The organism is Pseudomonas sp. GD03858, from assembly GCF_029840925.1.
Classification (GTDB): domain Bacteria; phylum Pseudomonadota; class Gammaproteobacteria; order Pseudomonadales; family Pseudomonadaceae; genus Aquipseudomonas.
Map to the genome: position 1 here is coordinate 1 of NZ_JAOCDM010000008.1, position 93,884 is coordinate 93,884.

Below are 93,884 nucleotides of genomic sequence, written 5' to 3' on the forward strand. Positions count from 1 at the left end.
CGAACTTTTCGATCTTAAGCCACGATATTCACCCTGCGCACCCGCGCCGGGCTGCTGATACAATCGGCCAATCTGAAAATTCCTACTTTCCAGGAGCACCACGTGCCCGTCGTCTTCGTTGCCGCCTCCAAACTCCCGACCCCCTTCGCGATCTTCACCATGCATGGCTTTCTCGACGAAGCCACCGGCCGTGAGCACGTGGTGCTCAGCCTGGGTGACATCGCCGACGGCGAGCCGGTGCTGGGGCGTCTGCACTCCGAGTGCCTGACCGGCGATGCCCTGTTCAGCCAGCGCTGCGACTGCGGTTCGCAACTGGAAGCCGCGTTGCAGGCCATCGCCCGCGAAGGCCGCGGCGTGCTGCTGTACCTGCGCCAGGAAGGCCGTGGCATTGGCCTTTTGAACAAGATTCGCGCCTACGAGCTGCAGGACGGCGGCGCCGACACCGTCGAGGCCAACGAGCGCCTGGGCTTCGCCGCCGACCAGCGTGACTATGGCATGTGCCTGCCGATGCTCGAGCACCTGGGCGTGAAGTCGCTGCGCCTGATGACCAACAACCCGCGCAAGGTCAAGGCGCTGACCGACATGCACATCAAGGTCGCCGAGCGCGTGCCGCTGCATACCGGCCATAACCCGCACAACCGCCTGTACCTGGCCACCAAGGCCGACAAGCTTGGCCACATGATGGGCAACAAGCACCAGGGCGAGGTGCCACAGGCGTGACCCGTGGCGAGGTGAAGCGCCGGCTGGCGCTGGCCTGGTGGCAGTACCTGGCCGTGGGCCTGTTGCCATTGCCGATAATGGCCTGGGCGTTCGGCGGGGGAGCGCCGCTGATCCCGGTGCTGGCCATGCCATTGTTCATCGGCGGGGCCGCGACTATGTTCCTCAGCCTGCCGCGCTTCGGCGCCTACAAGCGGGCGCTGATCGCCACCGACCAGCAACTGGGCACGGCGGACGAACCCGCTGCCTGGATCGAGTTGGCGCGGGTCAGGCGTCTGGCGATGCTGTTCGCCTGCTTCCCGGCCTGGGTCGCGGCGCTGTCGGTGCTGGTCGGACTGGAGGCGGTGCCGCAGATCCTCCTCGCCCTGTCCACCGTGGTGGTGCTGTACCTCTACCGTATTCCGCGCCAGCTCGGCTGATGCGGGCGCTTCTCGCCTTTCTCGCGCTGCTGTGCGTCGGCGCCCTGGCCGAGGCCGGGCCACGGGTGGTCAGCCTGGCGCCGTCGATGACCGAAATCGTTCTCGAACTGGACGCCGGCGAGCTGCTGGTCGGCTTGCTCGATAGCGGCGAGCGCCCAGCGACCCTGCGCGATCTGCCTTCGGTCGGCCGTCATGGCCAGCTGGACATGGAGCGCCTGCTGAGCCTCAAGCCGGACCTGCTGCTGCTCTGGCCCGGCAGCGTGTCCGCTGCCCAGCGCGACCAGCTGCGGCGCCTGGGCATCGACACGTTCAGCGCCGAGCCCGGCGACCTCGACCAGCTGATCGGGCAGGTCCAGGCCATTGCCCGGCGCATCGGTCGCCCCGCGCAGGGCGACGCCTATGCCGCCGGCCTGCGCGAGCGTCTGCAGGCGCTGCGCGAGCGCTACCGGCGCCAGACGCCGTTGCGGGTGTTCTATCAGGTGTGGGACAAGCCGTTGTACACCTTGGGCGGCCAGCAAGTGGTCAGCGACGCCCTGCGGGTCTGCGGGGCGCGCAATGTGTTCGATGACCTGGCCCTGCCCGCGCCGCAGGTGAGCGTGGAGTCGGTGTTGCTGCGCGACCCGGAAGTGATCCTGGCCGGCGACGAGGCGCAACTGGCCAGTTGGCGGCGCTGGCCGACGTTGAGCGCGGTGGCCGGTGATCGCTTGCTGGTGGTGCCGGACAAGGGCCTGGAGCGGCCCAGCGGGCAGATGATCGAAGCCACCGCCCGGCTGTGTGCCTTGCTGGCGGCTAGAGCGCCGGCGTCCAGGTAACGCTCAGCAGCCAGGTGCGGCCCTCGTCGCGGTAACCATACTGGTTGCCGTCGAAGCTGTAGAGGGCGCGGCTGTAGCGCTTGTTCAGCAGGTTGTCGAGCTTGAGCTCCAGCTTGACCTCGTCGCTGGCCGCCCATCCGCCCCGCAGCCCGAGCAGGCCGTAGCCGCCCAGCGCGTTGCGGTTGGCCTCGTCGTCATAGCTGCTGCTCACCGCCTGCCAGCTTCCCCCCAGGTTGAAACGGTCGAACTGACGGTCCAGGTCGAGGCTCAAGGTGCGTCGTGCGCGGCGGGCGAGGGTATGTCCACTGTCGCGGTCGCGCGGGTCGATCAGGGCCAGGCCGAGCTGGCTGCGCCATTGGCCCCACTGTTGCTCCAGGCCCAGTTCGAAGCCGTTGATGCGGGCCGAGGCCACGTTGCGGGGGATGGAGCCCGCGCCGAAGACGATCGCGTCGCGCAGGTCGGTGCGGTACAGCGAGGCTTCGAGGCGGCTGTCACGGCTCAGCTGGCTGCGCCATTGCAGCTCGTAGCTCTTCGAGCGCTCGGGGTCGAGGTTCGGGTTGCTGTACTGCGGGTAGTACAGGTCGTTGAAGGTCGGCGCGCGAAAACCCTCGCTGTAGGACAGCAGCACATCGTTGTCGGCATCGACCGGCAGCGTCAGGCTGCCACTCCAGGTGGTCTGGCCACCGAACTGCTGGTTCTGGTCGCGGCGCACGCCAAGCTCGGTGGAGAAGTGCTCGCCACTGAAGCGGTGCTGGATGAACGCGGCGCGGTTGAAGCGGCTGTCCTCGGTGAAATCGGTGCTGGCGTGGACGCGATCCTGGTACCAGTCGACGCCTGCCAGCAGGGTGTTGCGCGCGTCCAGCGCGAAGTCGTTCTGCCAGGTCAGCTGGTCGCGGTAGGTGTTGAACACGAAGCGCTCGTCGCTGAGCTTGTCGCGCTTGTCGTCGCGGTTTTCGCTGTGCCCCAGCTCCAGGCGCGAATGCCAGGCGTCGGTGAGCTGGGCATCAAGGTAGGTGCCCAGGCTGCTGACAGTGAAGTCGGTGTAGGGTTTCTGGCCGAAGCTCTGGAAACTGGCCATGTCGTAACGCCCGAACGGATTGTCGTATTCGCTGCGCCCGCGGCTGTCGAGCAGGTTCAGACCCGCCTCGAAACGCTCGTCGAAGGCGTGGCTCAGGCTCAGGTTGAACGAGCGATTACGGTAGGCATCGTGGTCGCCATCGCTGGCGAGCGACGGACCGGTCCAGTCGATCCCGGCGGTTTCGTCGAGGCTGGCGCCGAGGTTGAAGCGCGTCGCGCCGCTGCCCCCGGACAGACCCAGGCTGCGCTGCCAGGTCTGGTTGCTGCCAGCCGCCAGGCGCGCGCGCGGGTGCAGGCCCTGGCCATCGCCACGGCGGGTGAAGATCTGGATCACCCCGCCGATGGCGTCGCTGCCGTAGACCGCCGAGCGCGAGCCGCGCAGCACCTCCACCCGCTCGATCTGGTCGATGTCGAGGAACTGCAGGCCGCTGTCGCCGGAGGTGGCGTTGGCGATCCGTACGCCGTCGACCAGCACCAGGGTCTGCGCGGCCTTGGTGCCACGGATGAAGATGCCCGGCAGGCTGCCGCGACCGCCGGTTGGCGCAACCTGCACGCCGGGGACGCGGGTGAGCAGGTCGGTGACGCTGCTGGGTTGCAGGCGGTCGATGTCGCTGCGGGTGAAGACGGTATTGGCGGCGCTGGTGGCGCTGCGCGATTCGACCTGGCGACTGGCGCTGATCAGCACATCGGGGAGCTTGAGGGCGTCGTCGCGGGAGGGTTCGGCGGCCAGGGCGGCGGCGGGCAGGCAGAGCAGGGGGAGGGCGCGGATCTTCATGGGCAGTTCCATTGCAATCGCGGGGCAAGCCCGCTCCCACGCGTGGGAGCGGGCTTGCCCCGCGATCGGGGTTTAAAGGCCGAGCTTGGCCATGCGGGCGGTGACAGCCGCCTGTATGCCAGCCACATCCAACCCACATTCAGCCAGCATCTGCGCCGGCTTGGCGTGCTCGACATAGATATCCGGCAGGCCCAGGTGCAGCAGCGGCTTGACCACCGCCTCGCGGGCGAGGAACTCGCCGACGGCGGCGCCGGCACCGCCCATGATGGCGTTTTCCTCGATGGTCACCAGCAGCTCATGGTTGGCGGCCATCTCCAGTACCAGCGCTTCGTCCAGCGGCTTGACGAAACGCATGTCGACCACGGTGGCGTCGATCTGCTCGGCCACCTGCAAGGCTTCGGTCAACTGCACGCCGAACACCAGCAGGGCGACCTTGCCGCCCTGGCGGCGGACCACGCCCTTGCCGATCTCCAGCGGCTCGAGGTCGCCGCTGATCGGCGCGTTGGGGCCGGTGCCACGCGGGTAGCGCACGGCGGCCGGGCCTTTGTAGTGGTGGCCGGTGCTGAGCATCTTGCGCAGCTCGTTCTCGTCGCTCGGGGTCATCACCAGCATGCCGGGTACGCAGCGCAGGTACGACAGGTCGTAGGCGCCGGCATGGGTCGGGCCGTCCTCGCCGACCAGGCCGGCGCGGTCGATGGCGAACAGCACGTCCAGGTCCTGCACCGCCACGTCGTGGATCAACTGGTCATAGGCGCGCTGCAGGAAGGTGGAGTAGATCGCCACCACCGGCTTGGCGCCCTCGCAGGCCATGCCCGCGGCCAGGGTCACCGCGTGCTGCTCGGCGATGGCGACGTCGAAGTAGCGCTCGGGGTAGCGTTCGCTGAAGTCGACCAGGTCCGAGCCTTCCTTCATCGCCGGGGTGATGCCCACCAGGCGATTGTCGGCAGCGGCCATGTCGCACAGCCACTGACCGAACACCGCGGAGTACTTCGGCCCGCTGGCCTTCTTCGGCGCGACCGGCTTGTCGGCCGGCTCCAGCTTGGTGATGGCGTGGTAGCCGATCGGGTCGACCTCGGCCGGGGCGAAGCCCTTGCCCTTCTTGGTGACCACGTGCAGGAACTGCGGGCCCTTGAGGTCACGCATGTTGCGCAGGGTGGCGATCAGGGTCGGCAGGTCATGGCCATCGATCGGGCCGATGTAGTTCCAGCCCAGCTCCTCGAACAGCGTGCCCGGCACCAGCATGCCCTTGGCGTACTCTTCGGTGCGCCGCGCGATCTCCCAGGCCCCGGGCAGGCGCGACAGCACTTTCTTGCTGCCTTCGCGCATGCTGGCGTAGGTGCGGCTGGAGAGGATCTTGGCCAGGTAGTTGGACAGGCCGCCGACGTTGCGCGAGATCGACATGTCGTTGTCGTTGAGGATCACCAGCATGTCGGCGTCCACTTCCTGCGCGTGGTTCAGCGCTTCGAAGGCCATGCCGGCGGTCAGCGCGCCGTCGCCAATCACGGCGATCGACTTGCGTGGGTCGTTCTGCAGGCGGGCGGCGATGGCCATGCCCAAGGCGGCGCTGATCGAGGTGCTGGAGTGGCCGACGCCGAAGGTGTCGTACTCGCTCTCGCTGCGGCGCGGGAAGGCGGCGATGCCGTCCTTCTGGCGCAGGCTGAGCATGCGCTCACGGCGCCCGGTGAGGATCTTGTGCGGATAGGCCTGGTGGCCGACGTCCCACACCAGCCGGTCGTCCGGGGTGTCGAAGACGTAGTGCAGGGCGATGGTCAGCTCGATGACGCCCAGGCCTGCACCGAAGTGCCCACCGGTCTGGCCCACGGTGTAGAGCAGCTCCTGGCGCAGCTCGTCGGCCAGGCTCTCCAGGTCGGCTTCGGCCAGGCGGCGCAAGCCGGCGGGCGTGTCGGCGCGGTCCAGCAACGGCGTGACCGGGCGTTCGCGGGGGATCTCTTGAAACGTCGTGGGCATCAGGCGTGTCGTTATAGGTGTGAAGACGCGGCAGTTTACCCCATTGTAGGAAAAGCTGCCCATTCGGACGGGTGTGCAGAGAGGTCAATGCAGCGCGGATCCTGTAGGAGCGGCCTTGTGTCGCGAAAGGGCTGCGCAGCAGCCCCAGGATTTCAGCGTTGACGCAAAAAACACCGGGGCCGCTGTGCGGCCCTATCGCGACACAAGGCCGCTCCCACAGGGTCTATCTCAGGCCTTAGTGGCGGCGTTCGACGATGTAGCGGGCCAGCGCCCGCAGCGGTTCGGCGTGCTCGCCAAAGCCTTGCAGCGTCGCCAGCGCCTGGTCGCGCAGCTCCAGGGCGTAGGTCTTGGCCGCTTGCAGTCCGAGCAGCGCCGGGTAGGTCGGTTTGTCGCGGGCGATGTCGGCGCCCTGGCGTTTGCCGAGGGTGGCGGTATCGCTCTCCACGTCGAGGATGTCGTCCTGCACCTGGAAGGCCAGGCCGATGGCCTGTGCATAAGTCTGCAGGGCATCGAGCTGGGCCTGCCCGGCGCGGCCGCTGGCCAAGGCGCCGAGGCGCACGCTGGCTTCGATCAGCGCGCCGGTCTTGTGCCGGTGCATGTATTCCAGCGCCTGCTGGTCGAGCTTCAGGCCCACCGAGCCGAGGTCGATGGCTTGGCCGCCGACCATGCCGGCGGGGCCGGCGGCCTTGGCCAGGGCCTGGACCATCTGCAGGCGGATGGCGTCTGGCTGCGGGCTCAGGCGTGGGTCGAGCAGGGCGCCGAAGGCCAGGCTTTGCAGGCCGTCGCCGGCGAGAATGGCGCAGGCTTCGTCGAACGCCTTGTGGGTGGTCGGCTGGCCGCGACGCAGGTCGTCGTCGTCCATGGCCGGCAGGTCGTCGTGGACCAGCGAATAAGCGTGGATCAGCTCCACTGCGCAAGCGGCGCCATTGGCCTGTTCGGCCGGGGCGCCGAAGGCTTCGCAGGCGGCGTAGGCGAGCAGCGGACGCACGCGCTTGCCGCCGTTCATCACGCTGTAGCGCATGGCGGCGTAGAGGCGTTCGAGCTCTTTGGACGGGGCCTGGAACAGCGGCTCGAGGGCCGCGTCGACGCGGGCCTGGGCGCTGGCCTGGTACTGGGCGATCATGCCTGCGGCTCCGCGTCGAACGGCTGTGCGCTCAGCTCGCCGTCGCGTTCCAGCAGGATCTGCACTTTTTGTTCGGCCTGGGCCAGGGCGCCTTGGCAATCGCGGGTCAGGGCGATGCCTTGCTCGAAGGCGGCCAGCGATTCTTCCAGCGACAATTCGCCGTTCTCCAGGCGCTCGACCAGGGCTTGCAGGTCGGCGAGGGATTGCTCGAAATCGAGGGAGGCTTTTTTGCGGGCCATGGCGACTGTCTCGGTGGTGTTCAGAACGGCGCGACACTAGCAGAGCGGGGCAGGGGGAGCAAATTACCGGGGGGTGTCGTTGGTCTTATTTTGCCGTGGTGTTCGGCGCAGGCCTTGCAGCGCCTATCAGATCGAGCGCCGCCCGCGCGGCGCATCGCGACGCAAGGCCGCTCCTACATCTGTTTCGGGCCAATGAGTCCTGTGACAGTACCGCTGCCCGCCTTGGCGCATGTCTCAAGGCAGATGGGGCGCCAGCGGTGCCCACGCTGAAACCGCGTCGGGCGAACAAGGCGGACCAGGCAATGGCGCAGGATGGACTGGCCCGAAACAAATGTAGGAGCGGCCTTGCGTCGCGATGCGCCGCGCGGGCGGCGCTCGATCTGATAGGCGCTGCAAAGCTATCGCCAGGCCCCTGGCAGCCCCACCACGGACCCTCGACAGCCCTCATCCCAAGCCCGTAAGACAATTCCGAATCTGCAACCAAATCCTTCAGCCTGACAGCGCTTGAGACCTATCCTACGCACCTGCCGGAAGGCTCCGCATTGGCTGGGAAATACCCCGGGGGTAACGTCGCCGGGTCGTCAAATTTGGCGACCGGGTGTGAGAAGCCCGTCGCGAGTTACACAGTCATGGCATTGCTTTCATGGCAGCCGTGCGTGGGCAGGCTTCGGTCTGGCCGCGTTTCTGTGTCCGCGGACTTCTCACCTCGCGCACGGCTGCCACCCACATCTGTGAGAAGGATACGGGCGGTTTTTTCTTCGCTTTGACACAGAGAAAACAGATGAAAAAACAAGTACCTGACCCACCCTACCCAATACCCTACGTCACCATCATCAGCGACCTCGCCCCCGAGGAAGCCATGGCCCAGGCCAACAAGCTGATGGAAACCCTCACCGACACGGTCCACGCCTACGTGAACTGCCAGCCCGACGACCGTCTCGACGTGATGATGGACAGCGCCGAGATCCTCTCGCAACTGGTACTGGCCCTGATCCGCCATGCCCGAGCCAAAGGGGCACCGATATGAGCGCCGACCTCAAGCCCGGCCCGATCCAGGGCCAGACCACCTGCCTCGAGATTTTCTCCATCAAACCCGGTATCCCGTTCGATCACGCCTTCAGCGACCTGTCGGTGCTGCTTGGCTGCGTGGCGCACTTCACCACCGAGGCCGAGATGGAGGGTGATCTGATGGCGGGCAGTGCCGCGCGGATTCTCAGCGGCCTGGCCAAGGGGCTGATCGATGACATGGAGCTGGGGCTGAATCGGCAGCGGTGAGTGGGGCCGCCTTGCGGCCCTTCGCGGGTAAACCCGCTCCCACAGGCTCAGGCGATTTCCGCTTCCAGCTCGACCATCGCCTCGCGATAGCGCGCCAGTTCCTCGATGGTCAGCACCGGCAGGTTGTACTGGCGCGCGTAAACCGCCACCTGCTCGCCGCGAGCCATGCTGCCATCGGGGTTCATCAGTTCGCACAGCACCGCCGCCGGGCGCAGGCCGGCCAGGCGGGCCAGGTCCACCGAGCCTTCGGTGTGGCCACGGCGGGCCAGCACGCCACCGTCACGGGCGCGCAGCGGGAACACATGGCCGGGGCTGACGATATGCCGCTCTTGCGCGGTGGAGCGCAGCGCCGCTTCGATGGTGGTGATGCGGTCCTGGGCCGACACACCGGTGCTGACGCCCTCGGCGGCCTCGATGGTGACGGTGAAGCCGGTGCCGTGGCGGGCCTGGTTGTTCTGCACCATCGGCGCCAGCTGCAGGGCGTCGACGGTGGCTTCGTCCAGGCACAGGCAGACGATGCCGCTGCAATCGCGGATCATCATGGCCATGGTCTGCAGCGACAGGTTCTCGGCGGCGGCGACGATGTCGGCTTCGTCCTCACGGTCGTCGTCGTCGAGCAGCAAGACAGGGCGCCCGGCCTGGAAGGCGGCGATGGCGGCGCTGACGTTGGGGAATTGCTTGGAATGCATGGTGGACATGAAACGCTCCTCGTGAATGATCGATGAACGTCTCGGGGCGAACAAAATGCGCGCGCAAGGGCGCACCGATGGCCCCCTGCCAAACGCCTTCTTTCATCCGGACTATGACCGTCGGCCCTGGAATCTCACCAGATCTGCTGACCCCCGGCATGGCCGGGGCGCTCGCGGGCTCATCTTTCGATTTACCGCCGGTGGGGACTTTCACCCCGCCCTGAAGACCGGGCAAGCATACAGCAATGTGCCACCCGGTTGGCAAGCGGGCGTTCTACGACTTTGGGCGTGGGTCGCCGTGACGGGGGCCACGGGCCATGCTGTCGAGCACCTGGCCGAGCGAGGCCGGCAACATCGGGCCGTGCCCCAGTCCGGCGAAGCGCTGGTAGCGCACCTGCAGCCCATCGACCTTGGCCAGGCGCGCGGTCAGCTCGCGCATCGCTCGCTCACTGTCGGCCGCCGCTGCGCCACGCGGGCTGGACGGCTCGTCGCCGCCGCGCATCAGCAGCAGGCGCGGGCGGCTGTGGCCAAGACGCTGTGCCAGTCCGGTCGCCTCGTCGACGATGGCGCCGTCGCGCCACCACAGCGAGGGGCTGGCTGCCGCATATTCGCTGAACAGGCCGGGCCGGGTGAACAGGGTGTGCAGCACCGCCAGCCCGCCGTAGGAATGGCCCCAGAGGGTCTGGCGGGCGGGGTCGATCGGCGCGGTGGCGGCGACCATCGGGCGCATGCGTTGCTCCAGCAGATCGAGGAACACATCCACGCCGCCACTGGGCTGGCCGGTCAGCGGATCGCGCTGCTCGGTCAGGCCAGGCACCACCGGGGTGTAGTCGTAGGTGCGGGCGGCACGCTCGATGCGCTGGTCGGTCTGGTAGCCGATGGCGACCAGCAGCGGCGCCTGGCCCGCGGCGAGCTTTTCCAGTTGTCGCGCCTGCAGAGCGCCGATGGCGGCGTTGCCGTCGAGCATCCACAGCACCGGATAGCCACTGGCGGGCGCGGGGCGGTCGGGCTTGCCGATCCACAGGCGGTAGTGGCGCTGACCGTCGCGCGAGTCCAGGTCGAGGTGGCTGAAGCGATAGGCCAGGTCCTGGCGTTGCAGCACGCTGCTGTCCATCTTCTGCTCGGGCGCCGGTTGCGCCAGGGCGGGGCCGGTCATGGCCAGGGCCAGGATCAGGGGAAGGATTTTCATCAGACGATCTCGTTATGCACGCCGCTGCCGCGTCAGGCGACGCGGCAGCGGCATGGCCTCAGAAGGAGGCGGTCAGGCTGGTGTAGAGGGTGCGGCCTGGTTCGTTGTAAGTGGCCGCGCCCGCGCCTTCGATGTTGTTCACGCCCTGGGCGTTGCCCGCGCGGTACAGGCGTTTGTCGAACAGGTTGTCGACGCCGGCGGTCACGCTGAGGTTCTTGCTGATGGCGTAGGTGCCGCTGGCGCCGACCAGCGCGTAGGGCGCCAGCTGGTCGTTGGACGAGCCGGTCACACGGTCGCCGTGATAGTCGTACTTCTTGGGTTTCTGCTTGCCGTACCAGGCCACGCTCAGTTGCAGCGACAGGTCGTCGCTGGCCTGCCAGTCGAGCATCGAGTTGAGGGTGTAGGCCGGGGTCACCGAGAGGGTGTCGCCGGTTTCCTTGTTCTTCGACTGGAGCATGTAGGTGAAGTTGTTGCTCCACTTCAGTTGTTCGGCCAGCGGGATGGTCAGGGTGCCTTCCAGGCCCTCGACCAGCGCCTTGGGGATGTTCTCCCACTGGTAGATCGCGGCGTTGGCGTAGCTGCCGCTGCCGCCGACGGCGTTGCCGATCTTGCTCAGGCCCGAGTCGATCTTGTTCTTGTAGTCGTTGCGGAAGTAGGTCAGCCCCGCGACCCAGCCGTCACGCTGGAACTCGATGCCCAGCTCCTTGTTCACACTGGTCTCGGCCTTGAGGTGCTCGTTGCCTTGCAGGTAGCAACTGGTGCTCTGCCCGTAGCAGCCCTGGCCGCGACTGTAGAGCAGGTAGTCGGGGTTGAGCTGGTACAGGTTCGGGGCCTTGTAGGCCCGGGCGATGCCGGCCTTGAGGGTGAGGGTGTCGCTCAGCGCATGGGACAGGTTGAGCGATGGGCTCCAGTTGTCGCCGACGATGCTGTGGTGGTCGAAGCGCAGGGCCGGGGTAAGCATGGTGCCGGGCAGCAGCTCGATATTGTCCTCGGCGAACAGCGAGAAGATCTGGGCCTGCGAGGTGGTGCTGCGACCGGTGCTGGTCAGGCCCGACACGCTGCCGCCTTCGCTGGTGGTCTGGGTGTTGGCGCTGGGGTCGTCGAGTTTCTGCTGGCTCCACTCGCTGCCCAGGGTCAGGGTCTGCTCGCGCCAGGCGTGCAGCGGCAGGTTGAGCTCGCCGTGGGCAGTGAGGTCGCGCAGGGTCGAGGTGTAGAAATCGGCATTGCTGAAAATGCCTTCGGTCCCGCCGGCCAGGCCCTCGTTGACCCGGCTGTTGCGGGTCTTGGCGTACTGCAGGTAGGCCATGGTGCTGCCGAAATCCCAGTCGCCACGGTGGGTGATGGCGTAGTTCTCGCGGTACATGATGTTGGTTTCGTGGCCCAGCAGGTTCTTCACCGTGCTGTTGGAGTTGGTGTTCTGGGTGTCGCCGCTGTAGATGTTGCCCTGGCGGCTGAAACCAGCCTCGAAGTCGAGGGTCTGCTCCGGGCTCAGGTGCCAGCTGAGCAGGCCGTTGACGTCCTTGTTGCGCACGCCTTCACGGCCAGCGGGCAGGGTGCCGGCCTGGTTGCCGGTGCGCGCCGACTGGTGGCCCTGGTTGATGTCCCAGTCGTCCGAATCGGTCTTGGCGACGTTACCGTACACCCGGTAGCTGAGGCTGTCGGTCAGCGGACCGTTGAGGCCGAAGCTCACGCGCTTGGTGGCGCCTTCGTCACCGTGCTGGGGGAAGTTCTGGTACACGGTCATGTTGCCGTGGGTCTGGTTGCCGGCCTGCTTGGTGATGATGTTGATCACCCCACCCATGGCGCCGGAGCCGTAGCGCGCCGCCGCCGGGCCGCGAATCACCTCGATGCGTTCGACCTGGTCGGCCGGCACCCAGTTGCTATCACCGCGGGTGTCGCGCTCGCCGCGCCAGCCGTAGCGCACCGAATTGCGGCTGGCGACCGGCTTGCCGTCGACCAGGATCAGGGTGTTTTCCGGGCCCATGCCGCGGATATCGATCTGCCGGTTGTTGCCGCGCTGGCCGCTGGTGGAGTTGCCGGTGAGGTTGACCCCGGGCATGGTGCGGATGATCTGCGACAGGTCGTTGGCCGGCGGGCGTTTCTTGATGTCCTCGGCGGTGATGATCGACACGCCTGGTGCCTGCTTGGTCTCCTCCAGTGCGGTGGCTACCACGCTCTGGCTTTCCAGCTCGATCGGTTCGGGTTGGCTGGCGGCCTGCACGGCGGCGCTGAGCAGGCAGCTGGACAGCAGCAGGCAGGGGGCGAAGGGAAGCGGGCGGGGCGACATGTGGGATCTCCGGCACGGCGGGCTGAATTCAAGAGATCACAGATGGTAATAACTCTTATTTGAGAGTAAAGCGCATTAACTTTCTAAACACTTTCGCTGGCCGGCAGCAGCAGGTGCAGGCACAGGCCGGGATAGCCGTTGCTGGCCCACAGCCGGCCACCCTGTAGTTCGATGGCGCGCCGGGCAATGGCCAGCCCCAGGCCGAAGCCGGCGCCGCTGCCCGGCAGGCGGCGATAGGGCTGGAAGATCCGTTCGAGCTCGTCCTCCGGTACCCCTGGCCCTTGGTCGCGTAGGCACAGGTGCCAGTGCGGGCCTTCACGCCAGCCGTCCAGGCTGACCCGGCCGCCAGGCGGTGAGTGGCGGACGGCGTTGCGCAGCAGGTTTTCCAGGGCCTGGGCCAGGCTGTCCAGATGCGCCTGTACCTGGCAGTCGAGGCCGAGCGCGCATGGCAGCCGTTCGCTGGTCCAGCCGCTTTCGAAGCAGCTGTCCTGGGCCAGGGCTTCCCAGACCGACAGCACCAGCACCGGTTCGGTCACCCGCTGCGGTTGCTCGGTGTCCAGCCAGGCGAGGTCGAGGGTGTCTTCGAGCAGTTTCTGCATGTCGTCCACCTCGCGGTCCAGGCGCTGGCGCAGTTGCTCGGCGGGCAGGCCGCTGTCGTGGGCGATGCGCAGGCGCGCCAGCGGCGTGCGCAGCTCATGGGACAGGGTGCGCAGCAGCAGGCGTTGTTGGTCGAGGCTTTTGCGCAGGCGCGCGGCCATGTGCTCGAAGGCCTGGGCCAGTTCGCCCAGCTCGTCGCGGCGCTCCTGCAGTGGCAGGCCGGGGCTGTCCAGGTCGTCTGCGCGCAGGGCGTCGGCACGGTCGCGCAGGCGGTTGAGCGGGGCCACCAGGTGGCGGTACAGCGCCAGCCCCAGCAGCAGGGCGAGCAGCGCCGGAGCCACGCCATGGGTGACCACGTGGGTCCAGGGCGTCAGGCCGGTGGGCAGCAGGTGCTCGGGGAGCTGGATGACCAGACGGCCCTCTTGCGGATGATCGGGGAATTCGATGCTCACGTATGGCAGCTCGTCCTGCAGGCGACGGCTCATCGGCCAGTCGAGCTTGCGCATGAAGGTCAGCCGGCTGGCTTCCTCGGCGCTCAGCGGCGTGGTGCCGAGGCTTTCCAGGCGTGGACCGACGATGGCCACCCAGGTGTCTTGCTGGCGCTGCAGCTGGTCGCGCAGTCGCTCCACGCCGGTTGCGCCGTCGCGGTGCCAGGCCTGCTCGGCCTGTTCGGCGAAGCCTGCCAGGAAGGCGCGCTCGGCGGGGGCGAGAAAGTAGGTGCTGCGTTCGACCGACAGGCCCCAGGTCCAGATCAGCCAGGTCAGCAGCAGGCAGAAGCCGACCTGCAGCAGGGCCAGCTTCCACAGCAGCGGGTGACGGCGCATCAGTGGGGCTCCGTTTCCACCAGGACGTAGCCCTGGCCGCGTACCGCCTGGATTTCCAGATGGCCCGCGCCGATGCCAGCGAGCTTGCGGCGCAGGTTGCAGACATGCACGTCCAGGCCGCGATCGAGACGGGTATAGGGGCGGTGCAGCACGCTCTGGTAGAGGAACGGCTTGCTCAAGGCCTCGCCGGGGTGCTCGCGCAAGGTTGCCAACAGGCGGTACTCCGAGCCGGTCAGGCCGGCGCTGCGGCCCTGGTGGGCAACGTCATGGTTGACGGGGTCGAAGTGCAGGCTGGCATGCGCCACGGGCGCCGCTGGGCGGCGGTCGAGCGCCACGCGACGCAGCAGGGCATCGACCCGGGCATCCAGTTCGGCCAGGCTGAACGGTTTGGGCAGGTAGTCGTCGGCGCCACGGGTGAAGCCGCTGATGCGGTCCTGTTCGGCGCCCAGCGCTGACATCAGCATCACCGGCACCGCCTGGTGCCGGCGCAGCTCGTCGAGCAGGCTGAGGCCGTCGATGCCGGGCAGCATGATGTCCAGCAGGACCAGATCGAAGCGCCCCTGCTGCAAGGCGGTCAGGGCCTGGGTGCCATGCTCGCAGGCCTGCACGGTGAAGCCGCGCTGCTGGAAATGCTGTTCCAGGCCCATGCGCAGGCGGGGGTCGTCTTCGGCGAGCAGGAGCTTGGGGGACACGGGATGGCCTTGATGAGAATTCATTGCAAATACGAATCATCCCATTGAGCCCGGCACCTGGGCAATGGCCGGATGCTGGCATTCGTCAGGTGGCGCCTGTTTCGCGGGTAAACCCGCTCCCACAGGGACCGCGTGGCAGCGCGGCACCGTGGTTGGCCATCAGCCTGGCTCAGCGGCTGATGAATATCCCGGCGCTCTCGCTGCGGGTCCGCAGGTGGTGGCTTTGGCTCAGCATCGCCAAGGCCAGGGGCAGGTCGTCCAGGGGGAAGGTGCCGGAAATACGCAGATCGCCCACGGACGGATCGCAGATCAGGGCTTGCTCGCCGTAACGCATCATCTCTTGGGTCCACTGCAGCAGCGGCATGTCGTCGGCCACCAGCAAGCCGTTGCGCCAGGCCAGCCGGGTCGCACGCGCGGCTTCGATGGGACCGAGCCGGTCGCGGGTGAAGAGTACCTGTTGCCCGGCATGGATGACCGTTGGGCTGTCGGCCCGCTCGGGTTGGATGCGCACGGCGCCTTCGTAGACCGCGAGCTGAGTCTCGTGCGGCAACTGCCGCACGCTGAACGCCGTGCCCAGCGCCACCATCACACCTTGTTCGGTCTGCACCCGCAGCGGGCGCGGGTCGGGTGCGGTGACGATGTAGATCTCGCCTCGATCCAGGCGCAGCAGGCGTTGCTCGGCGCTGAAGCGCACGCTCAACGCGGTATTGCTGTTGAGTAACAGCTGGCTGCCATCGGCCAGCAGCACTTCGCGACGTTCGCCCACGGCAGTGAGGTAATCGCTGCCGGCCATGCCGCGCCGCCAGATCCACCAGCCCAGGGGCGCCACGCCGCCCAACAGGAGCAGGGAGCGCAACACCGCGCGGCGGCTGCTGTGCGCTGGGCGGGCCAGGGTCTGCGTGGCCAGCGTCGGCGGCAGGGTGCCAAGCCGCGACAGCAGGCGTTGGGCGCGATGCCAGGCGCGCTCATGCTGCGGATCGCTGCGCCGCCAGTGTTCCAGTTCGACCTGTTGCGCCGGGCTCAGCGGGCCCTCCTGCATCAGCAGCAGCCACGAGGCGGCCTTGGCCAGTACAGGCTGGGCAATGGGCTGGTCATTCATCGGGCATCTGGCTCAGGCAGGCCACGTAGCCCTCGTGGATGTATTTCTTCACCGTGGGCAGGGCGATGTTCAAGGCCTGGGCGATGTCTTTCTGCTTCATGCCGTCCAGGGTCGCCATCAGGAATGCCTGCCTGACCCGTGGGCGCAGGGTGTCGAGCATGGCATCGATCTCGTGCAGGGTCTCGAGGATGACGCTCTGCTGCTCGGGAGACGGCTGTTCTGCCTCGGGCACCAGCGCCAGGGCCTGGAGCCAGGCCTGTTCCAGCGAGTGCCGGCGACGCCAGCTGACCAGCACGCAGTTGGCGATGCGGGTCAGATAGGCCCGCGGCTGGCGGATGTTTTCGGGCGGCAGTGTGCCGCGGCTGGCGAGCACGCGCACGAAGATGTCCTGGGCCAGGTCGTCGGCCACGCCGCGCCCCCATGAGCTGAGACGATACGCCAGCCAGCCGCGCAGCCAGGCATGGTTCTCGAGGTACAGCGTGGTGACGGCGCAGGGTGGGCTGCGCAGATAGGGGGGCTTCAAGGCGGTCATGGCTCGACGAGGTCAAGGGCTGCAAATGCAAACAATTATCACTAGATTTGCCTGGATCACAAGGGCAAGTGAAAATGCGAATCGCCTGCATATACCTTTTTCACACTCGTGCGACAGAGAGGGCAGGAGCCCGCATCCAGTGCCGGGCGCAGACCTTACGAGCGAGAAAAGCATGCCCGCAGCCCCTCGGCTTTCCCCTGTTTCACGGCCCTTGCAACGCCTGTCCCCGATCAGCTTCGCCGTGCGTTGCGCGGTGCTCGGCTGCCTGATGGCCGGCGGCCTGCCCCTGGCCCAGGCCAACGACAGCACCCCGCGTGAAACCACGCAGATGGACGATGCCACGCTGCGTGACTATGACATCGCCCAGGGCGCGCTGGGGACCTCGCTGGGGGTGTTCGCCAGCCAGTCGGGGATGTTGCTGTCCTATGACGCCGAGCTGACCCGTGGGCGCGCGGCCCCGGCGCTCAAGGGGCGCTACAGCGTGCGCGAAGGCGCGCGGCGCTTGCTGGCCAACACCGGCCTGCAGCTGCTGGCGGGCTCGCGTGGCGCCTATGTGCTCATCCCGGAGGGCAAGGTGACGGGCGCGGCGACCGAGCTGACACCGACAGTGGTCGACTCGACCCAGTTGCTCGATGCGCAGCGAGAGACCTACCGGGCGCCGCGTTCGACGGTACATCTGTCGCGGGACGACCTTGACCGTTTCGGCACGGTGTCGGTGGGCGACATGCTCAAGGGCGTGGCGGGTGTGCAGGTCGGTGACAGCCGCAACGGCGGCGCGCTGGACGTCAACATTCGCGGTATCCAGGGGCAGAGCCGGGTCGCGGTGCGGGTCGACGGTTCGGAGCAGGCGCTGGATGTGTACCGCGGCTACGGCGGTACCCAGCAGCGCAGCTACGTCGACCCGGACTTGCTCAGCGAGGTGACCGTCAGCAAGGGCCCCAGCATCCGTAACGGCGCGATTGGCGGCACGGTCGACATGACCACGCTCGGTGTCAACGACATCCTGGTCGATGGCAACAGCGTTGGCGTTCGGCTGACCGGCAACCTGTGGAACAACGGCGTCGATCCGGAACATCGCAACAGCCACTCCAGGGACGAGGACCTGAGCGCGGTGCCACGGGACAACCGCGCCAGCCTGTTCGGCTCCGAGGCCCAGTCCGGCAGTGCGGCCTTTGCCTACAGCAACGAGCGTGTCGACCTGGTGGCGGCCTATGCGCACCGCAGCCAGGGTAACTATTTCTCCGGCAAGAAAGGCCAGGACCGCTATCGCCTCTACGACCGCTGGGGACGTGAGCAATCCAGCGTGGCCAGCACCTACAACGCTGGCGAAGAAGTGCTCAACTCGTCGTCGAAGACCGACTCGTACCTGTTCAAGAGCACCTGGCGGCTGGCTGACGATCACACCCTGGATCTGGGCTATCGCCGTTTCGAAGGGCGCATGGGTGAGATCATGCCGTCGGACATCTTCCGCTTCGGCACGGCGGGTATCTACCAGTACCCGGCGTCGGAGGTCGATATCGACACCTACAATGCGCGCTATCACTACCTGCCCGAAGGCAATCCACTGGTGGACCTCACGGGCAGCCTGTGGATGACCCATGCGAAGACCGCCGGCCTGAGCGCCGCCTGGATGGCCCCCAAGTCCCAGTTGTTCCGCACTGATCGCAGCTGGGCGCGCCAGGATGACCGGCGTATCGGTGGCGACCTGAGCAACGTCTTGCGCTTTGCCACCGCCCATGGCGACTTCAAGCTGGACCTGGGCGCCGGCTTCCAGGTCGAAGACCTGCAGCCGCAGAAGGGGATGCTGGTCACCCAGCACGACATCAATGCCAACCGCATGCTGCGTGACGCCACGCGGCAGGAGTTCAGCTTCAACGGCAATCTGGAGTACAAGCCCGTCGAGCAGGTGACGCTTTGGGGCGGTGGCCGTTACGCCCATTATCGGACCAAGGACAACACCGTGCTGGCCGAGGCCCGCCGCGAGGACCGCAAGATGCGCTGGATCACCGCCAGCAGCCCGGGGCATTGGGGCAGCATGACCTGGTTCCCCGACCAGAACGGCCAGTACACCGATGCCACCGACCCGCGGCTGAACAACGGCATCGTCTTCGAAAACAGCAACGAACCGTTCAATGGCGTGCCGTTCAACGAATCCGGCGCGACCAACGTGGTGGTGCATCCGGAAAGCATCACCAACGTGGTCACCGGTTATGACTACACCCCACAGAGCAAAAGCAGCGGTGGTGGCTTCTCGCCGGCCTTCGGCATCAATGTCGAGTTCCTGCCCGACACCTTCGTGTATGCCTCCTACACCCAGGGCCTGCGCCTGCCTTCGCTGCTCGAGACCAGCCAGGGTACCCAGCAGGTCACCCCGGGCAAGCACCTCAAGCCCGAGCGTTCGCGTAGCTGGGAAGTGGGTGTCAGCGCCTTGCGCAGCAATTTCCTCACCGATGGCGACTCGCTGTCGGCGAAGCTTGCGTACTTCGACAACGACATCAAGCACTACATCACTCGCTACTACGATCCGAGCCCTGGGCTGTGGGGGCGGATGACCTTCAGCAACACCGACAGCTACAGCACCCGTGGCCTGGAGTTGCAGTCGCATTACGATGCCGGGCGGGTGTTCGCCGACCTGTCGGCCACCTACTACCTGCAGACCGAAACCTGCGACGCGACCTTCGCAGCCAAGCTGCGCGCCAGCGCCAACCAGTATCAGCGCACCCAGGACACCCCGGACTGCACGCCGGGCAGCTACATGGGTTCGTACACCAATACCCAGAACCCGCCGCGCTTCTCGGCGAACCTGCTCACCGGGCTGCGCTTCTTCGACGAGGCACTGACCGTGGGTGGGCGCATGACCTACACCTCCGGGCCTACCGCGCAGATGGACAAGCCGTGGCAGACCGGCGCGACCACGCCGCAGATCGACTATCGCTCGGTGGCGTTGTTCGATCTGTTCCTCAAGTACAAGCTGCTGGAGCACACCGAATTGAATGTGTCGGTGCAGAACCTCACGGACCGCTATTACCTCGATCCGCTGGCGCAGAGCTTCATGCCGGCGCCGGGGCGGACCTGGCGGGTGGGGATGGTGACGCGGTTCTGAGTGGCGGGCAGGTACGCGTTGCCTGCTTCGCGGGCAGAACGCATCGGCGCATCCGTATGCTCGGGAGAGGTGGGCAACACGCGGGGCGCCTGTTTGCGCCAGGCATTAAAAAGCCGGCTTGTGGCCGGCTTCTCGGGGACGGTCTTGGCTCATTTTTGATAAGCCGCAACCGCCTTAAACGGTTGGCAACATGGCCTGAAAAAGATGGCGGACGGCTGTGTGAGGCGTCGCCAGGCCCTCTGGAATGCGGCTTGCACCATCAGGGGGCGTGATGTGCGGCGTAGCATACTAGGGCGCGCTGGCGATGCCCAGCAAAAAGTGCCGCCCGGTGTGTCAATCAGGCCGTGCCGGGCGCAGGCAAGCCCACCAGAACACCCAACCGAGGATCTCCAGGCCCTGGACCCGGCGCTGGTAGGCGGTGTAGCGCTCGATGGGGTGGTTGAGCCGGTCGTGGCTGTGCAGGCACAGGGTACCGTTGTGGCCCAGGGTGAGGTGATGGACCCGCAAGCGGCCGTTGTGCAGCAGCGCATAGCACTCGCCTTCGACGACTCGGGTGAAGGAGCGGTCGATGGCCAGGAGCGTGCCCTGGGGAACCAGCGGCGCCATGTTGTTCGTCGGCATATGCAAGCAGATGGCTTTCTCCGCCTGGACGCTCAGGGTGTCGAGCACCTGGCGAGGGATTGACTGGTGGCGCCCGGGCACCGGCTCCAGCGCGCCCTGATGTGTCTGGTAGAGGGGCAGGTCGACGGTCTCGCCACCCAGCGCCAGTAACGGGGGCAGGGCGATGTCGTGGGGCGGGACGGGCGGTACGGCGCTCAGCGGAGCCGGGTGCTTGAGGCCTTCACCATTGCGCAGCCAGCGCCGGTTCACGCAGAACAGGTCGGCGATCTCGTCGAGCCGAGCCAATGGCACGCCGCGCTTGAACCAGTTGTTGACGTGCTGAGGGGTGACGTTGCGCTGGGCGGCAAAGTCCGAAGGGGTCAGGTTGCACTCTTGCAGGAGGGCTTTGAGGCGGTCGCCGGATGTGTTCATGGCGCCGAGTCTATACACCCGCGAATGGTGTGGAAATCAACCTGATGTAGAGACGATCTGTAGGAAAAATGGTGGGTTGTAAGGAGGGAGCTTAGGACTGGGTAGGAGGATTCCCTTGCTTCTGCTTCGTGTCACATGGCTTGAGGCCATACTTCGGAAGAGGCTTTAGCACGCGCCCACAAAAAAGCCCTGCCGAAGCAGGGCTTTTCACTATCGGGCTCAGCCTTTGTAGGCAGCGACCGACTTGGTGATCGCGGCGCGGGCGGCGTCGGCGCCTTCCCAGCCTTCGATCTTGACCCACTTGCCCTTCTCCAGATCCTTGTAGTTCGCGAAGAAGTGCTCGATCTGCTGGATCAGCAGCGCCGGCAGGTCGGTGTATTCCTTCACGTCCACGTACAGCTGGCTCAGCTTGTCGTGAGGAACGGCGATGACCTTGGCGTCGCCGCCGCCGTCGTCGGTCATGTTCAGCACGCCAACCGGACGGGCGCGGATCACCGAGCCAGGGGCGACCGGGTACGGGGTCACGACCAGCACATCCAGCGGATCACCGTCGTCGGCCAGGGTGTTGGGGATGAAGCCGTAGTTGGCCGGGTAGAACATCGGGGTGGCCATGAAGCGGTCGACGAACAGGGTGTCGCTGTCCTTGTCGATCTCGTACTTGATCGGCGCGTGGTTGGCCGGGATCTCGATGGCGACGTAGATGTCGTTCGGCAGGTCTTTGCCGGCTGGAATCTTGCTGTAGCTCATTGGGCAATGCCCCCGTGTTTGATCAAAAAAGTGGCGGCGATTATAGGCACATTCCCACAGCGGGTGCCACGTCCGGCCTGATGTGCGGGCGTTTCAGACGTGGCTTTCGCGGTAGTCCGGGTGTTCGGCCTGCAGGCGCGTCAGACGCTTCAGCGGGTCCTGTCGGTAGAACAGCGACAGCTGTTGGTAGACCTGCGCATAGGCCTGGTGCAGCAGATCGGGCGCGCTGAAGAAGTACTCACTGGTGACGGCGAAGAACTCGGCCGGGTTTTCCGCGGCATAGGGGTCGATGGCCGTTTCGGCGTCCGGGTTGGCATCGAGCTGGCGGTTCATGTCGTCGTAGGCCTGCTGCATGGCCTGGGCCCAGTCCTGCACGCGCATGCCGTTGTGCAGGGGCGGCAGGCCGTTGGCATCGCCGTTGAGCATGTCGAGCTTGTGCGCCAGCTCGTGGATCACCAGGTTGTAGGCCTCCCAGCCGCCGCTGGCCAGCACCCCGGGCCAGGCCATGATCACCGGACCCTGCTGCCAGGCCTCGCCGCTGTGCTCGGCGTCCCACACATGCTCCACGCCACTGGCGTCACGGTGGCGCTGGGGGCTCTTGAAGTCGTCGGGGTAGAGAATGATCTCGTGAAAGCCCTGGTACCAGTCGAGGTCGCCCAGGTGCAGCAACGGCAGTTGCGCCTGGGCGGCGAGGAACAGGCGCTGCTCATCGTCCAGCTCGACCCCCGACAGGGTGGTCAGGTGTTTGTCGTGCAGGAACAGCACGCAGGCTTCGCGCAGCCAGCGGTCTTCCTCGTCGCTGATGCCGTCGAGCAGCGGCAGTCGCTCGCGGATCGCCTGCCAGAGCTGCGCGTCGATCGGGTAGCGGGCCAGGGTGCGCCGCCGTCGCCAGGCGCTGAACGACCACATGTGGCTGTCAGTGGGCTTTGGCCGTGCGGCCGAAGCGGCCACGCAGCAGGCCGAGGATCATCGGCACCAGCGACAGGACGATGATCGCCACCACCATCAGCGACAGGTGCTGCTTGATGAACGGTACGTTGCCGAAGAAGTAGCCCAGGGTCACCAGGCCGCCGACCCACAGCAGCGAGCCGGCCACGCTGAAGCCCAGGAAGCGTGGGTAGTGCATGTGGGCGATACCGGCGACGAACGGCGCGAAGGTGCGAAGGATCGGCAGAAAGCGCGCCAGGGTGACGGTCTTGCCGCCGTGGCGTGCGTAGAAGTCGTGGGTACGCTGCAGGTAGTCCTGGCGGAAGATCTTCGAGTTGGGGTTGCGGAACAATCGCTCACCCGTCGTGCGCCCGATCACGTAGTTGGTGCTGTCGCCCAGGATCGCCGCCGCCATCAGCAGGCCGGCCAGCAGCACCGGGTCCATGCCGCCGCCCGCGGCCACGGCGCCGGCAATGAACAGCAGTGAGTCGCCGGGCAGGAACGGCATCACCACCAGGCCGGTCTCGCAGAAGATCACGGTGAAGAGGATGGCGTAGATCCAGGGGCCGTAGTTGGTGACCAGCAGATCGAGGTAGGCATCGAGATGCAGGATGAGGTCCAGCGGGTTGAAATCCATGTACAGCACCTGTGTTCTTGACCCGCTTCCACGGGCGCGCGATGACGGACAGCGCCATGGGATTGGAAAGCTCTACCGGTTGAGCAGGTAACTTTTCACACATGACAGGAGGGGCATTATACGGCGAAGTCCGGAATGCGCCGGGAGAGTTTGTAGCCGAGCGTTACGACTGGGCAATTGGGCTTTCTGAGGGAACCTCTGCTGCAGCGCGGTTCCTGTGGGAGCGAGCTTGCCCGCGAAACAAGCGCCGCGGTGCCTGGCACCGGCCGTGCCGGTGTTCGCGGGGCAAGCCCGCTCCCACGAAGTACCGGATCGGGGGTCTGTCCCAAAGAGAGCGCCAGGGCGCCTGGCATCAATCCTGGCTGATCGGCAGGATGTAGTTCTCGAACTCGGTGTCCTTGCGAAAGCCCATGGATTCGTAGGTCTTGCGCGCCACCTCGTTGTCGCTGCTGGTGGACACGCGCATGCGCACGGCGTTGGTTTCCCTGGCCATCTTCTTGGCTTCGCGCATCAGGTGGTCGGCCACCAGCATGCGCCGTGAGTCCTCGGCCACGTAGATGTCGTTGAGGATCCACACGCGCTTGAGCGACAGCGACGAGAAGCTCGGGTAGAGCTGGCAGAAGCCCAGCAGGCGGTCGTCGCCATCGTCCGGCAGGGCCAGGTAGATGATCGACTCGCCGCGCTTGAGGCGTTTTTCGAGGAACGACCGTGAGCTGTCCGGATAAGGCAGTTGCCCGTAGAACTCGCGGTATTTGACGAACAGCGGGGTAAGCAGGTCGAGGTGTTCCAGGGTTGCCTTGATGATGCGCATGGGCGGGCCTCTGAGTCCATTTGGGGATACGCGGATTGCCAGCAGCGTTCGGTGCATGCTGCCTAATGCAGGCTAGAAGCGCAATCCGCCTTCCATGACAGTTTCTTATCCCTCTCCGAGCAGGAAATTGCCGGTTTTTGACGAAGAGTCATCGCTGTCGATGCTATGGACCTCTGCTTCGTCCTTTAAATTCACCCCCGATAGCTGTCGTCTGCAGGCTTCGCGCATCAGGTACAGCAGGCGATGGGCGGCCATGCCGTAGCTCAGGCCTTCCAGGCGCACGTTGGAGATGCAGTTGCGGTAGGCATCGGTCAGGCCGACCTTGGGCGCATAGGTGAAGTACAGGCCCAGGCTGTCAGGCGAGCTCAGCCCCGGGCGCTCGCCGATCAGCATCACGGTCATGCGCGCGCCAAGCAGTTCGCCTACTTCGTCGGCGACCGCGACCCGTCCTTGCTCGACCAGGATCACCGGGGCGCAGGTCCAGCCGTCGGCGGCGGCCTGCTCCTCGAAGCGAGCGAGCAACGGCAGGGTATGGCGATGCACGGCCAGCGCCGAGAGGCCGTCGGCCACGACGATCGCCAGGTCGACCCCGCCGGGGTTGGCCTGGGCATGCTCGCGCAGGCGCTGCGCCGAGTCCTCGTGCAGGCGCCGGCCCAGGTCGGGGCGTTGCAGGTACTGGTGGCGGTCGCTGGCGGCGCTGTGCAGCAGCAGGCTGTCGCGGCCACGGTCGCTGAGCTGCTGGCGCAGGCCGGCATGGTCGAACGGCAGGTGCACGGCATCGCGGGCCTGGGCATGGGCGAACTGGAAATCCAGCTGGGCGCCGGTCGGCAGGCTTATGCCGCTGCGGCCCAGGGCGATGCGCGCCGGAGTCAGGTTGCGCAGCGCCAGCCAGGGGTTTTCCGGGGTGGGCGTGTGTCGTTCCATGGTTACCTCTGCCCCAGGTGCGCCAGGGCGTGGCGGAAGGCTGGCGGCAGGTTGTCGCCAAAGCGGATGCGGCCGTCGGCCTGGGTGAAGATGCCGGTGCGCCCGAGCCAGGCCTCGAATTCCGGCCCGGGCTTGAGGCCCAGGGTCTGGCGCGCGTAGAGCGCGTCGTGGAACGAGGTGGTCTGGTAGTTGAGCATGATGTCGTCGGAGCCGGGGATGCCCATGATGAAGTTGATCCCGGCCACGCCCAGCAGGGTCAGCAGGGTGTCCATGTCGTCCTGGTCGGCTTCGGCGTGGTTGGTGTAGCAGATGTCGCAGCCCATGGGCACGCCGAGCAGCTTGCCGCAGAAATGGTCTTCGAGCCCGGCGCGAATGATCTGCTTGCCGTTGTACAGGTATTCCGGGCCGATGAAGCCGACCACGGTGTTGACCAGGAACGGCTTGAAGTGGCGGGCCACGGCGTAGGCGCGGGTTTCGCAGGTCTGCTGGTCGACACCGTGGTGGGCGTTGGCCGACAGCGCGCTGCCCTGGCCGGTCTCGAAATACATCAGGTTCTGCCCGACCGTGCCGCGCTTGAGCGACAGGCCTGCCTCGTAGCCTTCGCGCAGGACGTTGAGGTTGATGCCGAAACCGGCGTTGGCCGCCTCGGTGCCGGCGATCGACTGGAACACCAGGTCCAGCGGCACGCCGCGGTTGATCGCCTCGATCGAGGTGGTGACGTGGGTCAGCACGCAGGCCTGGGTGGGGATGTCGTAACGCTGGATGATCGCGTCGAGCATTTCCAGCAGCGCGCAGATCGAGGCGATGCTGTCGGTGGCGGGGTTGATGCCGATCATGGCGTCGCCGTTGCCGTACAGCAGGCCGTCGAGAATGCTGGCGGCGATGCCGGCTGGCTCGTCGGTCGGGTGGTTGGGCTGCAGGCGGGTCGACAGTCGCCCGCGCAGGCCCATGGTGCCGCGGAACGCGGTGACCACACGGATCTTCTGCGCCACCAGCACCAGGTCCTGGACGCGCATGATCTTCGACACCGCCGCCGCCATCTCCGGTGTCAGCCCTGGCGCCAGGGCGCGCAGGCTGTGCTCGTCGGCCTGCTCGCCGAGCAGCCAGTCGCGCAGGCCGCCGACGGTCAGGTGGCTGACCGGGGCGAAGGCTTGTCGGTCGTGGCTGTCGATGATCAGCCGGGTGACTTCATCCTGTTCGTAGGGAATCAGCGCTTCGCTGAGAAAATGCGTGAGCGGGATATCGGCCAGCGCCATCTGCGCCGCGACGCGTTCGCCGTCGTTGCTGGCGGCGACGCCGGCCAGGTAATCGCCCGAGCGGGCCGGGCTGGCCTTGGCCATGACTTCTTTCAGGCTGTCGAAGCGGTAGACCTGGTTGCCTACCGTGTGGGTGAAACTTGCCATACAGACTCTCCAGGGCGCCGCAGGGCTGGCCTGCGGCGTGGGTCGGCGATCTCAGTGCAGGGCCTCTTCGGCCTTCTGGATCGCGGCGAATTCCTCTTCCGGGGTACCGGCCACCAGATGGTGACGGCTGTAGAAAGCAAAGTAGGCAATTAATACTGCATAGATCACCGCAGCGCCAATCACCACCCGTGGATCGACCAGGAAACCGGCGACCACGGCGATGCAGGCCAGCACCAGGGCGACGCCCGAGGTGAAGATGCCACCGGGGGTGCGGTACGGGCGCTCCATTTTCGGGCGACGGATGCGCAGGGTGATGTGCGCGGCCATCATCAGCACGTAGGACAGCGTGGCGCCGAACACCGCCACCAGGATCAGCAGGTCGCCCTGGCCTGTCAGCGACAGGGCGAAGCCGATGATCCCGGGGATCACCAAGGCCAGCACCGGCGCCTTGCTCTTGTTGGTTTGCGAGAGCTTGCGCGGCAGGTAGCCGGCGCGGGACAGCGCGAAGATCTGCCGCGAATAGGCGTAGATGATCGAGAAGAAGCTGGCGATCAGGCCGGCCAGGCCCACCAGGTTGACGAAGCTGCCCATCCAGGTGGAGCCGCCGTAGGCTTTCGACAGCGCCTCGACCAGCGGGTTGCCCGAGGCCTTGAGGGCTTCGGAACCGGCGCCGCCAGGGCCGACCACCAGGATCAGCAGGGCGAAGGCCAGCAGCACCAGCATCGCGCCGATCAGGCCGCGAGGCAGGTCGCGTTTCGGGTTCTTGGTCTCCTCGGCGGCCAGCGGCACGCCCTCGACCGCCAGGAAGAACCAGATCGCGTAAGGGATCGCCGCCCACACGCCGACATAGCCGAACGGCAGGAAGCTGCTGGCACCCACGGCGTCGGTCTTGGCGATGTCGAACAGGTTGGCTGCATCGAAATGGGGCACCATGCCGATCAGGAACACCGCCAGGGCGACGGCCGCGACGGCGGTGATGATGAACATCAGTTTCAGCGCCTCGCCCACCCCGAAGATGTGGATGCCGATGAACACGATGTAGAAGGCCAGGTAGATCATCCAGCCGCCGATGCCGAACAGCGACTGGCAGTAGGCGCCGATGAACACGGCGATGGCCGCGGGGGCGATGGCGTATTCGATGAGGATCGCCGTGCCGGTGAGGAAGCCGCCCCAGGGGCCGAAGGCGCTGCGGGCGAAGCCATAGCCGCCGCCGGCCGTGGGGATCATCGACGACAGCTCGGCCAGGGAGAAGCACATGCACAGGTACATGGTGGCCATCAGCAAGGTGGCGAGGAACATGCCGCCCCAGCCGCCCTGGGCCAGGCCGAAGTTCCAACCGGCGTAGTCGCCGGAAATCACGTAGGCCACGCCCAGGCCCACCAGCAGGACCCAGCCGGCGGCGCCTTTTTTCAGTTCACGTTGCTGGAAATAGTCCGAGCCGACCTTTTCGAAGTCGACGGAGGAACTCGCCGGCGTGCTGCCGGAATGATCGCTTGGCATAGGGTTCACCTGTTGTTTTTCTTAGGTTGCCGGAGGGACTGCCGGCCACTGGTGATTCGTTTTGCAGGAAGCGGGCCAGGGGGCAGCTGCAAGCCCCAAGCCGCAAGCTTCAAGGAAGGCAGCCGTCAGGCCTGCTCTTTCTTGTCGCTTGAAGCTTGAAGCTTGAAGCTGCTGTCGTTAGAAGAAGCCCAGCGGATTGATGTCGTAGCTCACCAGCAGGTTCTTGGTCTGCTGGTAGTGGTCGAGCATCATCTTGTGGGTTTCACGGCCGACGCCGGACTTCTTGTAGCCACCGAACGCGGCATGCGCCGGATACAGGTGGTAGCAGTTGGTCCACACGCGGCCGGCCTTGATGCCACGGCCCATGCGATAGGCGCGGTTGATGTCGCGGGTCCACACGCCAGCGCCAAGGCCGAACTCGGTGTCGTTGGCAATCGCCAGGGCCTCGGCTTCGTCCTTGAAGGTGGTGACGCTGACCACCGGGCCGAAGATCTCTTCCTGGAACACGCGCATCTTGTTGTTGCCCTTGAGCAGGGTCGGCTGGATGTAGTAACCGCTGGCCAGCGCGCCTTCGAGCTGCTCCACCTTGCCGCCGGTCAGCAGTTCGGCGCCTTCTTCCTGGGCAATCTTCAGGTACGACTGGATCTTCTCGAACTGCTGCTCGGAGGCCTGGGCGCCGACCATGGTCTCGGTGTCCAGCGGGTCGCCGCGCTTGATCTGCAGGACCTTCTTCATCACCACTTCCATGAACTGCGGGTAGATCGACTCCTGTACCAGGGCGCGCGACGGGCAGGTGCACACTTCGCCCTGGTTGAAGAACGCCAGCACCATGCCTTCGGCGGCCTTGTCGATGAAGGCAGGCTCGGCCTGCATGATGTCCTCGAAGTAGACGTTGGGCGACTTGCCGCCCAGCTCGACGGTGGACGGGATGATGTTCTCGGCGGCGCACTTCATGATGTGCGAGCCCACCGGCGTGGAGCCGGTGAAGGCGATCTTGGCGATGCGCTTGCTGGTGGCCAGGGCTTCGCCGGCCTCGCGACCAAAGCCTTGCACCACGTTGAGCACGCCCTTGGGCAACAGGTCGCCGATCAGCTCCAGCAGCACGGTGATGCCCAGCGGGGTCTGCTCGGCGGGCTTGAGCACCACGCAGTTGCCGGCGGCCAGGGCCGGGGCCAGTTTCCAGGCGGCCATCAGCAGCGGGAAGTTCCACGGGATGATCTGGCCGACCACGCCCAGCGGCTCGTGGATATGGTAGGCCACGGTGGTTTCGTTGATCTCGGCGGCGCCGCCTTCCTGGGCGCGGATGCAGCCGGCGAAGTAGCGGAAGTGATCGACCGCCAGCGGGATGTCGGCGTTGAGGGTTTCGCGGATTGGCTTGCCGTTGTCCCAGGTCTCGGTGATGGCCAGCAGTTCGAGATTCTGCTCGATGCGATCGGCGATGCGCAGCAGCACGTTGGAGCGGTCCTGCACCGAGGTGCGGCCCCAGGCGTCGGCGGCGGCGTGGGCGGCGTCGAGCGCCTTGTCGATGTCCTCGGCGGTGGAGCGGGGGAACTCGGCGATCGGCTGGCCGTTCACCGGCGAGGTGTTGGTGAAGTACTCACCCTTTACCGGAGGAACGAACTCACCACCGATGTAGTTGCCGTAGCGGCTCTTGAAGGAAACCTTCGCGCCCTCGGTACCGGGATGTGCGTAACGCATGGTGTGTCTCCTGGTCGTTGTGATTGTTGCGGAGTTTCCAAGCGTAGAGCAAAGGTCGGGCCAGTGCCTGGAGGTCCTTGTATATCAATGACTTGGATCAACCCTGTCGACAGGTCGGCGCTGCCTTGTGCCAGTGCTGGCACGGTCTGGGTGACACTTTGTACCGTTTTCGAGACAGGGCGTGACCGCAGGGTCAGTGCCCCGTTGCAAAGCGCCGGCGCCTGGAGGATGCTGGCGGGACTCTATCTGCGGAGCACAACAACAAATGCAGAGCAATCCGTTCAGCCGCCATGCCCAGCAGGTGCTCACGGTCGCCCAGGGCCAGGCCAGCGGGCCGGGCAGCGACCCGTCCATCGCCCGTTCCTGGCTGCGTTGCCTGGAGGACTACCACCTCGACCCTGCGCGGGCCCAGGCCCCCGTCGTGCTCGAGCACGGCCGCCTGCTGGAGAGCCGCGAGCGCCTGCGCCAGGTGTTGCAGATCGCCGACAGCGAGATGAACAGCCTGCACCAGCAGTTGTCCGGCAGCGGGCACGCGGTGCTGCTGACCGATGCCCGCGGGGTGATCCTCAATTGCGTCACCGCGCCCAGCGAGCGGCGTATCTTCGAGCGCGCCGGGCTGTGGCTGGGCGCCGACTGGAGCGAAGCCCGCGAGGGCACCAACGGTATCGGCACCTGCCTGGTCGAGCGTCAGGCCCTGACCATTCACCAGGACGAGCACTTCCGGGGTCGCCACACTGGGCTGACCTGCTCGGCCAGCCCGGTGTTCGATCCCCATGGCGAGCTGCTGGCGGTGCTCGACGTGTCCTCGGCGCGGCCGGACCTGTCACGCCAGAGCCAGTTCCACACCATGGCCCTGGTCAACCTGTCGGCGAAGATGATCGAAAGCTGCTACTTCCTGCGTCATTTCGAGCAGCAATGGTTGCTGCGCTTCCACCTGCAGGCCGAGTCGGTCGGCCTGTTCAGCGAAGGCCTGCTGGCCGTCGATGGCGATGGGCGGATCTGCGCCGCCAACCAGAGCGCCCTGAACCTGTTGGGCAGCATCCGCGGTGGCGTGCTCGGCAAGCCATTGGACAGGTTCTTCGCCTGCAGCCATGACGAATTGTTCAGCCGCGCCACGCCCCAGGGCACCACCGCCTGGCCACTGCACACCCGCGATGGCCGTCAGGTATTCGCCAGCCTGCGCGGTCAGGCGCGAGCACCGGTGTGGTCGGTGCCGGTGGCCTTGCCCCAGGCCAGCGAGCCCGGTATCTGTCTGCTCGATCCGGCCTTGCGCGAGGACTTTCGCCGCGCCGTGCGAGTGTTCGAGCGCGACGTGCCCCTGCTGCTGCGCGGCGAGACCGGCTGCGGCAAGGAGGCCTTCGCCCAGGCGATGCACCAGGCCAGCTCGCGCCGACACAAGCCATTCGTGGCGATCAACTGCGCGTCGATTCCCGAGAGCCTGATCGAGAGCGAGCTGTTCGGCTATCGCGGCGGCAGCTTCACCGGCGCGCGCAAGGAAGGCATGCGCGGCAAGCTGTTGCAGGCCGATGGCGGCACCTTGTTGCTGGATGAGATCGGCGACATGCCGCTGGCGCTGCAAACACGCCTGCTGCGGGTACTCGAAGAGCGTCAGGTGGTGCCCATCGGTGGCGAGCCCCAGGCGGTGGATGTGCGCATCGTCAGCGCCACCCACCGAGACCTGCTGGAACGGGTGGAGCAGGGTGGTTTCCGCGAAGACCTCTATTACCGCCTCAATGGCCTGGAAGTAGCCCTGCCGGCGCTGCGCGAGCGCAGTGACAAGGCGCAGTTGCTGGACTTTCTGCTGGCGCAGGAGGCAGAGGGCCAGGCCATCGCTCTCGATCCGGCCGCCCGCCAGGCGCTGCTGGACTTCACCTGGCCGGGTAACGTGCGGCAGATGAGGAATGTGCTGCGCACGTTGGTGGCGTTGTGCGAAGGCGCGCATATCGAGTTTTCCGATCTCCCGGCAATTGTCCGCCATGGCGCGCCCTCTGTAGGAGCGGCCTTGTGTCGCGAAAGGGCCGCAGAGCGGCCCCAGGATCCTGACCATGTCGCTGAAATCGCCGGGGCTGCTGCGCAGCCCTTTCGCGGCACAAGGCCGCTCCTACATGCCGAGCGCGATGCGCTGCTCGCCGTACTGGAGGCAAACCACTGGCACATGACCCGCGTCGCCGAGCACTTGGGCATCAGCCGCAATACCTTGTATCGAAAACTGCGCAAACACGGCATCGCCAGGGCCGGTTGAGCGAAACAGCGGGTGCGATTTCCCTCGCCCTGGGCTACCCTGCCTCGACGTTTTGCGAGGTCGATCATGCACATTCACATTCTCGGTATTTGCGGCACTTTCATGGGGTCGCTGGCGGTGCTGGCCAAGGAGCTGGGCCACCGCGTCACTGGCTCCGACGCCAACGTCTATCCGCCCATGAGCACCCAGCTCGAAGCCCAGGGCATTGAGCTGACCCAAGGCTACGATCCAGCCCAGCTGGAGCCGGCACCCGACCTGGTGGTGATCGGCAACGCCATGTCGCGGGGCAACCCGGCGGTGGAGTACGTGCTCAACAAGGGCCTGCCCTATGTCTCCGGCCCGCAGTGGCTGGCCGACCATGTGCTGCGGGGGCGCTGGGTGCTGGCGGTAGCGGGTACCCACGGCAAGACCACCACCAGCAGCATGCTGGCCTGGGTCCTGGAGCATGCCGGCATGAGCCCGGGCTTCCTGATCGGTGGCGTGCCGCAGAACTTCTCGGTGTCGGCGCGCCTGGGCGATACGCCGTTCTTCGTGGTCGAGGCCGACGAATACGACAGCGCCTTCTTCGACAAACGCTCGAAGTTCGTCCATTACCACCCGCGCACGGCGATCCTCAACAACCTCGAGTTCGACCACGCGGATATCTTCCCGGACCTGGCGTCCATCGAGCGGCAGTTCCATCACCTGGTGCGCACCATTCCCAGCGAAGGCCTGGTGATCCATCCGACCACCGAGCAGGCGCTGGAGCGCGTCATCGGCATGGGCTGCTGGACCCCGGTGCAGACCACCGGCGAAGGCGGGCAATGGCAGGCACGCCTGCTCAGCGCCGACGGCTCGCGCTTCGAGGTGCTGTTCGAAGGTGAGGCGCAGGGTGTCGTCGACTGGGCGCTCACCGGTCAGCACAACGTCGCCAATGCCTTGGCCACCCTGGCCGCCGCTCGCCATGTCGGCGTGGCACCGGCCATGGGCATCGAGGGCCTGAGCGCGTTCAAGAGCGTCAAGCGGCGCATGGAAAAGGTCGCCGAAGTGCAGGGCGTGACCATCTATGACGACTTCGCTCACCACCCGACCGCCATCGCCACCACCCTCGATGGCCTGCGCAAGCGCGTTGGCGAGGCGCCGGTGATCGCGGTGATCGAGCCGCGCTCCAACTCGATGAAGCTTGGCGCTCACCGTGACGGCCTGCCGGAGAGCGTCAACGATGCCGACCAGGTGATCTGGTACGCGCCACCGAACCTTGGCTGGGACCTGGCGGGCACCGCCGCGCAGTGCAAGGTGCCGAGCGTGGTGGCCGACAGCCTTGAGGCCATCATCGAACGGATCAAGGGCCAGGCGCGTCCGGGCACCCATGTGGTGATCATGAGCAATGGCGGCTTCGGCGGCCTGCACGGCAAGCTGGCCGAGGCCCTGAAGTGAGCGGCCCGGAACGCATCACCCTGGCCATGACCGGCGCCTCCGGGGCGCAGTACGGCCTGCGCCTGCTCGACTGCCTGGTGCGCGAGGATCGCGAGGTGCATTTCCTCATCTCCAAGGCCGCGCAACTGGTGATGGCCACCGAGACCGACGTGGTGCTGCCGGCCAAGCCCCAGGCCATGCAGGCGTTCCTCACCGAGTACACCGGCGCGGCCGACGGGCAGATTCGCGTGTACGGCAAGGAGGACTGGATGTCTCCGGTGGCCTCGGGCTCCGGTGCGCCAGCGGCGATGGTGGTGGTGCCGTGTTCCACCGGCACGCTGTCGGCCATTGCCACGGGTGCCTGCAACAACCTGATCGAGCGCGCCGCCGACGTGACCCTCAAAGAGCGCCGGCAGCTGATCCTGGTGCCGCGCGAGGCGCCGTTCTCCACCATCCACCTGGAAAACATGCTCAAGCTGTCGCAGATGGGCGCGGTGATCCTGCCAGCGGCGCCGGGCTTCTATCACCAGCCGCAGACCATCGACGACCTGGTCGACTTCGTCGTGGCGCGCATCCTCAACCTGCTGCATATCCCCCAGGACATGTTGCCGCGCTGGGGCGAGCATCACTACGGAGTCGATGATTGAAGCGCACCCTGGCGGGGCTGCTGATGCTGGCTCAGATCGGGGGCTGCGCCACGGTACGTACGCTCGATGCCAACAAGCCGGGAGCGCCGGTGGTGTATGCCGGAACGCGCCTGGATCTTTACGTGATCAACGGTGGGTGCTGCCCTGAGGACCGCTTCGGGGCCAGGGCTCCGGCCTATCCGGGGCTGGACCTTCCTGGGAGCGCGTTGCTCGATACGCTGTTGCTACCGTTGTCGTTGCTGACAGCGCTGGGCATCGGTTTCCAGGCTTCTGGCGGCTACTGATGTTCCCGTCGAGTGGCGCGGAGCCAAGGCGGCCACAAGGCTTGCGTTGGTGTCTGAATCGTCGACACGGCTGATGTGGTCGTCCAGCTATGCCCGGACAATGTGTTCGGACTGTCTGTGCGTCAAACGCAAACTGTTATTTTTTCGTCCACCCATACCTCGTCGGTGGGACCGTGGAACCGGTAGCCAAATGGCAGCCCCAGGTATTTCACAAGGTCTGGTCGGTTGATCGCCACATGTTGCGTATGAACCGTCTTCAAGGTCTTGATATCGTCGTTGAAGCGGTCTGTCGTGATCCACCAGCCAGACATGTGCTCCGGGGATGGATAGCGCACGCCCTCGGCAGCGTCGCCCTCGATGACACCATCGGAAATGACGATCATCTGGTCGAAGGTAGGTGCGACATAATCCGCGCCTGCCCTGGCACACAGTGCTTGTTGCTCGGACCATAGCTGTAGCGTGGTACTGATACCTGGGACGTAGGCTCCGGTTTTAGGTTCCTGCTCGAAGAAAACCAGCTCTCGCCTGTCGCTGAGATGCATTTTCGTGATCCAGCATCCATAACCCAAGGTCTCTTCTGACGCGATCTTGAAGCCAGCTTCGACATAGCGAACCACCCACTCGATAAAGTCGATGGCGGCTTCCTCCAGCCCAGGGTTGTCGATGGTCGCGCTGATGTCGAAGCCAAACCGCTTTGCGAGTCCTTCAGTGCTTAAGGTCAGCCCAGAGCCTGTCTTGATACTGTTGACTTTCATGCTTGATACCTCGTTGCACCCTGCTTTGGCTTCCTCGAGCGTGGCGGCAGCCAAAGCATTCAGAGTTACAAGAGTGCCTTTCTGGAAATGCTGGCGTTCCGAGTCAGAAAAATAGGCAAGTCCTTTTTTGCAATCAACTCGTTTTCCTCAGCCTCGGTTAACAGTCAGATATTCGTATGCCCTGAGCTGACAGTGGTGAGGGTTGTGAGAATGGAACCATGGCTTGTTTTTAATTGCCAAACTCGGCGTCGTGGAGTGTGACCGCCGCTGCAAGTGTATCCGCCCAGTCGCTACGTTCCGATGGGCACTCCTCGATGAAAAGTTCCATTGTCCTGCGCTTTGCCGCCATCCCGCTGTCATCGATCGGAAGACGAACGAATTCGGCGTTCTGTACGCAGTACCGACCGTTGCCTAGATCTTCAAAGCAGTAGTAAATGACGGCGGTCTGATCGTCGATGCGTTTCCAAATCTGATGGGACTTGAACATTTCTCTTCCTCAATCCTGCGGAATCCAACGTCCGCTCTGTACTCGGCTGTTGGTGTTTTTTCTCGTATTTTTGAACTGCGAAACAGTATTGCCATGCTGATCGGTAATTACGACCCTGTCACCACTTACGTGAACATTGTGACCGCTGTCGTTATCGAGATAACGTTTGCCCGTCTCGACGACCCGATTCTTGTCGCCTACTTGGCGATGTGAGTCAGTCTTGGCCTGTTCAGCGCGTTTCTCTCCATGCTCGATTCTGTCTTTGGACAGCGTGTCATCCTGTTCGGCATGAACTGCGCCGATGTTCCAGTTGTTCGGGCTGCTGATATCCTGGCCGGGAAATGCCAACGGTCCAATGCTGACATCGCCCTGGGACTGCTGGCTAAAGCCGTTCATCGCCGAGCTGATCGTCAGGGCCGTCGACAATGCGGTCAGCGCATACACAGCCATTGGAATCAGGAAGGCATATTCACCCGTCGGGTCGACGTACTTGTACGGATTGTTGTTGGCATAGGCATAGCGGTTGAAGCTGTGCAGGTTGTCTTCCTGGTAATCGACCGGGTCGACACCCATGAACCGCCCCAGCACCGGGTCGTAGTAGCGCGCGCCCATGTACGACAGCCCGGTGCCGTCGTCGAACGCCTTGCCATGAAAACCGATCTTGTTGTCGGCGCTGGCGGGCGCGCGATTCAGCTTCTCGCCGTAGGGCTTGTAGTTCTCCTTCCACAGCAGGTTGCCGGCGGCGTCGGTGGCCGCCTGCGGGCTGCCGGAGATGTCGTTGTGGAAATAGGTGACCACGTCGGCCATGGCGCTGTTGACCATGGCCAGGCAAAGGAGGGCGGCGCATAGCCGCCTGGCGAAGTGTTTCAAGGTATTCATCCTGTGTGTTCCTGGGCGTCCGTTCATGGGGTTACACGCTGGGCGATGCGCTTGTCGCCCAGGTAGAAGTATTCGGTGAGCGTGCCGCCATCGAGTTCGATCAGCTGCCTGCCGTCACGGTCGTGCATCTCGTAGACCTTGCGCCCGGCGCGGGTCACGCTGCTGCGCTGGTTGAGGCCGTCGTACTGGTACTCGACCTTGCTTGCGGGCGTGGCGCAGTTGATGCACACCAGGTTCGGCACGTCGTTGTAGCGGTAGCTGTTGCCGGCGCTGCTGGCGACGTTGCCGTAGGCGTCGTAGCCCAGGCTCGCGGCGCGCAGGCCGCTGACCGCGGCCAGGCGGTTCTGGGCGTCGTAGGCATAGTCGAGGGTGGCGCCGCCGAGGGTCTGGCGCAGCAGGTTGCCGCCGCCGTCGTAGGCGATGCTGCCGGCGCCCCAGAAGCCGGCGACGCTGGTCAGGCGGTTGATGGCGTCGTAGCCCAGGGTGCGGTTGAAGGCGCCGTCGACGCTGTCGCTGACGCTCAGCAGGTTGCCGTTGCCGTCGTAGCCGTAGGCGCTGTTCAGGTAGGTCGCCACGCCGGTCTTGGCGGTGCTGAAGCTGGCGGGCCAGAGGCGGGCGTTCTGCTCGTAGCTGCTCTGGGTGCCGTTGGCGTAGGTGATCTGGCGGACCATGCCGGAGGGCCAGTAGCTGACGTTGTTGACGTAGCCGGAGACGGTGGTGGGGCGGCCGAGCACATCGGGGCTGTAGCTGACCACGCGGGCGGAGTGCGGGTAGGTGATGCTGCTCAGCTGGTCGTTGCCGTTGTAGGCGTAGCGGGCGGTGAATACCTGGCTGTCGAGGGCGACGGTTTCGCTGGCCAGGTTGCCGGCGGCGTCGTAGGTCATGCTGTGGTTGCCGCTGGGGCTGACGCTGGCGAGCAGCTTGCCGGTGCGGTCGTAGGTGTTGCGGATGCTGTGGCCGTCGCTGGGGTAGAGCGCGGTGACCTGACGGTTCTGGCCATCGTAGGCGAAGGTGCTCACGGCGGAGGCGCCGACCTGGCGGCTGGTGAGGTTGCCGGCGATGTCGCGGCCGTAGGTGGTGGTGCCGGTTTCCGGCTGGGTGACGCTGGTCAGGTAGCCGTTGGCGTTGTAGCCGTAGGTGCGGGTCTTGCCGCCCTGGGTGACCGCGGTGAGGCGGTCGGCGCCGTCGCGGGCGAGGGTGACGCTGGCGCTGGGCTCGGGGGCGGCGATGGCCATCAGCTGCGGCTGGTTCGGATCGCCATAGGCGCGGTAGGTGTAGGTGGTGGTCTGTCCGCGCTCATCGGTGACGCTGCGGCTGCCGGGGCCGTAGGCGATGGCCTGGAAGCTGTTGTCGGCGTGGGTGACGCGGGTCAGGCGGCCCAGCGGGTCGTACTGGTAGCGGGTGCCGGTAGCGGCATTGGGGGCGGAGACGAAGCTGCGCCGGCCCATGGCGTCGTACTCGTAGCGGGTGGTGATGCCGCCGAGGGTGGTGCTGGCGACGCGGCCGAAGGGGTCGTACTGGGTGGTTTCCACCAGGGCGCCACGGCTGGCGGTCTTGCTGGTGGCGGTGTAGGCGGTGGTCTGCGCGGTGCCCAGCGGCGGGGTCATGGCGGTGACGCGGTTCAGGCCGTCATAGGCGTAGCGGGTGGTGTGCTGCTCGCCGTCGGTGTAGGCGGTGACGTTGCCGGCGTCATCGACGACGCGGGCGATGACGACGCCTTCGGGCTGGGTCTCGTGCTGGGCGATGCCGCGCTTGTAGTTGGCGTAGCCATGCACGCGATTGCCGGGCAAGGTCTTGCTGGCGAGGTTGCCTTGGGCGTCGTAGGTATAGCTGACGGGCACGCCGTTGCGGGTCATGTTCAGCAGCTTGCCGTTGGCGTCATAGCTGCGGGTGATGGCCAGGCCCGGGGAGGTCTCGTCCTTGGGCAGGCCGATGATCCAGCGGGCCGGGTCGTTGTGCCAGGTCAGGGTGGTGGTGCGGCTGCCGCCGTTGGGGCCGGTCTCGGTGCGGGTGCCGGGGTTGCCGTAGGCGTCGAAGGCCGAATAGACGGTCTTGTAGGTGGCGCCGTCGCGGGTATAGGTGCGGCTGGTCGTCAGCGGTGCCCACGACTTCGCGTCGAAGGTGCGACCAACATCGACCACCCACACTTCATAGGGCGACAGTTCGCGCTTGTCGTAGGTGTAGCTTTCCTGATTGCCCTGGGGGTCGGTGACCGACATCAACTGGCCGATCTGCCAGGCGTTGTTCTGGTAGGCGCTGGGCATGCCCCTTTCGGTCAGGTCCAGGAATGCAGGGCCCATGAACTGGTAGACGTACTTGCCGTCCGGGGCATCGACCTGCGTGGTGTCGTAGGTGCGCTGGCCACGGGTGAAGGCATACGTCCACTTCTGGCCGGTGGACAGTGTACGGCTGGTGATGCGCTCGCCTTGCTGCAGGTTGATCTGCCCCATGTACTGGAAGCTGCCGTAGGTGTAGCTGACCGAACCACCGGTAGGGAGCGTCATCTTGATCAGCTTGCGTGGCTGGGCACTGACCATGCTGCCACGCCTGACCGCGAAGGTTTCGTCCTGCCAGGCGCCTGGGGCATAGGCGTACGACCACTGCTCGCCGGTCGGCAGGGTGACGGAGACAAGGGACCTGGAGTTGTAGTTGTCGGCGCCTTGGTAGGCGTAGCTCCACTTCCTGCCGGTACCGTCGAGGATCGAAAGCAGTTTTCGGGTGTTCGGATCGTAGCTGAAGGTCAGTTGCCGTCCATCGCTGGCCGTGACCGACGACAACACGAAGGCCGAGCGTTCCACCGTGGCCTCGATCGGGCCGGGATCCAGGTACACGAAGCTGGCGCGTGACGGTCCGCTGGGGTAGCCCCATGGCGGAATCGCCGGGCCGAACTGCTGGTAGGCATAGGTAAGCGTATTGCCCGACGTGTCACGCGCGGAGCGGGCCAGGAAATAGATCTCCAGCGGCAACTCCTTGCCGTAGGTCATTGGGTCCGCCTCGTAACGTTCATCCATCGATGTACGCATGTAGACACCGACTTTGCGGGTAGCGTAAGTGCCAAAGTCGTAGGTCGTGCCGTTCGGTGCCTGAGCGAGCAGGTTGCCTCCGGCGCAGGTGATTCTCCAGTTGCTCTTGGTGTAGGCGGTCTGGTTCGGGCCTGGGAAGATTTCTTCTTCCATGCCGTTGGGCAGCTGCAGGAGCGGTCGCTGGATATCCCGCCCGGTAGGGCTGTTGGCGTTGCACATCACATCCAGCTGCGCGGTGTCGTAGTAGTTCTGGAAATCATGGTCATGCGCATAGATGCGCTCCGATATCCTTGGCGCGACGCTGATGCTCCAGCCTGGTCCCATGGCGGCCCAGCGCCAGGAGTTGTTGTGCGTGGCCACCAGCCCCGACGAGGCCGAGCGCATGTCGTACTGACGCCACACCTCCAGGTCGAGCCCGCCATTGCCGGAAATCGAAATATCCTTGTTGCGCAAGATCAGGTTGCCACTGCGCAGGTCCACCCGGTCTATCTGATCGCCAAAGTCGAGCGGGTTGTCCCGTCGAGGCTGATAGCCGCCGCTCTCTTCGTCAGCGAACGAGGCGGGTGAAGCTGGAAGCAGGCTGCAGACCAGCGAGATACAGGCAAGGCCGCAGCGGGCGCGCGCCGTGAAAAGGGGGAACTTCAAAGCCATCCAGTGCTTCTTCCATCTCATTGATTGAGTCCATGGCACAGCGTCAGCTATCGCACCGAACTGGGGGAGGACGAGTGCGGTGGGTCTGTGCTGAGCAGTCACGCCATGGCAGCGAGGGTGTGGTTGGTCGACCAGGTATCTGGGGCAGCGGCCTCAACCACGGTTGCCTGGAGGCCAGGCTGTCGTCGGGCGCGCATTGCAGGGCAGGCGAGCGGGCGCCTGGGGAGACGGAATTTTGCTGTCCATATCTGTCGATCATCCATGAAACCACTGAAGTAGAGCCTTCAGCAGCGTAATGCGAATGCTAACACTTTGCATCTTTCAATGCATAGAGGGCGTCACAGGCGCTGCGCGGGCGCGCAGCGGATCTGGAACGGGACGAGCCCCGCCGGCAAAAGGGGCCGTGAGGGATGGAACGCCGACTATTTGCCCAGCTTGCGCAGTTCGTCCGACTCGACGACGCGAATGCCATCTTCTTCTTCCAGCGCCAGGCGCCACAGGGCCCGGGCCAGGGTGCAGGCTTCGATGCCGCGATACTTGCCAGGTATCAGGCGAGCGAAGGGCGCCGCCATGCGCTCGCCCAGGCGTGGCTCGAGGCGCTCGCCCAGCAGCAACGAAGGCCGGACGATGGTCAATTGTGGCCAGTCCTGCTGCTTGAGCGCCTCTTCCATCTCGCCCTTGACCCGGTTGTAGAAGATCGTCGACTTCGCATCGGCGCCCAGCGCGCTGATCACCAGCAGGTGGCGCGCGCCCATCTCGCGGGCGCGCTTGCTGAAGGCCACGACCATGTCCAGGTCGACGGCCCGGAAGGCGTTTTCCGAGCCCGCCTGCTTGAGCGTCGTGCCCAGGCAACAGAAGGCGATATCGACGCGACCGGCCAGTTGTGGGAGAAACACGGCCGGGTCGCCCACCGGGTTTTCCAGGTGCGGGTGTTCGGCGAGGGGGCGGCGGGTCGGGGCCAGCACGCGGCTGATGGTGGGCTCGTTGAGCAGGCGGTCGAGCAGGTGTTCACCTGTCAGACCCGTGGCACCGGCAAGCAGGACATGTTGAGGCGTCAGATACATGATGTCTCTCCCTCGTTACTACACAGCTTAGTGGGCGCCAGGTGTTTTCGCCTGTTCCCCCGAGGCTGGCTGGGCTTCATTGCGCAGGGCTTGTTCGGCCTGTTGGCGGCGCAGGCGCTGCCAGTGGCTGATCACTGCCGGCGGCGCCCAGAGCTGCGGCTCCGAGGCTTCGAAACCTTCCCTTCGTTCCCTTTCGGCAACGCTTTGGCGCGCCAGTTCAAACGCCTGTTTCAAGTCGTCGGTCTGGTTCAGCGCCTGGGCGAACAGGGCGTCGCCGAAGTAGGTGAAGTCGGCCTCTTCCGAGCAGCCGAACGAGACCCGGTCTGGGCGTGCGGCGGTCATGACCAGGGTACGGTCATCCTTGAGCGGGGCGATATAGCCCCCGGAATAGCACGCAGAGATGACGATCACCTTGTCGCGGTCCTTCAGCGGCGCCAGGGCGCTGGCCAGTGCGTCGGCGGACAGGTCGGCCAGCTGCAGGCGCGGTTGGTCGAGCACCAGCTGGTGGTCCTGGCTGCCATGGCTGGTGAGGTAGATGAACACCAGATCCTCGGGACCGCTGCGCTCGGCCAGGATGCGTGCGGCGCGGGCGAGGTTCTCGCGGGTGGCCATGGGGCGGTCGACCATGTGGTCGCGGTGATTGACCAGGGTCACCTGGCCGTGAGCGCCAAAGCGCACCTTGAGCATGTTGCTGACATAGTCGGCCTCGCGCAGGAACACGCTCTGCTGGCCATCGCCGGCCACCACCAGGCTGTACAGCTGCACCGGTGGGGTCGAGCGAGGCACCTTGGCCAGGGCCTGGTCCAGTAGCTGGCCCTGATTGAGCAAGGCCAGCTCCAGTGGATCGGGGAGCCACTTGCCCTTGGCATCGCGCACACGCACACCGTTGACCCAGGTGCCGCTCTCGACCCGGCCATCCGGGTGAGTCAAGCGGCCCTGGCCATGGTAGGCGTCATCGGCGAAACCGCCGACGTACTGGCTGCCGTCGGCCAGTTGCAAGGTGCCTGGCCCGGCGAAGCGCCAGTCGCGGAAACCGCCCTTGTAGCGGCTGCCATCGCTGCCCAGCAGCTCACCCTGGCCGCTCAGCGAGCCGTCCTTGAAATCGCCGATCCACACATCGCCGTCGGCATTCTCGTAGCGGCCCCGGCCTTCCAGGTGGTTGTCCTTGAATTCGCCGATGTACTGTTCGCCGTCGACACTGTCATAGGTGCCGGCACCTTGCAGCTGGCCGTCGCTGAAGTGGCCGCTGAACTGGTTGCCGCTGGCGTCGCTGCGCACGCCGGCGCCATTGGGCTTGCCCTTGGCGAACAGGCCCTGGTAGCGGCTGCCGTCGGCCAGTTCGAGCTGGCCCGCGCCATCGTACTGGTCGTCCTTGAACTGGCCACTGTAGGTCTGGTCGTTCTGCTTGAGCGTGCCTTCGCCGTCGCGTCGGCCATGCTTGAAGGTACCCGCGTAGTGGCTACCGGGCGTGCTCAGCTCGCCCAGCCCCTGGAACAGGCCTTCGCTGAACTGGCCGCGATAGACCTCGCCATTGCTGCCGTGCCATTCCCCCTGGCCATGCCACTGGCCGTCCTTGAAGGTGCCGGCGTACCAGCTGCCGTTGGGGTAGTCGATGCGCCCTTCGCCCTGCAGCAGGCCATCGACCACCTGGCCGCGGTAGCGACCGCCGTCGGGCAGGCGTGCGTCCGGCGGCGAGAGAGGCTCGCCTTCGCCACAGGCGGCGAGCAGCAGGATCAAGGTCAGGGGCAGCAGTGGGCGCATGGCGGAGTCCGGGCGAAGGATGCGCCGAGTATGCCGCAGAATGCCGAGGTGCGTGAATGAGGGGCATCCTTGGGAGTGGGTTTGCCCGCGAATCGGGCGCTGAATCTTCCATCGCATTCGCGGGTAAACCCGCTCCCACAGGATTCGAGCCGGTATGCGACTGCTCAGACGAAGCAGAGGGAGAGCGGTTCGGCGATGTAGGCTGGTTTCTCTTCGCCTTCGATTTCCAGCGTCACGCTGGCCTTGAGCAACCACTGCCCTGGTTTCTTCTCGGTCACCTCACCCAGGTCCACCTTCAGGCGCACCCTGCTGTCGACCTTCACCGGCTGGATGAAACGCACGCTGTCCAGGCCATAGTTGACCACCATCTTCAGCCCTTCGGGCAGCACGAGGATGTCTTCCATCAGCTTGGGGATCAGCGACAGGGTGAGAAAGCCATGGGCGATGGTGGTGCCGAACGGCGTCTTCTTCGCTTTCTCGGGGTCGACATGGATGAACTGGAAATCACCGGTGGCCTCGGCGAACAGGTTGATGCGTTGCTGATCGATCTTCAGCCAGTCGGAACGTCCCAGTTCCTTTCCAACGTACTGCGAAAGCTCTGTAACCGGTACATAGGGCATCGCGACTCTCCAGGTTGTCATTTGGTACGAAGGTGCAAGATCAGCACGGCCAATCGTTTCAGTCAAGTTGCCCGCTTTTCGCCGAATATCGCCTTATAGACAGTTGCTTAGCGTGCTTATAATGGCCGCCATGCTCTGAGGGAGGTCTTTATGCTGCTGCGTGGTTTGACCTGGCTGGTGCTGTTCCAATTGCTGGGAACGGCGATCAACCACCTGTTCCTGCACATCCTGCCTGGGCCGATCATCGGCTTGTTGCTGCTGATGGCCTTCCTGATGATCCGTGGCGAGGTCGGCAAGCCGCTCAACGAAGCCGCCGGCAGCCTGCTGCGCTACCTGCCGTTGCTGCTGGTGCCACCGGCCGTTGGGGTGATGGTCTATGCCAAGGATATCGCCGCGGACTTCTGGGCCATCGTCGGCGCCTTGCTGATCTCGTGCCTGGCCACCCTGGTGTTCGTCGGTGTGCTGATGCAAAAACTCATGCATCGCCAGAGCAAGCGCGAGGAGCGGCCATGATCCTTGACTGGCACGGCGCCCTGGAGGCGGTCATTCATCACCCGCTGTTCGGCATCGGTGTCACCCTGGCCGCCTACCAGCTGGTGCTGGCCGCCTTCGAAAAGACCCGCTGGATCTTCCTGCAGCCGGTGCTGGTGTCGATGCTGCTGGTGATCGGCATCCTGCTGCTCTGCGGCATCGACTACGCCGAATACCGCAAGAGCACCGAGATCATGAACATCCTCCTGGGGCCGGCCACCGTGGCCCTGGCGGTGCCGTTGTATCTGAACCTGCGGCGCATCCGCCAACTGTTCTGGCCGACATTTACTACGCTGGTAGTCGGAGGCCTGTTCGCCACCGTGGCATGCCTGGCGCTAGGCTGGTGGTTCGGTGCCGAGCGGATGATCCTGATGACCATGGCGCCGAAATCGGTCACCTCACCGATTGCCATGTTGGTGGCCGAGCAGATTGGCGGCGTGGCGGCGCTGGCGGCGGTGTTCGTGCTGATCACCGGGGTGATCGGCGCGATCTTCGGCCCGGCGTTGCTGACCCGCTGTGGTGTGCTGAGCCCCGAGGCTCGGGGCATGTCGCTGGGGGTGACCGCCCATGCGGTGGGTACCTCGGTGGCCTTGCAGGAAAGTGACGAATGCGGCGCCTTCGCCGCGCTGGCGATGAGCCTGATGGGGGTGGCCACGGCGGTGTTCCTGCCGTTGGCGGTCAGCCTGGTGGCTTGAGGATTCGATATGACGCTACCGCTGTTTCCTCTCAATACCGTGCTGTTCCCCGGGTGTCTGCTCGACTTGCAGATCTTCGAGGCGCGCTACCTGGACATGATCGGCCGCTGCATGAAGCAAGGCGAAGGCTTTGGCGTGGTGTGCATCCTCGAAGGCGAGCAGGTGGGCAAGGCGCCACCGATGGTGGCTTCGGTGGGCTGCGAGGCGCTGATCCGCGATTTCGTGCAGCAGGACAACGGCCTGCTGGGTATTCGTGTCGAAGGCGTGCGGCGGTTTCGCGTCGAGCAGACCGAGGTGCGCAAGGACCAGCTGATGGTCGGCGAGGTGCAGTGGCTGCCGGAGTTGGCGGACAGCCCGTTGGTGGAGCAGGACGATGACTTGCTGGCATTGCTGCTGGCCCTTGGCGAGCACCCGATGGTCGAGGCGCTGGACATGCCCCGCGACGTGGACGGGCGGCAGTCGTTGGGCAACCAGCTGGCGTACCTGCTGCCGTTCATGGAAGAGGACAAGCTCGATCTGTTGGCCATCGATTCGCCACAGCTGAGATTGCAAGCGATCCAGGCACTGCTGGAGCGCATCCAGGGCGAGTTGTTCGCCTGATCAGGCTCGCTCCCCCCAGCGGCCCATGCGATCCCTGTAGGAGCGGCCTTGTGTCGCGAAAGGGCCGCAAAGCGGCCCCGACAATATCAGCTTGATGCGCAGATCTGGGGGCGCTTCGCACCCCTTTCCGACCGGTCCGACGCCTCGGCAAGGCCGCTCCTACAGGGATTCGCGGTGCTGCAAAATGGCCGTATCAATACTGATACCGCAACAACGCCTTGGGCAGCGCATGCAGGGCAAAGAACGCCAGCAGCGCGATGCACGCCGGCAGCACCAGCCACCACACCCGCTGTGGCAGCGCCACCAGCGGCTGGCGGTGTTGCACCAGGGTCAGGCTCAGTGCGCACACGCAGCAGGCCAGCAGCGCCCCGGCGAGGATATCGGTCGGCCAGTGCACGCCCAGGTACACCCGCGACAGGGCGATCGCCAGTGCCGGCAGGCAGCCGAGCAGTACCCAGGTCAGGCGCATGCGTGGCGGCTGGCCGCGCCCGGCGAGCACCGCCAGTACCAGGAAGAAGGCGAACGACGCCGAGCTATGGCCGCTGGGCATGCTGTAGCTGGTCAGCGGGTCGGCCAGCACTTCGGGGCGGGCGCGGGCGAACAGCCATTTCAGCGAGCCGTTGGCCAGCGCCGTGCCGATCAGTGCCGCGCCGGCGAACAAGGCATGGCGCCATTGCCGGGCCAGCAGCAGGAGCCCGGTCAGCAGGCCGCCCAGGAAGAACTGGGTGCGGAAGTCGCCCAGCCGGGTGACCAGCACCACGGCGCCGTCGATGGCCTGACTGCGATGTTCCTGTACCAGCGTCATCAGGCCCTGGTCGAACTCGCTCAGGTAAGGCCAGCCCAGGAACAGTGCCGCCAGCGCCACGCCACTGAGCGCGGCGATCAGACGGGTGCCATGGCGCTGGTCGCGCATGCTGCTGCTCAGGCTCAGCCCGATCAGCACGGCCAGGGTGCCGGCGACGATCCCGGCATCCAGCCAGAAGCCTTCCGGCAGCGGCAGGCGCATGGCCGCGCCGGTGGCCCAGCCGGGCAGCAGGTAGGCCACCGACCAGCCGGCGCCGGCCACCAGGCTCACGGCGATGAAGCGCGGCAGCGGCATGTCGAACATGCCGGCGACCATCGGCAGCATCGGCCGCAGCGGGCCGATGAAGCGGCCGACCAGCAGGCTGGCGATGCCGTAGCGCTGGAAGTACGCCTCGGCGCTGCCGATCCACTGCGGATGACTGCGCAGCAGCGGCAGGCGCCGGATGTTCTGGTGGAAGTACTTGCCGATGCCGTAGGAGATCGCGTCCCCGAGCATGCCGCCGAAGAAACCCAGCAACAGGGTTTCGCCCAGGCTGAAGGCTCCGCTGCCGGCCAGCACGGCGACGGCGAACAGCAGTACGGTACCGGGCACGATGATGCCGGCGATGGCCAGGCATTCCACGCAGGCCACCACGAAGATCGCCAGGCCCAGCCATTGTGGATTGGCGCCAAGCCAGGCAGTCAGGCTGTCGAGCCATTCACCCATGGTTCAGTTTCCTTGTTCGAGCATGAAGAAATCCCGTCCTTCGACCTGGCCGCGGCGCAGAGGGTTGCGGGTGCAGAATCGGGCGAATTCGGCGTCGACGAAGCGGTAGGGCAGATGTTCGTCGCGGCCATGGGGGATGCCCAGGCGCGTGGTCTGGATCACCCGGGGCACGGCAATGCCGCAGTCCTCGACGTACAGGCGCTCGGGATCGAAGCGTTGCGCATCCCAGTGCGGCACCTTCAGGCCCATGGCCCGGCAGAGCAGGGTCTGGCCGTTGCACAGGCGTTCGGGGGGACGCAGGTTGCCGCTGGCGTCGGGGTTGTTCAGCTGCATCTGCGCCAGGCAGTTGGCGTCGGAGATGGCGTCGATCCACGGGTAGGCGGACTTGATCAGCACCGCGTTGCCCGGGCCGTGGGCGCTGAAATTCAGCGAGTCGCCACCGCGGGCGTAGTACATGTAGATGTGGCCGCCATCGAGGAACAGCGCCTTGCGCTTCTCGGTGAAGCCGAGGGAGGCGTGGCTGCCCTTGTCGGTGAGGTAATAGGCCTCGGTCTCGATGATCCGCGCGGCCAGCCAGAGATCGCCGTGGCGATGGCGGATGACCTTGCCCAGCAGAGCGCGGGCGAGGGTCTGGGCGTCGCGGTCGAAGAAGCTGTCGGGCAGGGCGCGGGCCGGGCAGGGGGCGGGTTCGGACATGCGGACGGTTCGTGGTGGCCGGGGCGGCGATGATAGCAATGAATAGCTTAATCGAGGCTGAATCAGATTGACGCCATCGCGGGACAAGCCCGCTCCCACGACAATGCCTGGACAACGCGGCTGGCGTGGGAGCGGGCTTGCCCCGCGATGAGGTTGAGGCGTTTTTCGATACGGGTGGTTACATCTTTCCTACACATTCCTCCCACCATTTTCGACCATCCGCCTCCCGCCGCTGGGCGTACCCGAGCGCGCCAGTTATAATCAGCCGATTTCCCCTTCGCCAAGACACCGAGCCCATGACTGAGTCCGTTCTTGACTACATGACCCGCCTGGGTCGCGCCGCCCGTGAGGCCTCGCGGGTGATCGGCCGTGCCAGCACCGCGCAGAAGAACCGCGCCCTGCAGGCCGCCGCCGATGCGCTGGACACCGCCCGCGCCGAGCTTATTGCAGCCAACGAACAGGACCTGGCCAACGGCCGCAAGAACGGCCTGGAGCCGGCGCTGCTCGATCGCCTGGCGCTGACCCCGGCGCGTATCGACGGCATGATCACCGGCCTGCGCCAGGTGGCCAGCCTGGCGGATCCGGTCGGCGCGATCCGCGACATGAGCTACCGCCCATCGGGTATCCAGGTCGGCAAGATGCGCGTGCCGCTGGGCGTGATCGGCATCATCTACGAGTCGCGTCCCAACGTGACCATCGACGCCGCCAGCCTGTGCCTCAAGTCGGGCAACGCCACCATCCTGCGCGGCGGTTCCGAAGCCATCCACTCCAACCGCGCCATTGCCGCCTGCATCCAGCGCGGCCTGGCCGAGGCCGGCCTGCCGCCGGCGGTGGTGCAGGTGGTCGAGACCACCGATCGCGAGGCCGTGGGCGCGCTGATCAGCATGCCGGAGTACGTCGATGTGATCGTCCCGCGCGGTGGCCGTGGCCTGATCGAGCGCATCAGCCGCGATGCCCGCGTGCCGGTAATCAAGCACCTGGACGGCATCTGCCATGTATTCGTCGATGCCCATGCCGACCTGGACAAGGCCTGGCGCGTGGCGTTCAACGCCAAGACCTATCGCTACGGCATCTGCGGCGCCATGGAAACCCTGCTGGTGGACCAGGCCGTGGCCGAGCGCTTCCTGCCGGAAATGGCCCGCCGCTTCCAGGACAAGGGCGTCGAGCTGCGTGGCTGCGAGCGCACCCGGGCGATCATCGACGCCAAGCCGGCCAGCGAAGACGACTGGCACACCGAATACCTCGACGCGATCCTGTCGATCCGCGTCGTCGAAGGCCTGGAGCAGGCCATCGAGCACATCAACCACTACGGCTCGCACCACACCGACTCGATCATCACCGAACACCAGGGGCAGGCCCGGCGCTTCATCGCCGAGGTCGACTCGGCGTCGGTCATGCTCAACACCCCGACCTGCTTCGCCGACGGCTTCGAATATGGCCTGGGCGCGGAGATCGGCATCTCCACCGACAAGCTGCATGCCCGCGGCCCGGTCGGCCTGGAGGGGCTGACCTGCGAGAAGTACGTGGTGATCGGCGACGGCCAGCTGCGCGGCCAGGAGCCGTGCTGAGTTGAGCAACGCTGTGGCAGTCCGGCGCGTCGGCATTCTCGGCGGTACCTTCGACCCGGTGCATATCGGCCACCTGCGCAGCGCGCTGGAAGTGGCCGAGTTCATGCGCCTGGACGAGCTGCGCCTGCTGCCCAACGCTCGCCCGCCGCACCGTGACACGCCACAAGTGTCGGCCCAGGACCGCCTGGCCATGGTGCGCGGCGCGGTGGCCGGGGTTGGCTGCCTGAGCGTCGATGCCCGCGAGTTGGCGCGCGACAAGCCGTCGTACACCATCGACACGCTCGAATCGATCCGTGCCGAGCTGGACACGCACGACCAGTTGTTCCTGGTGCTGGGGTGGGACGCGTTCTGCGGCCTGCCCAGCTGGCACCGCTGGGAAGAGCTGCTGCAACACTGTCACATCCTGGTGCTGCAACGCCCGGATGCCGACGTCGAACCCCCTGACGAGCTGCGCAACCTGCTGGCGGCGCGCTCGGAGAGCGATCCCACCGCCATGTCCGGCCCGGCGGGGCACATTTCGTTCGTCTGGCAGACACCGCTCGCGGTGTCCGCCACGCAAATCCGACAGCTGCTGGCCAGCGGCAAGTCGGCGCGGTTCCTGGTGCCGGACGCAGTACTGGCCTATATCGAGGCGCATGATCTGTATCGTGTGTCCAACTGACGGCGCCCGTGGGCGCCTCATTCAATGAGTTGAACGAGTTTTATATGACCAAGCAGAAAATCAATGGCATCAGTGGCGAAGAGCTGGTCGAACTGACCAAGGCCGCGCTGGAAGACGTCAAGGCCCAGGACATCCAGGTCATCGACGTGCGCGACAAGCACAGCCTGACCGACTACATGATCATCGCCACCGGTACTTCCAATCGCCAGATCAACGCGATGCTGGAAAAAGTCCGCGAAGCGGTCAAGGCCAAGGGCGCCCAGCCCCTGGGCGAAGAAGGCAAGGGCGACAGCGACTGGGTGCTGCTGGACCTGAACGACGTCATCGTCCACATGATGACCGCCGCCGCCCGCCAGTTCTACGACCTGGAGCGCCTGTGGCTGGGTGCCGAGCAGAGCCGTGCCGCCGATGGCAAGCACCACAGCCCGGAGAACACCCACGACTACGCCGACAAGCTCAAGGACCGGGAATAAGGAAGCATCGTGCGTCTGCGTCTGATCGCGGTCGGCTCGCGCATGCCGAAATGGGTCGAGGAAGGCTGGCATGAGTATGCCAAGCGCCTGCCCTCGGAGCTTGCGCTGGAGCTGGTGGAAATCCCGCTGAACACCCGTGGCAAGAACGCCGACGTCGCCCGCCTGATCCGTCAGGAGGGCGAGGCGATGCTGAGCAAGGTGCAGCCGGGGGAACGCATCGTCACCCTCGAGGTCCATGGCAAGCCCTGGAGTACCGAGCAACTGGCGGGCGAACTGGACCGTTGGCGCCTGGATGCGCGCACGGTCAACCTGATGGTGGGCGGCCCGGAAGGGCTGGCGCCGGAAGTCTGCGCGCGCAGCGAGCAGCGCTGGTCGCTGTCGCCGCTGACGTTGCCGCACCCGTTGGTAAGGATACTCATCGGCGAGCAGATCTATCGCGCCTGGACCGTGCTGTCCGGGCATCCCTACCACAAATGAACCTGTAAGCCTGTCCGATGCCGCAGCAGATCCGCCTCAAGGACCACGAGAAAGACGCCCGCCTGGTGCGCAACCGCGTCGTCGTGGGCGCTGTGGCGGTGGTGCTGCTCGTCTGCGTGCTGATCGCCCGGCTGTATTACCTGCAGGTCATCCAGTACGACTACCACTCGACACTGTCGGAGAACAACCGGGTGCATGTGCAGCCGATCCCGCCGACTCGCGGGTTGATCTTCGACCGCAATGGCGTGGTGGTGGCCGACAACCGCCCCAGTTTCAGCCTGGTGATGACCCGCGAGCGCGCCGGCAACGCCGGCAAGTGGCAGGAAGTGCTGGATGTGATCGTCGAGGTGCTCGAGCTCACCCCCGACGACCGCGCCCTGTTCGAGAAGCGCATGAAGCAGGGGCGCCGGCCGTTCGAGCCGGTGCCGATCCTGTTCGAGCTCAACGAAGAGCAGATCGCCCGCATCGCGGTCAACCAGTTCCGCCTGCCCGGCGTTGAAGTGGCGGCGCAGCTGGTGCGTCATTACCCACAGGGGGCGCATTTCGCCCATTCGGTGGGTTACGTCGGGCGCATCAACGAAAAAGAGCTCAAGACCCTCGACCCGGTGAACTACAGCGGCACCCATCACATCGGCAAGACCGGCATCGAGCGCTTCTACGAAGACGAGCTGCACGGCCAGGTAGGGTACGAGGAAGTCGAGACCAACGCCCGTGGCCGGGTGCTGCGGGTACTCAAGCGCACCGACCCGAAACCGGGCAAGGACATCGTGCTGAGCCTCGACATCAAGCTGCAGGAAGCCGCCGAACAGGCGCTGGGCGGGCGACGTGGCGCGATCGTCGCCCTCGACCCGCGTACCGGCGAAGTGCTGGCGATGGTCAGCCAGCCGAGCTTCGACCCCAACCTGTTCGTCACCGGCATCGGCTTCAAGGCCTACGCCGAGCTGCGCGATTCGATCGACCGGCCGCTGTTCAACCGTGTGCTGCGCGGCCTCTATCCACCGGGCTCGACGATCAAGCCCGCAGTGGCCATCGCCGGTCTCGACAGTGGCGTGGTCACCGCAGGCAGCCGGGTGTTCGATCCGGGCTACTACCAACTGCCCAACTACGACCACAAGTACCGCAACTGGAACCGCACCGGCGATGGCTGGGTGGATCTGGACGTGGCGATCATGCGCTCGAACGACACCTACTTCTACGATCTTGCGCACAAGATGGGCATCGATCGCCTCTCCACCTACATGAACAAGTTCGGCATCGGCCAGAAGGTCTCGCTGGACATGTTCGAAGAATCGCCGGGCCTGATGCCGTCCCGCGAATGGAAGCGTGCCACGCGCCGCCAGGCCTGGTTCCCCGGCGAGACCCTGATTCTCGGCATCGGCCAGGGCTACATGCAGACCACGCCCCTGCAGCTGGCCCAGGCCACCGCGCTGATAGCCAACAAGGGCGTGTGGAACCGTCCGCACCTGGCCAAGACCATCGAAGGGCAGCCGCCGGTGGACGACAACCCGATGGAGAACATCGTCCTGCGCGACAAGTCCGACTGGGCCAGGGTCACCCACGGCATGGAGCAGGTGATGCACGGCGCCCGTGGCACCGCGCGCAAGGCCGCCATCGGCTCGCAGTACCGCATCGCCGGCAAGAGCGGCACGGCCCAGGTCGTGGCGATCAAGCAGGGCGAGAAGTACGACCGCAACAAATTGCAGGAACGTCACCGCGACCACGCCCTGTTCGTTGCCTTCGCCCCCGCCGAGGCACCGAGGATCGTGGTCTCGGTGATGGTCGAGAACGGCGAGTCCGGCTCCGGCGTCGCCGCCCCCGTGGTGCGCCAGGTGATGGATGCCTGGCTGCTCGACGAGAATGGCCGGCTCAAGCCCGAGTTCGCCCCCGCCACAGTCGCCCAGGAATCGGCCCCGTGAAGAACAACTTCGACCGCATGCTCTCCAGCGAGGACGTGATGCGCAGACGCGCCAGCTTCCTGCAGCGCATCCACATCGACGGCCCCTTGCTGCTCATCCTGCTGACCCTGGCCGCCGGCAGCCTGTTCGTGCTCTATTCGGCCAGCGGCAAGAACTGGGACCTGCTGATGAAGCAGGCCACTTCGTTCGGCATCGGCCTTGTGTCGATGTTCGTCATCGCCCAGCTCGAACCCCGCTTCATGGCGCGCTGGGTGCCGCTGGCCTACCTGGCCGGGGTGTTCCTGCTGATCGTGGTCGACGTCATGGGCCACAACGCCATGGGCGCCACGCGCTGGATCAACATCCCCGGGGTGATCCGCTTCCAGCCCTCGGAATTCATGAAGATCATCATGCCGGCGACCATCGCCTGGTACCTGTCCAAGCGCACCCTGCCGCCGCACCTGAAGCATGTGGCGATCAGCCTGGTCCTGATCGGCGTGCCGTTCATCCTCATCGTCCGCCAGCCGGACCTGGGCACCGCGCTGCTGATCCTCGCCTCCGGCGCCTTCGTGCTGTTCATGGGCGGGCTGCGCTGGCGCTGGATCGTCAGCGTGATCGCCGCGGCGGTGCCGGTGGCGGTGGCCATGTGGTTCTTCGTCATGCACGACTACCAGAAGCAGCGCGTGCTGACCTTCCTCGACCCGGAAAGCGACCCGCTGGGCACCGGCTGGAACATCATTCAGTCCAAGGCGGCGATCGGTTCGGGCGGGGTGTTCGGCAAGGGCTGGCTGCTGGGGACCCAGTCGCACCTGGACTTCCTGCCCGAGAGCCACACCGACTTCATCATCGCCGTGCTCGGCGAGGAATTCGGCCTGGTCGGCATCTGCCTGCTGCTGCTGATCTACATCCTGTTGATCGGTCGCGGGCTGATGATCACCGCCCAGGCCCAGACCCTGTTCGGCAAGCTGCTCGCGGGCAGCCTGACCATGACCTTCTTTGTTTATGTGTTCGTCAATATCGGTATGGTCAGCGGCCTTCTGCCCGTGGTGGGCGTGCCGCTGCCCTTCATCAGCTATGGCGGAACTTCGTTGGTGACGCTGCTGTCAGCGTTTGGCGTTCTGATGTCGATCCACACGCACCGCAAATGGATCGCGCAGGTTTGAAAAAGGTGAAGAATTTCATGCAAGCAGTGCGTGGCTGGGTGGCCCGTCTGGCGCCGTGGATCGGCGCGATGAGTCTGTTCGGCGCAGTCCAGCAGGCCAATGCCGGCGATTACGACGGCTCGCCGCAAGTGGCCGAATTCGTCGGCGAGATGACCCGCGACTACGGCTTTGCCGGCGAGCAGTTGATAGGCGTGTTCCGCGAGGTGCAGCGCAAGCAGGCGATCCTCGACGCGATCTCGCGGCCGGCCGAACGGGTCAAGCCGTGGAAGGAATACCGTCCGATGTTCATCACCGACGCGCGCATCGCCCGGGGTGTGGACTTCTGGCGCCAGCACGAGGCCGTGCTGGCGCGCGCCGAGCAGGAATATGGCGTGCCGGCGCAGGTCATCGTGTCGATCATCGGCGTGGAGACCTTCTTTGGCCGCAACACCGGCAGCTACCGGGTCATCGACGCGCTGTCCACGCTTGGCTTCGACTACCCGCCGCGCGCGGAGTTCTTCCGCAAGGAACTGCGCGAATTCCTCCTGCTGGCCCGCGAAGAACAGCTCGATCCGTTGACGCTCAAGGGCTCCTACGCCGGCGCCATGGGCCTGCCGCAGTTCATGCCGAGCAGCTTCCGTGCCTATGCCGTGGACTTCGACGGCGATGGCCATATCAACATCTGGAACAACCCGGACGATGCCATCGGCAGCGTCGCCAGTTATTTCAAGCGCCACGGCTGGGTGGCCGGGGAACCTGTGGTCAGTCGCGCGGACGTGAGCGGCGAGCGTGTCGACGAAGGCTTGACCAGTGGCATCGAGCCGGTGAAGACGGTCGCGCAGTTGCGGGCGTTGGGCTGGTCGAGTCATGATGCGCTGCGCGATGATCTGCCGGTCACCGCCTTCCGCCTGGAAGGTGAAAATGGCCCCGAGTACTGGATGGGCCTGAAGAATTTCTATGCGATCACTCGCTACAACCGCAGCGTGATGTATGCCATGGCGGTGCATCAGCTTTCCCAGCAGCTGGTTCTGGCACGGGGCGTCAAGTAAATGCGCGAACTCTTTACCCTCAATACCGCAAAACTGCTGACTTGCGTCGCCGTGGGCCTGGTCCTGGCCAGTTGCTCCTCGAGCCGGCCCTCGAGCCCGCAAACGGGCAATACCGTGCGCGCGCAGCCAGGCCTGGACATCAACCGGGCCCATAAGGACGGCGCGCCCTGGTGGGACGTGGACGTCAACAAGATTCCCGACGCCACCCCGACCGTGCATACCGGCAACTACAAGGCCAACCCGTACACGGTGCTGGGCAAGACCTACTACCCGATGCAGGATTCGCGCAACTACCGCGCCGAGGGCACCGCGTCGTGGTACGGCACCAAGTTCCACGGGCAGAACACCGCCAACGGCGAGCTCTATGACCTCTATGGCATGAGCGCGGCGCACAAGACCCTGCCGCTGCCGGCCTACGTGCGGGTGACCAACCTGGCCAACGGACGCAGCGTGATCCTGCGGGTCAACGACCGTGGCCCGTTCTACTCCGATCGCATCATCGACCTGTCCTACGCCGCGGCGAAGAAGCTCGGCTATGCCGAGAGCGGCACCGCGCACGTGCGCGTCGAAGGTATCGACCCGCAGCAATGGTGGGCCCAGCGCGGCCAGCAGCCACCGATGATGCTCAAGGAGCCGCAGGTGGCCCAGGCCCAGCCGATTGCCGTCAGCACTGGCCGGGTCGAGCAGTGGACCCCACCACCGCAGCAGCACGCGGCGCCGGTGGTGCCGGTGCAGGTGGGCGGCAACAACGTGCCGAACGCCAACGGTGGCAGCTTCCTGCAGGTGGGCGCGTTCGCCAACCCGGATGCCGCCGAACTGCTGCGCTCGAAGCTGAGCACCATGGTCAGCGCGCCGGTGTTCATCAGCTCCATCGTGCGCAACCAGCAGACCCTGCACCGGGTACGCCTGGGGCCGATCAACAGCCAGGGCGAGATCCAGCAGGCCCAGGACAGCATTCGCCTGGCGAACCTGGGGCAGGCGAAGGTCGTCACTGACTGAAGGCGGCTGCAAGCTTCAAGCTTCAAGCTTCAAGCTTCAAGCTTCAAGCTTCAAGCTTCAAGCTTCAAGAAAGCGTGCGCCTTATGCCTTCGCCTTTTCTTGCAGCTTGCAGCTTGCAGCTTGCAGCTCTTGCTGTCGGTTTGTTCATGAATTGCCGGGCAATGGCATGTACAATGCCCGTTTTGCCCGCAGCGGCATTACGCCGCAGCTCGCGGGCCAGGCCACAGGCCATAGAACTAGACTGACGGGGCGCTGGGCAAACGAACTTGCCCACGGAACATCAGACCATTAGCGATTTACGAGAGACGGATGAATATCACCAACCTTGCCAAACGACTTTGCCTGCCCGTTCTGCTGATGATCACGCCCGCTGCCTTCGCGGCGGAGCAGATGACGCCGGCACCACCACAGCTGGCTGCCAAGTCCTACGTACTCATGGACGCGTCCAGCGGCAACGTGCTGGTCGAGAACAACGGTGACGAGCGCCTGCCGCCGGCCAGCCTGACCAAGCTGATGACCGCCTACATCGCCACCCTGGACATCCGCCGTGGCCAGATCGGCGAGAACGACCCGGTCACCGTCAGCGAGAACGCCTGGCGTACCGGTGGTTCGCGCATGTTCATCAAGGTCGGTAGCCAGGTCACCGTCAGCGACCTGCTGCACGGCATCATCATCCAGTCGGGCAACGACGCCTCGGTCGCCCTGTCCGAGCACATCGCCGGCAGCGAAGACGCCTTCGCCGACATGATGAACAAGACTGCCACCGACCTGGGCATGTCCAACAGCCACTTCATGAACCCGACCGGCCTGCCGAACCCGGAGCACTACTCCTCGGCCCACGACATGGCGATCCTGGCGCGCGCGATCATCAACGAAGATCCGGCGCACTACGCCATCTACTCGCAGAAAGAGTTCTTCTGGAACAACATCAAGCAGCCCAACCGCAACCTGCTGCTGTGGCGTGACAAGACCGTCGATGGCCTGAAGACCGGCCACACCGACGAGGCCGGCTACTGCATGGTCGCCTCGGCCGTGCGTGACGGCCAGCGCCTGATCGCCGTGGTGTTCGGCACCAACAGCGAGCAGTCCCGCGCCGCCGAGACCCAGAAGCTGCTGACCTACGGTTTCCGCTTCTTCGAAACCCAGACCTTCTACCAGAAGGGCACCGAGCTGACCCAGGCGCCGGTCTGGAAGGGCGCCACCAGCCAAGTCAAGGCGGGCCTGGCCAACGACCTGACCATGACCATGCCTAAAGGCCAATTGAAACGCCTCCAGGCATCGATGACCATGAACCCGCAGCTGACCGCGCCGATCGCCAAAGGTGACGTGATCGGCAAAGTGGAAGTCAAACTGGACGAGAAAGTGGTTCACAGCGCCGATCTCATCGCCCTCGACGGCGTGGAGGAAGCTGGTTTCTTCGGCCGTATGTGGGATAGCATCCGCCTGTTCTTCTACGGGTTGTTCAACTGATACGTGACCTGCACGCCCCCGTGAACCAGGCGGGGGCGATGTTGCTGCCACGGCTTACGAGGCCGTTTCCGCCATGAGCGAAGAAGACGTCAAGTCGCACAAGATCGAATTCCCCTGCGAGGACTACCCGATCAAGGTGATCGGCGACACCGTTGTCGGTTTCCGCGACACCGTGATCGAGATCCTCAGCAAGCACGCCAAGGTCGACCTGTCGACCCTGGCCGAGCGCCAGAGCAAGGAAGGCAAGTACACCACGGTGCAACTGCATATCGTTGCCGAGAGCGAGAACCAGCTGCACGACATCAACAGCGCCCTGCGTGCCACCGGCATCGTGAAAATGGTGCTGTGATGCCCGCTTGTCTCGGTTTTCGCGATCTTGGCCTGCAGCCCTATGAACCGGTGCTGGAGGCCATGCGTCGCTTTACCGAGCAACGCGGCCCGGACAGCCAGGACGAAGTCTGGCTGGTCGAGCATCCGCCGGTATTCACCCAGGGCCAGGCCGGCAAGGCCGAGCATCTGCTGGTGCCGGGCGACATCCCGGTGGTGAAGACCGACCGCGGCGGCCAGGTCACTTACCACGGCCCCGGTCAGTTGGTCGCCTACCTGCTGCTGGATGTGCGCCGCCTGGGTTTTGGAGTGCGCGAACTGGTCAGCCGCATCGAGCAGACGCTCATCGACCTGCTCGCCAGCTATGGCGTGCAGGCCAACGCCAAGCCCGACGCGCCGGGCGTCTATGTCGACGGTGCGAAGATCGCATCCCTTGGCCTTCGAATCCGCAATGGTCGTTCCTTTCACGGCCTTGCTCTGAACGTGGACATGGACCTTGCGCCATTCCGCCGAATCAACCCCTGTGGGTATGCGGGGCTGGCCATGACCCAGCTGCGCGACCAGGCAGGTCCGATCGAACTCGACGAGGTCAGGACAAGGCTGCGCGGACAGCTGGTCAGGCACCTCGACTATGCTGAGCAGACGACCCTGACGGGCGGAATCGACTGATTATGACAACTGTGCAAGAAGCCGTGCCGAACCTGATCCCCACGCAAGACGTGACCCCGCGTCCCGCGCCGAAGAAAGTCGAGGCCGGCGTGAAGCTGCGTGGCGCCGAGAAGGTCGCGCGCATCCCGGTGAAGATCATCCCCACCGAAGAACTGCCGAAAAAGCCCGACTGGATCCGCGTGCGTATCCCGGTCTCGCCGGAAGTCGACCGCATCAAGCAACTGCTGCGCAAGCACAAGCTGCACAGCGTGTGCGAAGAGGCCTCCTGCCCGAACCTGGGCGAGTGCTTCTCGGGCGGTACCGCGACCTTCATGATCATGGGTGACATCTGCACCCGGCGCTGCCCGTTCTGCGACGTCGGCCATGGCCGGCCGAAGCCGCTGGACGTCGACGAGCCGAAGAACCTGGCCATCGCCATCGCCGACCTGCGCCTGAAGTACGTGGTGATCACTTCGGTGGACCGCGACGACCTGCGTGACGGTGGCGCCCAGCACTTCGCCGACTGCATCCGCGAGATCCGCGCCCTGTCGCCGGGCGTGCAGCTGGAGACCCTGGTGCCGGACTACCGTGGTCGCATGGACGTGGCGCTGGAAATCACCGCGCAGACCCCGCCAGACGTGTTCAACCACAACCTCGAGACCGTGCCGCGCCTGTACAAGGCCGCGCGTCCGGGCTCGGACTATGACTGGTCGCTGGATCTTCTGCAGAAGTTCAAGCAGATGGTCCCGCATGTGCCGACCAAGTCCGGTCTGATGCTGGGCCTGGGCGAGACCGACGACGAGGTGATCGAGGTCATGCACCGCATGCGCGAGCACGACATCGACATGCTGACCCTCGGCCAGTACCTGCAGCCGTCGCGTAACCACCTGCCGGTACAGCGCTTCGTGCACCCGGACACCTTCGCCTGGTTCGCCGAGGAAGGTTACAAGATGGGCTTCAAGAACGTCGCCTCCGGCCCGCTGGTGCGTTCGTCGTACCACGCCGACCAGCAGGCTCACGAAGCCAAGATCAAGCTCTGAGCCAGGCTTGAGCGGAACATGCCGATGCGCGCCGGAAGGTGGCATCGGCATTTTTTTTGAGCTGCAAGTTTCAAGCGACAAGCTGCAAGGAGTGGCGTGATGAATGGCCTGGAGTCTGTTGAAAACCTGTTGCCCAAGGCCCTGCCTGGCAATGCCCGATTCGCCATCGTCGCCCCTGCGGGGCCGGCACGACTGGATGCCGACAAGGCCCGCCAGTGGTTCGAGGACCGTGGCCGCCAGTGCCGGGTCTACCCTGGCGCGCTGCTGGCCGATGGCTACCTGGCGGGCAGCGACGAACAGCGTCTGGAGGATTTGCACGATGCCTTCAGCGCCCCTGATATCGACGCCATCCTGTGCATGCGCGGGGGCTATGGCAGCATGCGCCTGCTGGATCGGGTCGACTTCGAACTGATTCGACGTCACCCCAAGCCACTGGTGGGCTATAGCGACATCACCGCGTTGCATTCGGCGATCAACCGGCATGCCGGGCTGCTGACCTTCCATGGCGCGATGCTCAATGCCGACCTGCTGGGGGGCAAGCTTGAACCGACGGTCAGCTCGCTGTTCGGGCTGCTGGGTGGCGCGTTGCGGGCGGGCGACGCCATCGCCCATCCGGCCGAGTTTGCGCTCACCTGCGTGACGCCTGGCGTCGCCAGTGGGCGGCTGGTCGGTGGCAACCTGTCGTTGCTCGGGGCCACGATGGGCACGCTGGCCGAGGTCGACATGCGCGACAGCATCCTGTTCATCGAGGACGTCAACGAGCCGCTCTATCGTGTTGACCGCTTGCTGACGCAGTTGCGCCTGGCCGGCAAGCTGGAAGGGGTGCGTGGGGTGTTGGTGGGGGACTTTGCCGGGATCACGGTGGCGGCGATGACGCCGCTGCTGCTGGACATCTTCGGCCCGCTCGGGGTGCCGGTGCTGGCCGGCTGGCGCAGCGGGCATTGCGATCCGAATGTGTGCCTGCCGTTGGGCGCAAGCGTGCGACTGGATGCCGAAGAGCAGAGTCTGGTGTTATTGCAGGATCTGTTCAGGGCTTGAGATTGCTTGGGCCAGGCCACAACCCCCTGTAGGAGCGGCCTTGTGTCGCGGAAAGGGGCGCAAAGCGCCCCCGCCCGTTTCTAGCGACGCAGGCTATCGAGCAGCTTGTGCGTCGGATAACCATCCGCCGGCCAACCCTGCGCCTGCTGCGCATTGCGGATCGCCTTGCGGGTATTGGCGCCGATGATGCCGTCCGGGTTACCCGCCTCATGGCCATTGGCATTGAGCAGCGTCTGCAGCTCGATCCGCTCGGTACGGCTCAGCGGCAGGTCGTCCTTGGGCCAGCTGCCGGCGATGAAGCCCCAGTTGGAGAAGCGATCGCCCAGCAGGCTCACCGCCAGCGCATAGGACGACGAGTTGTTGTACTTGAGGATCGCGCGGAAGTTGTCCAGCACCAGGAACGCCGGACCACGGGCGCCGGCTGGCAGCAGCAGGGCTGCCGACAGCTGGCTGCTGCCTGTTGGCAACTGAGTGCCGGCCGGCAGTTTCACGCCCAGCTGCAACCACTCGCTGACGCTCTTGCGCTGGCTGCCATCGGCCAGCCAGTAATCGAAGCCGGCAGGCACCTGTACCTCGAAGCCCCAAGGCTGGCCACGCTTCCAGCCGGAGGCCTGGAGGTAGTGCGCGGTGGACGCCAGGGCGTCTGCGGTGCTGTTCCAGATGTCGCGGCGGCCGTCGCCATCGAAATCCACCGCGTGGGTGAGGTAGGTGGTCGGGATGAACTGGGTCTGGCCCATGGCGCCGGCCCAGGAGCCGCGCATGGCGTCAGGCTGGATATCACCGTTCTGCAGGATCTGCAGGGCGGCGATCAGCTGGTCCTGGGCGAACTGCGGGCGGCGGCCTTCATAGGCCAGCGTCGCCAGCGAGCGGATCACCGACTTGTTGCCCTGGAACTGACCGAAGTTGCTCTCCATGCCCCACACCGAGACCAGGACCTGGCGGTCGACGCCGTAGCGTTGCTCGATACGGGTCAGCAGCTCGGCGTTCTGCTCCAGTAATTTCTTGCCATTGCGCACACGCAGCGGCGACAGGGCGCCGTCGAGGTATTCCCAGACCGGGCGACTGAATTCAGGTTGGCTGCGGTCGGCCTTGATCACGTCCATGTCCGGGGTGACGCCGAGGAAGGCGCGATCGAACAGGCTGGCGCCGATACCGGCTTGCAGGGCTTGTTGGCGGAAGCCCGCCTGCCATTGGGCGAATGTCTGCAGCGGCTGGATTTCGTTGCCGACGGCAGGCGTGGCGCCAGGCAGCGTGACGACGGGAGCGGGCTGGGCGGGGGCCAGCGGCAGGGCATCGGCGGCGGTGGGTTTCTCGGCGCAGGCGACGAGCAGGATGAAGCTGGTGGCCGCGATCAGCTGGCGGGGCTGCCAGCGGAGAGTGAGACGAGAGGGCATGCACGAATCCAGAATTGCAGGTCAGGTGCCGACCATACCATGACTGGGCTGTTCGTGCCTTTCATGCCGCCATAAAGCAGGAAGCCTCCCAATCTCTCGATTGGAAGGCTTCGCGGCGGTAGCTGCCTTTGCCCTTTTCCGGTCGTTCCTGGCGGCAGCGGAACAGCGGTTGGGCGATGATCGACTTGGCCTTGTTGGGGCCGTGCTTTTTTGGCTTCTTGCTCATGGCGGGTTCCCGGTGGGGTGGATTGCGGACGCACTCTAGGCCTGTAGCGCTATGTGAGCCAATTGATTGTGTTTATGGCGGTGGGCCTCATCGCGGGTCAAGCCCGCTCCCACGATACCTCTGTGGGAGCGGGCTTGACCCGCGATGTGCCTTACTCGGCGGGCAGCGCCAGGCGCTGTCCGGCCATGAGCAGCGACAACCGCGCCAGGCTGGTCCACGGCGAGCCTTCGGCTTGCCCCTTGATCTGCGCATCGATGCGCTGGGCATCTTGCAGCAGCATGGCCCAGCGCTGCGCGGAGAGGCGCTGCAGGGCCTTGCTCACCAACGGACGGCGCTTGTCCCACACCGGAGGTCGCGCCTGGCTGAAGGCCTTGTCCAGGGGCACGCCCTGGCTGAACTGCTGGGCGAGACCCGCCAGCAGGCGCAGCTCGCGGGCCAGGGCCCAGAGAATCACCGGAGGTTCGACGCCTTCGCCGCGCAGTCCTTCGAGCATGCGCAAGGCATGCGCCGCTTCGCCGTTGAGGATGGCATCGACCAGCCCGAACACATCGAAACGGGCACTGTCGGCGACCGCCGCCTGGACGGTCTGCACGGTGATCTGGTTGCCTTCGGCGAGCAGCTTGAGCTTCTCGATCTCCTGGGCGGCGGCGAGCAGGTTGCCTTCTACCCGCGCGGCGATCAGGTCGACGGCATCGCGCTGCGCGGACAGGCCGGCCTGGGTGAGGCGCTGGTTGATCCACTGGGGCAGTTGCTGGGCGTCCACCGGCCAGATCTGGATGAACTGGCAGTGCGCGCCTTCGATCAGTGCCTTGCCCCACTTGGTCTTCTGCGCGCTGCCGTCGAGCTTGGGCAGGCTGATCAGCAACAGCGTGTCCTCGGCGGGGTTGGCACAGTATTCGATCAGGGCCGAGGCGCCCTTGTCACCAGGCTTGCCGGAGGGCAGGCGCAGTTCCAGGAGGCGGCGCTGGGCGAACAGGGAAAGGCTCGCGCCGGCCAGCAGCAGGTTGCCCCAGTCGAAGTTGGCGTCGGCGCTGAACACCTGGCGTTCGTCATGGCCTTGCTGGCGCGCCGCGCCGCGGATGGCGTCGGCGGCTTCCTGGCAGAGCAACGGATCGTCGCCGCTGACGATATAGACGGGCGCGAGCGGGCCTTGCAGGTGTTTGTTGAGTTGGGCGGGGGAAAGCTTCATGGCAAGGTACGGGGCACCTCAGGTGCCCCGTTCAGGCTCAGGGAGCCGGGATTTCCATCGGCGACTGCTGAGGCGTCTCGTCGCGCACGCGCTGAGCTTCCTGGAGAGCCTGGGCTTCAGCCTTGGCGCGTTCGTCGGCCTTGCGTTGCAGGTCGTCGAGGCGTGCCGGGGTCAGTTGCTGCAGGCGAGCGAGCATGCCCTGCACGAGGTCGCGACGCATCTCTTCGCGAACCTGGTTCTCCTCCTGGCCCGAACCGTTGATGTTGTTGCCGTTGTACACGTAGTACTTCTGCACTTGCAGCTTGTCGGCAAGCAGTACGCTGTCGTTCAGGCCTTCGATCGAGTAGTTCAGCACGGTAGTCAGCTCGAACTCCGCCGAGCGGCTGCCACCGGTGTAGGTTGCGGCGCGCGAGCTCTCCTGCTCGTTGGTCAGCACCAGCTTGTACGGGGCGCCCGAGTAGACTTTGACGCCGCTGCTCTCCAGGGTGCGGCGCAGTTGCATGACGGTCGCGCCGTACTGGTTGCGGGCGCCGAGATCCAGCTCCTTGATGCTCAGCTCGTTGGTGCCGGTGCCGCGCAGCTGGAAACCGCAGGCGCTGAGCATGACGGCCAGGCCCATTACCAGCAGATTGCGTTTGATCATGTTGTAGCTCCCTCGTGGACCGAATACGCCCGCCTGCCGGATCGGCAGGCGGGCGTTGCCATCAGTTGGCGACGATATTGACCAGCTTGCCCGGTACGACGATGACCTTGCGAATGGTCAGGCCGTCGGTGAAGCGCAGGACGTTCTCATTGTTGCGGGCTGCGGCTTCGATTTCCTCGCGGCTGGCGGCGGCGGGCATTTCCACCTGGCCGCGCAGCTTGCCGTTGACCTGCACCACCAGCGTCACGGTGTCTTGCACCAGGGCGCTTTCATCGACCGTCGGCCAGGCCGCGTCGATGGCGGCCTGGTCGTGGCCCAGGGCCTTCCACAGTTCGTGGGAGATGTGCGGGGTGATCGGCGCCAGCAGCAGGGTGACGGCCTCGAGACCTTCCTGCAGCAGGGCGCGGTCCTGAGCGGTGGCTTGCGGGGCCTTTTCCAGCACGTTCATCACGGTCATCACCTGGGCGATGGCGGTGTTGAACTTGTGGTACTGGCCCACGTCGGTGCTGGCCTGCTTGATGGCGGCGTGGATGGCGCGGCGGATGACTTTCTGCTCGTCGCTCAGGCTCGCGATGTCCAGCTTGCCCGGCAGGCCCTGGGCTACGTGAGCCTGGGCCAGGCGCCAGACGCGACGCAGGAAGCGGCTGGCACCCTCGACGCCGGAATCGGACCATTCCAGGCTCATGTCGGGCGGCGAGGCGAACATCATGAACAGGCGGCAGGTGTCGGCGCCGTATTGCTCGATCATCGACTGCGGGTCGACGCCGTTGTTCTTCGACTTCGACATCTTCTCGGTGCCGCCGATTTCCACCGGCAGGCCGTCGGTCTTCAGACGCGCGCCGATGATCTTGGCCTTGGCGTCACGCTCGACCTCGACGTCGGCCGGGTTGAACCAGTCCTTGCCGCCGTTGCTGGCGACACGGTAGTAGGTTTCGGCGACGACCATGCCCTGGGTCAGCAGGTTCTTGAACGGCTCGTTGGAGGTCACCAGGCCTTCGTCGCGCATCAGCTTGTGGAAGAAGCGCGCGTACAAGAGGTGCAGGATGGCGTGTTCGATACCGCCGATGTACTGGTCCACCGGCAGCCAGTGGTTGGCGGCCTTCGGATCTACCAGGCCCTTGTCGTAGTTCGGCGAGGCGTAACGGGCGAAGTACCAGGACGACTCGACGAAGGTGTCCATGGTGTCGGTTTCGCGCTTGGCCGCGCTGCCGCATTTCGGGCAGGTGCACGCGTAGAACTCGGGCATGCGCGCCAGCGGCGAACCGGCGCCATCCGGCACCACGTTCTCCGGCAGGGTCACCGGCAGCTGGTCTTCCGGCACCGGCACGTCGCCGCACGACGGGCAGTGGATGATCGGGATCGGGCAGCCCCAGTAGCGCTGGCGGCTGATGCCCCAGTCACGCAGGCGGAACTGGGTGCGCGACTTGCCGAGGTCCTTGCGGATCAGCGCGGCCTCGATGGCGTCGAAGGCGCCCTGGAAGTCCAGGCCGTCGAACTCGCCGGAGTTGATCAGCTGGCCATGCTCGCCGTAGGCGGCCAGCCATTCGCTGCCGACTTCGTCGCCAGCGCTGGTGCGCACCACCGCCTTGACCGGCAGGTTGTACTTGTGGGCGAACTCGAAGTCGCGCTCGTCGTGGGCCGGCACGGCCATGACCGCGCCATCGCCGTAGTGCATGAGCACGTAGTTGGCGACCCATACCGGCAGTTTCGCGCCGGTCAGCGGGTGCTCGACGAACAGGGAAGTGGCCATGCCTTTCTTCTCCTGGGTGGCCATGTCGGCCTCGGCGACACTGCCGCTCTTGCACTCGTCGATGAACGCCTGCAGCGCCGGATTGCCCTGGGCGGCCTGGGTGGCCAGCGGGTGTTCGGCGGCGACGGCCACGTAGGTGGCGCCCATCAGCGTGTCCGGGCGGGTGGTGAAGACCTTCAGGGTGCCTTCATGGCCAATGCTGGCCTGGTCGTACGGGAACTGCACTTCCATGCCGCGGGACTTGCCGATCCAGTTGCGCTGCATGGTCTTGACCTGCTCGGGCCAGCCCGGCAGCTCGTCGAGGCTTTCCAGCAGCTCGTCGGCGTAGTCGGTGATGCGGAAGTAGTACATCGGGATCTCGCGCTTCTCGATCAGCGCGCCCGAACGCCAGCCACGGCCGTCGATGACTTGCTCGTTGGCCAGGACCGTCTGGTCGGCCGGGTCCCAGTTGACGGTGCCGTTCTTGCGGTAGATGACGCCCTTTTCGAACAGGCGGGTGAACAGCCACTGCTCCCAGCGGTAATAGTCCGGCTTGCAGGTGGTGACTTCACGGGACCAGTCGATGGCCAGGCCCAGGCTCTTGAGCTGGGTCTTCATGTAGTCGATGTTCTCGTACGTCCACTTGGCCGGGGCGACGTTGTTCTTCATCGCGGCGTTTTCCGCCGGCATGCCGAAGGCGTCCCAGCCCATCGGCTGCAGGACGTTCTTGCCGAGCATGCGCTGGTAGCGGGCAATCACGTCGCCGATGGTGTAGTTGCGCACATGGCCCATGTGTAGCTTGCCGCTCGGGTACGGGAACATCGATAGGCAGTAGTACGTGTCTTTGCCTGGCTGTTCGGTGACAGCGAACGATTGTTGCTCGTCCCAGGCATTCTGGGCGGCGGCTTCTACATCACGGGGCGTGTATTGTTCGTGCATGGCTACTTTGTATTGAGAGGAATAAGAGACATGTTCCAGGCAGCTCGACCGCGCTGCGTCCGGCACTCCGGTATCTTGAGAGAGTGAACGCCGTAGCATACATGAGCGCCCGGTATCGTGGGAAACCCTGATTGCATCGGCTGCCGGGCGGGCCGTTGGTCGCGGCGAGCGGCCGCTTTTGCGAGTGACGCTAAGCTCATTTGTGGGGGGAGATATTCTTACCTTCAATGAGGTGAACGGATGGGAGAGTCGCAGCTAACCGCAAACAAACCGGAGCTTTACGAACGCCTGATCGACCGTCTGGGCCTGGCACTGGAAGTGGCCAGAACGTCGGTCAGATTGCGCGATGAAATGCCCGCCGAACTGGAGTTGCGCGGCCTGAGCCACGCCGAGTTCGAAGTGATCAAGGCCTATCTGGAATCCCTTCCGGACGGTCGCTTTACCTGTGCCGGTGCCTACTCGCGACCGGAGCCTTCCTCGGCCAGGATCGTCTGGCTCAAGGATCGCAAGCGCGCGAGCTCCAGGACGCTGCCATCCCGATAGCCGTTCAGGGCTGTTGCTGGCGCGGTTCGATGCGCCGGGTCTTCACGTTGCATGTTGCGATCGGCGCCGGTTGCCCTTGAGGGCCGGTGCCGATCCTCTTAGGCTGCACGCCTTCCATGGAGGTGCGTGATGCCGGTTCGCTTTTTCATCAAACAATGGCTGATGCCGCCAGGCGTTTTGCTCCTGTTGCTGCTGGCTGCCTGGTGGTGGCGCCGTCGCCGGCCGCGCCTGGCCGCTGCGTGTTTCGCCCTGGGCCTGGGTGGCCTGTACCTGATGAGCCTGCCCGCGGTGGTGGAGCAAGTGGCGCGCAGGTTGGAGACCGAGCCGGCGCTGGTCGCCGATGAATGGACGCGCCTGGCGAGTAGGGCGGACGTGATCGTGGTGCTCGGGGCCGGGCGCGAGCGTGGCGATCCGGCCTGGGCTGGCGCGGACCAGCCGAGCCTCGTCGCGCTCGAGCGCATGCGCTACGCCGCGCAGCTGGCCAAGGCCTCGGGGCTGCCGCTGCTGACCAGCGGTGGCCTGCATTATGGAACCCCTCCCAGCGAGGCGCAGTTGATGGCCGACCGCCTGCAGGCTGATTTCGGGGTAGCGGTACGCTGGAAGGAAGAAGCCAGCCGCACGACCTGGGAAAACGCCGAGTTCAGCGCCAGGCTATTGCAGTCGCAAGGGGTCAGGCGCGTGGTGCTGGTGACCCAGGCCTGGCACATGCAGCGTGCGCGCTGGAGCTTCGAGCGCGCCGGGCTGGAGGTGGTGCCCGCACCGGTCGGTTTCCTCGGGCGGGACCATGCGCGACCCTTCGCCGGATTGCTGCCCGAGAGCCGGGCGCTCTGGCAGAACGGGCAACTGCTGAACGAGGCGGTGGGGTTGCTGGGGTATCGGTTGTTCTACTGAGTCTCGGGCTTCCTGCGCCGGTCTCTTCGCGGGTAAACCCGCTCCCACAGGTTGAGCGCCAATTCAACCTGTGGGAGCGGGTTTACCTGCGAAATATCAGACGGTCTTGGCGATGCGCCCGGCCAGCAGCGCCCAGCCCAGCAGCAGCGCGCAGACGATCGCCAGCGGCCACGAGCGCCATTGCAGGTACGGCGTCAATTGCTGCATCGGCACCACTTCGCCATACAGCACCGCCCGCTGGAACTGCGGAATCTGCGTGGTAATCCGACCGAACGGATCGATCAGCGCGGTCACCCCGTTGTTGGTGGCGCGGATCATCCAGCGGCCGGCTTCCAGTGCGCGCATCTGGGCCATCTGCAGGTGCTGCAGCGGACCGATCGAAGTGCCGAACCAGGTGTCGTTGCTGATGGTCAGCAGCAGGTCGCTGCGGGCGGCCAGGCTGGCGGCGAACTCGGGGTAGACCACCTCGTAGCAGATGTACGGCGCTACCTGGTAGCCCTTGGCCTGCAGCAGCGGCTGGTCCTCGGGACCGCGGGCGAAGTCGGACATCGGCAGGTTGAAGAACTCGATCAGGCCACGCAGCATGTCCTGCAGTGGCACGTACTCGCCAAACGGCACCAGCTTCTGCTTGAGGTAGGTGCCGTCGCCTTCGCCGGCCACGGTGACGCCGTTGAAGTAGCGGCGCTGCTGGTGGACCACCTGGCGCACCGGCACGCCGGTGATCAGCGCTGAGTGCCGCTCGGCGGCGAAGGTGCCCATCATGTCGATGTAGCCCTGGGCCTGGTCCTTGAGTACCGGCACGGCGGTTTCCGGCCAGACCAGCAGGTCGACGGGGCTGGAGCTGAAGCTCATGTCGCGGTACAGCGCCAGTTGCGCGTTGACGTGCGCCGGGTCCCACTTCAGGTCCTGTTCGACGTTGCCCTGCAGGGCGGCGACCTTGAGCGGGTCACCCGCAGGCTTGGTCCAGGCGTGGTCCTTGAGGGCCATGCCGAGGATCCACGGCGCGGCCAGCAACAGCACGCCCACGGCCAGGAACGCCGGGCGCTCCCGCAGGCGATAGAGGTTGCACAGCAAGGCGGCGGTCAGCGCCAGGCCGAAGGAGATCAGCCACACGCCACCCAGCGGGGCGAGCCCGGCGAGCGGCCCGTCGAGCTGGCTGTAGCCGGAATAGAGCCAGGGGAAACCGGTGAGGAACCAGCCGCGGAACGCTTCCTGCAGCAGCCACAGGGCGGCGAAGCACAGGGCGTCGGCCAGCGGCGCCTCGTCGCGGCGCAACCAGCGCGCCCAGAGCCAGGCGGGCAGGGCGAAGAAGAACGCCAGGCAGGCGAAGAACGCCACCAGCAGCAACACCGCCAGCAGCGGCGAGGCGCCGCCGTAGGTGTTCATGCTGACGTAGATCCACCAGGTGCCGGCGCCGTACAGGCCGAAGCCGAAGCACCAGCCACGGGCCATGGCCTGGCGCGGGCTCAGCTCGCGCAGCCCGGCATAGAACACCATCAGCGCCAGCAGCGCGATCGGCCAGATATCGAAGGGCGCCAGGGCCAGGAGGGTGGAGGCGCCGGCCGCCAAGGCCAGCAGGTTACCGGGCCAGCCGGGGCGGGTGATCCAGCGCATGTTCGTCCTTAACGGTTGATCGGGGTCAGGCGCAGCAGGTGAATCCGACGGCTGTCGGCGTTGAGGATGCGGAAGCGATAGCCGCCGATCTCGGTGGTCTCGTTGCGCTTGGGCAGGTGGCCGAACGCGCTCATCACCAGGCCGCCGACGGTGTCGAATTCGTCATCGGAGAACTCGCTGTCGAAGAATGCGTTGAAGTTCTCGATCGGGGTCAGCGCCTTGACCAGGAAATCGCCGCTGGGCAGCGGCTTGATGTAGCTGTCTTCCTCGACATCGTGCTCGTCCTCGATGTCGCCGACGATCTGCTCGAGCACGTCCTCGATGGTGACCAGGCCGGCGACGCCGCCGTACTCGTCGATGACCACGGCCATGTGGTTGTGGTTGGCGCGGAACTCGCGCAGCAGCACGTTCAGGCGCTTGGATTCGGGCACGAAGGTGGCCGGACGCAGCAGGTCCTTGATGTTGAGGCTTTCGCCGTTGTCCTTGAGGATCAGCGGCAGCAGGTCCTTGGCGAGCAGGATGCCGAGCACATCGTCATGGCTCTCGCCGATCACCGGGTAGCGCGAGTGCGCGGCGTCGATCACCGCTGGCAGGAACTCGCGGGGCGACTGGCTGGCCTTGATGCTGATCATCTGCGAGCGCGGCACCATGATGTCGCGCACCTGCAGGTCGGCGACCTGGATGGCGCCTTCGACGATGGTCAGCGCTTCGCTGTCGAGCAGCTTGTTCTGATGGGCTTCGCGCAGCAGCTCGAGGAGCTCCTGGCGGTTTTTCGGCTCATGGGCAAAAGCCTGGGTCAGCTTGCCCAGCCAGGACTTTTGCCCGTTGCTCGATCGGTCTTCGCTCATGGCGGTTACTCGTGATCCTTGCAGTGTCAGTGTGTGATTGATTCGGTTTCGTCGTCGGCGTACGGATCAGGATGCCCCAGTTCGGCCAGCAAATCCCGTTCCAGCGCTTCCATCTCTTCGGCTTCGTCATCGTCGATGTGATCGTAGCCAAGCAGGTGCAGGCAGCCGTGGATCACCAGGTGCGCCCAGTGCGCCTCCAGCGACTTGCCCTGTTCGGCAGCCTCGCGCTCGACCACCGGCACGCAGATCACCAGGTCGCCCAGCAGCGGGATGTCGAGCAGGTCGTCAGGCACGTCGGCCGGGAAGGACAATACGTTGGTGGCGTAGTCCTTGTGCCGGTAGGTGTGGTTCAGCTCGCGACCTTCCTGTTCGTCGACGAGGCGGATGGTCATCTCGGAATCGGCGCTGCGCTGGCGCAAGGCAAGCTCGCACCAGCGACGGAAGGCGGCGTCATCGGGGGCAACGGCGTCCGTGGCCCGTTGCAGGTCGAGTTCAAGCATCTTTGCCGGGTGCCTCGGGCTTGGCCTGACGGGCGTCGAAGCGGTCGTAGGCTTCGACGATGCGCTGCACCAGCGGGTGGCGCACCACGTCCTTGGGCTGGAAGTGGGTGAAGCTGATGCCCGGGACGTCCTTGAGCACCTCGATCACGTGGGCCAGGCCCGACTTGGTGCCGCGGGGCAGGTCGACCTGGGTGATGTCGCCGGTGATCACCGCGGTGGAGCCGAAGCCGATGCGGGTGAGGAACATCTTCATCTGTTCGAGCGTGGTGTTCTGGCTCTCGTCGAGGATGATGAAGCTGTTGTTGAGCGTGCGGCCACGCATGTAGGCCAGCGGCGCGATCTCGATCACCTGGCGCTCGATGAGCTTGGCCACGTGCTCGAAGCCGAGCATCTCGTAGAGCGCGTCGTAGAGTGGGCGCAGGTACGGGTCGATCTTCTGGGCCAGGTCGCCGGGCAGGAAGCCGAGCTTTTCGCCGGCCTCGACCGCTGGGCGCACCAGCAGGATGCGGCGCACCTGCTCTCGTTCCAGGGCATCGACGGCGCAGGCCACGGCCAGGTAGGTCTTGCCGGTACCGGCCGGACCGATGCCGAAGTTGATGTCGTTGGCCAGGATTTCCTTGACGTAGCGCTGCTGGTTGACGCCGCGCGGGCGGATGTTGCCCTTGCGCGTGCGCAGCGAGACGCTGACTTCGTTGACCGCCGGATTGTCGAGGTTCTCGACCGTCGACTCCTGGAGATAGAGGTGGACCGTTTCCGGCGACAGGTCGGTGGCCTTGGCCTCGCGATAGAGGCGGCGCAGCAGCTGTTCGGCGGCGGAGGTGGTCTTGGGCTCGCCAATCAGTTCGAACTGATTGCCGCGGTTGCGGATCTCGATGGCCAGGCGTTGTTCGATCAGGCGCAGGTGCTCGTCGAACTGGCCGCACAGGTTGGCGAAGCGGTTGGCCTCGAAGGGTTCGAGGATGAAGCGATGGGGTTGTATGGGTGCGTTCAAGGTCGTTTTTAGCCGCTCGACGGCAATGAATGTGAACTCAAGAATAACCCTTGAGTGGCAGTGGCGAAAGCACTGAAACGATCAAGGGTCGGTATGAACGTTGCGATCCGCTTGTCGAGTGTGGCAGGGCAAGTTGACGATTCGGTGATGCGCCTGGTGCCTGCGCGCTTCACGGGAGAGGCGAGAAAGGGGTGCGGCCTTCGGCGTTCTGCAGTTCCAGCAGGTACTTGCGGAAGATCTGCCCGAGTACCTGGGTGGCGTGTTCGAGCTCGTCGCGGGGCATCTGCTCGGTGACCTCGTCGGCCATGTCCAGCGCGTCTTCGGCGCCATTGACCGCGGCGATCTTCAGCAGGATGTAGGCCTGCACGTTGTTGGCCTTGACGCCTTCGCCATGGAAGAACATCGAGCCAAGGCGGTACTGGGCCTGGGCCTGGCCCTGCAGCGAGGCTTTTTCGAACCATTTCAGGGCATTGTCGAGATGACGTGGCGTGCTGCTGTAGTAGAACTCGCCCAGTTCGTACTGTGCTTCGGCATCCCCGGATTCCGCCGTCTGCTCGCAGGCCTTCAGGGCGTTCTGCAGCTCCTCGGGCGCGGTGCCAAGGGTGCAGCGGCCCGTTGCTGGAATCAGCAGCGAGTTACCGCCCTCCGCCAGGGCCAGCAGGGGCTGAAGAAGCAACAGGCAGCCCAGGGTCAGGGCGCGGCCGGTGCGGTTCATGGGGATCGACTTACCTCTGCAAAGCTGCGGCCAATGTCTCTGGTGGCACATTATGGGATAAGCAGCGTCAACCTTACAAAGTTTTACTCAGATTTCTGCGTTGTGAAGGTCGTTGCAATGTCGCCTGTGCCGAGGCCTTCGCGGGTAAACCCGCTCCCACAGGGGCACCAGTCAACCTGTGGGAGCGGGTTTACCCGCGAAGGGGGCCTTACTTGATCTTGGCGAACGCCCGCTCGGCCGCATCCAGGGTGATCTGCAGCTCCTTGTCGCCATGGGCGATGGAGGTGAAGCCCGCTTCGAAGGCGCTTGGCGCCAGGTACACGCCGCCTTCGAGCATCAGGTGGAAGAAGCGCTTGAAACGCTCGGCATCGCTGGCCATCACATCATCGAAGGTGACGATGTCGTCGGCGCCGCTGAAGTACAGGCCGAACATCGCCCCAGCCTGGGTGGTGACGAACGGGATGCCGGCGGCATCGGCGCGCTGCTGCAGGCCGTCGAGCATGCGGCTGGTGAAGGCGCTCAGCTCGTCATGGAAGCCCGGGCGGCTGATCAGTCTCAGGGTGGTCAGGCCGGCGGCCATGGCCAGCGGGTTGCCCGACAGGGTGCCGGCCTGGTAGACCGGGCCCAGCGGCGCGATGCAGCCCATGATCTCGCGCTTGCCGCCGAAGCAGCCGACCGGCATGCCGCCGCCGACGATCTTGCCGAAGGTCGACAGGTCCGGAGTGATGCCGTAGTGGCCCTGGGCGCCGCCCAGCGATACACGGAAGCCGGTCATCACTTCATCGAAGATCAGCACCACGCCGTGCTTGTCGCACAGCGCGCGCAGGCCTTCGAGGAAGCCCGGCGCCGGTGGCACGCAGTTCATGTTGCCGGCCACCGGCTCGACGATGATGCAGGCCACGGTCTGGCCAACGTCGGCGAGGGTCTTCTCGACGGCGGCGATATCGTTGAACGGCAGGGTCAGGGTGTGCTTGGCGAAGTCCGCCGGCACGCCCGCCGAGCTCGGCACGCCCTGGGTCAGCAGGCCGGAGCCGGCCTTGACCAGCAGGCTGTCGGAGTGGCCGTGGTAGCAGCCCTCGAACTTGATGATCGCGTCGCGGCCGGTGTAACCACGGGCCAGGCGGATGGCGCTCATGGTGGCTTCGGTGCCGGAGCTGACCATGCGCACCATTTCCATCGACGGCACGATCGAGCAGACCAGGTCGGCCATCTCGGTTTCCATGGCGGTCGGCGCGCCGTAGGACAGACCATGCTCGAGCTGCTTGCGCACGGCATCGAGCACCTCAGGGTGACCGTGGCCGAGGATCATCGGGCCCCAGGAACCGACGTAGTCGACGTAGCGCTTGTCGTCTTCGTCGATGACATAGGCGCCTTCGGCGTGCTTGAAGAACAGCGGCGTGCCGCCGACGCTCTTGAAGGCGCGCACCGGCGAGTTGACGCCGCCGGGAATGTGTTTCTGGGCTTGGGCGAACAGGGCTTCGGAACGGGACATGGGATCTTCTCTCGAAATCAGGAAGCGAACAGGGCGTTGAAGGCGCGGGCGCGGCGGGTGACTTCCTGCGCGCTGTCGGCACCGAACAGGCCGTGGATCACCGCCAGCAGGTCGGCGCCATGGGCGACCAGCGGGGCGGCGTTGTCGAGGGTGATGCCGCCGATCACCGCGATCGGCAACTTGACCTGGGCGCGGGCCTGCTCCAGCAGCTCGACGCTGGCGGCGGGCGCGCCCGGTTTGGTGACGGAATTGAAGAAGCGGCCGAAGGCGACGTAGCTGGCGCCTTCGCTGGCGGCCTGTTGCGCCAGCTCGAGGCTGGCGTGGCAGGTCGAGCCGATGATCGCCTGGCGGCCGAGCAGGGCACGGGCCGGGGTGAGCGGACCGTCGGTCTGGCCCAGGTGCACGCCGACGCTCAGGCGTGCCGCCAGCTCGGCGTCGTCGTTGATGATCAGCTCACTGCCATAGCGTTCGCACAGGGTCTTCAGCGCTTCGGCCTCACGCAGACGGCGGGCGGCATCGTCGCTCTTGTCGCGGTACTGCAGCAGGCGCACGCCGCCCTCCAGCGCCGCTTCGACATGGGACAGGAAACGGCCGGCCAGCAACTGGCTGTCGGTGATCGCATACAGACCGCGGAGTTTCATCGGGAGGCCTCGTGTCAGGAGCAGAAATCCAGGGGCAGGCGGCGTGGCACGTACTGGCCCTTGCCCAGTTGCTCGGCGTCACGCAAGGTGCGCCAGGTGTAGTCCAGCGCGCTGCGCACCGCGCTTTGCAGCTGCTCGCCCAGGGCCAGGCGGCCGGCCAGGGCACTGGCCAGGGTGCAGCCCGAGCCGTGGTAGCTGCCCGGCAGGCGCTGGCAGGTCCAGGTGTGCTGCTGGCCGTCACGGCTGTACAGGCGGTTGTGAATCTCGTCTTCGTCACCGTGACCGCCGGTGATCAGCAGGTGCCGACAGAACGGCAGCAGTTTTTCGGCGCATTGGTCCGCGGTGCCGTCCGGCAGCTCGGCCAGGATGCGCGCCTCTGGCAGGTTCGGCGTGGCGATGGTGGCCAGCGGCAGCAGGCGTTCGCGCAGCGCGTAGCCGACCTCGTCCTTGCCCAGGCGGCCACCGCCACCGGCGCGCAGCACCGGGTCGCAGACCAGCGGCAGGTGCGGGTGGGCGGCGAGCAGTTCGGCGACGGTGTCGACCATCTCGATCGAACCGAGCATGCCGAGTTTCACCACCGCCACCGTGGAGTCGGCCAGCACGGCGTTGGCCTGGGCCAGCACCCACTCACGGTCGAGCACGCGGAAGTCGGAAACGTTGACGGTATCCTGCACGGTCAGGGCGGTCACGGCGGGGGCGGCGTGACACCCTTGGGCGAGCAGGGCTTCGATATCTGCCTGCAGCCCGGCGCCACCACTGGGGTCGTGGCCGGAGAGACAGAGGACAACGGGGCGGGAGCTGTAGGTATTCATGGTCGGCGAGCTTATCACCAAACCTTTTTGCGCGGATCAGCCGGCGCCGGATAATTCCTGATCGGGTGATCAGGATGTTTTGTGTGATCGCTCTGAAATGCGCGTGATAGAGCCTCTGAGCATAAATTATTGGTGGCTTCTGGCCATGCCGGAAAGCTATGCTAGAGTGCTCGGATAACTCGATGAACGGGTACTGCCGGATCACGTCGTCTCAAAGGGATGGGAGGCAATCGCGACGCGACCGCACAGACCATGCTGGGGCTGTATGCGCTATTTGCTGATTGTGCTTCTGGGCTGCTTGCCTGTATTCGCCGGAGCGGTCGAATTCGACGATGCCACCGCGCGTCTTCCCCTGGGCAGGTTCATGCAGGTGTACGAGGACCACGACGGCAGCGCCAGCATCGCCCAGGTCAGCTCACCTTCGTTTGCCGGTCGTTTCCAGGCGCACCCGCACGAGGTGCTCAACGCCGGATACTCCACGTCGGTGTTCTGGTTGAAAGTCGATCTCGCCTACGATGCCATCCCGTCCGCCGCGCCGCGCCAATGGTTGCTGGAGCTGGCCTATCCGCCACTGGATCATCTGGAACTCTACCTGCCCGACGAGCAGGGCGTGTACCACCTGGCCCGTCGCACCGGCGATGCCTTGCCCTACGCCAGTCGGCAGATCCGCCAGAACAACTATCTGTTCGAACTGCCGTTGCGTCCTGGGCAGGCGACCACCTTGTACCTGCGCCTGCACAGCCAGGGCTCGATCCAGGCGCCGCTGACGCTGTGGTCGGCCCAGGCGTACCTGGAAGACCAGCCCACCCGCCTGTACGTGCTGGGCATGATCTATGGCGTGCTGCTGGTGATGCTGGTGTACAACCTGTTCATCTACCTCAGCGTGCGCGATGTCAGCTACCTCTACTACATCCTCTATATCGCGTCGTTCGGTCTGTACCAGATTTCGGTGAACGGTGCCGGCATCGCCTATTTCTGGCCGGACAACCCCTGGTGGGCCAACGCCGCCACGCCGCTGTTCATTGGCGCGGCCGGGCTGTTCGGCTGTCAGTTCGCCCGCCACTTCCTGCAGATGCAGCGCCTGAGCGCCGCTTTCGACCGTCTGTTGCTGTTGCTGATGGCCGGGGGCGCGCTGGTCATGGTGCTGGCCGTGACCCTGCGCTATGGCGTGGCGCTGCGCATGGCCACGGTGCTGGCGCTGCTGTTCACCGTGAGCATCTTCACGGCGGGGCTGTATGCCTGGTGGCGAGGCGTGCGCGTGGCGCGCTGGTTCATCATCGCCTGGACCGCCTTCCTTGTCGGTGGCCTGGTCAATACCCTGATGGTGCTGGGCTACCTGCCCAACGTGTTCCTCACCATGTACGCCAGCCAGCTGGGCTCGGCGCTGGAGGTCGCGTTGCTGTCGCTGGCCCTGGCCGACCGCATCAACAACCTGCGCGAGCAGCAGGCCCGCACGCTGCGCGAAACCGGCCGGACGCTGGAGCAGATGAACCTGGAACTGGCGCGCAGCAACCGACTCAAGGACGAATTCCTCGCCACCGTGACCCATGAGCTGCGTACGCCGATGAATGGCGTGATCGGCTCGCTGGAACTGCTGCACACCCTGCCCATGAGCGCCGAGCAGGCCCAGTACCATCGCACCGCCACAGGGTCGGCCCAGGACATGATGGCGATGGTCGACGACATCCTCATCCTCACCGAGCTGCAGGCCGGGCGCCTGCGCAGCCATGGCATGCCCTTCAGTCTGCGCCGCCTGCTGCAGGAGTTGCGTGCGGGCTATGCCGGCCAGGCCTTGGCCAAGGGCTTGTACTTGAGCCTGGACATCCCGGCCGACCTGCCCGACAGCCTGGTCGGCGATGCCCAGAAGCTCGCCCGTTGCCTGGCCTGCCTGGTGGACAACGGCCTGAAGTTCACCCATCAGGGCGGGGTCACGGTACAGGTGCGTGGCCGGCGCACGAGTGCCGATAGCGTGGCCCTGAGCATTACCGTGAGTGACAGCGGCATCGGTTTCGAAGACCTGGACCAGGCCGTGCTGTACCAGCGCTTCTTCCAGGTGGATGGATCGATGACCCGGCGCTATGGCGGGCTGGGCATCGGCCTGTCGATCTGCCGGCAACTGGGCGAACTGATCGGCGCGAGGCTGTCCCATGAATCCACGCCGGGGCTGGGCAGTCGCTTCGAGTTGAGCCTGGCCGTGGCCGTGGTGCAGATCCAGGTGCCAGTGGCCTGTGCCGCTTCCGGGCCAACCCGGTTTTAGCCTGGAGGGGCGCGAAGCGCCCCCATCGTAGTCCGTTTTGTCACTTTGACTGACCGGCCCGTGGTGCTTCACTGGGTTATCCAGGCATGACCGGATCCAGGAGGCCCTCGATGAACCTGCACCAGTTCGCTGAAACCCACGAAGTCACCAACCAGCCGCCGTCGCTCGACGGTGCCAACCTGTATCGTCTCGACCAGCCCTTGCAGCAATGGTCGCGGCGCTTCGGCGCCGGCTGGGCCGAGTCGCGGATCGACGCCTATGGTGCCCTTGCCGGCGGCCCGCTGATGGCCGCGGGTTTTCTGGCCAACGCCCACAAGCCCGAGTTCAGCAGCCATGATCGCTATGGCCACCGCATCGACCTGGTGGAGTTCCACCCGGCCTATCACGAGCTGATGCGCACCGCGGTCGAGCACGGCCTGCCCTCGCTGCCATGGGCCGAGCCACGGGCCGGTGCCCATGTGGCGCGGGCCGCGATGACCTACCTGCACAGCCAGGCCGAGGCCGGCACCGGCTGCCCGCTGACCATGACCTTTGCCGCCGTGCCGGCCCTGCGCCTGCAGCCGGAACTTGCCGGCTACTGGCTGCCGAAGGTTCTCGCTCGCGAATACGACCCGCGCAACGTCGGCGACCGGCACAAGGCCGGCGTCACCATTGGCATGGCGATGACCGAAAAGCAGGGCGGCACCGACGTGCGCGCCAACACCACCCGCGCCTACCCGGTCGGCGCCCCCGGCCCAGGCCAGCCGTATGAGCTGGTGGGGCACAAGTGGTTCTGTTCGGCGCCCATGTGCGACGCCTTCCTCACCCTGGCCCAGACCGAAAAGGGCCTGAGCTGCTTCCTGCTGCCCCGTCACCGCCCCGACGACAACCGCAACCAGTTCTACATCCAGCGCCTGAAGAACAAGCTCGGCAATTGTTCCAACGCCTCCAGCGAAGTGGAGTTTCGTGGTGCGCTTGCGTGGATGATCGGCGAAGAGGGGCGTGGCGTGCCGACCATCATCGAGATGGTCGCCATGACCCGCTTTGACTGCATGGTCGGCTCCAGCGCCCTGATGCGCCAGGCCCTGACCCAGGCCGCGCATCACTGCGCCCACCGCAAGGTCGGTGGCCGCCTGCTGGCCGAGCAGCCGTTGATGCAGAACGTGCTCGCCGACCTGGCACTGGAGAGCGAGGCGGCCCTGGCCCTGAGCCTGCGCATGGGCCAGGCCCTGGACCAGCTCGACGATCCGCAACAGGCACATTTCGCCCGATTGGTGACGGCGGTGGGCAAGTACTGGATCTGCAAGCGCGCTCCGGCAATGATCAACGAGGCTGCCGAGTGCCTGGGCGGCGCCGGCTACGTCGAAGACAGCATTCTGCCGAGGTTGTACCGCGAGGCGCCGGTCAACTCGACCTGGGAGGGTTCTGGCAACGTGCAGTGCCTGGATGTGCTGCGCGCGTTGTCCAAGGAGCCCGGTGTGCTCGACGCACTGTTCGCCGAGCTTGGCGATGGCCATGGCGATCCGCGCCTGGCCGCGTTCATCGGCAACCTCAAGGGCGCGTTCGCCGATACCAGCGACATCCAGTACCGGGCGCGGCAGTTGACCGAGGACATTGCCGTGGCGCTGCAGGCCAAGCTGTTGCTCGAGGCGGGCAACGCCACGGTCAGCGATGCCTTCATCGGCAGCCGCCTGGGCGGCGGTGGGCGGGTGTACGGGGCACTGCCGCGCGGTGTCGATGCCGAGGCACTGGTGGCCAGGGCCACGCCGGTATGGCCCGGGTAATGCCATCGCGGGGCAAGCCCGCTCCCACGACCATGGACCGCCCCCAAGGGTTGGGTTGGTGTCCAACTTCTTTGGGGAAGTCCATCTGCGGCGTGTGATGCGTGGAAGCGGGCTTGCCCCGCGGTGGGCTCCGCGCCGATTATCGGGGGTGTATTTACCCTGCAACGCAGGCAAGATGGCTGTCATGCATTCCATAAGACAGGAAGCCCAGCGTGAGCCAAGCGTTTGTAGTCGTTGATACCCCCGAGCAGGCCGTCGACCGTCTGGCGGCCCTGCATGAACAGGCCACCGGGGCGCTGAGCCAGGCCCTCAAGCGCTATCTCAAGGACCGCACCGAGCCGGATGACGCCGAGCGCGCACTGTTCCGCTACCCGGCCCTGCGCCTGGCCTACTACAGCCAGGGCGAAGTCGCCGCCACCACCCGGGCCTACGCCAAGGTCCAGGTGGCCGGCACCTACAGCGTCACCGTCACCCAGCCGGCGGCGTTTCGCAGCTACCTGCTCGAGCAATTGCGCCCGTTGATGCACGACTACACGGTGACCGTGGAAGTCGGCGTCAGCGAGCAGAACATTCCGTACCCCTATGTGGTCGACCAGGGCGACGAACTGGCCGGCAGCGGCATCACCGCCGCGCAGCTGGCGCGGGTATTCCCCAGCACCGACCTGTCGGCGGCCACCGACAATATCGCCGACGGCCTGTACGACTGGGAAAGCGCCGAGACCCTGCCGCTGGCGCTGTTCGACGCCGCTCGGGTGGACTTCTCGCTGCGTCGCCTGGTGCACTACACCGGCAGCGACTGGCGTCATGTGCAGCCGTGGATCCTGCTCACCAACTACCACCGCTATGTCGACCAGTTCATCGCCCATGGCCTGGAGCAGCTGCGCGAGGACCCACGTTTCGTGCGCATGGTCCTGCCGGGCAACGTGATCATCGAGAAGGGCATGGACAACGGCGAGGCCCAGGCCTTGGTCGCCGGCGTGGTCTGGCATCGCTACCAGATGCCGGCCTATCACCTGATCGCCGCCGATGGCGATGGCGTGACCCTGGTCAACATCGGCGTCGGCCCGTCCAACGCCAAGAACATCACCGACCACCTGGCCGTGCTGCGCCCGCACTGCTGGCTGATGATCGGCCACTGCGGCGGCCTGCGCCAATCCCAGACCATCGGCGACTACGTGCTGGCCCACGCCTACATGCGCCGCGACGGTATCCTCGACCGCGTGGTGCCGCCGAACATCCCGATCCCGGCCCTGGCCGAAGTGCAGCTGGCGCTGCAAGAGGCCGCGGCGCAGGTTACCGGCGAGCGTGGCGAGGAGCTGAAAAAACGCCTGCGCACCGGCACCGTGCTCACCTACGACGACCGCAACTGGGAGCTGCGCTGGGCCCAGGAGCGCCCGCTGATCAACCTGTCCCGCGCCGTGGCGGTGGACATGGAAAGCGGCACCATCGCCGCCCAGGGCTATCGCCTGCGCGTGCCGTACGGCACCTTGCTGTGCGTTTCCGACAAGCCGCTGCACAGCGAGATCAAGCTGCCGGGCTCGGCCAACGCCTTCTACAACCGCGCGGTCAGCCAGCACCTGAAGATCGGCATCGCCGCCCTCGACCTGCTGCGCACCGAGCTCAACTCGCTGCACTCGCGTAAACTGCGCAGCTTCGATGAGCCGCCGTTCCGCTGAGGATCCATGCCCCTGCCGCCCCGCAACAAACCGCGCCGCCCTGCGGCGCGCCCTACCGGCCCGCGTCGCCAAGCCAAGGCGCCGCCGGCCGAGCCCCGCCTGATCCTGTTCAACAAGCCGTTCGACGTGCTCACGCAATTCAGTGACGGCGAAGGCCGGGCCACGCTCAAGGACTTCATCGACATTCCCGGCATCTACCCGGCCGGGCGTCTGGACCGTGACAGCGAAGGGCTGTTGCTGCTGACCAATGACGGCCGCCTGCAGGCGCGTATCGCCGATCCCAAGCACAAGCTGGCCAAGACCTACTGGGTGCAGGTGGAGGGCGAGCCGAGCGAAGAGCAGCTCCAGTGTCTGCGCGATGGCGTAGAGCTCAACGACGGGCCGACCTTGCCGGCCGAGGCGCGCCTGCTCGACGAGCCGACGCTATGGCCGCGCAACCCGCCGGTACGTTTTCGCAAGAGCGTGCCGACCGCCTGGCTGGAGCTGGTGATTCGCGAGGGACGCAACCGCCAGGTGCGGCGCATGACGGCGGCGGTAGGCTTGCCGACGTTGCGCCTGGTGCGGGTGCGGATCGGTGACTGGACGATCGAAGGACTTGAGCAGGGTTGCTGGCGCGAAGTGGACGCAAAGCTGTAGCAGGCTGATTTGTGTGTGGAATTCTTCGCGGGTAAACCCGCTCCCACAGGGAGCAGGTGATGCCTGTGGGAGCGGGTTTACCCGCGAATGGGTATCGGGCCTCAGACCCCTTCGAGAAACCCCACCACCACGCTCTTGATGATGAACGCCAGCACGCCCAGGCCCAGCACGAAGAACAGAATCAGCGTCCCGAAGCGCCCCGCCTTGGATTTCTTCGCCAAGTCCCAGACGATGAAGCCCATGAAACCGATCAGCACGGTGACCAGGACGATCATCATCCATTCTTCGAATACGGCGGGATCCATCGCTTCACTCCAGGCAGGTTGAGCACCCGATCATACGCCGGGCACGCAGGGATTCAACGCAGGTGGGTCAATGGCAGCTCGGTGCTGGCCAGCACCTGGTTGAGCACGAAGCTCGAGCGCACGCTGGTCACGCCTTCGATGCGGGTCAGGCTGCCCAGTAGCAGTTTCTGGTAGTGATCCATGTCTGGCACCACCACCTTCAACTGATAGTCGGCGTCCATCCCGGTGACCAGGCTGCATTCGAGTACCTGCGGCAGGTTGCGGATCGCCGCTTCGAACGTCTCGAAGCGCTCGGGGGTGTGGCGGTCCATGCCGATCAGCACGTAGGCGGTCAGGCTCAGGCCGAGCTTCTTGCGGTCCAGCAGGGCCACCTGGCGCGAAATGTAGCCATCGTCCTCGAGCTGTTTGACCCGACGTGAGCAAGGGGAAGGGGACAGGCCGATGCGCTCGGCCAGTTCCTGGTTGGAGATGCGCGCGTCGCGCTGCAATTCGGCGAGGATGCTCAGGTCGTAGCGGTCGAGCTTGCTCATGGAAAGGGCCTTTTCTGTTCGGATTGCTGCGAATTATCGATCCTGAGTGAAAAATTGCGCAAGCGCTATTTATCAGAGCAATCTTCGCAATCCTCTGCCCCGGCGTCCGGCCTATCTTTATCACCAGAATCACTGCCCGGACATCAGTCCACGGCGACGCGCCCTAGGCGGGCGGTCGCGGCCAGCGATCCAACAGGATCCGCCAGGCCCCCGGGCTACGCACTGTCCAGAAGACGGCGCGAGGTGAGCCGGTGCCACAAGCGCCGAGCACGGACGACAATTCCCGAAGGGAGGCCGCGAGGCCTCCCTTTTTTATTGTGCCGACGGCTGCGTCAGCGACGCTTCGCGGCGCCCGGCCACCAACCGTGCCGCCAGCAGCACCAGCAGCCCACCTGCCATGGCGATGAGGAAACCATCGCGGGCTGTCGTGGCGTCGACCCAGTGCCCGGCGCCCGCGGCGCCGATCGCCACGCCGACGTTCAGTCCGGCGAGCAGCCAGGTCAGGCCTTCGGTCAGCTGGCGCTCGGGCACGCTGCGCTCGACCAGCGCCATGGCCACGATCATGGTCGGGGCGAAGAATACGCCCGCCAGCAGCACCGCGGCGGCGAGCAGGGCAATGTTGCCGACCAGCAGCAGTGGCAGCGTGCTCAGGGCGGTGGCCAGTGCGCCGAGCAGCAACTGCCGGGGCAGCGGCAGGCGCCAACGCAGCGCGCCGAACACCAGCCCGGACACACAGGAGCCCACGGCATAGGCCGACAGCACCAGGCTCGCGGCGGCCGGCCGGCCTTGCTCGCTGGCGAAGGCGACGCTGACGATATCCACGGTGCCGACGATCACGCCCATCGCCACCATCAGCAAGGTGAGCTGGCGCACCCGAGGGATTTGCCAGACCGGCAGCTCGCGCGGTGTCGCTGCCATTCGCGGCGGTTCGCTGGTCTTTTGCAGCGCCAGCAGCACGGTGCCCAGCACCAGCAGTGTGGCGGCGGCCATTAGGCCGGCCTGAGGCCACAGCAATACGCTGAGGCCGACCGCCAGGGGCGGCCCGGCGATGAAGCTGGCCTCGTCGAACACCGTCTCCAGCGAATAGGCGGTCTGCAGTTGTGGCTGGCCACGGTACAGATGCGTCCAGCGCGCGCGGACCATCGCCGACAGGCTGGGCATGCAGCCCGCCAGCAGGGCGGCGCCGAACAGCAGCCAGGCAGAGGCTTCGAGCCAGGTAGCGACCGCCATCGACAGCAATCCCAGAGCGCTGAGCAGACCTGCCATCGGCAGCACCCGCCGCTGGCCCAGGCGGTCCACCAGCCGCGAGACCTGCGGTGAAAGCAGGGCATAGCTCAGCACGAAGGTCGCCGAGACCGCGCCAGCCAAGGCATAGCTGCCGCGCGATTGCGCCAGCAGGGTGATGATGCCGATGCCCGTCATGGGCAAGGGCAGGCGGGCGAGCAGCCCGGCCAGAGCGAAGGCCCGGGTGCCAGGGGCGGCGAAGAGTTGACGATAGGGGTTTGGCATGTCGGTTTCTCCTTGCTGCGACTTACCGTCGGGGTGTTTACGTACATCGCGTATGATTAAATATTCATACGATCCGTATGTAAAGAGTCGGCAAAGAACGTTGCCAGTGATTGCTGTCGGCTATTTCATCTGCTGGTATCGAGGGCGGCGGTAAACTCAAGGCCTGTGAGCGCAGGTGTTTTCATCGAGAGGAAGATCATGAGGTCGCGCATCTGGCAGTTGGCCGGTGTTGGTTTGCTGAGCATGGGCATCAGCCTTGGCGCCTTGGCCCAGGGACCCGGGGATGGGCACGATGGTCACGGCGGGACGCCGGAGCAAGGTGGCGAAAGGCGTGGTTCGCCGCTCAATTCGCGAGACGAAGTGCGCCAGACGCAGCCGCCGCGGCAGGGCTACTACCAGGATATTCCTCGTCGATACGACGACAACCGTCACTGGCAGGCCGGTGGCCCGGGCCAGCGCCCCGGTGGTGACTGGAACGGCCGGCCGGACGGCCATGGCAATGGCTGGGGGCCAGGGCCGCAGTACCGTCCCGGCCATACCATCGACCGCTTCCCGGATCGCTACTGGAAGGTGCCTTATCGTGGGCAGGACTACTTCTACTCCGGTGGCTACTGGTACCGGCCCCATGGCGGTGGCTACATCATCGTCACGCCACCTTACGGCGTGCGTGTCGGCTATCTGCCGTCCTATGCGCGGGAGGTGTGGCTGAGCGGGGCGCTGTTCTTCGTGGTGGCCGACACCTACTACCAGTACCTGGCCGACAGCCGCGAATACGTGGTGGTCAACCCGCCCACGGTCGCGCCTGCGCCTGTTCCGGCGCAGCCGCAGGGCTATGACGTGGTTGCCTATCCGATGCATGGCCAGGGGCCTGAGCAGCAGGAGCAGGACCGCTACCAGTGCCATCGCTGGGCGGTAAGCCAGTCGGGGTTCGACCCGGCGACCGCGACCTATGCACCGCCGGCGAATGTCGCTGACAACTATCGGCGGGCGCTGGGGGCGTGCCTTGGCGGGCGCGGATACAGTGTCAACTGAGGCATCAGCGGGCCGCAACGCGGCCCATCGCGGGTAAACCCGCTCCCACGCGGCAGTGCGAGCCCGAAGGCTGGGCAGTCTTCCTACACAGGGTCGGCATGCACCATCACATCCGCTCGCGGGTAGCGCTCACGGATTGCCTTTGATGCCTGCACGCACAGCGCATGGGCATCGTGCAGTGGCAGTTCGCCCGGCAGCTCCAGATGCAACTGCACGAACCACTGGCTGCCGGAGATCCGCGTGCGCAGGTCATGCACGCCCTTCACGCCGGGAATCGCCATCACCACTTCGAGCATGCGTTCGCCGACATCGGCCGGCAGTTCCTTGTCCATGAGGATCGCGGTGCTCTCACGGGCGATCTGCACCGCGCTCCAGAGGATGTACAGGGCGATCCCCAGGCCGAACAATGCATCCAGCTGTGGCCAGCCGAAGCGTGCCAGCAGCAGCGCCAGCAGGATGCTGGTGTTGAGCAGCAGGTCGGAGCGGTAGTGCAGGGAATCGGCGCGCACGGCGGTGGAGCCGGTCAGGCGGATGACCTTGCGCTGGAACGCCAGCAACGCCACGGTCAGCGCCAGCGACAGCAGCATCACGGCGATGCCGGCGGCGGTGTCGCCCAAGGGCTCCGGCGACTTCAGCCGATCCACCGCCTGGATCCCGATCAGTACCGCGCTGACCCCGATGAACAGCGCCTGGGCCATGCCGGCCAGGGCTTCGGCCTTGCCATGGCCGAAACGGTGGTCGTCATCGGCCGGGCGCAAGGCGTAATGCACGGCCAGCAGGTTGAGGAAGGACGCGGCGGCATCCAGCGCCGAATCGGTCAGCCCGGCCAGCAGGCTGACCGAGCCACTCAGCCACCAGGCCACCGCCTTGCTCAGCACCAGGATGCAGGCCACGCTCAGCGAGGCGCGGGTGGCCAGGCGCAGCAGGCGATTGTGTTCGGCGGTCGCGGTCATGCGTGGGTGGTCGTCCTTGGGTGGATCAGGCGGCCGGTACCAGGCCATGGCTGGCCAGTTGCTCGACGCTGCCACGGTGCTGGATCAGCCGTGGATCGTTCAATGGCAGGCGCTGGCCCAGTTCGCTTTCGAGGATAGCCTGCAGCTTGAGCTTGTCGACCTGGCCGTCGGCATTGATTGCCGGGGCGAGCCTGGCCGGATCGACATGCGCGGTGGTGCCCCCTGGGTAGTAGATGGCGCCGGTGGCGAAATCGACGCCGAAGGCGATCAGGCCGGGAATGACGTAGAAGAGAATGCCGATGGCATCCAGCGCCGCGACCACGGGGTCGATCTTGCCTTCGATCTGGCCCCGGCGGTCGGGATAGAACAGGGTGCCGCAGGCCGTCAGCTGGGTCAGTAGGGTGGCGATGACGACGCCACCGATGACGCGGGAAGGGATGCGCATGTGAATCTCCGAAAGGTAACGACGACAAGGCGCGGCAGTCGCCGACGCCTGAAGCTTGAGACCATGATAGGGCAGCCTCGGTTCGCCGTTATACTCGGACGATTGTTCGAGGACCACCATGATTTCATTACCGATCGATACCGTGCTGTCCGACCTGCGCCAGGCCCTGGCCGAGCGTGACGAAGCGGTGCTCGAGGCGCCCCCCGGCGCCGGCAAGACCACCCGTGTACCCCTGGCGTTGCTCGACGAGCCGTGGCTGGCCGGGCAGACCATTCTCATGCTTGAACCCCGGCGCCTGGCTGCCCGTGCCGCGGCCGAACGACTGGCCAGCGAGCTGGGTGAAGCGGTCGGCCAGACCGTGGGCTATCGCATTCGCCTGGACAGCAAGGTCGGCCCGAACACCCGTATCGAAGTGGTCACCGAAGGCATCCTCACCCGCCGCCTGCAGGCCGATCCGGCGCTGGAGGGCGTGGGGCTGCTGATCTTCGATGAGTTCCACGAGCGCAGCCTCGATGCCGACCTGGCCTTGGCCCTGAGCCTCAATGGTCGCGCGCTGCTGCGCGACGAGCCGCCGCTGAAGATCCTGCTGATGTCGGCGACGCTGGAAGGCGAGCGCCTGTCGCGTTTGCTCGACGACGCGCCGATCGTCAGCAGCCAGGGGCGCATGCACCCGGTGGATATCCGCTGGGGCCGGCCCTGGCAGCCCGGCGAGTTCGTCGAGCCGCGCGTGGTCGACTGCGTGCTCCAGGCCCTGGCCGACGAGTCCGGCAGCCTGCTGGTGTTCCTGCCCGGCCAGGCGGAGATCCGTCGTGTGCACCAGTCACTGCAGGAGGCCGTGGGCGAGCGTGCGGACATCCTGCTCTGCCCGCTGCACGGCGAGCTTGACCTGAGTGCCCAGCGCGCCGCCATCGAGCCGGCCCCCCGGGGCCTGCGCAAAGTGGTGCTGGCCACCAATATCGCGGAAACCAGCCTGACCATCGATGGCGTGCGTGTGGTGATCGACGCCGGGCTGGCGCGGGTGCCGCGTTTCGATCCTGGCAGTGGCATGACGCGCCTGGACACCCAGCGCATCTCCCGCGCCAGCGCCACCCAGCGTGCCGGCCGTGCCGGGCGCCTGGAGCCCGGCGCGTGCTACCGGCTGTGGTCCGAAGCCCAGCATGAGCAACTGGCGGCCCACGGCAGCGCCGAGATTCTCCAGGCCGACCTCGCGGGGTTGGCGCTGCAGCTGGCGCGCTGGGGCGTGCCGCCGGAGCAGCTCAACTGGCTCGACCAGCCACCGGCTGCCGCCTATGGCCAGGCCCAGGATCTGCTGGCCCGTCTGGGCGCCTTCAAGCCTGGCAGCCGCGACAACCTGAGCGCCCATGGCCAGGCCATGGCCGAGCTGCCCGCGCACCCGCGCATCGCCCACCTGCTGCTGCGCGGCCAGGACCTCGGCTTGGCCGACATGGCCTGTGATGTCGCGGCGTTGCTGGGCGAGCGCGATATCCTGCGCGGCGGCGGTGCCGACTTGCACAGCCGGCTGGCGCTGCTCAGCGGGGAAAGCCGGGCCTCTCGCGCCGGGCAGGGCGGCGTGCAGCGTGCCCGGCAGTTGGCCCGTCAGTACCGTGGGCAGCTGCGTGGCAAGCCGCGCAGTCCGGTGACCGATCCTGACCACCCGCGCTGGCTTGGCGCGGTGCTGGCGCTGGCCTATCCCGACCGGGTGGCGCAGCAGCGCCGTGAAGGCGGCGCCGAGTACCGCCTGGCCAATGGCCGGGCGGCGCTGTTCGCCGAAGCCGATGCCTTGATGAAAAGCCCATGGCTGGTGATCGCCGACCTGGGCAGCCGCCAGGGGCAACGGGAAGAACGCATCTACCTGGCCGCCGAGTTCGATCCTGCGCTGTTCGACGATGTGCTGGCCGAGCAGGTCGAGGTGCTCGACGTGCTCGACTGGGACGAGCGCGAACAGGTGCTGCGCGCCGAGCGCCAGCGCAAGGTCGGCGAACTGGTGCTCGGCCGTGAGCCGTTGCCGGGGCTGGACGACGAGGCGCGGGCCAGGGCCTTGCTTGGCCTGGTGCGGCGCAAGGGCCTGAACCTGCTGAGCTGGACCCCGGAACTGCGCCAGTGGCAGGCCCGTGTCGCGCTGCTGCGCCAGCTGGATCTGCAAAAGGACGGTCACAGCGAATGGCCCGACCTGGGTGACGAGGCCTTGCTCGCCAGCCTGGAAGACTGGCTGCAGCCCTACCTGGGCAAGGTGTCGCGCCTGAGCCACTTCGCCAACCTGGACCTGCCCTCGATCCTGCGCAACCTGCTGCCCTGGCCGTTGCCCCAGCGCCTGGACGAGCTTGCGCCATCGCACCTGGACGTACCCTCGGGCTCGAGCATTCGCCTGGACTACAGCGAGCACCCGCCGATCCTCGCCGTGCGCCTGCAGGAGCTGTTCGGCCTGGCCGACACGCCGCGCATCGCCAATGGCCGGCAACAGGTCAAGCTGCACCTGCTGTCACCGGCGCGGCGTCCCGTGCAGGTGACCCAGGACCTGGCCAACTTCTGGCGCACCACCTATGCCGAGGTGAAAAAGGACCTCAAGGGGCGCTACCCCAAGCACTACTGGCCAGACGATCCGCTGGTGGCCGAGGCGACGGCGCGGGCCAAGCCACGCAAGGTCTGAGAGGCGGGCGCCGTCAGGCGCCGGCCTCGCTTTCGAACAGCATGAACAGGCGATACAGCACTACCGTGCTGAACAGCTGGAGGAAGCCGCTGAGGCTGTCCAGCGCCAGTTGCACGCCAGCTTGCGGGTCGGGGAACACCGTCAGCAGCAGGCCGTCGATCAGCCACAGCGGCGCCAGCACCGACAGCATGCAGACCATGATCCGCAGGAAGTGCCCGGTGGTCATGCGCGCGCTGGTGCGCATCGCCTCGATCACCGGCAGGCCGCGCAGCACCAGCAGGTACTCGGCGAACACCAGGTTCACCATGATCCACACGCCGGGGAAGATGAACAGCGCCAGGCCCGCCATGATCAGCAGCGAGCTGATCACCACCAGCAGCGCCAGCATCGGCCACAGCTGCAGGGCGCGGGCGAACAGGTCGCGCTTGGCGATGTCCTGGCCGTTGCTGCGGGTGTCGAGGTAGAGGATCAGCGCCGCGCTGTACAGCGGGTAGAACAGCAGGCTGACGAGCATGCCGTAGGCCGGCGAGGCCTGCTCGCCAAGTTGGCTGTAGAGCAGCTGGGTGCCGAGGGCCTCGAGCACCACCAGGGGCAGGCACAACTGCAGGATGCTCGTCAGGTGACGGCGGAAGAAGTACAGGGAGTCGCGCAGAACGCTCAGCGGATTCATCGGTCAACATCGCATGGAGGAAAAAGCAGGGCGTCACTTTAGCCCAGTCGACCCGCTTGCTGAAAAAAGTTTCATGGCCCCGGCGATTGAATAGCCTGCCCCGGCCCCCCATCTTTGACGCTGTCCGATGTCCTGTTCAGCGCACGAGGTTGCCCCGATGAACACTGAAGAACAAACCCTGATCGATGGCCTGTTCGGCCGCATCAAGCAAGCCGAGGACCCCGCCCAGCCGCGCGATGCCCAGGCCCAGGCGCGCATCGACGAGCACGTGCGCCAGCAACCGGCGGCGCCGTACTACATGACCCAGGCGATCCTGGTCCAGGAGGCTGCGCTCAAGCGCCTGGACGAGCAGAACAAGCAGCTCGAGGCCGAGCTCAAGCAGGCCCGGGCCCAGCTGGAGGCCAGCCGCCCCAGCGGTAATGGCGGCGGTGGCTTCCTTTCCAGCATCTTCGGCGCGGGCACCCGCAGCCCGGAGCCGCAGCCGCAGCGTTCGGTCGCGCCCGCGGGCGGCTGGCGCGAGCCTTCGCAGCAAGCGTATGCGCCGCCACCTCCGCCTGCGCAACCAGGCTTTGGCGCGGCGCCGGCCCGTGGCGGTGCCAGCAGCTTCCTCGGTGGCGCCATGCAGACCGCGGCCGGCGTCGCCGGCGGTGTGTTGCTGGCCCAAGGCATCAGCAGCCTGTTCAACCACAACTCGCAGCCCGAAGAGGTGGTCGAGGTGATCAAGGAAGAACCGGCGCCGGCCAGCGACCAGGGCGGCTGGCACGACCAGGGCTCGCAGCAGGTGGCCGACAACGGTGGCTGGAACAATGACCAGGGCGGGTTCGCCGACACCGATTACGGTAGTGACGATGGCGGCTTCTTCTCGGACGACGACACCTTCGTCTGAGTGCTCTGGCATACTGCTGCTCATCGCGGGGCAAGCCCGCTCCTGGCAAAGCGTGGGAGCGGGCTTGCCCCGCGATCGTTCGCCACTGCCAGAGAGAGGTTTCAGGTGAAGAAAATCGCGCTATTCGCCGATGTGCAGAACCTCTATTACACGGTTCGCCAAGGCCATGGCTGCCATTTCAACTACGCCGCGCTGTGGGCTGAGGTCAGTCGCGAGGGGCAGATCGTCGAAGCGCTGGCCTACGCCATCGACCGCGGCGACAGCAAGCAGCAGCAGTTCCAGCAGATCCTGCGCAACCTCGGCTTCGAGGTGCGCCTCAAGCCCTATATCCAGCGTGCCGATGGCTCGGCCAAGGGTGACTGGGACGTCGGCATCACCCTGGATGTGATCGAGGCGGCAGCGCGGGTAGACCAGGTGGTGCTGGCCTCGGGAGACGGTGATTTCGACCTGTTGCTGGAGCGGGCGATGCAACGCCATGGCATCGAGACGGTGGTCTACGGCGTCCCCGGCCTGACGGCCCTGGCGCTGATCCGTGCCGCCAGCCGCTATGTGCCGATCGAGGGCAAGTTGCTGTTGCGCCACTGAGCGCTGCGAACCTACCGGGTGGGGCGTGGGAACGGGCAACGCTGTGGGAGCGGGTTTACCCGCGAAGGCCGCAAAGCAGCCCCAGCATTACGCCCCCACGCGCTCGCTTCAGCTTTTTTTGCCGTTGCCCTCCAGCTGCGCCAACGGCACCCGTCGCTCCACCGCACTGGACAGAATGATCGAAGTCTTGCTGAACCCCAGCTGCGATACGCGGTTGATCAGCGCCTCCAGCTCGCCCATCGAGGCCACGGCGGCCTGCATGATCACGCACGGATCCCCGGTGACGCGATGGCATTCGGTCAGCTCGGGGATCCTGGTCAATGCGTCATACGCCTGCTGGTTGCCATGGCTGGCCAGACGCAGTTCGATCACGCACTGGATCGGCAGGCCGATCTTCTCCAGGTCCACCTTCGCCGTGTAGCCGCTGATCACGCCGCTGGCCTCCAGCTTGGCGACCCGCTCGGCTACCGCCGGCGCCGAAAGGTTGACCTGGCGCGCCAGCTGCGCGTAGGTGGCCCGGCCATTTTCCAGCAGGGCGGCGAGGAGCATGCGATCGTATTTGTCCATGGCGATTCCAGGTGGCCTTGCAATCGACGGTGAAGCCTTTGCATTACCGTGCATTGCAAAGTGTTTCGGTGTTTTAAACGTGTTTTGTAACTTAAGTTTGCGCGGTGGCCTTTCTAAACTAAGCCACCCGTAAACGGATTTCGAGCCCCCACCATGTCTGCCTCCCGTCGCTTCCCGTTGTTGCTCATCGGCGCCTTCCTTGCCCTGTACCTGGTCTGGGGCTCGACCTATCTGTTCATCCGCATCGGCGTGGAGTCCTGGCCGCCGTTGCTGATGGCTGGCGTGCGCTTCGTGATTGCCGGCAGCCTGCTGTATGGCTTCCTGCGCTGGCGCGGGGTGCCGGCGCCGACCTGGCCGCAATGGCGCGCGGCCGGGGCGATCGGGTTTCTGCTGCTCAGTTGCGGCAACGGCGGCGTGACCCTGGCCGAGCATGCCGGCGTCGCCTCCGGCGTGGCGGCCCTGGCGGTGGCGACGGTGCCGCTGTTCACCCTGGTGTTCGGCCTGCTGTTCGGTCACCGCAACTCGCGACTGGAATGGGCGGGTATCGCCCTCGGCCTGATTGGCATCGGCATGCTCAACATGGGCTCGAACCTGCAGGCCAGCCCCATGGGCGCCGCGTTGATCCTGTTCGCCGCGGCGGCCTGGGCGTTCGGTTCGGTGTGGAGCAAGAGCCTGCCGCTGCCCCAGGGCGCCATGGCCAGTGCCGCCGAGATGCTGGTGGGCGGCGTCGCGCTGCTGATCGGCAGTGCCGTGAGCGGCGAGCGCCTGACCCAGATGCCCACCGCCGCCGGCTGGGGGGCGTTGGCCTACCTGGTGTTCTTCGGCTCGATCCTGGCGTTCAGTTCGTACATGTACCTGCTCAAGCACGTGCGTCCGGCGGCGGCCACCAGCTATGCCTATGTCAACCCGGCGGTGGCGGTGCTGTTGGGGATCATCTTCGCCGGCGAGCAGATCGGCGCCGAAGAGTGCGTGGCCATGGCGGTGATCATCGGCGCGGTGGTGCTGATCGGCCTGCCACAGTGGCGCAAGGCGCCGCAGCCGCCGGTGGCACTGAAAGAAGAGCTGTGCAAGTGAACAACGGCCTGCGTGGCAGCGGGCTTGCCCCGCGATGAGTTCTTTGGGCCGCCGTGGCGCTGCGGTAGACTTGCCGCCTTCGCTGAACCCCTGACGGTATTGCCATGAACTTCGCCCAACTCGGCCTGATCGAACCGCTGCTGCGCACCTTGCAGACGCTGGACTACACCACCCCCACGCCGATCCAGGCCAAGGCCATCCCCGCCGTGCTCGCCGGCCGCGACCTGATGGCCGCGGCCCAGACCGGTACCGGCAAGACCGCCGGCTTCGCCCTGCCGGTGCTGCAGCGCCTGGCGCTGGAAGGTGAGAAAGTCGCCAGCAACTCGGTACGCGCGCTGGTGCTGGTGCCGACCCGTGAACTGGCCGAGCAGGTTCACGCCAATGTGCGTGAGTACGCCGAGAACCTGCCTCTGTCCACTTATGCGGTGTACGGCGGCGTCAGCATCAACCCGCAGATGATGCGCCTGCGCCGCGGCGTCGACCTGCTGGTGGCCACCCCGGGCCGGCTGCTCGACCTGTTCCGCCAGAACGCCATCAAATTCGGTCAGGTGCAGACCCTGGTGCTCGACGAAGCCGACCGCATGCTCGACCTGGGCTTCGCCGAAGAGCTGCAGGCGGTGTATGCCGCGCTGCCGCGCAAGCGCCAGACACTGCTGTTCTCGGCCACCTTCTCCGAGCAGATCCGCATGCTCGCGGGCCTGGCCCTGAACGATCCCCTGAGCATCGAGGTCAGCCCGCGCAACACCACCGCCAGCACGGTCAAGCAGTGGCTGGTGCCGGTGGACAAGAAGCGCAAGGCCGACCTGTTCTGCCACCTGCTGCGCAAGCAGCGCTGGAAACAGGTGCTGGTGTTCGCCAAGACCCGCAACGGTGTCGACCAGCTGGTCGAGCGCTTGCTGGGCGAGGGCGTGAATGCCGACGGCATCCATGGCGACCGTCCGCAGGCGACCCGCCAACGCGCGCTGGACAGCTTCAAGAGCCGTGAGGTGCAGGTGCTGGTGGCCACCGATGTCGCCGCCCGTGGCCTGGACATCGACGACCTGCCGCTGGTGGTCAATCTCGACCTGCCGATCGTCGCCGAAGACTATGTGCACCGCATCGGTCGTACCGGTCGCGCCGGCAACAAGGGCGAGGCGATCTCGCTGGTGTGCGCCGACGAAGTGCAGCTGCTGGCCTCGATCGAGACGCTGATCCGCCAGACCTTGCCACGTCATGAGGAGCCGGACTTCATCCCCGATCACCGGGTGCCGGTGACCGATGCCAACGGTCAGGTGGTGAAGAAGCCGAAGAAGCCGAAAAAGCCCAAGGAGAACAGCGCCAAGCGTGGTCTGGGGCGCTGGATGGACAGCGAGGAGACGGGGGCTTCGGCGCCGGCGGTCAAGGCGGTGCGCAAGGTGCCGAGCTTTGGCGGCAAGCCGGGCAAGCGCAAACCTTGAGAGTTTGGGGCCGCTTTGCGGCC

General features: G+C 65.8%; 87 protein-coding genes and 1 riboswitch. Of the genes, 38 read left to right on the top strand and 49 right to left on the bottom strand.

Going from position 1 to position 93,884, the window contains the following annotated elements; all coding sequences use genetic code 11:
* Nucleotides 1–102: 102 nt before the first annotated feature.
* The 3 genes from ribA to N5D48_RS03845 are packed head-to-tail and all read left to right on the top strand — an operon-like array spanning nt 103 to nt 1,948.
* On the top strand, nt 103–720 hold the full coding sequence (gene ribA, locus N5D48_RS03835) for a GTP cyclohydrolase II (RefSeq protein WP_279881216.1): 618 nt from the start codon (nt 103–105) through the stop codon (nt 718–720).
* The gene (locus N5D48_RS03840; protein ID WP_279881218.1) at nt 717–1,136 is read left to right on the top strand and encodes an MFS transporter; all 420 of its coding nucleotides are present in this window, start codon (nt 717–719) and stop codon (nt 1,134–1,136) included. The genes ribA and N5D48_RS03840 overlap by 4 nt, the downstream gene beginning before the upstream one ends.
* Nucleotides 1,136–1,948 (top strand): cobalamin-binding protein, encoded by an 813-nt coding sequence (locus N5D48_RS03845; protein ID WP_279881220.1) that lies wholly within the window; start codon nt 1,136–1,138, stop codon nt 1,946–1,948. Before N5D48_RS03840 ends, N5D48_RS03845 begins: the two co-directional genes overlap by 1 nt.
* Here the strand turns inward: N5D48_RS03845 and N5D48_RS03850 are convergent.
* From N5D48_RS03850 to N5D48_RS03865, 4 genes are all read right to left on the bottom strand, one after another.
* Nucleotides 1,926–3,812 (bottom strand): TonB-dependent receptor, encoded by a 1,887-nt coding sequence (locus N5D48_RS03850; RefSeq protein ID WP_279881222.1) that lies wholly within the window; start codon nt 3,810–3,812, stop codon nt 1,926–1,928. The genes N5D48_RS03845 and N5D48_RS03850 overlap by 23 nt on opposite strands.
* Nucleotides 3,813–3,872: 60 nt before the next feature.
* A complete protein-coding gene (gene dxs, locus N5D48_RS03855; protein WP_279881225.1) occupies nt 3,873–5,768 on the bottom strand; it encodes a 1-deoxy-D-xylulose-5-phosphate synthase in 1,896 nt (631 codons plus the stop codon).
* A gap of 235 nt (nt 5,769–6,003) precedes the next feature.
* Entirely contained in the window at nt 6,004–6,891 is an 888-nt protein-coding gene (gene ispA, locus N5D48_RS03860) for a (2E,6E)-farnesyl diphosphate synthase (RefSeq protein WP_279881227.1), read from the bottom strand.
* Nucleotides 6,888–7,130 carry an exodeoxyribonuclease VII small subunit gene (locus N5D48_RS03865; protein ID WP_279881229.1) on the bottom strand — a complete coding sequence of 81 codons (243 nt, stop codon included), beginning with the start codon at nt 7,128–7,130 and terminating at the stop codon, nt 6,888–6,890. The genes ispA and N5D48_RS03865 overlap by 4 nt, the downstream gene beginning before the upstream one ends.
* 781 nt (nt 7,131–7,911) lie before the next feature.
* On the opposite strand from N5D48_RS03865, the gene N5D48_RS03870 reads away from it, so the two are divergent.
* Nucleotides 7,912–8,157 (top strand): hypothetical protein, encoded by a 246-nt coding sequence (locus N5D48_RS03870; RefSeq protein WP_279881231.1) that lies wholly within the window; start codon nt 7,912–7,914, stop codon nt 8,155–8,157.
* On the top strand, nt 8,154–8,405 hold the full coding sequence (locus tag N5D48_RS03875; RefSeq protein ID WP_279881233.1) for a DUF3077 domain-containing protein: 252 nt from the start codon (nt 8,154–8,156) through the stop codon (nt 8,403–8,405). Before N5D48_RS03870 ends, N5D48_RS03875 begins: the two co-directional genes overlap by 4 nt.
* 47 nt (nt 8,406–8,452) lie before the next feature.
* Here N5D48_RS03875 and ribB read toward each other — a convergent pair whose 3' ends face one another.
* The 7 genes from ribB to N5D48_RS03910 form a co-directional block, all read right to left on the bottom strand.
* Nucleotides 8,453–9,103 carry a 3,4-dihydroxy-2-butanone-4-phosphate synthase gene (gene ribB, locus N5D48_RS03880; RefSeq protein ID WP_279881235.1) on the bottom strand — a complete coding sequence of 217 codons (651 nt, stop codon included), beginning with the start codon at nt 9,101–9,103 and terminating at the stop codon, nt 8,453–8,455.
* 81 nt (nt 9,104–9,184) lie between these two features.
* Nucleotides 9,185–9,326: riboswitch (FMN riboswitch) on the bottom strand.
* A gap of 42 nt (nt 9,327–9,368) precedes the next feature.
* On the bottom strand, nt 9,369–10,283 hold the full coding sequence (locus N5D48_RS03885) for an alpha/beta hydrolase (protein WP_279881238.1): 915 nt from the start codon (nt 10,281–10,283) through the stop codon (nt 9,369–9,371).
* 58 nt (nt 10,284–10,341) lie between these two features.
* Nucleotides 10,342–12,570, bottom strand: coding sequence for a TonB-dependent siderophore receptor (locus N5D48_RS03890; protein WP_279881240.1), 2,229 nt, complete (start codon nt 12,568–12,570; stop codon nt 10,342–10,344).
* 83 nt (nt 12,571–12,653) lie between these two features.
* The gene (locus tag N5D48_RS03895; RefSeq protein WP_279881242.1) at nt 12,654–13,991 is read right to left on the bottom strand and encodes a sensor histidine kinase; all 1,338 of its coding nucleotides are present in this window, start codon (nt 13,989–13,991) and stop codon (nt 12,654–12,656) included.
* On the bottom strand, nt 13,991–14,683 hold the full coding sequence (locus tag N5D48_RS03900; RefSeq protein WP_279881244.1) for a response regulator transcription factor: 693 nt from the start codon (nt 14,681–14,683) through the stop codon (nt 13,991–13,993). Before N5D48_RS03900 ends, N5D48_RS03895 begins: the two co-directional genes overlap by 1 nt.
* A 169-nt stretch (nt 14,684–14,852) precedes the next feature.
* A complete protein-coding gene (locus N5D48_RS03905) occupies nt 14,853–15,782 on the bottom strand; it encodes a FecR family protein (RefSeq protein WP_279881246.1) in 930 nt (309 codons plus the stop codon).
* Nucleotides 15,775–16,314 carry a sigma-70 family RNA polymerase sigma factor gene (locus N5D48_RS03910; protein ID WP_279881248.1) on the bottom strand — a complete coding sequence of 180 codons (540 nt, stop codon included), beginning with the start codon at nt 16,312–16,314 and terminating at the stop codon, nt 15,775–15,777. Before N5D48_RS03910 ends, N5D48_RS03905 begins: the two co-directional genes overlap by 8 nt.
* 172 nt (nt 16,315–16,486) lie before the next feature.
* On the opposite strand from N5D48_RS03910, the gene N5D48_RS03915 reads away from it, so the two are divergent.
* Nucleotides 16,487–19,417, top strand: coding sequence for a TonB-dependent receptor (locus tag N5D48_RS03915; protein WP_279881250.1), 2,931 nt, complete (start codon nt 16,487–16,489; stop codon nt 19,415–19,417).
* A gap of 333 nt (nt 19,418–19,750) precedes the next feature.
* Here the strand turns inward: N5D48_RS03915 and N5D48_RS03920 are convergent, their stop codons facing one another.
* The 9 genes from N5D48_RS03920 to N5D48_RS03960 all read right to left on the bottom strand — a co-directional run bounded on the left by N5D48_RS03920 (nt 19,751) and on the right by N5D48_RS03960 (nt 29,096).
* Nucleotides 19,751–20,449, bottom strand: coding sequence for a S24 family peptidase (locus N5D48_RS03920; protein WP_279881252.1), 699 nt, complete (start codon nt 20,447–20,449; stop codon nt 19,751–19,753).
* A gap of 219 nt (nt 20,450–20,668) precedes the next feature.
* On the bottom strand, nt 20,669–21,196 hold the full coding sequence (gene ppa, locus N5D48_RS03925) for an inorganic diphosphatase (RefSeq protein ID WP_003255365.1): 528 nt from the start codon (nt 21,194–21,196) through the stop codon (nt 20,669–20,671).
* A gap of 93 nt (nt 21,197–21,289) precedes the next feature.
* Complete coding sequence (locus tag N5D48_RS03930; protein WP_279881253.1) at nt 21,290–22,105, bottom strand: zinc-dependent peptidase; 816 nt, start codon at nt 22,103–22,105, stop codon at nt 21,290–21,292.
* A 7-nt stretch (nt 22,106–22,112) separates the two neighbouring features.
* On the bottom strand, nt 22,113–22,760 hold the full coding sequence (locus N5D48_RS03935; protein WP_279881255.1) for a DedA family protein: 648 nt from the start codon (nt 22,758–22,760) through the stop codon (nt 22,113–22,115).
* Nucleotides 22,761–23,112: 352 nt separating this feature from the next.
* Nucleotides 23,113–23,571, bottom strand: a complete 459-nt coding sequence (locus N5D48_RS03940) for a GNAT family N-acetyltransferase (protein ID WP_279881258.1) — start codon at nt 23,569–23,571, stop codon at nt 23,113–23,115.
* Nucleotides 23,572–23,676: 105 nt separating this feature from the next.
* Complete coding sequence (gene eutC, locus N5D48_RS03945; RefSeq protein WP_279881260.1) at nt 23,677–24,495, bottom strand: ethanolamine ammonia-lyase subunit EutC; 819 nt, start codon at nt 24,493–24,495, stop codon at nt 23,677–23,679.
* 2 nt (nt 24,496–24,497) lie between these two features.
* Nucleotides 24,498–25,898, bottom strand: a complete 1,401-nt coding sequence (locus N5D48_RS03950; protein WP_279881262.1) for an ethanolamine ammonia-lyase subunit EutB — start codon at nt 25,896–25,898, stop codon at nt 24,498–24,500.
* A 51-nt stretch (nt 25,899–25,949) separates the two neighbouring features.
* Nucleotides 25,950–27,398, bottom strand: a complete 1,449-nt coding sequence (gene eat / locus N5D48_RS03955) for an ethanolamine permease (protein WP_279881264.1) — start codon at nt 27,396–27,398, stop codon at nt 25,950–25,952.
* A 177-nt stretch (nt 27,399–27,575) separates the two neighbouring features.
* On the bottom strand, nt 27,576–29,096 hold the full coding sequence (locus tag N5D48_RS03960) for an aldehyde dehydrogenase (protein WP_279881266.1): 1,521 nt from the start codon (nt 29,094–29,096) through the stop codon (nt 27,576–27,578).
* Nucleotides 29,097–29,361: 265 nt separating this feature from the next.
* On the opposite strand from N5D48_RS03960, the gene N5D48_RS03965 reads away from it, so the two are divergent.
* The 4 genes from N5D48_RS03965 to N5D48_RS03980 all read left to right on the top strand — a co-directional run bounded on the left by N5D48_RS03965 (nt 29,362) and on the right by N5D48_RS03980 (nt 33,664).
* Nucleotides 29,362–31,338 carry a sigma-54-dependent Fis family transcriptional regulator gene (locus N5D48_RS03965; RefSeq protein WP_279881268.1) on the top strand — a complete coding sequence of 659 codons (1,977 nt, stop codon included), beginning with the start codon at nt 29,362–29,364 and terminating at the stop codon, nt 31,336–31,338.
* 66 nt (nt 31,339–31,404) lie between these two features.
* Nucleotides 31,405–32,754 carry a UDP-N-acetylmuramate:L-alanyl-gamma-D-glutamyl-meso-diaminopimelate ligase gene (gene mpl, locus N5D48_RS03970; RefSeq protein WP_279881270.1) on the top strand — a complete coding sequence of 450 codons (1,350 nt, stop codon included), beginning with the start codon at nt 31,405–31,407 and terminating at the stop codon, nt 32,752–32,754.
* Entirely contained in the window at nt 32,751–33,380 is a 630-nt protein-coding gene (ubiX, locus tag N5D48_RS03975; protein ID WP_279881272.1) for a flavin prenyltransferase UbiX, read from the top strand. Before mpl ends, ubiX begins: the two co-directional genes overlap by 4 nt.
* Nucleotides 33,377–33,664, top strand: a complete 288-nt coding sequence (locus N5D48_RS03980; RefSeq protein ID WP_279881274.1) for a YceK/YidQ family lipoprotein — start codon at nt 33,377–33,379, stop codon at nt 33,662–33,664. The genes ubiX and N5D48_RS03980 overlap by 4 nt, the downstream gene beginning before the upstream one ends.
* Nucleotides 33,665–33,786: 122 nt before the next feature.
* Here N5D48_RS03980 and N5D48_RS03985 read toward each other — a convergent pair whose 3' ends face one another.
* The 7 genes from N5D48_RS03985 to N5D48_RS04015 form a co-directional block, all read right to left on the bottom strand.
* Nucleotides 33,787–34,419 carry a hypothetical protein gene (locus tag N5D48_RS03985; protein ID WP_279881276.1) on the bottom strand — a complete coding sequence of 211 codons (633 nt, stop codon included), beginning with the start codon at nt 34,417–34,419 and terminating at the stop codon, nt 33,787–33,789.
* 229 nt (nt 34,420–34,648) lie between these two features.
* Nucleotides 34,649–34,906 carry a hypothetical protein gene (locus N5D48_RS03990; RefSeq protein ID WP_279881277.1) on the bottom strand — a complete coding sequence of 86 codons (258 nt, stop codon included), beginning with the start codon at nt 34,904–34,906 and terminating at the stop codon, nt 34,649–34,651.
* A 9-nt stretch (nt 34,907–34,915) separates the two neighbouring features.
* Nucleotides 34,916–35,785, bottom strand: coding sequence for an RHS repeat-associated core domain-containing protein (locus N5D48_RS03995; RefSeq protein WP_279881279.1), 870 nt, complete (start codon nt 35,783–35,785; stop codon nt 34,916–34,918).
* 23 nt (nt 35,786–35,808) lie between these two features.
* The gene (locus N5D48_RS04000; RefSeq protein WP_279881281.1) at nt 35,809–39,459 is read right to left on the bottom strand and encodes a hypothetical protein; all 3,651 of its coding nucleotides are present in this window, start codon (nt 39,457–39,459) and stop codon (nt 35,809–35,811) included.
* A 422-nt stretch (nt 39,460–39,881) separates the two neighbouring features.
* Nucleotides 39,882–40,523, bottom strand: a complete 642-nt coding sequence (locus N5D48_RS04005) for an oxidoreductase (protein WP_279881283.1) — start codon at nt 40,521–40,523, stop codon at nt 39,882–39,884.
* Nucleotides 40,524–40,550: 27 nt separating this feature from the next.
* Nucleotides 40,551–42,284 (bottom strand): C13 family peptidase, encoded by a 1,734-nt coding sequence (locus tag N5D48_RS04010; RefSeq protein WP_279881285.1) that lies wholly within the window; start codon nt 42,282–42,284, stop codon nt 40,551–40,553.
* A 164-nt stretch (nt 42,285–42,448) separates the two neighbouring features.
* Entirely contained in the window at nt 42,449–42,904 is a 456-nt protein-coding gene (locus tag N5D48_RS04015) for a MaoC family dehydratase (RefSeq protein WP_279881288.1), read from the bottom strand.
* A 150-nt stretch (nt 42,905–43,054) separates the two neighbouring features.
* Here N5D48_RS04015 and N5D48_RS04020 point away from each other — a divergent pair, with 150 nt between their 5' ends.
* From N5D48_RS04020 to N5D48_RS04030, 3 genes are read left to right on the top strand one after another with little or no spacing between them, the layout of a single operon-like run.
* The gene (locus N5D48_RS04020; protein ID WP_279881291.1) at nt 43,055–43,417 is read left to right on the top strand and encodes a CidA/LrgA family protein; all 363 of its coding nucleotides are present in this window, start codon (nt 43,055–43,057) and stop codon (nt 43,415–43,417) included.
* Nucleotides 43,414–44,130: an LrgB family protein gene (locus N5D48_RS04025; protein ID WP_279881293.1), complete on the top strand. Its 717-nt coding sequence runs from the start codon at nt 43,414–43,416 to the stop codon at nt 44,128–44,130. Before N5D48_RS04020 ends, N5D48_RS04025 begins: the two co-directional genes overlap by 4 nt.
* A 9-nt stretch (nt 44,131–44,139) precedes the next feature.
* Nucleotides 44,140–44,730 (top strand): LON peptidase substrate-binding domain-containing protein, encoded by a 591-nt coding sequence (locus N5D48_RS04030; protein WP_279881295.1) that lies wholly within the window; start codon nt 44,140–44,142, stop codon nt 44,728–44,730.
* 193 nt (nt 44,731–44,923) lie between these two features.
* On the opposite strand, the gene N5D48_RS04035 is transcribed toward N5D48_RS04030, so the two are convergent.
* Together N5D48_RS04035 and N5D48_RS04040 are read right to left on the bottom strand one after the other, a co-directional pair.
* Complete coding sequence (locus N5D48_RS04035) at nt 44,924–46,240, bottom strand: bifunctional DedA family/phosphatase PAP2 family protein (protein WP_279881297.1); 1,317 nt, start codon at nt 46,238–46,240, stop codon at nt 44,924–44,926.
* Between the two features lie 3 nt (nt 46,241–46,243).
* Nucleotides 46,244–46,936 (bottom strand): DNA-3-methyladenine glycosylase, encoded by a 693-nt coding sequence (locus N5D48_RS04040; RefSeq protein ID WP_279881300.1) that lies wholly within the window; start codon nt 46,934–46,936, stop codon nt 46,244–46,246.
* A 296-nt stretch (nt 46,937–47,232) separates the two neighbouring features.
* On the opposite strand from N5D48_RS04040, the gene N5D48_RS04045 reads away from it, so the two are divergent.
* From N5D48_RS04045 to N5D48_RS04105, 13 genes are all read left to right on the top strand, one after another.
* A complete protein-coding gene (locus N5D48_RS04045; RefSeq protein WP_279881302.1) occupies nt 47,233–48,504 on the top strand; it encodes a glutamate-5-semialdehyde dehydrogenase in 1,272 nt (423 codons plus the stop codon).
* Nucleotide 48,505: 1 nt separating this feature from the next.
* Nucleotides 48,506–49,165 carry a nicotinate-nucleotide adenylyltransferase gene (gene nadD, locus N5D48_RS04050; protein ID WP_279881304.1) on the top strand — a complete coding sequence of 220 codons (660 nt, stop codon included), beginning with the start codon at nt 48,506–48,508 and terminating at the stop codon, nt 49,163–49,165.
* A gap of 44 nt (nt 49,166–49,209) precedes the next feature.
* Nucleotides 49,210–49,638, top strand: a complete 429-nt coding sequence (gene rsfS / locus N5D48_RS04055; protein ID WP_279881306.1) for a ribosome silencing factor — start codon at nt 49,210–49,212, stop codon at nt 49,636–49,638.
* A 9-nt stretch (nt 49,639–49,647) separates the two neighbouring features.
* Nucleotides 49,648–50,115 carry a 23S rRNA (pseudouridine(1915)-N(3))-methyltransferase RlmH gene (gene rlmH / locus N5D48_RS04060; protein WP_011535845.1) on the top strand — a complete coding sequence of 156 codons (468 nt, stop codon included), beginning with the start codon at nt 49,648–49,650 and terminating at the stop codon, nt 50,113–50,115.
* A 17-nt stretch (nt 50,116–50,132) separates the two neighbouring features.
* Nucleotides 50,133–52,031 (top strand): penicillin-binding protein 2, encoded by a 1,899-nt coding sequence (mrdA, locus tag N5D48_RS04065; RefSeq protein ID WP_279881308.1) that lies wholly within the window; start codon nt 50,133–50,135, stop codon nt 52,029–52,031.
* 38 nt (nt 52,032–52,069) lie between these two features.
* The gene (rodA, locus tag N5D48_RS04070; protein ID WP_279881391.1) at nt 52,070–53,173 is read left to right on the top strand and encodes a rod shape-determining protein RodA; all 1,104 of its coding nucleotides are present in this window, start codon (nt 52,070–52,072) and stop codon (nt 53,171–53,173) included.
* A 17-nt stretch (nt 53,174–53,190) separates the two neighbouring features.
* Complete coding sequence (gene mltB / locus N5D48_RS04075) at nt 53,191–54,201, top strand: lytic murein transglycosylase B (protein ID WP_279881310.1); 1,011 nt, start codon at nt 53,191–53,193, stop codon at nt 54,199–54,201.
* Nucleotides 54,202–55,200 carry a septal ring lytic transglycosylase RlpA family protein gene (locus N5D48_RS04080; protein WP_279881312.1) on the top strand — a complete coding sequence of 333 codons (999 nt, stop codon included), beginning with the start codon at nt 54,202–54,204 and terminating at the stop codon, nt 55,198–55,200. It begins immediately after the preceding gene.
* Between the two features lie 309 nt (nt 55,201–55,509).
* Nucleotides 55,510–56,670, top strand: coding sequence for a D-alanyl-D-alanine carboxypeptidase (locus tag N5D48_RS04085; RefSeq protein ID WP_279881314.1), 1,161 nt, complete (start codon nt 55,510–55,512; stop codon nt 56,668–56,670).
* A 73-nt stretch (nt 56,671–56,743) separates the two neighbouring features.
* The gene (locus N5D48_RS04090; protein WP_011535839.1) at nt 56,744–57,019 is read left to right on the top strand and encodes a DUF493 domain-containing protein; all 276 of its coding nucleotides are present in this window, start codon (nt 56,744–56,746) and stop codon (nt 57,017–57,019) included.
* Nucleotides 57,019–57,666 carry a lipoyl(octanoyl) transferase LipB gene (gene lipB / locus N5D48_RS04095; protein WP_279881317.1) on the top strand — a complete coding sequence of 216 codons (648 nt, stop codon included), beginning with the start codon at nt 57,019–57,021 and terminating at the stop codon, nt 57,664–57,666. The genes N5D48_RS04090 and lipB overlap by 1 nt, the downstream gene beginning before the upstream one ends.
* A gap of 2 nt (nt 57,667–57,668) precedes the next feature.
* Nucleotides 57,669–58,685 carry a lipoyl synthase gene (gene lipA / locus N5D48_RS04100; RefSeq protein WP_279806618.1) on the top strand — a complete coding sequence of 339 codons (1,017 nt, stop codon included), beginning with the start codon at nt 57,669–57,671 and terminating at the stop codon, nt 58,683–58,685.
* Nucleotides 58,686–58,784: 99 nt separating this feature from the next.
* Nucleotides 58,785–59,723: an LD-carboxypeptidase gene (locus N5D48_RS04105; RefSeq protein ID WP_279881319.1), complete on the top strand. Its 939-nt coding sequence runs from the start codon at nt 58,785–58,787 to the stop codon at nt 59,721–59,723.
* Between the two features lie 80 nt (nt 59,724–59,803).
* Here the strand turns inward: N5D48_RS04105 and N5D48_RS04110 are convergent, their stop codons facing one another.
* The 5 genes from N5D48_RS04110 to leuS all read right to left on the bottom strand — a co-directional run bounded on the left by N5D48_RS04110 (nt 59,804) and on the right by leuS (nt 65,843).
* Nucleotides 59,804–61,117 (bottom strand): lytic murein transglycosylase, encoded by a 1,314-nt coding sequence (locus N5D48_RS04110; RefSeq protein WP_279881321.1) that lies wholly within the window; start codon nt 61,115–61,117, stop codon nt 59,804–59,806.
* A gap of 61 nt (nt 61,118–61,178) precedes the next feature.
* Entirely contained in the window at nt 61,179–61,343 is a 165-nt protein-coding gene (arfA, locus tag N5D48_RS04115; protein ID WP_050707056.1) for an alternative ribosome rescue factor ArfA, read from the bottom strand.
* Nucleotides 61,344–61,494: 151 nt separating this feature from the next.
* Nucleotides 61,495–62,532 carry a DNA polymerase III subunit delta gene (gene holA / locus N5D48_RS04120; RefSeq protein WP_279881326.1) on the bottom strand — a complete coding sequence of 346 codons (1,038 nt, stop codon included), beginning with the start codon at nt 62,530–62,532 and terminating at the stop codon, nt 61,495–61,497.
* 37 nt (nt 62,533–62,569) lie between these two features.
* Nucleotides 62,570–63,175, bottom strand: coding sequence for an LPS assembly lipoprotein LptE (gene lptE / locus N5D48_RS04125; protein WP_279881328.1), 606 nt, complete (start codon nt 63,173–63,175; stop codon nt 62,570–62,572).
* A gap of 61 nt (nt 63,176–63,236) precedes the next feature.
* Complete coding sequence (gene leuS, locus N5D48_RS04130; RefSeq protein ID WP_279881330.1) at nt 63,237–65,843, bottom strand: leucine--tRNA ligase; 2,607 nt, start codon at nt 65,841–65,843, stop codon at nt 63,237–63,239.
* A gap of 240 nt (nt 65,844–66,083) precedes the next feature.
* Here leuS and N5D48_RS04135 point away from each other — a divergent pair, with 240 nt between their 5' ends.
* Nucleotides 66,084–66,386 carry a hypothetical protein gene (locus tag N5D48_RS04135; RefSeq protein WP_279881333.1) on the top strand — a complete coding sequence of 101 codons (303 nt, stop codon included), beginning with the start codon at nt 66,084–66,086 and terminating at the stop codon, nt 66,384–66,386.
* A 129-nt stretch (nt 66,387–66,515) separates the two neighbouring features.
* Nucleotides 66,516–67,277 carry a YdcF family protein gene (locus N5D48_RS04140; protein WP_279881335.1) on the top strand — a complete coding sequence of 254 codons (762 nt, stop codon included), beginning with the start codon at nt 66,516–66,518 and terminating at the stop codon, nt 67,275–67,277.
* A gap of 96 nt (nt 67,278–67,373) precedes the next feature.
* Here the strand turns inward: N5D48_RS04140 and lnt are convergent, their stop codons facing one another.
* The 8 genes from lnt to N5D48_RS04180 form a co-directional block, all read right to left on the bottom strand.
* Nucleotides 67,374–68,891 carry an apolipoprotein N-acyltransferase gene (lnt, locus tag N5D48_RS04145; protein ID WP_279881337.1) on the bottom strand — a complete coding sequence of 506 codons (1,518 nt, stop codon included), beginning with the start codon at nt 68,889–68,891 and terminating at the stop codon, nt 67,374–67,376.
* An 8-nt stretch (nt 68,892–68,899) separates the two neighbouring features.
* Nucleotides 68,900–69,739, bottom strand: coding sequence for an HlyC/CorC family transporter (locus N5D48_RS04150; protein WP_279881339.1), 840 nt, complete (start codon nt 69,737–69,739; stop codon nt 68,900–68,902).
* 26 nt (nt 69,740–69,765) lie between these two features.
* Nucleotides 69,766–70,239 (bottom strand): rRNA maturation RNase YbeY, encoded by a 474-nt coding sequence (gene ybeY, locus N5D48_RS04155; protein WP_279881342.1) that lies wholly within the window; start codon nt 70,237–70,239, stop codon nt 69,766–69,768.
* On the bottom strand, nt 70,232–71,230 hold the full coding sequence (locus N5D48_RS04160; protein WP_279881344.1) for a PhoH family protein: 999 nt from the start codon (nt 71,228–71,230) through the stop codon (nt 70,232–70,234). The genes ybeY and N5D48_RS04160 overlap by 8 nt, the downstream gene beginning before the upstream one ends.
* A 169-nt stretch (nt 71,231–71,399) precedes the next feature.
* A complete protein-coding gene (locus N5D48_RS04165; RefSeq protein WP_279881346.1) occupies nt 71,400–71,945 on the bottom strand; it encodes a tetratricopeptide repeat protein in 546 nt (181 codons plus the stop codon).
* Nucleotides 71,946–72,153: 208 nt separating this feature from the next.
* A complete protein-coding gene (gene hemL, locus N5D48_RS04170; protein WP_279881348.1) occupies nt 72,154–73,437 on the bottom strand; it encodes a glutamate-1-semialdehyde 2,1-aminomutase in 1,284 nt (427 codons plus the stop codon).
* A gap of 17 nt (nt 73,438–73,454) precedes the next feature.
* A complete protein-coding gene (gene thiE, locus N5D48_RS04175; RefSeq protein WP_279881351.1) occupies nt 73,455–74,078 on the bottom strand; it encodes a thiamine phosphate synthase in 624 nt (207 codons plus the stop codon).
* Nucleotides 74,079–74,092: 14 nt separating this feature from the next.
* Nucleotides 74,093–74,890, bottom strand: a complete 798-nt coding sequence (locus N5D48_RS04180) for a hydroxymethylpyrimidine/phosphomethylpyrimidine kinase (protein ID WP_279881353.1) — start codon at nt 74,888–74,890, stop codon at nt 74,093–74,095.
* Nucleotides 74,891–75,155: 265 nt separating this feature from the next.
* Between N5D48_RS04180 and N5D48_RS04185 the strand changes: the two genes are divergently transcribed.
* The 4 genes from N5D48_RS04185 (at nt 75,156) to N5D48_RS04200 (ending at nt 81,222) form a co-directional block, all read left to right on the top strand.
* Nucleotides 75,156–77,147 carry a hybrid sensor histidine kinase/response regulator gene (locus N5D48_RS04185; RefSeq protein WP_279881355.1) on the top strand — a complete coding sequence of 664 codons (1,992 nt, stop codon included), beginning with the start codon at nt 75,156–75,158 and terminating at the stop codon, nt 77,145–77,147.
* Nucleotides 77,148–77,257: 110 nt separating this feature from the next.
* On the top strand, nt 77,258–78,910 hold the full coding sequence (locus N5D48_RS04190; RefSeq protein WP_279881357.1) for an acyl-CoA dehydrogenase family protein: 1,653 nt from the start codon (nt 77,258–77,260) through the stop codon (nt 78,908–78,910).
* Between the two features lie 212 nt (nt 78,911–79,122).
* The gene (gene amn / locus N5D48_RS04195) at nt 79,123–80,586 is read left to right on the top strand and encodes an AMP nucleosidase (RefSeq protein ID WP_279881359.1); all 1,464 of its coding nucleotides are present in this window, start codon (nt 79,123–79,125) and stop codon (nt 80,584–80,586) included.
* A 6-nt stretch (nt 80,587–80,592) separates the two neighbouring features.
* The gene (locus N5D48_RS04200; RefSeq protein WP_279881362.1) at nt 80,593–81,222 is read left to right on the top strand and encodes a pseudouridine synthase; all 630 of its coding nucleotides are present in this window, start codon (nt 80,593–80,595) and stop codon (nt 81,220–81,222) included.
* Between the two features lie 101 nt (nt 81,223–81,323).
* Here N5D48_RS04200 and N5D48_RS04205 read toward each other — a convergent pair whose 3' ends face one another.
* The 3 genes from N5D48_RS04205 to N5D48_RS04215 form a co-directional block, all read right to left on the bottom strand.
* Nucleotides 81,324–81,527, bottom strand: a complete 204-nt coding sequence (locus tag N5D48_RS04205; RefSeq protein WP_023378567.1) for a DUF2788 domain-containing protein — start codon at nt 81,525–81,527, stop codon at nt 81,324–81,326.
* 53 nt (nt 81,528–81,580) lie between these two features.
* Nucleotides 81,581–82,057, bottom strand: coding sequence for an Lrp/AsnC family transcriptional regulator (locus N5D48_RS04210; RefSeq protein ID WP_003249795.1), 477 nt, complete (start codon nt 82,055–82,057; stop codon nt 81,581–81,583).
* A gap of 312 nt (nt 82,058–82,369) precedes the next feature.
* A complete protein-coding gene (locus N5D48_RS04215) occupies nt 82,370–83,566 on the bottom strand; it encodes an MFS transporter (protein WP_279881365.1) in 1,197 nt (398 codons plus the stop codon).
* A 198-nt stretch (nt 83,567–83,764) separates the two neighbouring features.
* On the opposite strand from N5D48_RS04215, the gene N5D48_RS04220 reads away from it, so the two are divergent.
* Entirely contained in the window at nt 83,765–84,598 is an 834-nt protein-coding gene (locus tag N5D48_RS04220; RefSeq protein ID WP_279881367.1) for a DUF6515 family protein, read from the top strand.
* An 83-nt stretch (nt 84,599–84,681) separates the two neighbouring features.
* On the opposite strand, the gene N5D48_RS04225 is transcribed toward N5D48_RS04220, so the two are convergent.
* Both N5D48_RS04225 and N5D48_RS04230 read right to left on the bottom strand, forming a co-directional pair.
* A complete protein-coding gene (locus N5D48_RS04225) occupies nt 84,682–85,551 on the bottom strand; it encodes a cation diffusion facilitator family transporter (protein ID WP_279881369.1) in 870 nt (289 codons plus the stop codon).
* Nucleotides 85,552–85,576: 25 nt separating this feature from the next.
* Nucleotides 85,577–85,996 carry a polyribonucleotide nucleotidyltransferase gene (locus N5D48_RS04230; RefSeq protein WP_279881371.1) on the bottom strand — a complete coding sequence of 140 codons (420 nt, stop codon included), beginning with the start codon at nt 85,994–85,996 and terminating at the stop codon, nt 85,577–85,579.
* Nucleotides 85,997–86,114: 118 nt separating this feature from the next.
* Between N5D48_RS04230 and hrpB the strand changes: the two genes are divergently transcribed.
* A complete protein-coding gene (gene hrpB / locus N5D48_RS04235; RefSeq protein WP_279881373.1) occupies nt 86,115–88,643 on the top strand; it encodes an ATP-dependent helicase HrpB in 2,529 nt (842 codons plus the stop codon).
* 13 nt (nt 88,644–88,656) lie between these two features.
* Here hrpB and N5D48_RS04240 read toward each other — a convergent pair whose 3' ends face one another.
* Nucleotides 88,657–89,313 (bottom strand): YciC family protein, encoded by a 657-nt coding sequence (locus tag N5D48_RS04240; RefSeq protein WP_279881376.1) that lies wholly within the window; start codon nt 89,311–89,313, stop codon nt 88,657–88,659.
* Nucleotides 89,314–89,470: 157 nt separating this feature from the next.
* Between N5D48_RS04240 and N5D48_RS04245 the strand changes: the two genes are divergently transcribed.
* Nucleotides 89,471–90,199, top strand: coding sequence for a DUF2076 domain-containing protein (locus N5D48_RS04245; protein WP_279881379.1), 729 nt, complete (start codon nt 89,471–89,473; stop codon nt 90,197–90,199).
* 105 nt (nt 90,200–90,304) lie between these two features.
* A complete protein-coding gene (locus N5D48_RS04250) occupies nt 90,305–90,784 on the top strand; it encodes an NYN domain-containing protein (RefSeq protein ID WP_279881381.1) in 480 nt (159 codons plus the stop codon).
* Nucleotides 90,785–90,892: 108 nt separating this feature from the next.
* On the opposite strand, the gene N5D48_RS04255 is transcribed toward N5D48_RS04250, so the two are convergent.
* A complete protein-coding gene (locus N5D48_RS04255; protein ID WP_279881384.1) occupies nt 90,893–91,351 on the bottom strand; it encodes an Lrp/AsnC family transcriptional regulator in 459 nt (152 codons plus the stop codon).
* 153 nt (nt 91,352–91,504) lie between these two features.
* On the opposite strand from N5D48_RS04255, the gene yedA reads away from it, so the two are divergent.
* Both yedA and N5D48_RS04265 read left to right on the top strand, forming a co-directional pair.
* Nucleotides 91,505–92,425 (top strand): drug/metabolite exporter YedA, encoded by a 921-nt coding sequence (yedA, locus tag N5D48_RS04260; protein WP_279881386.1) that lies wholly within the window; start codon nt 91,505–91,507, stop codon nt 92,423–92,425.
* A 104-nt stretch (nt 92,426–92,529) separates the two neighbouring features.
* Nucleotides 92,530–93,861: a DEAD/DEAH box helicase gene (locus N5D48_RS04265; protein WP_279881389.1), complete on the top strand. Its 1,332-nt coding sequence runs from the start codon at nt 92,530–92,532 to the stop codon at nt 93,859–93,861.
* Nucleotides 93,862–93,884: the final 23 nt, after the last annotated feature.

Bases quoted from the DNA above. Each gene is read 5' to 3' on its own strand.
- N5D48_RS04255 (WP_279881384.1), bottom strand. From the start codon at position 91,351: ATGGACAAATACGATCGCATGCTCCTCGCCGCCCTGCTGGAAAATGGC.
- N5D48_RS03950 (WP_279881262.1), bottom strand. From the start codon at position 25,898: ATGGCAAGTTTCACCCACACGGTAGGCAACCAGGTCTACCGCTTCGAC.
- N5D48_RS03990 (WP_279881277.1), bottom strand. From the start codon at position 34,906: ATGTTCAAGTCCCATCAGATTTGGAAACGCATCGACGATCAGACCGCC.
- thiE (WP_279881351.1), bottom strand. From the start codon at position 74,078: ATGAAACTCCGCGGTCTGTATGCGATCACCGACAGCCAGTTGCTGGCC.
- lipA (WP_279806618.1), top strand. From the start codon at position 57,669: ATGACAACTGTGCAAGAAGCCGTGCCGAACCTGATCCCCACGCAAGAC.
- N5D48_RS04215 (WP_279881365.1), bottom strand. From the start codon at position 83,566: ATGCCAAACCCCTATCGTCAACTCTTCGCCGCCCCTGGCACCCGGGCC.
- N5D48_RS04045 (WP_279881302.1), top strand. From the start codon at position 47,233: ATGACTGAGTCCGTTCTTGACTACATGACCCGCCTGGGTCGCGCCGCC.
- N5D48_RS03930 (WP_279881253.1), bottom strand. From the start codon at position 22,105: ATGTGGTCGTTCAGCGCCTGGCGACGGCGGCGCACCCTGGCCCGCTAC.
- mpl (WP_279881270.1), top strand. From the start codon at position 31,405: ATGCACATTCACATTCTCGGTATTTGCGGCACTTTCATGGGGTCGCTG.
- N5D48_RS04035 (WP_279881297.1), bottom strand. From the start codon at position 46,240: ATGGGTGAATGGCTCGACAGCCTGACTGCCTGGCTTGGCGCCAATCCA.
- N5D48_RS04230 (WP_279881371.1), bottom strand. From the start codon at position 85,996: ATGCGCATCCCTTCCCGCGTCATCGGTGGCGTCGTCATCGCCACCCTA.
- N5D48_RS03870 (WP_279881231.1), top strand. From the start codon at position 7,912: ATGAAAAAACAAGTACCTGACCCACCCTACCCAATACCCTACGTCACC.
- N5D48_RS04225 (WP_279881369.1), bottom strand. From the start codon at position 85,551: ATGACCGCGACCGCCGAACACAATCGCCTGCTGCGCCTGGCCACCCGC.
- N5D48_RS04185 (WP_279881355.1), top strand. From the start codon at position 75,156: ATGCGCTATTTGCTGATTGTGCTTCTGGGCTGCTTGCCTGTATTCGCC.
- N5D48_RS04010 (WP_279881285.1), bottom strand. From the start codon at position 42,284: ATGCGCCCACTGCTGCCCCTGACCTTGATCCTGCTGCTCGCCGCCTGT.
- ybeY (WP_279881342.1), bottom strand. From the start codon at position 70,239: ATGCTTGAACTCGACCTGCAACGGGCCACGGACGCCGTTGCCCCCGAT.
- leuS (WP_279881330.1), bottom strand. From the start codon at position 65,843: ATGCACGAACAATACACGCCCCGTGATGTAGAAGCCGCCGCCCAGAAT.
- N5D48_RS03865 (WP_279881229.1), bottom strand. From the start codon at position 7,130: ATGGCCCGCAAAAAAGCCTCCCTCGATTTCGAGCAATCCCTCGCCGAC.
- N5D48_RS04190 (WP_279881357.1), top strand. From the start codon at position 77,258: ATGAACCTGCACCAGTTCGCTGAAACCCACGAAGTCACCAACCAGCCG.
- N5D48_RS04085 (WP_279881314.1), top strand. From the start codon at position 55,510: ATGAATATCACCAACCTTGCCAAACGACTTTGCCTGCCCGTTCTGCTG.
- rsfS (WP_279881306.1), top strand. From the start codon at position 49,210: ATGACCAAGCAGAAAATCAATGGCATCAGTGGCGAAGAGCTGGTCGAA.
- N5D48_RS04165 (WP_279881346.1), bottom strand. From the start codon at position 71,945: ATGAACCGCACCGGCCGCGCCCTGACCCTGGGCTGCCTGTTGCTTCTT.
- N5D48_RS04105 (WP_279881319.1), top strand. From the start codon at position 58,785: ATGAATGGCCTGGAGTCTGTTGAAAACCTGTTGCCCAAGGCCCTGCCT.
- mltB (WP_279881310.1), top strand. From the start codon at position 53,191: ATGCAAGCAGTGCGTGGCTGGGTGGCCCGTCTGGCGCCGTGGATCGGC.
- N5D48_RS04265 (WP_279881389.1), top strand. From the start codon at position 92,530: ATGAACTTCGCCCAACTCGGCCTGATCGAACCGCTGCTGCGCACCTTG.
- N5D48_RS04220 (WP_279881367.1), top strand. From the start codon at position 83,765: ATGAGGTCGCGCATCTGGCAGTTGGCCGGTGTTGGTTTGCTGAGCATG.
- N5D48_RS03935 (WP_279881255.1), bottom strand. From the start codon at position 22,760: ATGGATTTCAACCCGCTGGACCTCATCCTGCATCTCGATGCCTACCTC.
- eutC (WP_279881260.1), bottom strand. From the start codon at position 24,495: ATGGAACGACACACGCCCACCCCGGAAAACCCCTGGCTGGCGCTGCGC.
- N5D48_RS04090 (WP_011535839.1), top strand. From the start codon at position 56,744: ATGAGCGAAGAAGACGTCAAGTCGCACAAGATCGAATTCCCCTGCGAG.
- N5D48_RS04080 (WP_279881312.1), top strand. From the start codon at position 54,202: ATGCGCGAACTCTTTACCCTCAATACCGCAAAACTGCTGACTTGCGTC.
- N5D48_RS04030 (WP_279881295.1), top strand. From the start codon at position 44,140: ATGACGCTACCGCTGTTTCCTCTCAATACCGTGCTGTTCCCCGGGTGT.
- N5D48_RS04245 (WP_279881379.1), top strand. From the start codon at position 89,471: ATGAACACTGAAGAACAAACCCTGATCGATGGCCTGTTCGGCCGCATC.
- N5D48_RS04020 (WP_279881291.1), top strand. From the start codon at position 43,055: ATGCTGCTGCGTGGTTTGACCTGGCTGGTGCTGTTCCAATTGCTGGGA.
- N5D48_RS03890 (WP_279881240.1), bottom strand. From the start codon at position 12,570: ATGTCGCCCCGCCCGCTTCCCTTCGCCCCCTGCCTGCTGCTGTCCAGC.
- rodA (WP_279881391.1), top strand. From the start codon at position 52,070: ATGCGCAGACGCGCCAGCTTCCTGCAGCGCATCCACATCGACGGCCCC.
- N5D48_RS03965 (WP_279881268.1), top strand. From the start codon at position 29,362: ATGCAGAGCAATCCGTTCAGCCGCCATGCCCAGCAGGTGCTCACGGTC.
- lptE (WP_279881328.1), bottom strand. From the start codon at position 63,175: ATGATCAAACGCAATCTGCTGGTAATGGGCCTGGCCGTCATGCTCAGC.
- hrpB (WP_279881373.1), top strand. From the start codon at position 86,115: ATGATTTCATTACCGATCGATACCGTGCTGTCCGACCTGCGCCAGGCC.
- lnt (WP_279881337.1), bottom strand. From the start codon at position 68,891: ATGCGCTGGATCACCCGCCCCGGCTGGCCCGGTAACCTGCTGGCCTTG.
- dxs (WP_279881225.1), bottom strand. From the start codon at position 5,768: ATGCCCACGACGTTTCAAGAGATCCCCCGCGAACGCCCGGTCACGCCG.
- N5D48_RS04015 (WP_279881288.1), bottom strand. From the start codon at position 42,904: ATGCCCTATGTACCGGTTACAGAGCTTTCGCAGTACGTTGGAAAGGAA.
- N5D48_RS04140 (WP_279881335.1), top strand. From the start codon at position 66,516: ATGCCGGTTCGCTTTTTCATCAAACAATGGCTGATGCCGCCAGGCGTT.
- N5D48_RS03960 (WP_279881266.1), bottom strand. From the start codon at position 29,096: ATGCGTTACGCACATCCCGGTACCGAGGGCGCGAAGGTTTCCTTCAAG.
- N5D48_RS04240 (WP_279881376.1), bottom strand. From the start codon at position 89,313: ATGAATCCGCTGAGCGTTCTGCGCGACTCCCTGTACTTCTTCCGCCGT.
- N5D48_RS03915 (WP_279881250.1), top strand. From the start codon at position 16,487: ATGCCCGCAGCCCCTCGGCTTTCCCCTGTTTCACGGCCCTTGCAACGC.
- mrdA (WP_279881308.1), top strand. From the start codon at position 50,133: ATGCCGCAGCAGATCCGCCTCAAGGACCACGAGAAAGACGCCCGCCTG.
- eat (WP_279881264.1), bottom strand. From the start codon at position 27,398: ATGCCAAGCGATCATTCCGGCAGCACGCCGGCGAGTTCCTCCGTCGAC.
- N5D48_RS04150 (WP_279881339.1), bottom strand. From the start codon at position 69,739: ATGAGCGAAGACCGATCGAGCAACGGGCAAAAGTCCTGGCTGGGCAAG.
- N5D48_RS04025 (WP_279881293.1), top strand. From the start codon at position 43,414: ATGATCCTTGACTGGCACGGCGCCCTGGAGGCGGTCATTCATCACCCG.
- holA (WP_279881326.1), bottom strand. From the start codon at position 62,532: ATGAAGCTTTCCCCCGCCCAACTCAACAAACACCTGCAAGGCCCGCTC.
- N5D48_RS04000 (WP_279881281.1), bottom strand. From the start codon at position 39,459: ATGGCTTTGAAGTTCCCCCTTTTCACGGCGCGCGCCCGCTGCGGCCTT.
- N5D48_RS03875 (WP_279881233.1), top strand. From the start codon at position 8,154: ATGAGCGCCGACCTCAAGCCCGGCCCGATCCAGGGCCAGACCACCTGC.
- ppa (WP_003255365.1), bottom strand. From the start codon at position 21,196: ATGAGCTACAGCAAGATTCCAGCCGGCAAAGACCTGCCGAACGACATC.
- N5D48_RS04205 (WP_023378567.1), bottom strand. From the start codon at position 81,527: ATGGATCCCGCCGTATTCGAAGAATGGATGATGATCGTCCTGGTCACC.
- ribB (WP_279881235.1), bottom strand. From the start codon at position 9,103: ATGTCCACCATGCATTCCAAGCAATTCCCCAACGTCAGCGCCGCCATC.
- N5D48_RS03905 (WP_279881246.1), bottom strand. From the start codon at position 15,782: ATGAATGACCAGCCCATTGCCCAGCCTGTACTGGCCAAGGCCGCCTCG.
- N5D48_RS03885 (WP_279881238.1), bottom strand. From the start codon at position 10,283: ATGAAAATCCTTCCCCTGATCCTGGCCCTGGCCATGACCGGCCCCGCC.
- N5D48_RS03995 (WP_279881279.1), bottom strand. From the start codon at position 35,785: ATGAATACCTTGAAACACTTCGCCAGGCGGCTATGCGCCGCCCTCCTT.
- N5D48_RS04110 (WP_279881321.1), bottom strand. From the start codon at position 61,117: ATGCCCTCTCGTCTCACTCTCCGCTGGCAGCCCCGCCAGCTGATCGCG.
- N5D48_RS04135 (WP_279881333.1), top strand. From the start codon at position 66,084: ATGGGAGAGTCGCAGCTAACCGCAAACAAACCGGAGCTTTACGAACGC.
- N5D48_RS04180 (WP_279881353.1), bottom strand. From the start codon at position 74,890: ATGAATACCTACAGCTCCCGCCCCGTTGTCCTCTGTCTCTCCGGCCAC.
- N5D48_RS04040 (WP_279881300.1), bottom strand. From the start codon at position 46,936: ATGTCCGAACCCGCCCCCTGCCCGGCCCGCGCCCTGCCCGACAGCTTC.
- N5D48_RS03845 (WP_279881220.1), top strand. From the start codon at position 1,136: ATGCGGGCGCTTCTCGCCTTTCTCGCGCTGCTGTGCGTCGGCGCCCTG.
- N5D48_RS03940 (WP_279881258.1), bottom strand. From the start codon at position 23,571: ATGCGCATCATCAAGGCAACCCTGGAACACCTCGACCTGCTTACCCCG.
- N5D48_RS04200 (WP_279881362.1), top strand. From the start codon at position 80,593: ATGCCCCTGCCGCCCCGCAACAAACCGCGCCGCCCTGCGGCGCGCCCT.
- N5D48_RS04005 (WP_279881283.1), bottom strand. From the start codon at position 40,523: ATGTATCTGACGCCTCAACATGTCCTGCTTGCCGGTGCCACGGGTCTG.
- N5D48_RS03895 (WP_279881242.1), bottom strand. From the start codon at position 13,991: ATGCGCCGTCACCCGCTGCTGTGGAAGCTGGCCCTGCTGCAGGTCGGC.
- N5D48_RS03920 (WP_279881252.1), bottom strand. From the start codon at position 20,449: ATGAACACATCCGGCGACCGCCTCAAAGCCCTCCTGCAAGAGTGCAAC.
- lipB (WP_279881317.1), top strand. From the start codon at position 57,019: ATGCCCGCTTGTCTCGGTTTTCGCGATCTTGGCCTGCAGCCCTATGAA.
- N5D48_RS03985 (WP_279881276.1), bottom strand. From the start codon at position 34,419: ATGAAAGTCAACAGTATCAAGACAGGCTCTGGGCTGACCTTAAGCACT.
- yedA (WP_279881386.1), top strand. From the start codon at position 91,505: ATGTCTGCCTCCCGTCGCTTCCCGTTGTTGCTCATCGGCGCCTTCCTT.
- N5D48_RS03910 (WP_279881248.1), bottom strand. From the start codon at position 16,314: ATGACCGCCTTGAAGCCCCCCTATCTGCGCAGCCCACCCTGCGCCGTC.
- N5D48_RS04210 (WP_003249795.1), bottom strand. From the start codon at position 82,057: ATGAGCAAGCTCGACCGCTACGACCTGAGCATCCTCGCCGAATTGCAG.
- N5D48_RS03850 (WP_279881222.1), bottom strand. From the start codon at position 3,812: ATGGAACTGCCCATGAAGATCCGCGCCCTCCCCCTGCTCTGCCTGCCC.
- hemL (WP_279881348.1), bottom strand. From the start codon at position 73,437: ATGTCCCGTTCCGAAGCCCTGTTCGCCCAAGCCCAGAAACACATTCCC.
- ispA (WP_279881227.1), bottom strand. From the start codon at position 6,891: ATGATCGCCCAGTACCAGGCCAGCGCCCAGGCCCGCGTCGACGCGGCC.
- arfA (WP_050707056.1), bottom strand. From the start codon at position 61,343: ATGAGCAAGAAGCCAAAAAAGCACGGCCCCAACAAGGCCAAGTCGATC.